Genomic DNA, 108,087 nt, shown 5'->3' with positions numbered 1-108,087 from the left:
AACGACTGGCATTGTGGTTTTGCAGCTGTAGAGATCGCGTCAAGACGTCGTTACGAACAGTATTGGCAGGGAACGCGAACTTCAGCATTTTCCATACAAATATGGCCTATCAGGGCGGCTTTGGACTGGGCGAATTACCTGCATTAGGCTTTACTTCTGACTTTTAGGTAAGCTAGTTTAGTTTCAATGGTTGTGCTTCTGCAATAAAGGCAGGACTTGAAGTTTCTGATACGATTTCTTCAGTCTCAAAACGTTATGGTTATGAGATCCAGACCGGCGAATTTGGTTATGGGCTAGACTGGCTTACACGCCAGCGGGCAAACCGTCTGATCGGAATTACAAACGGCGTCGATTACGAGGTTTGGAACCCTGAAACAGACTTGGAACTGCCGACGCATTTTTTCAATAAATGACTTAAGCGGTAAAAAAGAGGTAAACGCGCTCTATTAGAGCAATTTCAGTTGCCCATTGAACTCGACCTCCCCCATTTTTGCTGGTGTTACGCCTTACATCACAGAAAGGAGTCGAATTAATAAAACAGGGTGCTGGCGACATTCTCGCCGCAGGCGGATACTTTATTGCTCTTGGGTCAGGCGAAAAAGATTCGGAAAAGTTTCTACAGACCCTGCGTGATTATGCACCTTCGCGTGTCGGCGTCTATATCGGTTACAATGAAGCTTGGCACATTTAATCGAAGCCGGCGCGGATATGTTCACTTATGCCGTCGAAGTTTGAGCCTTGCGGATTGAAACCAAATGTATTCGTTAAGATACGGGACTGTGCCGATAGTTCGGGCGGTCGGCGGCTTGGATGATACTGTGCAGAATTTTGATGCCGTGAGCGGGACCGGAAACGGATTTAAATTTTCGGAGTACCGAGCAGATAAACTAATTGAGAAAATATACGAGGCTCGCTTTGCGTACGAAGACAAAACGACTTGGGCAAAGATCCAACGTAACGGAATGTCGGTTGATAACTCATGGGAAAATGCAGCGAGAAATTATGTTGAACTATACGATTGGACACTTCGCAATTGAGAATAACGGATGATAATTGTAATAATCGGGGCCCAGTGGGGCGATGAGGGAAAAGGAAAGGTTGTCGATCTGCTGGCGGACCGGTTTGATATCGTGTCTCGTTATCAAGGAGGACACAATGCGGGGCATAGCGTTTATGTAGGCGATAACGCCTTTGTTTTAAGGCTTTTGCCGTCTGGCATTATTCACGAAGACAAAACGTGCGTGCTCGGCAATGGCATGGTCATCGACCCGAAGGCATTTTTCGAAGAGGTCGATCAGATCGCCGAAAAGGGAATTTCAGTCACGCCTGACCGGCTCAAGGTTTCGAGCCGAGCTCATCTGATAATGCCGTATCACCGTGCGTTGGATCACACATCGGAAGAAGCAGCTTGGCAATGAGAAGATTGGCACGACCTTACGTGGCATCGGTCCCGCATACGAAGACAAAGCAGGACGGCGGCGATTCGTGCTGCCGACGCGATGTCGCCGGAGTTGCTAAAACTTCGGATCGAACGCAACCTCGAAGAAGCAAATCGCATTATTGTCCTTTTTGGACAACAGCCGCTTCGTGCGGATGAAATACTCGAGGAGATCTCGCCGCTTGTTGAACGCTTAAGACCTTTCAGTTTGCGAAACCTCGCATTTTCTTGCCGAAGCCCGAAAATCGAAGAAAAAAATATTGCTTGAGGGTGCTCAGGCGACATTGCTGGATGTCGATCATGGCACGTATCCGTATGTGACTTCGTCAAATCCGACAGCCGGCGGAGCGTCGGTCGGTGCCGGCATACCGCCGCATCATATCACCGGAGTTCTCGGCATTGTACGTACATACGCTACACGAGTGGGCGAAGGGCCATTCCCAACCGAGATGGTCGAATCTGAAGAGGACATGGCGAATCTGATTCGCCAACGCGGCCGTGAATACGGTTCGGTTACAAAGCGACCGCGTCGATGCGGTTGGTTTGATGCAGTAGCGACTCGTTATGCTGCGGAACTGAACGGATTCGATTCGGTTGCACTTACAAAACTTGATGTGCTTGACGCTTTGGATGAGATCAAGGTTTGTGTGGGCTACGAGATCAATGGCGAACGCATCGACACCTTTCCTGCCCGTATCTAGCGAGCTTCGTCTCATTAAACCCGTTTATGAAACCTTACCTGGCTGGATGAGCGAAACGCTTGGCATTACTGCATTTGATAAATTACCTTCAAAAGCAAAGGCTTATGTCGAATTTCTCTCTGCCCAGATTGGTGTCGAGATTGGCTTGATCTCTACAGGTCCCGAACGCGATCAGACAATAATCCTAAAAGATTCAGTTATGGAAGGATGGTTCAAATGATGCAGGTTGTGAAATGCTCAATGAAGAAAGTGTTGAACATTTTGCATTTTACATTTTGCACTGTAGAATTATCGTTTGTGGTCCGATAGCTCAGTCGGTAGAGCAAGTGGCTTTTAACCACTGGGTCGCAGGTTCGAGTCCTGCTCGGATCACCATTATTACAAGGGAAAACGGCATCCAAGAGGATGCCGTTTTAGTTTCTATCAAAGTTACTATCAATCTTGTCGAAAAATCCTCATTTATTTCTTCGATTAGAACGCGGTTTTAGTCCCGGTACATGTTTGAGTTCGAAGTAGTTCAGGCTGGATCCGTCCCGTTGAAGCGGTTCGATCTCGCCCCGTTTTGTTTTATTTCTAGCAGTGTTGTCAGTAATACCCGCAGCCTTGCAGGCATCCTTTTGCTTGACCGCGATAACAGCCTTTAGCGGGCCGATCTGGGCCTCAATTTCCTCATTAATAACATCGCGGAGCAATTCCGCAAATTGATCTCTCGGCATTACCACTAATTCATTCGACATATTGTATTATTTACCTCACAGTCATAAGAGAACCTTGCAAATGTTGTGCCAATTTCCTTAAAACACGTCGTGCTTGTTTAGGCACGCTTCTGAAATTAGAGCTGGCGATTTGTTGAACCATTTGGCGTAATTTCGTAGCACTAGGATGCCTCACCAACAATCGGGAGGAATATGAGTCGTTGATTTCGCGAGCCGCGGTATTCACCGGCATTCGTGCTGAGTCGCCTTATGAATGGGCCGTCAATTAGCAGGTCAGTGTGACTAAGAATGTAATCCACTCTCGGATCTTTTCGATCAATTAAGGCTTCAAGCGTGTAGCCGGTGTAGATCGTGAGATCAAGGTCATAACGCTTTAGTCTGTAGACAAGCTCTGCGACTTGCCCTGGTTGATCAAACGGTTCACCACCTAGGATTGTTACGCCGTCATGATCGGCTCGATTTGCGAGTATCTCGTCGACTATCGAAGCGATTGGCACCTCGATGCCATTCTCGGTTTTGTGGGTTTGGGGGAACATAACACCCCTGGCAGCGGATCGAGCATCCGGAAACTTGAACAACACTTCGTCGGCCGGGCCCGTCAACGGTCGAATTATGGTAAACGCGATAAAGCCAGATCGTGAACGGCCCTACGTCACGCTCTCTGTTTTGAGGTAGTTGTCGTGAGTGCAAAGCATGGCTTTCATCGAAGGAAGCAGGCTTTGCGCAGTTTATATTCGCACGGGGTCCCAAAACCTTTTCCAGCTCATCTACGACCTCTGGCGGTGATCGAGAAAACTCCAGCGTAACGCGGCCTACGTCAGGTTCAAGAATAAAACGAGTTCCTTACTCATTTGTTTTGATGCGGCTTTTGGGTTGGGGCTTAACATAGTACTCTTTGGTTTTTCGATCAGTTGAAGGATTGCCGAGAATTTGTTTTAGATGGCGCTGCGTGTTCGCAAGCCGGTCCCTGAATACCCTTGATCTCGGTTTCGCAGGCTCCCGTTTCCGTATTGATCGTAAATTCGATTTCCGGCATACACTATTTGTCTCCTAAAATTTGACTCGTATCTTGATGGTCTTTCCGATATGCTCCCGAATGAGCGTTCCGCCAAGCTTTGTAGCCATTTTGCGAGCGGCGGCCTCATGATATTGTGATTGCAGACGTTTTATAAAGTCCTTGCCAAGACTGTAATTGAGATCCATATCATCGATCACGGCTACATATCCTTTTGGCGTTTTTTGAAAGCCGATGTCGCCCAAAAGTCGGTGATTCTTTACGTCGGAGCGGCGAATCACGATATCTGCGGTCCGTGCATCCCGCTTATCCCAACCCTGGAGCAAAAGACAGTCGCCCTGAACTACGTCTTTAAACCCGATCTCGTTAAGCGCATCAATAAGAAGCGGAGCGTTGGCGAAAGCCTCCGCTTCGAATGCCATATATTTGCTCATTTATTTCTCCCGTTTAAAGTTCGTACGCCCGGCCGTTATTTGGCCCTGAAATAGCGGCGGCTCCGCTGCCAACGCCAGATCCCTTTATATTATTGCGGGCCCATTTTCGTATTTCTTCGATCTTTTCGCTCATCATCTGAGCCGTTGGCGTAATAGAGTCGATGGACTTTAGGACATCCTTAGTTTGAGCAGGGCGGTCGCCGTCGATAAATGCTTCCAGCACTCCATCCTTTACCGCACCTTCGATCTCCGCTCCAGAGAAATCCTTACTCTTATCGATGAGCTTATCCATTTCGAAATGCTCGGGATCCAGTTCCCGTTTTGCAAGGTGAACCTTGAAAATGTCCAACCTGTCTTCCGGCGTTGGTAGATCTACAAAGTGAATATAGGAAAACCGCCCGATACGGAATTGCTCGGATTCAAGTTCGCGAACGTCGTTAGCGGTCGCAAACACTAGTACATCGCGATTGTCCTGCATCCAGTTGAGCAGGTATGAGATTGTTCGGGCGGTCTCTCCGCCGTCGGTTTTATTAGACGACTTCATTCCGGATACCGCCTTTTCGAACTCGCTGATACCCAAGATCCCTTTGATAGCTCCGGCGATCGAAAGTGCCCTTTTGATTGACATGGCCGAAGAGCCGATCACGCCGCCTCCTTCACCCATGATCGACCCGAAATCAAGATCGAGAAGAGCTCGATTTGTGATACTCGAAGCCACTCGCTTGCATAGATCCTTGCCGCAGCCCGGCAACCCGACAAGCAAGATGCCTTTGCATGGCTCGACGTGTCTCGCTCTGGCCTTCGGACTGAAGGTGTAGGCAGCTCGTTCCAGAATTGCCCGTAGCGACTTATAGCCGCCAAGATTGCTGACCGGTTCAGGGTGGACATATGTCAGTGAACCGCTTCCGCGAATGACATTCTTTTTTTCTTCAAGAATTACGTTTATCGACTCGTGATTGAGCCCCTTGCAGCTGATCACAGCCTTGGCTATCACGTTGCTGATCTCTCCGGCCGTAAGACCAAGCAGGGCCTGCAGAAGGGAAGTTTGCGTTTCCTTTGTGAGATCGATATCGAGACCACTCGATTTGAGATTTTCCAGCTGCAATTCGATCGAATCCTCGATCTCGCTTTCTTTGGAAGCTCAAGATCGATTTGCGTTACCTCTTTCTCAAGGGTTTTCAAATCCGGAAAATTCGGACCGACAAACAAGATCGTTGCTTTTGTCGATTTCAGCTTCCATGCGATTTCGCGTAAACGGCGGACAAGCATCGGGTCCTCCTGGCCGTAAGGAGAAATATAAGGAGCATAGTCACAGAGAAGAAATATCCCTGTTTTTTGTTCACCGATGAATCCGAGGACACTTTCCGGATCTTCTGTGTCGGCAACTAAAGACGGGTTCTGGAGAAGTCCCTCCTGAGGATCGGCGATCTTTTGCAGGCCAATGGGCCGACTCCAAAAATAAAGCGGCTTTTCCTTGTGGCGATCTTTGAATACAAGATCGATCAGCGCGTCGCGAACACGATCCTCTTCGTAGGTGTTGATCGAGATCAGCGGGTAGCGTGCTCGAATTCTTACGTCGAGTTCGTGCAGCAAGTTCTCGATGCTCTTGGCATCGGCTTCTTTTCTGTCATGGATTTTCGCGAGGTTCAGGCTTTGAAATGTTTGTTCTCACCCATATTACGAGTGTCGTTCTTCGGGATGCTGGAGGAATACGTTGTTGTGAGCCGCACGGGCAACCTGTGATTGTTGAGATTGCGGAGGCGATAAGTCCTGTGGTCTAGGCTGTGCGGAACTACCACCATTTTGTGCTGCTTGAGCAGTCATTCGGTTCACCTTCTGCATCTCTTCACGGGATGCAATGCCGTTTTCAATAGCGAATCCTAGATTGGCAAGGGCTCGTCCGATCGAGCTTGTCTCCCCATTTTCTATAAAGGATGTGTTATTCACGTATCCCTGACCTCGTACCTCGAAAGCGTGCCCCGTTGCACTCGGTTCGGCATCGTCACGGCTCCGAAATGCACTCGCCTTAATGCAAACAAATCCGCTGTCCTCGTTTAGTGACACCAGTTCGGTTACGATCCGGCCATCAGGGTATTTTTCATAGAAAGACGTTATGCGCGAATGAACGGGTATGTATTTGCTTAGGTCGAAATTTGCCATACGGTTATTTACCTACCGGGAATGTTTCCGCGTAAGATATTGGGCATTAGAACTAAAACCGCGATTGAAGGAAGGGACTAGATCTCGAGAGCTGAAAGCCGGTCTTCGTCAAGCAGTCGTTTAGAATGGACGGTCGTAGCTCGCAACACGTCGTTGACCGCGGAGCGCATCTCTTCCGGAGACCGCAGCTTTACATCCCGGCCTGCGGCATCTTCCAGTCTGGCCAGTACGTCTTCAAGCGACGTATCGCCAGTGAAATTCATCAATTGATACCACTCGCACATCTGCCGGGCCCTTTTCGCAAGCGAGCCGGGAACAAACTGGGCATCGCGAAGCCTCTCGGCCATCTCGCTTGCCGCATCGCAAATTTTGGCTGTGATCTGAGCGAAGCCCTCTTTAATCGGCGAAACCGCTTCCTCTGCTTCTTTTCTGGCGGTCTCGATCTTTAGTGTCCTGATCCGTTCTTTGACTTCGATCTCGCGCCGCAGTTCCTCTTCGACACTATCAACCTAATCTGTTCTATTCGCCGGTTGGTATCGATTTCCAGTTGAACGGCCTTGTATTCAGCATCCACTTTGGCGGCTTTGAGGCCCAGCTCGCGGCTCAAATTCCGCTCGGCGACTATTTCCGAACCCAGAACGATCACCTTGGGCTTCATTGTAATAATCAATCCGTCGCGTATCATTTCGCGGGTTGGGATCATTCCGATTGCGTTGGCGACAACTGTCTCTATGAATTCCAGACGTTCAAAAGGCTCCGACATCGTTGCCTGAAACCGATTGGCTGAGTCATTAGCGAGTTCACGAAAGCTATCTATCAAGGTCGCGACAATCTCGTCGTATTTTTCGAGTACTTCTGCCTTTGCCGTGGAAAGCGTCTCGCAGGCACGTTTATATTCCTGCTCGAAAGGTTCAAATGCGTTCCAAGGAATCCATTTATACTCGCTTGTTCCCCAAACGGTCTCGCAGAGCGTGAACCTGAAGCCATACTTATTCAACGCATTGTGAGCCTGTGCCTGACCACGCATCAACTTGTTGCGGAATATGTCTGGGAGCAGTCCGGCGCGCGGAGGACTGACCCGCACAGCCGCGTGTTCTGGCAGTTTGACGCCTAATGTCTTCCATTCGAGTTGCCTGACGAGGGCTCCGAATCCCCGACAATCGATATTCAGAAATATGCCCTCGCTCTCCAAAGCCGAAAGGTCGAACGGCAATGTCTCAACCTCATTTGCCGCGATCCCCAGGGCGACTGATGCCTTTTCCTTTCGATTTTCAAGGCGGGCTAACATCTTCTTTGTGTCAATAGATGTTTCAGGAATCTCTGACTTATCAGAAATTCGTGGAACACCTGATAGAATCCGACCTTCTGCGGCGGCGTGTTCTCCACCTAAAACGCTTTGGAGAATTGATGAGGCAAAATTGTCGGATGGCCTTTTCAGCTCGGATTGCGCAGTTGCGTTTTCCTGATAAATTTCCATAGCGATCTAATGAGAATGTGAATCCTTCTTCAATCCTCTGTCCGCCGCTTATTTTCCGCTTCGGCGTCGCTGGCAACGCCGACTAGGACAACGACAGCTCGCTTTGTTGCAGAATTGACTTCGTCTGCAAATCTGAATAGCGCCTCCGGCTTACCAGAAAAACAAAACCGCCAATCCGCGGCGCGGATTAGCGGTGACCTTGACATTTAGGCCCGCTTGTTTTTGCTGATAGTCGGACCGCCGAATAAAGCGCTGTAGCGTGGAAGATGCTACCTACCAAATTGAAATAGCGTCGAATTAGAAAACGCCTTGGTTGCATTGCTCAATTCAAAAGGCTCGTTGATCGTAGCTTAAAATGAAATACGATCAACGATCTAATAAAATTATCGACTTGACTTTCAGCGAATCACGTTGAGTGAAGTGTCGGATTGAGCAAATCCTAGCTTGCCAAAACCGGTGTCCCAAAAGGTTTGCCAGAACTGCATTCCACGTTGAAAGGCCGCTTCCACTTCGACGGGTTTATAGTGATATTTCTTTTGTCTTTCTTTGTCGTGCATCCACAAGAGCATCGATCCAGCAGATTTCACAACATGTTCGAATTCCACCCTGGTATGCACATTTGTGTAGAAATCAGATTCGATCATGTCGGCCCTGCCGATCTTCGTTATTAGGGTTGTAAAGTAGTCGGATATCAATAACCCAGGCATCTCAATTGATGCCATATATCCAATTGCTTGTGCAGGAGTTGCTGAGTCAAGCAGATGCAGGAATTCCTTTAGCATAGCTTCTGATTCAGGGTCGGGCCTTAGTCTGCCACCGAGTTTTTCGACCAACTGCTCTAAATGCCACCAGTGCGGTTGATGTCCCTTTTTTCTTAGTCCTGATTCCTCAATTGCATTTGGAAATATTTCCGCCTGATCTCCTTGATCTGGAAACGCAGACATTATTTTCCACAATGTTTGAGGCTGATATCGCGAAAGCCAATACCACCAGTTTACAAATTTGAAGAAAAACCTTCGGCTGACGGTCCTCTTGCTTTTCAGCCACGGCAAATGAGGATTTCGGTCTCCGCACCTGAATTCGGTTAGGTTTTCCAATTCCAGAATATAACCTTCTGCTTTTTCCTTCCGTCCTTGAAGTGTTTTAGGTATTGAAGTGTAATAGTTGAGCTTATTTTGTTTTTTCATGATACGTTTGATTTTCCTCCGAGAAATAATCGTCGCTCACTCCAACAGCAATTATTTGGAAAGTTTGTGCGGTAAAAATTTATTCTGGAAAATTCTTGGAAAACCAGTTACGATTTAGCGGCATGGATGATGAAACTCGTAAAAAATGGCTTCTTCGGGCATTACAAATGCTCATTCAAGACTTGGCAGAATTGATTATCAAGAACGATGACTCGAATCCTCGAATTGTCAAAGATTTGCATAATTTGGCGTGTGAAAAAATAGCCAAGAAAATAATATTCAATACCGGATTATCACTTGATGCGCGAACCATCAGAAAATTCAAAAATGGGACGGCGATGGGCAGTACGCAGTCTCGTGAAATTGTGGCGGCGGCTTGGCTCGTTGAAACTGGCGTAATTAAAAAGGATGAAGTCAAAAAGGAAATCGGTGGCAAGATCTATGGCTATTGGGATATGTATATGGATCTTTTTACGGGTAAAAAGGAGGACTTAAGTGCTTTCCGTGGCAAACAGGGGGCAGTTACGCATGAATTTCAAGACAAAAGTGCTACTCCAAAAGACCTAGCGATGATGATTTGCGCTTTTGCCAATAAAGACGGCGGATGCATCATTTTTGGCGTCGGTAGGGACAACATCAGCTTGGATGGCATTGATTGTAATTCAACTTTAATTACAAATACACTGGCCGCGCTCCGACGTTTCGATAAGAATAAGCCGAAAATAGAGTTTGGGTGGGGTTATTCTCGTGTAGAAGAGAAAGCCTTTTTTGTCATTAGAATTTACAAATCAGATTCAGGCATTACTTACAGCTCGGATGGCCGGAAATATATTAAGAATGGTGCCGGATACAAAATTATTGACAAAAACGAACGTGAAAACGAGGAATACCTGTATGAACAAGCCACAAATTCAAGAGTACCTTTAATTGAAAACCTTCGTCGTATCAAATCAATCCTTGATGACCACCTAAATTATTACGAAATCAAGGAAAGACCAACGTCAGATGAGGAAATGAGAATCTTCTTTTCGATCTCTCTCAGATTCATTGCGGATACTTATATCACTTACCTAGACAGTATATGGAGGGCGATTAGTTTTAAGGATTTGCCGGAAGCAAAAATTTATTTGTTTGAGAGCCTTAAAAAGGAAATTGCTCATTCAATCAGAGAGTTAAGGAAAGGAAAAGTCGACCTTTTCTTAGAAGATGTGAGGAATAGGGCAGAAATTCACGTGATCGTGTCTAAACAGACCGTTTTTCTGAACCGACTAATTCTAGGTCCAAACGATGATATAACTTCGGCAGAAGTCTACCAGGCGATAAAGGATGTTAACCTTGCCGCTGAGCGCATTGACCTTGGTGCAAATAATAGTTTTCCATTGATGCAGGCCGAAGTAAGATTATGAATGCAATTGCAGACACTTTCCAAGACGCTTTACGCTGACTTTGGGTTGGAACACAAAATTTTGGTCCCGGCTACCTTTTGTGCTTTTATCTAGATCGAACCGGACAAACAAGTGCTCAATGTCTGAGGTTCAAAGTCATCGTCTCGCTCAATAGTAAAGCCGTTCACATTTACTTGCTCAAGCTCACCGAGCGTGAAGTATCCCCATTCTGCTTCAAAGCCGATGACGTAGCCGAAAAAGGTAAAGTCACTTCCGGTCGTCTGGCCCTCCGTTACGAACCAGAGCCAACAGCTAGCCGGAAAAGAGAATTTCGCGTGTACTATCGGATCAATGGCTCCTTCCTGCTCGTATAGTTTTGGCAGTCGGGCTTTCAATTCTTCTGAAAGAAGTTCTTTCATATTTATTTTGGGCACCTGCTTTTTCCAGCTTCAGGTTTTGGAGCCTTAGATAGTTGGACGGCCATCTCAATATGTTCCGGCGTGCAGTATAGCGAGCGGCTTGCTCCGCTTTCCAGGTCGAAATAGGAGGCAAATCTCCTTAGTGAGCCGGTTAGTAAAAAAGAGCTCAGCATCTCCGTGATCTCAACGGCGACTCGCTGATTGATGTTAAGGCTCTGCTCGCCGAGTCTTACGAGATCAGGGCAGGAAACACGTTCCGTAGCTCGGCGGGCAATGCCTGATTCCTGATTCTGAAGCAGTTCCGGGTGAACGAGTGACGGCGCTGGCAGCTTGCGGCAAATTGTAGAACCCACAAAACAGTCCGCAATATCGAATTGCCTCGCTGTGGAACCGATCAGCACCTGCCCGGAAAACTTACCGTTGCCTCCATCGATCCACCAAGTATTGGCGGCTTCCGATGAACGATAACCTTCGGATTCTTCAAGCGCCCGGTGAATATCTAATCGGGCACGATGATTGTCGACACAGCCAACCAAAACCGTCAGTTGCCGATAGGTATTTGCCTCTTGTTTTAAATGTTTTTCGCTGTCGAAGTGCTCGTTGCTGTAGCAAACCTGAAGGCTCCAAGCCAGTGCAATTCGTTCGGCAAGTGTCTGAGCCTTAAATTTGCCGATCTCGGCCGAACAAAAGTTGCTTCGCGGAATATTGCCTCGTTCGACACGATCTGGATCAACTATTAGCATCTCCACGCTTTTGCCGAGTTCCTTTAGCTCAAAAACAAGCCGCGCGATCGCCTGGGCTGCGAAAGAACCTGTTCCGCCCGCCCCAATAATTACTATCTTCAAATGACTGTGCTCTTTGGGCAGGACTAATGCGGCCCGTGAATAACTAAGATCGATATTCATGTGAATAGTTTTTCGATTACCAGATCGATCTCGTTAAGGTCGATAAGCCAGGTGGGAATATCGCTGACCCAGGCAGCCGGAATCTGAAAGAACTGGTCGTATATACCGCAGCGAAAACGAATTTGAGGAGTATCGTGGATGTCGATCAGGATCACAAAAATGCGGAACTTTCCACTCTCGTCGAGGTCGTCGACACGGCTGAAATGAATAGCACCCGGTGGGTGCGTATGCAATTCGATGCAGGCCTCGCCGTATTCCTTGAGCGAATCGTCTGCTATGGTCGCCGCCCAACGGCGTTCCCGGCTGACAGCTTTCCAACGCCATGCTCCTTCGGATTTGTGCCAGTAGATGACATAAACATCCTCTTTGAATTCTGAAAAGCTGCTATTACGTCGGGCATCCCGTAGTATCTCCTGCCAAAGGTAGTGCCCGATACGCGGCTTATGCCAGATGATTCCAGGCTCGCTTGCTGGCAATCCTTTGATTGATCTTGTGCATAGCGGCAAGGAAGCGCTGAATTCCTTACGAGCGGCCCGCATAAAAATCCCGTTACCAGCTATCAAGTATTCATAAAGGATCGCGGAAATTTCTTCCTTAATCGGGGAAGCAATTTTGTGATCTATAAATTTCCTTGGCGTAAGCGGGGTGCACCGTGATTCATTTGTTTGTGTCATTGGTTAGAATCCGTATTCCTTAATAACGGTAGTAAGGCTTGTTTTCAACGATCGTCGACCAGGCATCGCCCACGGTAGTACTCGACGTTAAAAGCTGAGTGGCAGGAAATGTCTTCGATTTGTCTTTTGCGATTCGGAACAGAAGTTTCCGCACATCCGCTGGCTCCGAATGACATTTGCTATTTGCCTGGTCGCGATTAAACGGCGTGTTAAAGATCAAGTTCCAAACGGCGTCGAGTGTCTCGGCCCTGGATTCGGGCACTTCATTTTTTCCAAAGCATATTTTGCCTTGCAGACCGGCGCCGATGTTTGGCAGTGGAGCAGCGGCCAGCTTTGTTTTTGCCGTCACGCGGCGTCCTGATGTGGCCCATAAAAAGTAGTCCTTTCCTTTACCAAGCAGGATGAGTGTTGGCAAGGCGAGCGTTAACCTTTGGACTTCTCCGTCATAGCGCTCCACAAAGATGCCGCGAACTCCCGCCGGTTCATACGAGAGTACGGCGTTGCCCTCTGGAGCCTCGCGGTATCGAAGCACACGTCGATCGAGCCAACCCGTATCCGTGTGAAAATCGCGAAACGCTATAGCAACTTGTTCGCTCGAAAGGGCCTTGGCCGTTTCCTTGCCGTCATCAAAAAGTTTGAAAAGATATTGCCCCGGCAGAAAATAAAGGGCCGCGGATGCGTCGTGCGGTCTGGCGAATCGCTGTTCCATATTTCTATTTTCCGCCCTCACTGCGACCGACCCAGCCGATGCGTTTTTTCCGAAAGGCCAGATCTCCTTCGTTCCAAAGCGTGATCAGATCTAGCAAGGTTTCGCGCGGATTAGCCTGGATTCGTTCGTCCAATTCTGGAAGTTGTTCGAAGACCCTGTTCGCATCCTTATACGCCTCGGTTAGCAATTCGATGGTTTCTCTATCGAGAGAGAACCAATCGCTCCCCTGGCAATTTGTGGTGTCGAGCCACGGGTTTCCAGTTGAATGATCGACAAGCCTGAACAGATCGAGATAAATCTCGTTTTCGGGACTTTTCTTGGCCGTCCAGAGGCTTTCGTGGGGATCGCTTTTTATTCGTGGAAAATCAGCCGCGGTTACGCCGTGCATTTCCGCAAAGTATTCCCAAAGTTCTTCGTCTCGAAAGTAAAACAACAAGCCGGCGAGATAGCTGACGCGGGAGTCTTCATAGTAAATTTCATCGCAGCAGATATCGAAATTCATCGAAAATATCGTGAATCTCTCGAATTCGGCATCAGGATCGTCATTCCAGCCACCAAAGAGTGGAAAGCACCTCTCATTGATAAGCTCGAAAAGCTCGTTCGCCCGCTCGCTATAATTTTTGTAACTGCCGGTCTTGTATAAACTGGTACGCGATGAATGCCATTCTTCAGGGAATACTTCTTGAAACATTTTGTACTTTTGCTGACCCGCGACAATTTTTTCGATTGTCTCGCACGCCGCCGCCGCGTTGGCAGATCGCGATTTGAAATCCAGATATGCGATCGAGTTATAAAGTCTCTCGCCGAAAGGTTTGCCCTCGAAGAGCGAATGTGCGGCGCATTTCTCAACGACTGCGGACTGCATAGCATTAATTTAGAATCCTACCGGGACATAAGCTGATGACGACGCCGGTGTGCTGATTAGCGCGGCAAGTTGCCGCTGAACATTTTCAATCTCATGCCGGCCATACTTGAGAACTGTTTGTGCAAGCTCAATATCTTCGGCACTAAGCAATTCGGAAGCATCTTTTCGCATCAGTTCATCAGCCAGAAGAATCGCCGGGTTGATCTGCTCTGCCTCCCAGCGAAGAATTTCAAGCGGGGTCGTTTCTATTGCCTTTGTGCTGGGCCTTTTTGACGATGGTGACGGTAAGTTTTCCATCCTTGATCTCGCGGGTAATGTTGGCGTTCTCAACCGAAGAAAAGTGCGGTTGGAGCACCATCTTGATCGTCTTGTCGTCCTGTGCCAGCGACGCTTCGAGTTCAAACTCCTGTCCCTCGATCTTTACGGCCGCCATCTGTTCCGTAATCTCGTTTTTCTTGGCCTCAACCGTCTCCGACGCATCCTCTGCTGCGGGCGCGACGGTGCTTTCAGTTACCTCGGTAGATTCCTGTGTTTGCTCATTCTGTTCCATCTTGTTTACCTTTTTTCAATTATTAGGAGCCGAATAGACTTGCCTGTTGATCGCTTACGGATGCGGCGGGTTGCGTGACTACTGTTTCGGTGGCAGCATGGTCTGCTGATTTGTTTTCGGCCGCTTGACCGGTGCTTGCTTTCGGCTTTTCCGCCGCTTTCAACGATTGTTTTTTGCTGACGGACTTTTCTTTTTTCAGTTTGTCCGCAACCTTTACCGGGAAATCAGCTCTATATCGTTCGAATACCGGTGCAAGCACTGACGGCAACCCATTAATTAAATTCGCAGCGTCTAACTCCGCGAGAGCGATCTCCGGGACAAAATCATGCGTCACAATGCTAATTACACATTTGCGAACTCCGTGATCTTCCGCCAGAACTTGAATAACGGCCTTTATCGTACAATTTTCGAGTTGATAGGGTTCTCTTGCCGGAACCACGATTGCGGTAACCGATTTTTCTGCAAGTACCGAGGGTGGCGTTACGATCCCCACCGAACCGCTTGGAGTAGAGGGAGGTAATGTCGATGTTTCAATAACAAGGCTCTTGGTCTCATCGTGGTCGAAGGCATCGACTGCCTCGACTTCGGAGCCATCATCAACGTCTGCCAAAAAATCGTCGGCCTGCGCGATAATTTCTAATTCGCTTTCAGGCACGCACTCATCCGAATACGAATGTGTTTCGATAGCAACCTGATCCAAACTTTCCGTCGATGACACAATGCCAAGATGTTCGTCCTTCGTAGCCACGGATTCAGGGATCGAAGCCACTTTTTCCAATGTTGCCGCAGCAGGAATCGTCCCTGCTCCTGGGAACGCGGGAGAATTGGGAACCTGAGTATTAACGGCCGGAATATGCGGAGCGGTTGGGAGGGGAGATGCAGTCTCGATTCGCGCAACCTCCGCAACCGGGAGGCGCGCCATTGTCACTCGGCCCGCATCACGAAGCCGTTCAAGAAAATTGCTGAGAAATATATTTTTGATCGTTGCTTCTTCGTGGTCACGGCACATATATTCCGCGCCCTGCCACATTTCAACCGCAAGCTGTCCGTTACTTGGACCGGCGTTTCCAAAGCCCTCGGTTTGGCTGGCCGCGTTTGCAAGCTCTCTGGCCGTAAAGATCAGCTGCTCGATCTTTTCCCGATTTTCAAGATTTATGAATGAACCGCTATTTAGAATTTGCATTTGTTTTCAACTCCGAATTTTATCCGCCGCTTTTTTTTAACAAACAAAATAGCAACCAAAGGAGCAGCTTCTTCTATACAAAATTCCTACGCCGACGCGCCGATGATTGGGATAATGCAGAACGTGCGATAAAATAGAAGCTGTCGTTTGCTTAATTCGATGGGATTGCCTATATATCTAACCGCAGTTAAGCTTGTTAAGCGGAAACGCTTTTGATAATTCGCTAAATCGCATATTTTAGGCGAGTGATTCGGCATAAAACATAGAACTCAGGCATTGAGCTACGCTCAGATATTGAATAATAGGTCTTCAACGATCAACAGAAGAGGTTCCCGGCGCTAAGAGTTCGTTTGTCTTTTGTAGTGTGATCTCGACAGAAAAGCAAATATCGTATGTGGCCAAACGAGTGGCATAGCAGTAGGTGATAAGTTCCGATACGCGAGCCAATCGATGGTCGATCTTCGAAGAAATAACAATAAGTTTTTCATCATCAACTGTAAAATTTTATAAAGACTATGAGCTTGATAGCGCCAACTCCTTTACTGCAACTCAAAGGAGTAAATAATTTCAGAAATCTTTATGTGAAAGACGAATCTGTACACCCCAATGGTACTTTCAAAGATCGGCTAAGCTGGAAAGCAGCGCAACGCTATCCTAAGGATTGTGTATTTGGGGTCATTTCTTATGGAAATACGGCAATCAGCCTCACCAGATTGATCAAGGACGGTAATACCTCGAATGAAGTTGTAGTATTTGTCCCAAAGGGTTTTGAGACCTGGACATTCGGACCATCTAGCTTAGGCAGTACAATTGGGGCCAACGATATACTTAAGGAGCTAGAAACATACGCCAACGTTATTCCAATTGAATTCAACGCCGGGTTATTAACAGATAATGATCTTATTGATTTGGCAACTGAGCACAACTTAAATACAAAAAACTTCGTAAACATCACTGAGGGAATAGATATTCCAGCATATGTAGATATCATTATCGAAGTTGTGGAACAGTTAGGGAAAGTACCTGATGTATGCATTGTGCCTTATGGGGCTGGCATTCTTTGTAACGAATTGAAAGATTATCTAGGCCAGTTTGGAAGTGGTTTAGTGATTCCCGTTGCCGTGGCATCACCGAACTCAATGGCACGAATGCTTTTTGGACCTATATGGCTGGATGTTAATCAGTTGAAGTTGGGTGGGGTTGCGTTTAGTCGCCACAATACACCGGATCGTACTGGTGCTGTCCGAACGCCTTATCCAGTATTCCGAGTTGAAGAAGAAGAAATATTGAACGGTCTTCAGATAGCTGAGAAGTTTGGAATTTCTGCAGAGCCTAGCGGTGCGGCAGGTTTTGGAATTTTACAGAGACTATGCCAAATTGATCCCTCTATCGACCCAGAAAACGATCTAATTGTTGTCATTAATACAGGCAACGGAATTGATGGCTTCCTTAGGGGGAATAACAAATGATACTTCCTTATAATCATTGCGATCCTTTGGAAAAACAAATTCCGCTGCCCATAGAATTAAGAGACCTACCTGAAGATCTTTCCGTTTTTTTGAAAGATCCGCTACGAATTCGAGTAGTTATTCCAACCGCAAGCAGTGTCCCAATTATCATTGAATTATGTACCGACAGCTCACATTTGGCGAGTTTCTTTTCTGCTAATTGGGCAAATGATGTGTCAACCGAACAACCAAATGCTCGGATTATGGCTTTGAAGCGCAGTGCAAGTTTTTATGGGATGGATAAGGAATTAGACCAAAGTCGTTGGTTCTGCCCTACAAGCAAGCAAGTGTGGATGTTTGGCACCGAGTATTACGGAAATCTTAAGATCACAGTGCGAGGTTTGTGCTCCGAACTGGCCCCAGATGAAGAAATGTTTTTACATGGTTGCTCTCTATCAGTTTTTAACAGGGGCGTTGTGCTTGCCGGAATGTCGGGTGCGGGTAAGACTACAGTAACATCAGCGCTCATAGATAAACTAGGAAAAGACGTCAAGATAATTAATGACGATTGGGGAGCACTATCACTTGATTCAGGTTTACTCCAATTTACAAGGGAAGGGGCCCTACACATGAAGTATCCGAGTGTCCAGCGAATCACTCCAAATCTTCCAATCGGCCCCGATACTCATCCAAGCGAGAATTTCCACGGGGATCGCCACGATCCCCGTGCCCGTTTACTTATCTCCCCGAAGGAGGTATACGGCGAGGACAATCTATATGGGGAAAAGACCATGAAACTCTTTGTAGTTGTTCTCCGAACGTTGTCAGAAAAGGCCTCGATTAGAACCCTTGAGCCCGAAGATATCTCGGTTGTTGAGGATGGCCAATACTCCTCCTTTTATCAAAGGAATGAGAGGTACCTCAATGGTTCATTGTTTCTTTTTGACAACATTCGCATGGAACGAATTCGCAGACAACACATAACATTATTGACGCGTTACAAATGTATCATGTTAAACAATTCCGCCGAACCTCAGACCTCTGCGGATTTGGTGCTAAGTGCTTTACAATAACCAAGCCAACAGTTGTTTATTAAATAATCTACTTCTTTCATGTCCTCCAACAAGATCTGTGTCATTAAGAGTCGAAGATTTCCCTTTAGTGCGAAGGACGTCGTAGATGGGGGTACTCTTAACGTTCATGTGATTTACCGGGCACTGCTCGCCAAAGGTTTCAAGATTGATATTTTTACTCGCCTTGAAAGTGGGGAACCAAAACCTCTAAAAAAGAATCTGGTCAACGTATTTGAAATTCCGTTTGAACGGTCATCTAAAGCTCATGTAATGGAACGCGATTTTGACGAAGGAAAATCATTCGTTGAGGGTATGGTAAAGTCATCATATTTCAATCCAACAGATTATCTCTGTATTCATACCCATCATTGGACTTCTGGAATTGATTTGCCATCCTACCTTCCAGAATCCTGTCGACTTATTCATACGCCGCATTTATTGGCACTTGAAAAGTGTCACTATAATGGGCTTACATGCCCTTCATATGTGGAAGTTGCTGAACGCAAATTGTTTGACAGATCAGAGGCCATATTTGCACTTTCTAATGCTGAATCAGATGCTATGCGAATTAAATACGGTGTTCAACACGATAAATTAATAGTAACGCCAAATGGAATTTCTCCTCAGTTTTTTAGAATTATTCCACGAAACTCGCTAAGTCGTGGGAAGCTATCATTGTTATGCGTAGGTAGAATATGCCTCCAAAAAGGAATTGATATTCTGTTGGACGCCGTATCATCGCTCATAATGGATGGAGTTCCGACGGAGTTATACTTGGCCGGAGGACCTTATGGTGAATCTGACTACGAAAACAATATCGCTGAACGTATCGCAGCACCGCCCCTAAGAGGTAAGGTCTTTCCCATAGGAAAAGTATCGCATAGTATAATTCCTAAGTTGCTGAGCAGATGCAATGTCTATGTCCAACCCTCTCGATATGAAAGCCAAGGTATTGCATTGGTTGAGGCGATGGCAGCAGGCAGAGCGGTGGTCGCAAGTAATTTACCCGCAGTAAAGGAATATCTCACTCACAATAGCAATGGGCTTCTTTTTGAACCAGGAAACGCTAAAGCTTTAACTAAGATGTTACTTTCTTTGTACTCAAATCCAGATCGTTTGAAGAGTTTTGGTCTTGCTGCCCGAACGAGCGCTCGTTCTTTTACTTGGGATAAAATGCTTGAACGCGCTCTTCCTATAATTATTAACGGTAACTTGAAATGAATGCACGAATCGTACTAGCCAAAGGAGAGGTTAACGATCTTTCGAGACAAGACGAGCTGAAAACAAAAGCCCGTGAAATTGCGGCCGAAATCTCAAAACTGAATGGTGTAATTGGGATTTTGCTTTCAGGAAGTGTAGCGCGAGGTCCAGTTGGCCCCTCTAGTGACATTGATTTGCATGTGGTCATTTCAGATTCCTTTGCAGACGACATTTCCGAATGGAGTTTTAGAACGGATGGCTCAATTGAGAACACACATATAATTCCAGAAAGCCAGCTCCGTAAAGGCTGGAGTTTAGTAAATCAAGATTCTGATCTAGGCTTTTGGTTTTATGAAACAAAGCTGGGAGACGAGTTGAATGGATATGACCCATTATTCTGGGATTCATCTAGTATTTGGAGGGAGCGTTTGCCTTTGCTACTTTCTTATCGAAGTCATCCAAATATCGTCAAACCCCTTATTCAGTTTTATATAGCTCACTCGTCTCAACTATTATTACGTGCTCAGAGCGCTCTAAATGACAACGCAATAATGGATGCACAACAAGAACTTAGGTGGGCAGTTCAGCCGACAATAATAGCAGCCTTGATTCAGCGTGGTTGGATAATAAGGGGTTCAAAAAAGCGAATTGAAATAGCTAAGTCCTTCTTTCCCGATTCGGTAATTAAGGGCATAGTCAATGTTGCTACAGATATTATTGGGTTAGACTCGATGACTAAGGAGAAAGCAGGTAAATTTTGCGTGGCTCGTCTTGCGTACCGTGATCTGATTAGCTTAGAGCTCAATTCTTTGCTTTCTAACCTTCCTCGCAATAAAAATAATAGCGAACGAATGTCTCACGCTATTAAGATACATGAACAATATAACTCAAGAGCATTTGATTATTATCAAGGTCTAATTCAAGGAGACTTTGTCCTGGGACCAATAAATCATATAAGAACCTTATCAAGTTTCTCACGCGTTCCCGCTAGTTTCATTTCGTTCGTATTCGACGAAGCAAAGTGGCCTATTGATGCCTTTCTGAGTTCATCGGAATTCTCGAACGCAATAAAGCACGACTGGCTCCAAATCGCGGAACTTACGGCAACAAAGGTTGAGTGTTATAATTGGATCGAAAAGCTATTTTCTATTCTAAATAATCTGTCAAACGATTTGGGCCGGAATGTATAATCTTTAACCTACTATGCAGAATGGAACTCCGCTGCGAAGCGGCACATTCAAAGAGCCAAATCCGTATCTTCATGAGGATGTTATAGCAATCGAGCCTGTTTTCGGAGAAGAACTTCTTTTCGAAGTTCATTGGCTCTTAACTAGAAGATGCTCATTTTCATGCTCTTATTGCCCTCCCCACCGGCATAACAATCGCTCGCCACAAGTGGATGAAGTGACATTAATTGGAGGGTTGGAGAGACTCGACGGGATTCTATCAGATCGAATATTCCGTATTAATCTAACTGGGGGTGAGCCAACAATATACCCCGCTTTTTTGAGTTTCATAAATCATACTACTACTTTATCTTCGATTAAGGCTGTCCGCATTGTGACCAATTTAAGTGGTCCCGATCGGGTTTGGTCTGGATTACGCAAAATTGCTGCAACTAAACCAGGGCATATTCAAGTTGTCGCGTCCTTTCACTCTGAACAGGCAGACCCGCTATCTTTTGTGGAAAGGATCCAATTTTTATTGGAGTCAGGTATTCAAGTTGTGACGAAGTTCATGGTCGCCATTTCTAATCTGGATCTCCTTCGCAAATTAATGCCTACACTATCGGGTCTTACTGACGCCTACAGTCACTTTTCGGTTGCCGTACAATGTGTACGCGATTTGGGTATGGACGTCGACAACGAATTAGAAATGTTAGGGCGTACTTACTTAAACAATATCTCTCACTGGTATGATCAACGCTCCATTATTGTTAGTTCAAAAAAGGGGTTGAGATGCGAATCATTAGGAAACATTGATGATTTGATTAGGAGTGGTAAGAATAGTTTTAAGGGGTGGACATGTGACGCTGGATTAAGAGCATTCTTTATCGACACTGATGGGTCAGTATTCTCTGCAGGATGTAAACCTGAATCCCTGCCCCTTTTTTATCTTTTCGATGAAGCCTCAGAGCCATCAAAACTTCAATCAGTAATATGTCCACACTCCATTTGTGAATGTGCCTCAACAATACGAATTCCAAAAAGGGCGAGCGAAAGAAGTTGATTATCTGCCCCCAACGAGTTAAAAGGGAAATTTCCCCTCTGAATAGATGTTTGCAAAATAATCAGAAACGGGAAAATTATTTGCAATTCGATTGGGACAAGATTTGGGGGTTGGAAACTGTCTCAATAGACTCTATCTCGATCGCGACAATTAACTCGCTCTTCGCGCCGTGATTAAATCGGATTGTTTGAGCCGATCTCCTCGCTTACGTATGGTGCTGGCCGTTCAGTGCCAATACGCGACGCCAACCACTCAGGTCTTTGATTCCTTCCGCAATAGGGGTCTTGCAATCGATTCTCGATCGAATTATAAACTATGAAGGCGTTAGTTCGCTCGAAAGGGCTAATATTGTTATTCGATGCATGTAACACATTGCAGTCAAAAACAACAATAGACCCCTTCCGGCACAAGACAGGAACAATTCCCTGTTTTTGAGCAACCTGCGTAATCTGATGCTCGAGAGGAGATCCCAACCTGCTGCCCATTAGAGATGTCTTAAAGTGGTCTTCAGGTGTCGTTCCCACACAGGGATAGAATTCTCTATGCGATCCGGGAATTACCAATAGTGGGCCGTTAACAGCGGTATTGTCGTCAAGCGCGATCATAATACTAAGACATCTCATTGCAGGCATGCCATCTTCAACGTGCCATGTTTCAAAATCAGAGTGCCAGAAAAATTCCTTTCCGGAGAAGCCGCTTTTGAAATTGATTCGAGACTGATGAATGTAGGTATCGCTGTTCAAGATACAGTTGGCCAAATCGACAAAACTCGGATCCGATGATACGCGCGCAAATAAAGAGCTACTCTTATGAATTCCATACACAGTCCGAATCGAATCGCTGGCACGCTCCGTTACGGGCGGGGCACTACTTGCTAAAGAGTCGCCCGAGACAAGCCTAAGCGACTCCGCTTTCAGTTCATCAAGCGTGGTTTCAGAGAACCAGTCTTCCACAACCAAAAACCCATTAGCTTCATAATCAAGTAGATCTTCTTCAGACAATCGACAACTACCGAGATCTTCGCGATGCATAATCGTGTCGTCCCGAATGATGACCGAGTTGACACTATTTGTTCGTGATGGATACTTGTCGTATACACTCATAGCTGAGCCCCTACCCTTGCCATATTTATTATAGTTCTAATCATCGACTCATAATCAAGTCCCGTTGACCCGAAGGCTGAGGCAAAAATACCAGTGGGCGACAACCCAACGTCTGGAGTCAGTTCAATCACCGTAAAGTCATTCGAGTTTAACCTACCGTCTATCCTGAAGATGTCAACCTTACCCATAGCATTAAACAGATCTCTTGCCATCCCCAAAATATCATTTGGAATACGATTTGTGACGTTTAGCTGCTGTCTATGCCTGGTTCGTTCTGGAAGGCGTTTTTCCTCAAATGAATACAACTTGTCGAATAGATAGTTCGGCTGATCGTTATAGCTGACTTCTATCGCTTCCAAGAGTATTATGTGTTCCTTGATCCCCGCAATGCAGATGCTGACTTCCGAGCCGTAAATGAATTCCTCAATTATGATTGGTTGATCGAAAGTTGCGAACAGTTGTTGAGCCAAGTCGATAGCATCTTGGGAGCATTCAACTAGATTCCTTGATGAGATGCCAATTGAGCCGCCTTCGAACGCAGGTTTAACGACGACTGGGTATTTGATGTTAGTAAGGTCCCCTACGATTAGCTTTCCGTCAAACACCACGTGCCGAGGAGTGAGCATCCCGAACCGTTGCGTTAACCGCTTTGATAACGACTTGTCTTGACAAACCAATGCCGCGTATGGATCCGATCCAAAATACCTTATGTTATTGCCCTCGCAAATTGCAGGGATTATGGCGCGTCTATTTCTTGAGTGCCTTCCGGACCATAGTGAGACCACAAAGTCGTCTGAATGCTCACTGATATGTTGTGTGAATTCAGATGGGTCGGTGTAGATTACTACTTCGAACCCCATACGGATAATTGATCGCTTGATTGCCTCTAGTTGATGTGCATCCGTCATCTCTAAGAAATCGCTCTTGGAGGTTATAGTACGATCAAAGTCTGCCAGATCAGCAATAACGACGATTCGACCTTTGCGAGTGCTGATGATACCCATAAATGCTCCTTAACTATTGCCCAAGCCCCAGTACGAGAGATGAAGATTTTAATATGGATTGGGGTACAGTTCCGCGCCAAAGGTGAATCGTCGCGGATGATTGTTCAATTCTTCCTCATTAGCTAGAATCATTTTCGGCCCTTAAACCTCAACGATTGTCGTCATAACCGCTGGTTTGGTGCCAATCTCTCTCAGAACAAAGCGCTTCAAAAAAATACGCAGGTTTTCTGTCAACAAGTTGCGGTCAATGATATGTTCGCGTTTCATATCAGCGACAGCGGAGCGGATGGCTGAGCGTGCGTCGGCCGCGAAGCCGTTTGACGGGTCGATGCCGGCGACACCCTGGAATGTGATCTGCGGCTCGCTGGCTAGTTCGTGGGTGGCTTTGTCAATCGTTACGACGAGCGAAATGGCACCGCCGTAGGCAAGTTTCTTGCGATCGCGGACCACATCGTATTCGATCTCGTCATGTGATTCCTCGTCTATAAAGGTTTTGTGCAGCTCGTGCTTGTCCACGACCTTACAGGCGAATTCATCTACTTCAAGCACGTTGCCGTTCTCGATCAAAATAATGTTGTCGTCGTTATAGCCAGCGACGTGATGTTTGACATATTCTTTGTGCCGGAATAGCATCCGGTATTCGCCGTGGATCGGGACAAGGTATTTGGGCCGGGCGGTTTCGACCATTATCTTGATGTCTTCCTGCGAAGCGTGGCCCGAAACGTGGACGAGGCGACGTTTTTCTTCAATGATGTTGGCACCGCGTTTGTAAAGATTGCCGATGAGGCGGCTGATGTTTTTTTCGTTTCCGGGGATGATGCGGGCCGAAAGAACGACGGTGTCGCCTTTCTCGATCTCCATTCCCTTGTACGTGGATGTCGCAAGATTCCACAAAGCGGCGCGGTTTTCGCCCTGTGAGCCGGTGACGAGATAACAAACCTCGTCGTCATTGAGCGCCCGAGCATCACCCAAAGATACCTTCGCTCCGAAAGGTATTTTTAATAAACCCTGTTCCTCGGCGATCTCGACGTTCTTTTGCATCGAACGTCCGCAGACACAGACCTTTCGCCCAAATTGATGGGCAACGTCGAAAACTACCTGAAGCCGATGCAGAGATGTTGAAAACGTCGCGACAAACAGGCGGCCATCGGTTTGCTCAAATATTTCTTCGAATGCCGGAATCACCGCCATTTCCGAGGGTGTCCTTCCCGGGACGGTTGCGTTCGTCGAATCGCCAAGCAGAAGCAGCACGCCTTCGTCGCCGATCCTCGAAAGCGTCTTTAGATCGTAAGGTTTGCCGATTACGGGCGTGTCGTCGATCTTGTAATCGCCGGTGTGGATGATCGTGCCAAGCGGCGTGTGGATCGCCAGAGAAAAGCAATCGACCAGCGAATGCGAAGCGTGTATAAACTCGACTCGGAAATGCCCGACCTCAATAATGTCGTTTGCCTTGACGCGATGTATCAACACGTCGTTGAGCATCCCGTGCTCTTCGAGACGTTTCTCGGCCAGTCCGATCGTAAACCGCGAAGCGTAAACCGGCAAATTGAATTTCTTTAGAATATAGGTAAGTGCACCGATGTGGTCTTCGTGGCCGTGAGTCAGGATGATCGCGGTCAGGTCGTCGCGGTATTCTTCGAGAAAGTCGAAATTCGGTATGGAAATATCCACGCCATACGGCTTCTCTTCCGGAAAGCCCATCCCGGCGTCGATGACGATCATCTCATCGGCATACCGGATGCCCATGCAGTTCAACCCGAATTCGCCGATGCCGCCGAGCGGAATTATTTCAATTTTGTTTAACAATAGCAGTTGCTCCCCCCGAGTCTCGAATTGGTGAGTATACCACAGCCCCGTTATCATCTATTTATAGCAGTCTTCGGCAAAGAATACCTTATTGCATGCCATCCTACGATTTCAGTGAATTTCGTCACCCGCGCTCTGCATGGTGGTTTCAAAATACGTTTTTTTCAAAAAGGGGAGTGATACGCCTTAGATTAGCGAAGATTGTAAAAGGGGCCCCGCTAAGAAAGTGTGTTTTGACTCTAAGCTGGGCGAAAATCAAATTCCCGCATTTCCCGGATCAAGTTATCAAACTCAATTGATTGGGTTCGATCGGAATACCTATAGCGTGAACTCAGAACCTCGTGATGACATTTCAATCAGGGAAATGCACAAGGAAATTGTTGTTTCGCGGCAAAGCTCCTAAACTAATTCAATAAGTTCAATAATTCCAGTGATTCCTGTACGCATTTTTTAAGCAGGCGGTAACGACCTTCGAGGGCAGAGCATCCAGATCCAATGTTAACAAGCGACGGTAAGCTATTCGCTTTGGAAAAACATAATCGATAATTGTCCTGGGGAGGATTACGAATCATGATTTGATGTAGGGGTTGCGAAGGGGCTCGACGGCCTTGGTCTGCATTTCGTCCTCCGCATCGAGAAGCTCCCATTCGAACGATTCCAGATCGACAAAATGCTACCCGTCTAAAATGGGAAAATCCCCCCCACCGGATTATTAGGGTAGTTCACGCTCCAATTCGTTTTTGACATAGAAAGCTCGATAACATGGGCTTTGGCAGTAAGTCTATTTATTTTTTCCACGAGTTTTACCCAGCGTCTGCCATCAGTTTGTTGATCAAACGGAACTATCTCAGTCTTCATCGAAATTTTTAGACATATTTCATAGGTCGATATCGGTCATATTATTAAGGTAAGAGGAAGCTTTAAAATAGTAATTCAAGTGATTTTATATGAATTTGCTGCCCCATTTTGTTTCACGTCGCGATCGCGAATTCATTTCGCGGTTGGGTTTTGTCCTGAAGGATTAGCCGGTCGTTGTACTTTTTGAGAATCCGAGAGAGGGTCGAATGTGTTGCACCCAATGCCCTCGCAGCTCGTCTTAGATTTCCGTTGTTTTGTTGTAGAGCTCGTTGTATGACAGTTCCGGCCGCCTTCATAAATACTATCGAGGTTGTCCTTTTTGGAATCGAAAGTCACTGTTACAACATCGTCATGCACCGATCCGTCATTCCGCGCCATTGAGCCTTCAGAAAAAACCGATTTCATGCTGTTTTTACCAATATTTGTTTCGGAGGAGCGTTCGCCCAAAACAGATTTCACCCTTTCTCTGGTAATCAGTGTGTCGTCTATACACTCGACAGCAAGACGGGTGGCGAAATTGAGCAATTCTCGAAAATTTCCGGACCAATGGTGGATCTCCAGTTCCTCGATTGCTTCGTCGCTTATCTCAAAGGGCTTCTCCCTGCCAACCGCCCGACATTCATCATTCAGTTGTCGGTAAACCAGGCCTTTGATCTTCTCCTTTTGATATCGAAGCGGAACGGTCTCGAGATTCAAAATATTCAAGCGATCGAATAGATCTGGTCGGAACGTGCCTTCTGTCACCATCGCTTTAAGATCTTTCGAGGTCGCAGCAACTATCCTTACATCCACTGGTCTTTCAACCGTGCTGCCGACCCGCCTGATACGCTTTTCTTCCACAGCCTTCAAAAGCTTTGCTTGTAAATTCAGCGTCATTTCGCCGATTTCATCGAGAAAAAGGGTTCCTCCGGCGGCGATCTCGAACAGCCCTGCTTTCGGAGCTGTTGCTCCGGTAAAAGCGCCTTTTTCATAGCCAAACAATTCGGATTCAAGCAGATCGCCCGAAAGACTTGCGCAGTTGACGTTTACAAATTCCTTTTTTGATCTCGAACTTTTTTGATGCAGCCGTTTGGCTATGGTAGTTTTTCCGGTTCCACGCTCACCCGTTATCAAGACATAGTGCGATACACGGGCGTATCGCTCGATCCTTGCTTCTAGATCCGTGATCATGAAACTTCGGCTGGCTGTGAGCATTTCGTTGTTCGAGTTATCCATCATTCTCCTTTCGACTTTTGTCACCTAGATGCGGGTTGGTTAGTAATCCCTATTCAACTGCCGTGCCACGATAACTGAACACGGTTGCATACTGGGGCAAACGATAGATACAAATGGAGTTAGCTGAAGATTTTGATACTAGAAGGAAATAACTCAAGGAGTGCTTAACTGTTGACGCTGACGACAAAGTGTCCACGATGTACACACTTATTTTTAGGAAGCCATCAGTTAACCAATTTCAACACGGCCTGGCCCTGGGTAGATACAAGCGCGACTTCAGTGGCTAACGGCTCGATAATCCAGGTGGGCAAAACGACGGGTTCATTTGCATAGTCGAGCGGCGGAAAGTTGTTATCAGATTCGGTCGCGACCGACGCTTGGAGTAGATGAACAGGTGGATACATCTTCAATAGTTTTCCGAATGCAATATTAGCGATTTCCTCGTTTTCGGGCACAAAGAAACGTTGCTTACCATTCTGAACGATATTTATTAGCTCGGTCTCGCGAAATTCTCGTATCTGCTCGGATGTTGAGGGATAGACCTCAACAACACTGGTACCCTGAAAGCGGGTTTTTCGAACCTTAATATCTCCGAGAAGATCGATGTTTTCGTAATCGTCGTTGACGCTCTTAAGAATTTCTTCCGCCGTAGTCGCCGCTGAGCGCCATATTCCGAAATGTTTGCGGATCTCGGTTATACATTCAGCGGAGATATTCACCCCGACCAGCCGCATCCCATCGTTCGTTGTCGTGCGGACGATATTTAGTCCCGTTTGTTGAAGGGCGTTCAGGTGCTTCCAAATTGGCAGCAATGCTCCGCTCAAAAGATGGACCGTCCTCTTTTCGCTCGCCGGAATCTTGCTTTCTTCGTACAGCCACCAGCTTTCGGCCCGGCTTTTGGGGACGAGTTTATATTTTTGAACGAGTTCATTTTCCCGGATATATGAAAGATTATAACCGGCTGGACGACTCACTGAGAACATTTGAAAACGATCGCCGGTTTCGGGGTCGGTGTGAGACAAGGTTGCCCGAACCGCAACATATGAATCGTTGCTTCGGTTTTGATAAAAGCGGATATATTCATTGAGAGAAAGCTCGTCAAATTTTGCGGGATGCGTTGCGACGGTCAATTCTAGCTTGTAATAGACTGTTTGAGCGCCTGTCAGAGGATCGGAATGCAAAACATGGGGCGGTTCGGCGACCATAACGGAAATCGCTTTCAGATCTTCCATCCCGTCATCAATCTTTCCTTTCGACTTCAAATGCTCGATCGTCTCCAGAAAAGTCTGATAGAAATAGTCAAACAAAGCGTTTTGCCGGTCAACCTCAAGTGAAAGCAGACGATTCAAAAATCGCGGAATATTGGTTTTTTCGCTCTCCGAGATCTCCTCGCGGCCTTCACTTCCTTTTTTTACAAGCGCCATGTCATCGAGAGCTCGTTTCGGGTCTTCAAGATTGGGAATAACCTGCCCATTCATAATTCGGGTAAGAACAACATTTAACGCGGCCCTTGCCCAAGTAAGTAATGAACAGCCACTAGAATCTTTCTTAGCTTTCAAACAATTAGGGAAGAATGATGGTCGTTTGACGGTAGAGGATATCTTAAAGATAAAACTGAAAAAGGGCAGCCTCGTATTTCTGGCATCCTGCGACACTAACAATGTTCTGAACGGGGAAGGTCTGGTTAGCCTCGCCTGGGCAATGATGGGCTCGGGGGCCTCCACAGTGATTTCAGCTCAATGGGAGGCAAACGACCAGTCAACGGAGATTTTCACCAAATCATTTTACAAATTCTACAAAGAGGGTGATTCATCTGCCGGAGCTCTTCAGAAGGCGTCGCTGGAGATGATCAAAAACAAATCCAGCAATATGCACGAACCGTATTATTGGGCTAATTTTACTCTAACTGGGGATTATCGATAGTGGGACTCGTACCTATATTTGTATAAGTATGCTTATGTTAAGACCAGTTTCGAATACCTTTTGATCTACGCTACTACGAACATAAACGCCTTGATTTATTGTTCTTACACGAGTACTGTGATAAAAATCTTGTACTAAGGTTTCAAGAATTCGCGGTAGAAATTGCCCGAAGTTTCTTTCGTTTTGAATCTTTCGTATCAATAAAATGTCTAATCAGTTTTTTGAACATCCCATACTAAACTCTCCCTATGAGATTCCATCTCGTCACTGGGGATTAGACGCTGAAGGTCAACCAACACAACAGGTCCTGGAACATCGGCGCCGGGCGGACTTTATCACGCCAATTCCGAAGGCTAAGAAGCAAAAGAAAACTGCTCAACAACCTGGCTTCGTATTTGACGAGGGTGTCGGGCTGTCGACGACCGAGCAGGCATACGATCCAACATCGATCATCAACGAAGTGCGTGGATATGTGGATCAATGGCGAAAATTGACGAATTCGAATGACTGGCTGGTCACGCCCGAAACAGCACGTCTACTTAAACATTGGCGACAACATAAATTCAGCAACCTTCGCCCGTTCTTTTGTCAGATCGAGGCGGTGGAAGTGGCTATTTGGCTTACTGAAGTTGCGCCAAAGTTCCCAGCCGGAAAGAAATTCCTTGAGCATCTAACAAACGCAAATAACGACGCTAATCCCGAATTGATGCGTCTCGCATTAAAGCTTGCAACCGGAGCTGGCAAGACAACGGTCATGGCAATGCTCATCGCCTGGCAGACCTTGAACGCTGTGCGTCAGCCGGGTTCAAAAAAATTCGCTCGTGGATTTCTGATCGTCGCCCCGGGACTGACGATCAAGGATCGTCTTCGTGTACTCCATCCGCACGACCCAGACAGTTACTATCAAAGTCGCGAGTTGGTTCCACAAGACATGCTTCGCGACCTCGACAAGGCTAAGATTGTTATCACCAATTATCATGCCTTCAAACTCCGCGAACGGATCGATATTTCAAAAGGCGGTCGACTCTTGCTGCAAGGCCGAGGCGGCGAAGAACTTAATACTCTCGAAACCGAGGGCCAAATGATCCAGCGGGTCATGCCAGGGTTGATGGGATTAAAGAACATCCTAGTTATCAATGATGAAGCCCACCATTGCTACCGCGAAAAGCCATTAACTGAAGCTGAAAAGGCTCTGAAGGGTGATGATAAGAAGGAAGCTGAGAAGAATCGTGAGGCTGCTCGGATGTGGATCTCCGGACTTGAAACGGTTAAACGAAAACTCGGTGTAAGCCAGGTCATTGATCTGTCTGCGACTCCTTTCTTCCTTCGGGGATCGGGCTATGCCGAGGGGACGCTGTTCCCCTGGACGATGAGCGATTTCTCACTTATGGACGCTATCGAGTGCGGTATCGTCAAGCTGCCCCGCGTTCCGATCGCTGACAATCTTCCAAGTGGTGTTGAGATGCCGATGTTCCGCAATCTCTGGGACCGAATCGGCAAGAAAATGCCCAAGAAAGGTCGTGGAAAAAGTGATTTTCTCGATCCGCTCAGCATACCGGTAGAACTACAAACCGCCCTGGAAGCTCTTTACGGCCACTATGAAAAGACTTTCGAGCTTTGGAAGAGCGGTGGTGTAAGTGTCCCGCCGTGCTTTATTGTAGTTTGTCAGAATACGGCCATTTCCAAACTTATCTACGACTACATTTCCGGTTTCGATCGACCCACAGACGAAGACGGAACGATTCCGCCGCCATTTTTGGGAAAACTCTCGCTATTTTCGAATTACGATGAGCACGGATCTCGCCTTCCGCGTCCAAACACCCTTCTGATCGATAGCGAGCAACTCGAATCTGGCGACGCTCTCGACGAGAAATTTCGCGAGATGGCAGTGGATGAGATAGAGCGATTCAAGCGGGAAATGCGTCAACGCGGTGATCGCGATAAAGCTGAAAAGATGTCCGATCAGGACCTTTTGCGCGAAGTTATGAACACGGTCGGAAAACGCGACAGCCTTGGCGGTCAGATCCGATGCGTTGTTTCGGTATCAATGCTTACAGAGGGCTGGGATGCAAATACGGTTACACATGTGCTTGGCGTTCGAGCTTTTGGAACTCAGTTGCTTTGCGAACAGGTTATCGGTCGGGCGTTGCGGCGCCAATCCTATGATTTGAACGAAGAAGGACTCTTCAATGTCGAGTACGCTGATGTACTTGGCATACCTTTCGATTTCACCGCTAAGCCCGTTGTAGCTCCACCACAACCTCCGCGTGAGACGATACAGGTCAAGGCTATTCGTCCAGAACGTGATGGTCTTGAGATCCGCTTCCCACGAGTTGACGGTTATCGTGTCGAGTTGCCGGAGGAAAGACTGACCGCCAAGTTCAATGAAGATTCTGTATTGGAGCTTACGCCGGAACTCGTTGGACCGTCAGTCACTCGCAATTCTGGCATTATTGGCGAGGCGGTCGATCTTAACCTGAAACACCTCGACGACCTGCGGCATTCGACGCTGCTTTTTCAAGTTACTCAAAGACTTCTATATACGAAGTGGCGTGACCCGGGCGAGGAACCAAAGCTCCACCTTTTTGGCCAGCTAAAACGGATCACCAAGCAATGGTTCGATACATGCCTGGTCTGCAAAGGCGGCACTTACCCGGGACTGCTGATGTACCAAGAGTTGGCCGACATTGCCTGCGATCGAATCACCAAGGCAATAGTCACTGCTGAGGCGGGTAAACGTCCGATAAAGGCAATGCTCGACCCTTACAACCCGGTCGGCTCGACCATGCACGTCAATTTCACAACTTCAAGACGCGACCGCTGGGAAACGGATTCACGAAGGTGTCACATAAACTGGGTGATACTCGACAGCGATTGGGAAGCTGAATTTTGCCGTGTTGCCGAAGGACATCCAAAGGTCCGCTCTTACGTTAAGAACCACAATCTCGGTCTTGAAGTTCCATATCGTTATGGTTCGGAAACACGAACTTATATCCCTGATTTTATAGTGCGGATCGATGATGGCCATGGCGATGAAGATCTACTCAACCTTATTGTCGAGATCAAAGGCTATCGCCGCGAAGACGCCAAGGAAAAGAAATCAACGATGGATACCTACTGGGTTCCGGGAGTCAATAATCTCGGCACTCACGGTCGCTGGGCGTTTGCTGAATTTACTGAGGTCTATCAGATCGAGAGTGATTTCAAAGGAAAGATCCAATCAATGTTTGATGAAATGATCGCTACACAGACAAAAATAAAATGATCAAATCTGTAAATAACTATCCCATTTCGCAACTTTTCGACATCGACGCCAGCGTCGTCTATGTTATTCCCAAATATCAGAGGGAATACACCTGGGGCAAACAGCACTGGCAAAATCTCTTCGACGACCTGATCGAAAACGATCCGGGCTATTTTCTTGGTTCGATCATATGCATAAATCAGTCGACCGATACGTTAGCCATCCAAGAACTCGAGGTGGTCGACGGTCAGCAAAGACTTACGACGATCTCCTTACTATTCGCGGCCGTATACAAGGCTTTTGGTTCGGGCACCGGTGAGCTTAACGAGGATCTCCTGGTCGAGCGAAACAACATGAAGCGCAAGCTTGTCTTGCGTGGTGCCTCGGATCGAATGCGCGTTGTTCCTCAGAGTCAGAACCGAAATCACGACGACTATCGCGCCATATTGTCAGAAATTGAGGTCATCAACCAATATGAGATTCCATTAAATGCGGGTAACCGGCGAGTAATGAAGGCTTTTCGTTACTTTCAAACACGCATTGAAGAGCTGATAACCGCAGCCGATGATCGAAACGCGGCTCTGATAGGTTTTGTAGATAAGCTAAGCCGAGCCAGCCTTGTAAAGATCGAGGTTGCCAGTCATACCGACGCATATGTTCTTTTTGAGTCTCTCAATGACAGAGGAATGCCGTTAACGGCGGTCGATCTTATAAAAAACAAATTGCTTGCCAAGATAGATAGGGACGATCCGGTTCGTGTCGATTACTACTTTGAGCAATGGCTTGCCTTATTGAATGAGTTAGGCGAAGAGTACGCGATCCACGAGCGATTTTTCCGCCAATATTACAATGCCTTTAAGGATGAACTTAAAGGCATTATCGAAGTTCCAATTGCCACTCGTTCAAATCTTATCTTCATCTTTGAAAAGCTGATAAACCACAACGCGACTGAATGCCTGACAAAAGCGGCCGCAGCTGCGCGACTATACTCATTCATCCTTTCCCGGCGAACTGATAACACTCTTCAAGATCTGCGAAAACCCCTTCAGGACCTCGAGAGAATTCAGGGTGCCCCGTCGTATGTGTTGCTATTAAACCTGTTGACCCGCCGTGGCCAGCTTGGCTTAAACACGGAGCACCTTAAAGCGATCATCAACGATCTGGCTGTATTCTTTGTCCGTCGTAATCTGACGGACACACCACCAACCCACGAGGTCGCCCGCCTTCCTCTCAAGATATTAGAGGGCTCAAGAGGACTGACCGGTCAAGACGTTGTTGATTTTATTCAGGCACAACTTGCTGCCGTTTCATCAACAGATGCAGAATTTCGCCGCCGGCTCGAAGGTTCCATTTACGAGGAGAACATCGGCGTTGCTCGTTATGTTCTTACGGCACTTGCTGAAGACAGCATGACGACAGAAACATTTACTGATCTTTGGGAAAAACCGGGAACGCAAATGACGTGGACCATCGAACACATTTTCCCTCAGGGCGAGAACATTCCCGAATCGTGGGTGCAAATGATGGCGGACGGTGATTCGGAGCATGCGAAACAGATACAGCTCCTGCATGTACATCGGTTGGGGAATCTGACGATTACCGGCTACAACAGTTCCCTCGGAAACAAGAGTTTCGTAGACAAACGGGATAGGACAGATTCTGCAGGTCGGTTTGTCGGTTATAAGAATGGGCTCTCACTAAATTCTGAATTGGCGGATACTGATAGATGGAGTGTGGAGCAAATTCAGTCTCGTGGTGCTGCGCTGGTTAATAGAGCGATGGAATTATTCGCGTTTCCAGGCGTTCCAGAATAAAGGCGGTATATGTCGAAAACTCCAATTAAAAAATCGATCGAAACATTCACCCACGAAGAGGCCTCGCGGAAGAATATTCCGACGGCGGAGCATGAGTCGGTGATGCACGAGGAGCAGAAGTCGCCGATACGTGTGGCTTACGAGCGGCGTAACCGCGATCTTGATCCGCAGCTTGTTTGGCGGGGCAAGGACGAGCAGGATTGGTCGGATCTGGTCGTACAGGCTCCGCCGCTCTATATTCAGGAAAAGGTGCATCCAAAGGTGCTAATAGACGATCTTCGACGGCAAACCGAGAAGGCCGAAAAGACGGCCGTTGATGCACAGATCGATCTTTTTGCCGATTTCAACGGGCTGCCGGACGAAGGTGCGAAGACCGAGTTTTACCAGCACGATCAAAACTGGTCGAACCGGATGATCCTCGGCGATTCGCTTCAGGTAATGGCGAGCCTTGCCGAACGCGAAGGCCTTCGCGGACAGGTGCAGTGCGTCTACATCGACCCGCCATACGGCATCAAGTTCAACTCCAATTTTCAATGGTCAACCACTAGTCGGGATGTAAAGGATGGCAATGCGGATCACATTACACGCGAACCCGAACAGGTCAAAGCTTTTCGAGACACCTGGCGTGATGGAGTTCATTCGTATCTCACATATCTTCGTGATCGCCTAACGGTCGCACGTGATTTATTGACAGAATCAGGCTCCATTTTTGTTCAGATAGGCGATGAAAATGTGCATCTTGTGCGGTCGGTCTTGGACGAAGTCTTTGGTGCAGATAATTTCATCGCAAACATCGCGTACCAGACCACACCCTATGCGACGAGTGATACATTACCAGCCGTTTTCGACACTCTGCTTTGGTACGCACGGAAACGATCATCGGTTAAGTTTCGACAGTTATACAAATCGAAAAGCGACATGCAAAGTATTGATCGTTTCTCGAGCCTGCTTAGCGAAGATGGCAAAACTACTCGTACAATGACGAAAGAGGAACATCAAGCGGGAGAGCCGTCGAAAGGTTGGACGCAGTTTCAGGCCGTCTCACTGGTCTCTCCCGGACGGGCGTCGCAACCCCAACCTTTTTCTTTTCAAGGGAAAATCTACTATCCGCCCCCCAATTCTCACTGGAAAACAGTGGTTACGGGACTCGAACGAGCCGCCTTAGCGGGGCGAATTCATGCAACTTCTAATGGTGTTCGTTTCCGCAGCTTCATTACCGACTTTTCTATTTCGATAACGCATAATATTTGGTCTGACACAAGCGGCGGTATCTCAAGCCGAAGCGATGAAAAACGGTATGTCGTACAGACTAGCCCAAAGGTAGTGGAGCGGTGTCTTTTAATGGCTACTGACCCTGGCGATCTTGTTCTGGACCCGACCTGTGGCTCGGGCACCACCGCTTACGTCTCCGAACAATGGGGCAGGCGCTGGATTACGATCGATACATCACGAGTCGCCTTGGCTCTGGCCCGTGCACGTATCATGGGGACTCGTTATACGTATTATCTACTCGCTGATTCATCCGAGGGACAGCAAAAGGAAGCCGAAATCACGCGAAAAGTTCCGTCAAGTCAGCCGACGCACCAAGATCTCCGACACGGATTCGTCTACGAACGCGTTCCACACGTAATGCTTAGCTCCATCGCTAACAATAGCGAGATAGACGAAATCTGGAATGATTTTCAGCCACGGCTAGAAGAGGTACGCGAAAAACTAAATTCAGCACTAGGAACGCACTTGGAAGAATGGGAGATACCACGCGGTAGGGAAGACGAATGGGAGAAGGAAGCGAAATTCTTGCATTCCGAATGGTGGCGACTTCTGACTGATCGCCAAAGTGAAATCCACAAATCGATTGCCGCCAAAGCCGAGAATGAATATCTCTATGACAAACCCTTCGATGACAACCGAAAAATCCGAGTCGCCGGGCCATTTACGGTCGAGAGTCTCTCGCCACATCGAACGCTCGGTGTGGATGAAAACGACGAACTGATCGATCCGATGAAAGATCCGGGCCGCGACGAAGAAAAAGATTTCGTTTCGATGATCCTCGAAAACCTTCATACCGCCGGTGTTCAGCAGGCCCATAAGGATGACAAGATCGATTTTAGCTCGCTGACGCCATGGCCGGGTGAGATGGTTTGTGCAGAGGGAAGATATGAGGAATCCGGCACTGAGCGCCGAGCGGCGATCTTCGTGGGCCCCGAGTTCGGAACCGTTTCGCGTCCCGATCTGGTCCAAGCCGCCCGCGAGGCCGGCGACGCCGGGTTTGACGTGTTGATCGCCTGTGCGTTCAACTACGATGCCCTTTCATCCGAGTTCGACAAGTTAGGCAAGATCCCGGTGCTCAAAGCCCGCATGAACGCCGACCTGCATATGGCCGAGGACCTGAAAAATACCGGCAAGGGCAATCTGTTTGTGATCTTCGGCGAGCCGGACATCGACATTCTCGACAGCCCGAACGGCCAGATCCAGGTCAGGGTCAACGGCGTGGACGTTTTCCACCCAAACACCGGCGAGGTCCGCAGCGACGGAGCCGACGGCATCGCTTGTTGGTTCATCGACACTGACTACAACGAAGAAAGCTTCTTCGTCCGCCAAGCCTATTTCCTCGGTGCCAACGACCCATATAAATCTCTAAAAACAACCCTCAAAGCCGAGATCAACGAAGAAGCCTGGTCCACGCTCCACAGCGACACATCCCGACCCTTCGACAAACCAGACAGCGGTCGCATTGCTGTTAAAGTAATCAACCATCTTGGGGATGAGGTGATGAAGGTATTTAGAGTGTAAGGTCTGAGTATTGACTACCGCAGTAAATGAAATTATGACAAAAACAACAAATCGAAAACACTCAGTAAAAGCGACGGTCCAGATCCTGGATCTGACGAGAGCAGGCAGCTCCATGAGCCTGGAGATATTTGCCAATGACGAAAAGATCGGTGAGATAAAACTCGGCCGCGGTTCGATCACTTGGTTTGGCAGAAACCGACGTACAGGCAAAGAGATGTCTTGGTCAAAATTTGCCGCGATGATGGACGACATTGCCTACGGTAAATGATGGGCTAAGTTGTCCATGTTTATCGATGGCGGGGCATTCAACCGATTGGAGTTTTCATCGGAATTGGTAGCATTTGGTTCCTAGGTATCGATTCCACGAGTGCTCCTGGGATTGTCATTATCGGAAAGTAGAAAACAATGGCTCAAAGCAAAAGATTTGAATGCGACAACTGTTCCTTTGCTATTGAAGCATGGTCGGACGGTAACCCGTACTACATCGACGAGAGCGGCAAAAAACAGCACGCATACCATCCGGACCATGAAGGGCTCGCCCGCTGTATCGGCAATGATCTGCCACACTTTTGCCTGAGTTGTGCCGAGGAATTTAACGTGGATTCGCTCAGCCCTATATCCAGTTGCCCTGCGTGTCATTCAAATGAAATTGTGGCGTGCTATGAGCTGAGTCAACAAAAATGCCCAAAGTGTGGGACCGGGAAATTCGCAGATGATCCAAACTTTTTTGTCATTTCATGATCACGTTCCGAACGATAGCCCCAAACGGGTACAAGATGCCTCGCTTCAGACATATCTTGTTCTATGGAACAGGTGACCAACCACTCAAGTGACGAAGTAATGAAGGTATTTAGAGTATGACAAAGTTGAACTGGGACCGGGTGAACATGGAAAACCTTATCGCCCGTCGTAATTCTGAATTCTTATCGCGAGAAGGTGGCGATGAACGAGAGAAAATACAGCGCCCATCATCCTACCGGAAGTTTCGGAAATACGTCTCCAAACGAGTCGGCAGTCGACTTCACCAGAGCCAACAAGGGCATGCGGCGTGTACATACTGCGGAAACCTGATCCCGGTCCGGTCAATGGATAAGCATCTCAAGAAGAAGCACTCGCTCTGGCAACGAATTGTCGATGTGTTTCGCCCTAAGCAAAAGTCTTCGGATTCCACACCTATAGATGGCTTAGCAGCGCGACCATATGCTACCGAAAGTGTTCCGAAAAAACCCAAAAAGAAAAAGAAAAAACTCAAGAACGCCGCCGAGAGTGGCATGATAAGTTCTAATCAAGAAAAACGAAACTACGCGACCATTCGCAATAAAAAACTAAAACGGCCGGAACGTATTGTTGATGTAATGTACTCACCCGAAAACACTTGGCTGGCGAATGAGGTTTCGGAGGCACTTGATAAGAACCTCGTCCGAGTTCGCACGATCGAGGTGAGAAGGGAAGGAAAACGAGATTCATTCGGTCGGGTTGAATGGTATTTGAAGGCTCACGGGACAGATGAAGTTGTGGACCGGTTACAACTAGGGATTGACCGATTCGGCTTTAACACGCGGCGCGTCGAAGACTCGCATACGAGTCGGCTGATAGGCGTTATCTCACTATGTGGCCCACCGACGAGTTCCTCAGGGCGTCGACATCCGCGGAAGCGTCGTCCATTCAAAACAGGTTGATCATGGGGACGCAAAGTGTTCCGGCTTGGCGGCTAGCGCGGGACTAGTAGGAAAAAATTCTTGTGAAAGTTCATCTCACACGCACCAAGGGATTTTCATCTGGCGAGTTGCTGCGCGTCAGCGAGTTATTGATCCGTAATTCCGGTCCGATCCGCTTTATTCCAACAAATAAATATATTGCTTTTGCTAAGGATAATTTTGACTGGGATGACCTCTTCAAAGAGATGGCTGCTTTCCGCGATTTGAATAATATCCCCCCCGAGGATTTCCTCGTCTGTATAACCGAACTAAAAGATGATTGGGATGAGTTCTCTATGTGCGACCCATGGGGAACAAACAATATCTTCGTACAAGGAGCGAATTGGGAATCTTATATTTATTCGGAAACGCATTATCCAATTGCGTTTGAGGTCGTTATAAATATCCTCCGCCGAAAACTACTTCCGGGGTTCGAGTGGGTGACCGGAGAAGCTTTCTTGCATGGCAAACCTCGCGGTTGCATCAACGATTCAGCGACTGATAAGGCGGAGGTAGCCTTAAAAATGCGAACGGGAGATATTTGTGCGGATTGTCTTCAAGGTCTGGAGGCAACATTCGCAGATAAACGCGTTCTTAAACAGGCCGTGGAAATCTTCGACACGCTTCGGCGTGGCATGATGTGGTCACGGGTTTACTTAACGCCTCTCAGTTTTGAATCACATCTACCGTTCTCTATCGCGATCACTAAGCGAAAAACGGGCATGACGTCCGAGTCGTTTCGTAAATTCCTGATGATGATCGACCATTTCGATTCGATCGTGAGAACTGCGGTTATCATGCTCGCTCATTTATATTATTCCGGATCCGAAGATACTAAAGTATTTTTTTCTGAGCATGGACTGACGGGAAGGCCGGCACTCGGAACGTGGGTTAGCGCATTGTCGGAACTAGCTCGGTCGGATCTATCGAGCCAACCTGTAGACCTACCCCCCAATTTTTCGAGCCGTGTAAAAAAGGTGATACAGTTTGCAAATGAAGGGAATATCGTCTCGATCAGAAATGAGATGAGAGGCCACGGCTATATCGAGTGTGGCGACGGAGGCTATCAACAAGAACTAAAGGAACTCTCCCCGATAATCGAACAGATCGAACAAAGTCTGAGCCCGTTATTCCATCGCTATAGGCTTCACTATGTCGCGAAACTGCACCACCAGGGAAAAGGACTGTTTGCGATCGACCATGTACCGCTTTCGGGCAGCAATGCGGCGTTTGTCGAGGACAAGCTGACAGTCGAATTCTCAGGATTTGATGACTTGCCGGAGGCAGGCAAGTGCTTTCTCGTAAATTCCGATTACAAAGAATGGACGTGCTTGGATCCCTATATGAAATATGTCGACTGCCCTGAATGTCGGCATCCCCGCCTGCTTGTCTACGACGGTGAGGTTTATCTCGATCCTTTCGTTGGACATCGGGTCAGGTTGAATGTTTAATGGCGCAACAACATTCAGGATGTAGATCATATCGAGTTTGTGCACGACGAAGAATAGCGACCGGTCGGAGACGATGACTAACGAAGACCAACTTTTATCATATTACGATTGGAAGGAGTTGATGCTTCAGCGTCGAGGCCTTCCTAAGCCGGACGGCAGGCAGCTGTATCAGTATCGCCTAAGCGAAGACGAGTTTGTTGATCTCGAAGCATTTCTCCGTCAAAAAATAACAAAGACGACAGCCCATAGCTTTACATTTACAGCGAGGCGGCCGGGGTTTGCGGATTTGTTTGTTTTGTACGGGGCCGAATGGTGGCGTCGTCGTTACGATGGCACTGGTTATGCGTGGGAACCCATCCTTGCCGATCTCGGGACTCACGCCTGGGACTGGAATCAAAGTCATAGAAGTGATTGTGTTAGAAATGGGCTTCACAGTTGGAAGCTTCACACGCTTAGAACCGGAGGGCATCGTTTTCTAGGCGCAGTGGCATTGCAGGGAGGACTTCCTCTGCGGTTACTCGCGGAGGAGCGAAGCAGCATAAGCCGAGTTATAACCCGCGTACTTCGCCTGGCACGGAGAACTGTCGAGTCGCCACAGGAACTTCAGGAATGGGTCGAGAGTCTTCAGGGATATTTACCTATCAGTTATCGACAGCCACTGATATACACGCTTCTGGCTGAGATCGCCTGGACCGTTCTCGATTTGAAAAATCGGGCAGAGCTTACTGCCGGATCGAACGCCATAGCAAAACTTGATCACGTAGTTCCCGGATGGCGAGATCGCTTTCCGTTGCCGATCGATGACCATCATGCGATCGCATTGATCGACCACTTGGTGCGTGAGGCAGCTACGATACGGGTCGAAAGACAGTCGTTGATACTGCCGATCGAACGCACGATCGAAGCCAGCGAAGACGGCAACTGGATCCTCAATTCCTCATTGGACCTTCCCGACACGATCGACAGCAAGCACATCATGAAGCTATTTGAAATAGTGGAGGATGAGTTGCCCCGAACTGGAGAATTAACGATCACAGTTGGCGAAAGATCTCGCTCCGCAGGGTTGCGAAAAATGGCCGGACACGATTCATTTCGAGTCGCAAGAACGCCATGGGGATTCGCAGGACATGAAGCGTGCGGCGAGCACCTGATCCAATTGAACGCGGTCGATGGCCGTGTCTGGTCAGCCGTCGCTACAAAGGGGCAGGCAATAGACGGCGAACTACCGTGGATATTTGCAGGTGACAGTGAAATACCAAGATTAGTAAGGCAAGGGTCGGGTTCAATCGTAGACAACCACGGACTGGTCGCGATCCCATCCGGCTGGCACATATCACCCTCGGACGAAGGGGCGGTGGACGCCAAAGGGCAAATTGTAAACCTTAACAGAAACATGTTTGCCGTCGAAGGAAATTGCGTTGTAACCGACCTAGTCGGAAACAACTTTCGCATTCGCACCGGGAATGCAGCCGCGACGGAAGAGTCCTTCGAGTGGTTAGGAGATCGAATTTGGTCTGGATTCACGAGTCCGTCGACCGCTTTCAAAGGCATGCCCCAGCTTTACTCAATAGATGAAGATGGTGTCAAGAAAAAGGTCTCGGCTGAGATCGGCCTTAAGGTTATCGGAGCCCCAACATCTCAAGTCCTCGTCGGTCCGGTGGAGCTACGATATCCGGCCACGGGTGACATAAGACATCGCACGCGCATGGTTATACTTCCGAAGACGTCGTTATTGACGCTAATGCCCGATAGTCCGCGATCCGGCGTCATCTTTTTCGAGGACTGGGGACTTAAAGATGCTCAGGTAATATCGGAAGATATGAAGACACGTTTCGTCTCAGATGGTCAGAATTCTTTACTTGAGCTTTCAGTGCCTGAAGGTGTCAATGCCCCCGACGAGGTCTCCATTTCGGCTCACTGGCACCATACTACGACGCCGGTCCGACTTGCCCTTCCTTTCCCTGCTAAGGGGGTTAGAGTTTTTGATCGCGGTGGTAATGAAATAAACCAGAGCGAACGCCTTGCGGTTCAACAGCTCATTGGTACCAGACTCGTCGTTCTCGGTGCAAGCCAATACAACCACATGTCGTTGAGATTACGAGCAACGGAGAAGGAGATATCGAGGAAGTACCAGATCAAAAACAATGAAGGACTCCTTAGCCTTTCAATTCGCATTGCAGACTATCGAAAGGATATCGAACACTTGCTTACCATCGATGACAATCCTGACTCGACCGTAATGTTAGAACTGTATTTGAACGGGCAGAAGGAGTTCGGTATAGAGATCACTCCTTATGCATTTCGCCCTGATAGAGATGAAACGGACATCTGGGTAGACTTCGGCGATGGTCTATCCTCGCTAGGAGATGAAGAAGACGGGCCGCAAGCCCTTGCGATCCGGTTAGAGCATCCTGGCGACGAAGTTCAAACTCTTGCGCCCGATGACAAAGTTGACGCGCGCAAAGTTAAGTGGTGCTTCAACCCCGAAAGTCGCGAACCGGGTGCTTGGCTGATCTATCCGCCAGCAAATTCTTCGTACTATTTTCGGCCGACACGCTGGTTCATAAAAGGCGAGGAGGAGGATGTACTCGATGCTTATCAAAGTGCCGTCACGACTAAGGACGAGGACGAACGCCAGATAAAGGTAGACGAATTTATCGCAGACCTCGCCGCAGATTTTCTGCATCCGAACTGGGAAGATATTGAGCAGCTAGCAAATAATACAGGCCATCTCCCGCTTGCAACGCTCGATATCTGGAAACGATTTGCAAGATCGTCAAGAGGAATGGCCGCGTTGTATTTTCGCTTTAGCGGACTTGGGACTCTTTTCCTTTTCAGGTTTGCGGAGGAACTGCCGTTTGCCTGGGAAACAGTTTCATTTTGTGATTGGCGACGTGCAATGGGTTTGGCACAAGCGCAGTGCGACAAAAATTACGGAAAAGAATCAGCCGGAACAGTTCTAAATGTGTTTCTCGAATCTCGGATGGACAGTCTTGTAGCTGAGACCGGTTCACTCCATTACTTGTTCGGCATTTTGAAGGGGCTGATCTCGGATGAGGCTCGGGCAGAGGTTGCCCGTTTGAAAATCGGAGGACAGTTTTCTGAATCGTTCCTTTTTAACGGTGAGTACTCACCACTCAATAAACTTAGACAACGACATTTCCAAGATAACGAGGAGTGGCCGTTGGATCTTGGAGGTCATTCGGTAATCGGGTCACTTGCACCGCGAGGTTCACAATACCTTTACAAGGAAAGACTCGGTTATCCGGACAGCGTGATAAACACGCCCCTACTGCTAGCTGCACAGGTCTGTTGCGATCAGACATTGAATTGGTTTGAAGAACCGCAAAAGATCCATTTACTCCGACAGCACAAAAACTTCGATCCAGATTGGTTCGATGATGCTTTTAACCAAACGGTCGCTCGATGCCTTGCTGATGGACAAATTGATAACACCTAAACTTATGACACTCAATTACTTTTCCGAAATGCTCCCCGTTTTATCGCAACGTGCAAAATACGCGGCTAACAGCTACCTTCGATTCGCAAACGAACCACTAACTCAGCACCTTGGGCAAATGTTTGACCAGCCATTTGGACAACCTGGAGCTTTTTTGGCTGACCCTACTTTCGAAGCTGTATACGGCTGGGAGACGGGAGAACAGACGATGGCGGACCTCGCTGGAAAACTTTTGACAAAAGATATTGTCCACGCGATGGATAACCCACCGAAGGAACATATCGAAGACTATAGATTCGGGAAAGATCAAAAACCATATAAACACCAGATCAAAGCGTGGGAAGCTTTGTCGCAGCCTACACCTCAGTCGATCATTGTTGCAAGCGGTACCGGTTCAGGTAAGACTGAGTGCTTTATGGTTCCGATCCTGGATCAGCTTGCAAAACAACGTGCCGAGAACCAAGGGAAACTAATCGGCGTCAGAGCATTATTTCTATATCCGTTGAACGCTCTGATCAACAGTCAAAGGGAACGGCTACGAGCCTGGACAAGTGCTTTCGATGGCGATGTGCGGTTCAGTCTTTACAATGGAAACACGCCAGACGTCGTCCCGACCCAAACGGCGAAGGGCCATCCTAGCGAGGCACTTGACCGAAAGTCCCTTCGACAGGCTCCGCCGCCAATTCTTGTTACGAACGCGACCATGCTTGAGTACATGCTAGTACGCACCGCAGACGCCCCAATAATTGAGGCATCGCAGGGCAAACTTGAGTGGGTAGTCCTTGACGAAGCTCATAGTTACATAGGTTCGCAGGCGGCAGAAATGGCCTTTTTGATCCGTCGTGTTCTGCTTGCATTTGGTGTTCGCCCTGAGAATGTCCGTTTTGTTGCAACGTCGGCAACGATCGGCGACCCCGAAGGTGCAGCAGGAGAACAGCTTAGAACCTTCCTTGCCGGTATTTCCGGAGTGGATCCCGCCCGTATTCATGTGATTGCTGGAAATCGAGCGATACCCTCTCTGACATTCCTTGACACAAACGACAATAAAACGCTAGGGGATCTTAGGGCGATCGAACCTGAGAAAGAGTGCTCGGCCGAGCGTTATGCCGCGATTTGTGAGAGTTCGACTGCTCAACGATTGAGACGCTTATTCATCGGAGATACCAGTTCGCCACCGGTTTCTCGTTTGTCCGAAATTTGTCGAACTGTTTTTCCGGATCGTCCAAACATTGGGAACGATCATTACGAAGAGTGTTTAAAATGGCTCGACCTTTTGTCCGGTACTAAACCCGCTTCGAAGAATGGGAATGATAATGGAGATTCCTTTCTACCGTTGAGAGCCCATCTTTTTCATCGAACATTTTCGGGCCTGTGGGCTTGTGCGGATCCGGATTGTGATCAGAAGCAAGGAACGCCTTTAAACAGCAAAAAGTGGCCATTTGGTTTGATCTACTTCGATATTCGAAATCACTGTAGTTGTGGAAGTCCGGTTTACGAGGTTGTAAGGTGCGACGGTTGCGGAGAACCATTCCTTTTAGCCGGAATCGATAGTGACGGTACGGTCTGCCATTTGTTGCCGGAAACGGTACTTGATGAATTCGAGCTTGATGATGAAACCGACAATGAAGAATCAGAATTTGATGACTCACATGAAAATCAGAAAACCGTCAACTCACAGAATAAGTTGCTTATTGCAAACCAAAATCTGACCAATGTTGACCTTGTTTATGTTGATCGCGCGACCCGTAAGGAAACCGAGCGGACGGAGGGCGTACTACATCTGCGAGCCCACGAGGATGCAGGCGGGGGGCTCACCTGTCCGTCATGCGGAACCAAGGAGGGTTCGAGAAGAAAAGTCTTTTTGTCGAGCAGGATCGGGGCGCCGTATTTCCTTGGGAGCATTCTCCCGTCACTTCTTGAATATGCCCCCGACGGAGAAAAGCCCGCCGATAACCCATGCCGGGGTAGGCGATTGCTGTCATTCAACGATAGCCGGCAAGGCACTGCACGGATAGCAGCGAGATTGCAGCAGGAATCTGAACGAAATCGCGTCAGAGGATTGCTTTACCATTTTGTACTTGCAGGTAGGACGTCAAATGGATCGACGAAGGCTCAGGAAATAGAAAAGCTGATCGGTGATCTGGAAAAGGCTAATAACGTGTCGCCGAGTGATCAGCTTAGGTCAATTATCGATCAAAAACGACAAGAACTCTTGCTCCTCACCGAATCAAAGACTGTTGGCTTCGCTGATCTCGCTAATAGTCTCGCAAATTCTGGTACTGACTTTGATCAGATGTTGGGCCTATATCGACGTATCGCTGGCGATATTTTCCAAGATCGTGGAAGTGTTGAACTGGCACGCATGTTCCTCGTTCGAGAATTTGGCCGGCGTCCAAAACGAAATAATAATCTTGAAACGATGGGGCTCGTTTCAATTCGGTATCCAGCCCTCGATGTTGTCCAACAGGTTCCACATTCGATTCAGGCGGTCACTGCGCTTACTATCTTTGATTGGCGGGATCTTTTGAAGATCTGTTTGGATTTTTTCGTAAGAGCAAATGGTGCTCTTGAGATAAATCGTGACTGGCGTAAATGGCTCGGTGTTCCGTTTCCACAAAGTTTTTTGATCGATCGAGACTCATCCGAAGTTGGTCGCAATCAAAAAAGATGGTTGCGAGCCAAGCGGATGGGGATGAGAAGTTCGCTTGGAAGGTTATTGGCGTTTACTTTACAGAAGAACATAGATTTGCCGGAAGGTGAAGATATCATTGATGCGGTATTACTTGAGTTATGGAACACTCTTTGTTCAGTTGGCCTTCTGGTGCAGAGACCTGAGGGACGCGTACTTCCATTGGATCATCTTGCATTCGCGCCCATCGAACTAGGTTGGATATGTCCTGTGACACGGCGTGTGCTTGATACAACGTTAAAAGGGGTCACCCCATATCTCCCTAGCGAACCGACTAAAAATACAACCAATTGTGAGAATATCAGCTTGCCAATTTACGATAAGCCTTTCTCGGACACTACGGATGAGCTTGCTCGTATCAGAAATGGCCGAAAATGGCTCTCTGAAAACCAGGAAGTCCTTATACTTCGTGACAAAGGGATATGGACAAGTTTTCATGACCGAGCGGTCGAATTGTCCCTATATTTCACGACTGCGGAACACTCTGCTCAACAAGATTCTAGCACCTTGGAATTGTACGAAAAATGGTTCAAGAATGGCGCTCTCAACCTATTGTCTTGTTCGACAACAATGGAGATGGGGATCGACATTGGTGGTATAAGTATGGTCGCAATGAATAATGTTCCGCCCCATCCAGCGAACTATCTGCAACGAGCTGGGCGAGCAGGACGGCGGCGCGAAGCGCGGTCGACCTCGATGACTTTATGCAAGACCAACCCACATGACCAAGCGGTTTTCAAGAATAGTCGTTGGGCGTTTGATGGTGACCTGCCAGCTCCGCGAGTCTCACTCGACAGTCCAAGAATTGTTCAACGACATGTCAACTCCTATTTACTTTCACATTTCCTAAGAGAACGACTTGGAAACGCCGGTCAGGAATCCCTTCGTCTGAACTGTGGCGGGTATTTTCTGGGAGAAAACCCTTTGGCCGATCAGTTTCCAGCGTGGGCGATGATCGCTCCTGTCGCCAATGATTCTGAGATTGGGGCTGGTTTGAAGGAGCTGGTCCGAGGAAGCATTTTCGATGGCCGTTCTTTAACAAGCGTTGCCACCGACGCATCCTTAGCAATGAGTGACGTAACATCAAAATGGAAGTCTGAATGGGACCAGCTCGAAAGAGAGCTCCAGGATGTGAAAGGTCAACCGGGGTACGAGGAAGTTGCAGTAAAAGCGATTCAGATGCACATGTCACGAATGACGGACGAGTATCTTCTGCGTGAACTTTCGGCCCGTGGTTTTCTTCCCGCCCATGGATTTCCGACAAATATTGCGTCTTTCGATAACCTGACAATTAGCCAATTCAAGCGAATAAAGGGGAATAAAGTTTCTGGTCGCGAAGATAATCGATACCGGCGTCGTGAAATGGCGAGCCGAGATATTGCGACCGCTTTACGCGAGTATGCTCCAGGTTCAGAGATAGTTATGGATGGCCTTGTTTACAAATCGGCCGGTGTAACTTTGAACTGGCATATACCCGCAGATCAATCGGACGTGAAAGAAATTCAGGAGATTCGTTTTGCCTCTCGATGTCGAAAGTGCGGCGCTAGCGGATCTTCTTATAGTTTGGAAGCTTCGAGTACATGCAAGGAGTGCGGAAACGAGATTGGGTCGAAAGACAGGATCGAGTTTCTGGAGCCGGCCGGATTTGCTGTTGATTTTTACGACGACCCGACGAATGACACTTCGACGCAAAAATATATTCCTGTGGAAGATCCATGGATCGACGCGGAGGGCCCTTGGCTGACCTTGCCGAATCCAGACCTTGGTAGGTACCGAGTTTCGACACAAGGGCACATATTTCATCAATCCAGAGGTATATACGGCTTCGGTTATGCGATTTGTCTGGAATGCGGAAGGGCTGAGCCAATGACAGACCGAGCTACGTTGCCGTTAGCCTTTCAACGGCCCCATAACAAACTACGTCGGTCAAAAAATGAAGGTCGTAGCTGCCCGGGTAGTAACAACCCGTGGAAGATCAAGAAAGGACTGAGCCTGGGGCACGAGGGATGGACTGACATTCTCGAGCTGCAACTAAAGACGGAGACCGGAGCGTGGCTTGATGACCCTGTCGCAGCTAGTACGATTTGTGTCGCGGTAAGAGATGCGATAGCCGAAATAATTGGCATACAGTCAAATGAACTGGGATGTCAAATAAAACAGTCGCGACTGGAATTTGGCGGCAACTGTAGATCTCTTCTGATCTTTGACCGTTATGCTGCTGGATATGTCTCTGGTGCCGACCGATTCATAGCCTCTGTTTTCCACGCGGCACACAAGCGACTCCAATGCTCCGCAAATTGCGATAGCGTATGTCCAAATTGTTTATTGGATTACGATCAGCGGTTTGCTATCGACAATCTTGATCGACATCGTGGCTTAGAAATTCTAACCGATACCTGGCTTGACAGCCTCAAGCTACCAGATGATTACGAGTTCTTCGGGCCTGAAACGCGACTTGAACCGCATAACATCTCGGAGTCGATATGGCGCACCGTTTCCCAGAGTAGGATCAACGGCGTTCGGTTCTACACTTCAGGGCCTAAGGCCGACTGGGACATCGCCCCGTCTTCTCTGCGTGAAACGGCATATCGATTAGCAGGACGCGGTATCAATATTGAGATAGTCATTCCCGGTCAACTGACTGGGCTAAACGACGAGGACCGAAACGTCTTAGCGAGTCTCTCGGATCATCCAGATATCTCAATTCGGACGATCTCTGAACCCGCCAGAGTTCAAAACGGCTGGTTGTTAGCAGAAACGATTAAAGGCCCTAGCACTCGATGGGCTATTGATTCTGAAGACGGATTGGCATTCAATTCAAATTGGGGATCAACTGAGGGATTGACCGTTAAGACGAACTTAGGCAGGTCCGAAGAAATCGTTGGCGATCCTCTGCTGTCAAACAATATAAGACCAGAAAACATTGACCTCGGCGATCGCGAGATCGAGATTCTTTCTGATCTTGATGGCCCGGTTTCTTTTTTTGGAAACCTTTTCTGGCAAAGGGTCTGTAACGAACATGATCCAACCCGATTGCTACTTGAATCTGCAGAAGATAAGGTAATTCACTTCAAGTATAGTGACCGCTATCTTTTCACTCCAATTTCAGTTGCGATACTCTTCGAAATAGTAAACGGGCTGCGAAACAAGATCGGGACGGCTCGATGGGCAGATGCCAAGAGTACCATACATACAGCTCGAAAATCAGTTTCGGGCGACGCGTGGTACCCGAACAAACTTGGATCCGACTGGCAAGATGATAATACTCGAGAAAATGTGATCCGCACGCTGTTTCAAAATATCGGTACTGAATCGTCGATCGAATTATTGCAAACCGCGGAATTGGGACATGGTCGGATAATGGAGATCGAGTTCTCTACTGGTAGAAAATTAATAGTACGGATGGATCAGGGGGTTGGCTATTGGCGCATCGCCCCAACTGCCAATCGTCAACTTGTTCTTTTCAACTTTAACGGACCAGTCACAGATCAGTGTTCCACCTTGGCTCGTTTAACGGTTCGTGTTGAGGGACGAGAGATGCCTACGCAGCTATTCCTAAAGCTCCGGTAGAGATGGGATATCCAATGGAATTTCGCATAGCCGATACATTCACCGACAGCCTTGGTAAACTTTCGAACGTCGAGCAGACGGCCGCTAAGACTACGGCATTTGACCTCCAAACAGACCCATCGAATCCGGGACTGCAGTTTCACCGGATCGATAAGACAAAAGATAAGAATTTTTGGTCGATACGCGTTAATAAGGATATTCGGATCATCGTTCACAAGGATGATTCCAGCTTTCTTCTTTGCTATGTCGACCACCACGATAAGGCATACGACTGGGCGGCGAAACGCAAGCTGGAGGTTCACCCGCAAACCGGCGCCGCCCAACTCGTTGAGATCCGCGAAACTGTAAAAGAGATCGTTGTTCCTAAATACGTCGAAGTCGAACAGCCAAAACGTCCACTTTTTGAAAGCCGAACTGACGATGAACTGCTTGGCTACGGCATCCCAAAAGAATGGCTCGATGATGTGCGTAATGTTAGGGACGAGGACGCTCTACTCAAACTTGTCGATCACCTGCCGGCCGAGGCGTCTGATGCCCTATTGATATTAGCCGATGGAGGCACTCCCTCAGTTAGCGAAACCGTATTTGAGGCAACTGATCCGTTCGCCCACCCTGACGCTATGCGGCGTTTCCGCGTGATGAATAACGTCGAGGAGTTGAAGTTGGCTCTCGAATATCCTTGGGACAAATGGGCGATCTTTCTTCATCCAGTCCAGCAGGAGTTGGTCGAGAAGAACTATAGCGGCCCGGCTCGCGTGTCGGGTTCCGCTGGAACCGGTAAGACGATTGTCGCTATTCATAGGGCGGTTCACTTGGCCCGCAGCAATCCGGATTCGCGAGTGCTGCTGACGACATTCTCAAATACACTTGCGAACGCACTGAAAAAGAAACTCCGCCTTCTCATCAGCAGCGAACCGCGTCTTGCCGAGCAGATCGATGTCCACTCGATGACTTCGATCGGCAGGCGGCTCTATGAGCTGAAATTTAGCAAACCGAAGATCGCTTCGCGGGATGAGATACGCGAAATTCTCAGCGAGGTTTCGGCCACCGTCGAGGACCATAAATTTACTGTTCAATTTCTGTTGTCCGAGTGGGAACAGGTTGTCGATGCGTGGCAGTTGAACACCTGGGTCGAGTACCGCGACGTGGCAAGGTTAGGACGCAAAACAAGGCTCCCCGAAAAACAGCGGCAGCTTGCATGGTCTGTATTTGAACTGCTCCGGGATCAGATGGCAGAACGATCGTTGATGACCGACGCAGCCCTACTCGCCGCACTTGCTGAAAGCCTGTCGGCCCGTAATAACCCGCCATTCGATTATGCCGTTGTTGACGAGGCCCAGGACATCAACCCGTCGCAGCTCCGATTTCTCGCCGCTTTGGGCGGCGACCGGCCAAACAGTCTGTTCTTCGCTGGGGATCTGGGACAGAGAATATTCCAGCAAGCGTTTTCCTGGCTTTCGCTCGGTGTGGATATTCGTGGGCGTTCCCGCAGCCTGAAGATAAACTACCGCACATCACACCAGATTAGGGCACAGGCAGATCGCCTGCTCGGCCCTGAGGTGTCGGACGTTGACGGCATTACCGAAGACCGCCGCGGTACGGTGTCGATCTTCAATGGCCCATCGCCTGAGATCATTGATTTCGATTCGATCGAAGATGAGATAGGCGGAGTCGCGACCTGGCTTGGCGATTTAAAAAAGAGCGGCATTCAACCCCATGAAATTGGGATATTCGTCAGGTCCGAGAACGAACAGCCGAGAGCTACGGCGGCAGTCGAACGTGCAGGAGTCATGTTCAAGATCCTCGACGAAAACGTCGAAACTACCTTTGGTCATATTTCCATCGGCACGATGCATCTTGCCAAGGGCTTAGAGTTTCGCGCAGTCGCCGTGATGGCCTGCGACGATGAGATCATTCCATCCCAGGCACGAATCGAGCAAGTCGTGGATGACGCTGATCTCGAAGAAATCTACAACACCGAGCGGCATCTGCTTTATGTCGCCTGCACCCGTGCCCGCGACCATCTTCTCGTAACCGCAGCCGAGAACCCATCGGAGTTCCTAGATGACCTGCGGCTTTAACATCAGATAATTATGCAATATCAGAGAGATCTGCCAATTTCGATTCAACAGTTCATCGGATCTGAACAATGGACCTTCGCAAAGACGATGCCCGAATGGCCGCATGAGTATTTGGTTCGTAATCGTGTCGATGAGAATCTCTTTATGCGATTCGCCCGGCATATTTGGGATCACGGATACCAAGGCCGCTTTTACGACATGCGACTGACCTACTACGCGTATGATGGCAGAGTCTATTGGACTATGGGCGAGCCTGACGACAAAACAATGATCCTCAATCGTTGTATGAAAGACGATACGTATGAATCTCGAAAAAGGAACGGAACTCTGCCCGTTCGGGGGCCTGTACTTTCGAAGTGATGGAATCGAGTGAATTTATCAATAGGCTATTTGAACTCGGTCGCGACGGGCGTTACAAGGAGAGACAATATGGCGGTTTGGAAATTTGGAGTCCATTTTGGAGGCGGAAACAACCCTTCACATTACGATTTTATTAAGGAAGAGGGAATTGCAATCGGACATCGGCCACATGCCCCGTTTTCAAACGGGGATTTGGTAATTATCACAGACGGCTTTACCGTGAAAGCGATTGTTGGAATTGTTGAAGAACCCTGGCCAATTACGGATAAGCCGGGATATGCTTTTGTGGAAGAAGCCTACAACATTACATACGGCCCTGATACGATTGTCGCAAAAGCCGAATGGTACGACTTTCCTTTCTGGTACCAACTTGTCCGGGCTGGCAATCAAGTTCATGATCCGGAGAGGATTCGGGTTATTGAGAATATTTGGAACAATCGATGATACGATCAAATCGTTCCGGATTGGCAATGTCGGCCTGAACATAAGGACGATATTACTTTATTTCTTCAATCCAAGGTGCCAGCAGGAAAGACACGAAAGAGAGTTAATCCTCGTCGGGAAGTATAAAGCCGATAGATTTTTGACCATCAACGTCAATCCCTTTTCTTTCGTCTTGCCACTGTTGGTTCATCTTTTCGTATTTCTTTAACTGCTTAAGTGTTACTGACGGCTTATTTTCTTTAATAGCCTGCTCAAGCATCTCCATCGTGACCCGGGTATCGGCTTTTTCGGCTTTGCGGGCTGCCTCGACGACGAGGTTTGCGATGTCGCTTGAGACATAGTTTTTTGTCAGGTCGGCAAGTCGAGTGTAATCGACACCGAGGTCAACGGGGCACCTGGCCAAATGCTGCCGAAATATCGATTCGCGCTGCTCTAAGTCGGGCTGGGGAAGGTAAATAAGCTTGTCAAAACGCCCGGATCTTAGAACAGCCTCATCTATCTTTTCGGGCCGATTTGTAGCACCTATGATAAATATCCCCCGTTTGCCGCAGCTGCTCATTTGCGCGAGGATCTCATTAACCTCAGCCGCGTAATGGTGGGACACGTCACTCTCCCGACTGGGAACAAGCGCGTCAAATTCATCAATGAAGACAAGGCAAGGAGCCTTTTCTTCGGCATCCTTAAATAGCTGACCGATCTTCTCCTGGCCTCCGTGAACGTAGGGGCTGGCGAGATCGGAGGGGTTGACCATAATAAAACTAAATCCGATCTCCTCGACAAGGCGCTCGGCGACAAAAGTCTTACCGCATCCTGGAGGTCCGTAAAGAAGAACGCCATTTAACAATGGAATCCCGAACTTTTCAAATCTCTCACGTTCAACTATCGGCCTGATCACCTCGTTGTGAAGAATTGACTTTAATTCGGCCATGCCGGCGAGGCCATCGAAGCCCGTTCCTGGTGCTTTCTCTTTGTTTTCAAAGTTTCTTTCGAACGAAATTTGAGCGGTTGAGCCCTCAAACACTAATTCGCGTTTCAAGGCTCGGGCGAACTCGTTCGCTGTTTCGAATCTGGACTGGACGTCGATGGACAGAGCTTTTTCAAGTACCATCCTAAAGTGGAGGTCCAGCGTATTTTCGTCAATAAAGTCAAAGTTCAAAGGCCTGGACCGTGCTTTCTCAAGTGCAGTTTTTACTTTATTAGCGGGCGCCGTCATTACAGCCTCGCTGAACCAAGGTGGTGAGCCGAAGATAAGGTTATAAATCAACGCTCCTACGGAAAAGAGGTCGCTTTGCGGCACAAAGATGCCATGAAGAAGTTCCGGAGCTGCATGGAAAAGAAATAGGCCCTTTAAGGAAATACTATCCCGGGATGCATGAATGTCACGGGCCTGGTCGAAACCTATCAGAACAGGTTTGTCGCGATCGGCAGAATAGTCGAGGATCACGGATCGCGTGGAAATACCGTTGTGGATCAAGGGGACATCCCGGTTATGAAGAAACTTTAGCGTTTCGAGGAGTTCAAGTGCAATAGGCAGAACCTTATAAGGCGACAAGGTGCCGTTTCGAGCCAACAGATCGGCAAGGCTCTCACCACTAATCCATGGAAACACAAAAAATGCATAGCGTTTTGAATCGATGACTGTTTCACCCTCGTCCAGAAGGTCAGGAATATTGGGGTGCTCGATCGTCCTGAGGATCTCTAGGTGACGGAGCTTGTCATTATCATCGTAATAGGAGCCGGGAAGGGATGCGAGATCAATGAGTTCAAGGCGTCTAGAGCTGCCATCGCGATCCTTAACCCTGAAAGATTCAGATATGCCGCAAGGTCCGGACGGGAACTGGACCTCGTACCGGTCGGCAATAACTGAACCCTTGGCTAGTTTGGATTCTAAATCAGACATTAAGATTCGTATTCGGTTAACAGGGTGTCGTCTCCTTCATAGATCGGTTGGTCTGAGTCAGGCAAGAGCCACACTAACTCTCGAACAAGCGGCCTAAGTTCTTTTTTGGAGGCGTTGTTGGCGATCATACTGAGGCCCTGGTTAATCAACAATCGGGCCTTGTTGCGGTCAATCCAGTTGCGATCGTCAAAACCCTCGTCCAGATCATTCAATATACCGATCTCCATTTGGACTCCCAAAGCAGCGTCGCGAAGGCTGAAACTCATTGTCTCGACGCGGTCGCTAAGTTCCCGGGCGAGTTGAACGTTTTTCTGTTTGATCACTTGCTCGATCTGGTTTTTTGTTTCAGTTATCGCGGATCGTACTCGATCGTCATTTATCGATTCAACGTTTCCCTCAACTGCGCTAAAGACCTCTTCGAGTTTATAAAAAGAACTTTTCAGCCTTTCCTCCGCCAGCGGCCATTCAACGGCATCTTCGGTCTCGTCGATCGTTTTATTTAGGCGACGAAGATCCTGCAGAACCTGCATCTTCCTATCGTAGTCAGAGCGGCCCTGATCCAGCAGCTTTTCGAGAGCCCCAAGGTCGGTTTCAAGCTTGGAAAGAACATCACCATGGCCCGATTGATCGTCCTGCTTTAGAAGATCCACACGATTCATAGCTCGCGAGATCTCTTGCTCAAGCCAATCGGCATCGATCTCCTTTTCATTCTTTCGTTCAAAAGCCGCTGTACAGGTGTGGTCGAGAAGCGGAAAATAGGCTGACAAGATTCGATTTGAATCATTAATTTTCAGGGTAAGTTCGACCTCGCTACCCGCAGGGAGAAGCTTCGGAACGTCCTCACCGGTAATTACCGCGTCAAAAACGTGAAGGTTGTTAATCAACCTGGAATGATCGGTACCATGTTCCACCTCATAGATCGGAATGCGTATTACATCGCTACTCATGCCGCTTCTAACGGCCGTTTGGGTTACGAGTCCCCGCGTGACACCGGTTGCAGGCAGCGGCTGGTTTTTTTGAAGCCCATCGATGAATCGAACCACCGGATAACCTTTTCGGGTACTTTTGATGGCAATTCCCAAATTATACGGGAGCGTTGCCGAGCCAATCTTAGTGCCCTGGATAATCGTGAACTCAGTTGGCTCACTCGGTAAGGCATTACCCGTTTCGTCATAAACCACGACGGTAAATGCATTTGACCGTCCTGGTTCGAGTAAGGGTTCAAATATTTCGCCTATAGTGTTGATCTCGAGCTTTCCGCTCGACCATCCTTTATCTCCGCGAACGATCTCTGCAAAGACCTTAGTCGGAATTTCTCCCTCGGTTTTGTTTTCGAGAATTTTGATGGTTACGAGTTCAGACACCTCGACCGTCGTTGCCTCAAATTTTATGTCCAACTGAATTTTTGTTCTGTCTCGATCGCGATCGACAATTTGCTCGGCGATGTTTACAGTCGAGGCATAGAGCGCTGCCCCCTCGGCAACCGCGGTCATCGGGTCGATGCTGGTATCGACATTCTTAGTAACCTGATCGCGCAGCATCTGGCGGACCTGCGGGGCCCACGTTGGCCCACCGACGAGTATTAACGCACCGAGGTCTTTTCCAGTCAAACCGTTTCGTGACAAAAGCTCTTTACAAATGTCTATAGCTTTTTGAAAAATAGGCTGTGTAACTGTTTCAATGTCCTCGCGAGTTAAAGTCAGATCCAGTTCGATCTCATTACCGTTATCATCCAAGGGGAAGTCATCTGGGTCACTCAAAACGTCAGCAGAGGTTGAAAATGAGAGAGGAATCTTGGCATTGAGTTCGGCAAAGCCCTTCAAAGCGATACGAAAATACTCTCGTTTGTTGGCATCTGAAAGATAGGAATCAATTGCAAATTTCGACTGAAGGTGCGGTATCAAGATATCGTCAACGATTGCGAGGTCAATGTTCTTTCCACCTAGATGATTGTCGCCCTCAGTGTCTATCACCTTCATAATGCCCTCTTCAACCTTGAGAAGGGCTGCGTCAAAAGTGCCGCCTCCAAAGTCGAAGACCAACCATGTTCCATCGGTGCTTTCGGTTGCTACACCGTATGCCATCGAGGCTGCGATTGGCTCTTGCAGCAACTCACAATGTTCGAATCCCGCAAACTTAGCTGCAACACTAGTAGCGTCCTTTTGATTAATTGTAAATTTTGCTGGAACAGTCACCACAATGGACTTCGGACTATCGTCGGTGACAAATGATTTTAGAGCTTTAAGGACCTCAGCAGATAATTCTTCTGATGTGTAATCGCGTCCGGCATTGGAACTTTGATATTTCTTGTCGGCCCCCATGGTCCGCTTAAATTCTATAAACGTGTTCGTAATAGGAGTCAGCGTTTTAAGCGCCTTAAGAGTCTCCGACCTGTGGGCATTTGCAGCGGACTGTCCAACGATTATCGACCCTTTTTTGTTGATATTGACACAAGAGGGCATCGTATCCATCGAAACGTCTGACTTTTTAATGATGGGCTTGCCGTTCTCGATACGAGCGATCGCCGAATTAGTGGTTCCTAAGTCAATACCGTAATCAATCTTCGTTCTTGCCATATAATTGCTTTAAGATATAGAAGTTTATTCTCCCTGACTAACTTCGATTTGGGCTGCTTGAATCATGACGCCCCCAAAATTTACCTGCGGCTTAATGATCCGTGTGATTATTTGTTCATCCGGCTTGAGATTTTCATCAGGCCTGAAATTGGCTATTACCTTCATGCCGGGATCGTAAGGACGATTTAGCATTTCTACCAACTCGTACCCCTTAGCCGCAAAATTGTCCCGAATCCGGCCCACTGACGCGGCCAGCTGCTTTAAGCCACGGGTTTCGGGACCCATGACATTTAAGTTCTTCTCAATGCGGACGATCTCATCAGCAACCTTCAGAGCAAGAGAATGGTCAGGTTCAGAATCGCCGGATCGAATAGGATCGCCAGATGCGTTGGACGCCTGCATTTTGGATGAAAGAACCTCGATCAGTTTGTTATCTAGTTTAACACCTTCCTCCTCGAGGGCCTCCCTTGTTCGCGTGAGTCTTTCGGCCAAGTCGGAGTTATCGCGTGTGATCCGCCGCCGGAGGAAAAAATAGATCAGTCCGCTTAATAGCGCTAATGCCAGTCCACCAACAATGAATAACAGAGTATTGCGGTTGATAGAACTATCTAGACTACTGAGCTTTTGATCGGTGTGTCCCTCGGTCGAGGCGATGCGGTTTCCTAACTGATCATTTAGGTTCCTTACGTTTTGATCGCTTGCTTCCAGTCGTGACGACAATGTATCAATCTTTGAATTTGACGTGTCCAGTTTGCCGGAAAGGTCCGTCTTGAGATTACGCAGTTCGCGTTTCAGGCGTTCATTGTCTGCCTCGGCTCTCCGAACCCTTTCCTGAATTTGGCGCGTGTCTTGACCAGACGCAAGTGCGGCATAAGAGATCTGACCCACAGTTAGCAGAACCATTGAAATCAAAATAATTCTTTTCATAATATCGCCTCGCTGATGATGGCGGAAAACCCCAACGGGTTACGGTCGAACGACTGTCGAACTAATAATTTCTTTACGGAATAGAGGTTCATCGTATCACTCTTTCAGTATAAAATGTCCACGTGTATCTATACCCTGCGTCCCATGCTTCTGTTCCTACTAGCGGAATAACATTTGGTGCGGTTGCAACAAACTTATAGCGGCCTGCGGGTAATGTGATCTCTCTAGTAGCACCTGGAGAAATTACATACCTTGTTTCATTAATCAAAAGGGTCAGGACGTGAGCGGAATCGTTTTTCACGGTAACCGTCGGTGGGGAATACGAATCGTCAAGAGACTCTTTAACAAATGGACTTTCTCCAGGTCCCTTTTTTGTGTAGTAAGCACGGAAGTTTGTGCAAGAAACATAACCGGTATCAAACACGGCTCCACCTGTTTGATCAGCGATGTTCCCATTAGAGTCCATTAAGACAGATTCATCGCTGTTTAGAATAAGAATTTTATATCCTCTAATGGTTGCGTCACCGATTCGAATATTCTGGATCTCGCGGGATAAAAGCACAGTTCTGACATTCCCCTTTACAAAAACCTTTTGTCGGCCATTGAACGATTCTGTCGAATAATATTCGTACTTCGAATCCGAAGACGATTCAATCGGCTTTAACGTATCGTATCCAAAATCCTCATTCTCCAATAAATAAAGCGGCTGAGAGCACTGTTGATTCGGATAGTGAACACGTGACCTCGCAAGCCGCGTTTCGAGCGAAACAGTATCGTAGGCCATGGGTGCGGGGCCGCCAAACTGTTTCTGAACGAGCGGCACGAAATAGTGCTGAAAAGCCTGGAATTTCGTAACGCTACCGCGTTGGTTAAGGATGACAAACAGATATTTGCCGTTTCGCGTACTGATCTCGCCAGAGAGAGAGCTCACCCCGGCATCCGGAGTGCCGAATGATCCTGCCTGGCCAACCACGCTACCGGCCGAAAAAGCGGTCGCAAAACGGTTTTCAAGGGTGCCTTTGTCGATACCGGCGACGGGCATGATATCCGAATAAGCCATCTTATATCTTGCCAACTCAGAGCGAAGAGCACGCAGGAGGAGCATCATTGCGTTCGGCGTGACGCGATTATAGCCAAGGCCGCTCGATGTTTGGATCGAAAATTCGACGGGTGGAATGTTTGCATTCAACTGGACAAGACGCGCAACTGCGTAAGGCCCCCCAAGCATTTCGCCGAGGCGTTCCGCAAGGAAATTGTTTGAGTAACAGAGCGTGGCCTTGATGATCTCGCGGATCGGGGCCGATTCGTGTGTGAAAAGCAGATGAAGGCTGCCTGGTATCGGCTGGGCATAAACCGAACCCGTGAAAGTGACGCTCGGAACAGTGCTTGCCTGGCCATATTTTCCTGAATACGAAAGATAATTGAGCCAAGCACGGGTCGCTGCGGCTGAACGCCTCGAGGCGTCCATCGATGCCAATAGGGATTGCCCCGAAACGAGCGACGAACCGGAATAGTTCATTGCGAAATTATCCGTAACAATAAGATCGCCTGTTACCGAGCGAATGCCGATCTTGTTGAGCTCATTTGCCAAGGTGATCGCGTGCTGGTAACCAAACATCGGATCCTTACCCGATACATATACATTGCCGTTCAGCCTTCCAGTCGTCCGGTCGATCGCCCCATCGGTATAGACGCTGGTCGAGAAACGAAATTCCGGGCCGAAGGTCTTGAGGACGGCGTAGGCCGTGGCTACCATAACGTTCGAGGCCGGATTGAAGACCTGTGTGGAGTTGCTTTCGATGACGACACTGCCAGCGAGTGATTCGACCAAAACGCCTGAATAACCCGGGATTGATACGTCGGCAAGTGCCGGGAACAGCGTCCTGACTACGTTGGCGGAGGTCGCCGAACCTGAGGCAGTGTCCACATTTGGCTTTGATATTCTTACCGATTTGTTTCGTTTTGTAGTTTTGTGTTTAGGAGAACATGGAGGGGTTCCTGGCACACCACACTGGCCAAACATCTCGCCTGCTAATAGAGACAATAGAAACCAGACGAAACAGGGGAACAATAAGATTCTAATCCGCTTACTCTTCATATCCTCTATTTTGCTATATCTTTTGCACATCGAAATCCGGTCGCATCGTAGTTGTCGGCACCTACTGCTTTCCAACCGATGCGATATGTCGTTGTTGCATACTCATTAGGCGTTGAAAAACTGCCCCCGCGAATCGTCTTCAAGTTTGTTTTACCCAAAAACTCTTTCGGAATCGTGCCCCCGGGATATGGTTTGAAATCGTTTGACGTCCATTCCCATGCGTTACCGATCACATCGTGCAGACCGTAGGGGGAGGCACTACTGTACCCGCCAACGGCCGTGAAATCTGTATACTTCGGATCAGCACAGGCTTTTCCCGTGATCCAGTCATTTCCCCAAGGGTAAATCCTTCCGTCAGTTCCGCGTGCCGCCAATTCCCATTCTTCTTCAGTCGGTAAACGCTTTCCGGCCCAACGAGCATAAGCTTCTGCATCCGCATAACTTACGCCAACAACGGGATAATTGCCCCGTCCCAATTTGTAGTACTTGTCTACCCACGACTTAGGAGGCGGGTAATTCGCAGCTTTTACAAACTTCCGATAATCTTCATTAGTAACCTCATTTACATCAATATAGAAGTCCTTGACCGTAACTGAATGAGCGGGGCTTTCGGCGACGCTTGCACCATTAGAGCGGCCCATCGTGAAGGTTGAACCCCGCACCAATATCATTCCAGGTGGTGCCGATTTAGCCGGGTCAACAACATTTGAGTTTGAATTAGTCGACCTCGGTTTTGAATCGGCAACTAAGGAAGCTATGAATACGGTCCCCGCAAATATAACCACGAGTAAAGAACATGCAGTGGCTGGGTGCCTGGCTATCGCATTCTTCACCGTATCAATGTACCCACTTTGAGCGGGAGCCTGAAACATATTTTCAGTCTGTTGAGTCCTGGCTGCGGGTCGGCCAGGCGTTCGGCCCGAAGTAGTCTGAAATCGAGCCGCGGGTTTCGGCTTGGGTGCTCGCCATCCAAATGTCGAGGTTTTTAATCCCATTTGCCCCATTATTTGTATAATGGTGCGGCCATTATCTTCGCAACGTTTGCGCAGTTGCGGACTCATGTCGAACTCGGTAAGAAGAGACATGACCTTATTTGCTTCAGTCAAATAGTTTGACAAGAGAACGATCGACGGGTTGAACCGATTGTTAGCTGATGGAATTCCTTCCTGCGCCACATTCACTGCGGATATAGTCATCCCCATCGCATTTCCGACAACGGCATCACTGATCTTCAGATAAAGTTCATTGCTATTACCAAGAACGAATGCAATATGGTCAAGCTTCGGTCGGCACGACTGGAGTAATTGCAGCGCGGTCGTCGGGTTGTCCGTGAGGGACTGAAATCCATCCAGTGCATTATTGATGAATTCCAAATCGCCATCGACTTTTAGCCTTTCCTCACGACCTTTTGCTTCGTCTACCCATTCCTGAATTGTCTGGCCATTCTCATCGAGCCTATCCTTTACCTCGCCGGTCGGTTCAAGAAGGCGAACTAATTCTAATAGCCCCATTGCTACAGGACCCGGATCTTCGGTGTCAAGATCATAATCCGGGGCATATTCATTGAAGTAGTCGATCGAGCACTGAAGGATCTCGTTGGCCACTTTGTTAACCAGGATCTGATATTGAATATCCTTGGTGCCGACCGCCGCACCGAGAGCCGAAAGATCATCCTGCGTTTGTTCGTAAAGCAGTAGGCCATGCGTATCTGCGCTACACGGATCCTGTATCCGAGATTCTTTTGTTTTTGCTATCTCGCTTTCGATCCGGCGGACGGGCCCCGACGTAAACTTTGCCGACAGATAAGACCGGATATCTTCGGGGAACGTACTGAAAGCAGCAACCAACTGTTTTGTTGAAACACCGCCCCGCTTGTTGAGGTGGGGTTTGAGAAGCTGCAAAATCTCGTCGACAAACTCTTTTCGAGCTGATTCTCTGACGTTTTGACTATTCTTACCGGCAACGAGTTCGATAAAAGAGTCAAAGGCATCTGAGGCGATGAATTTGCCCTTGAGCTGGATCGCACTTGTGAGACCGGAAGTATCTAGCTTTTTGTTCAGGGTTGCCAGGCCAAGCTGGAGCGTTGAGAGATTTAAGACGGCTGACAGGTTTTTAGCCGTAACGGGTTTATCTTTTACGGCCAGAGACCAAATGTCCCCAGCCTTTTCGACATGTCCCTCCTTGAGGTGGCCAAAGGCTGTTTCGTCAATGTGATTTACATTGACAAACCAGAACATCGCCCAGTGGACCTTTTTGGCAGCCTGTTCGATCCGCGCTGCCGCCTCCGTTACCTTTTGGCCATCCCGATCAATGCCGCCCAGGAAGGGTAAATCTGATTCAAATTCGATATTCCTACCGATTTCCGCGTATCGAGACAGCTTTGCGACGTGGCGCTCAATTTCCTTCTGGGTGCAATTTGCAAACAGACCGAGAGCCCTGTAGGGGTTGTCTATTATCGCGTTCATTTTATGGAGTCTTTGGTAAGTTTACAACGGCGGGAAAAATAGTCAAGACTTCCTTTTCGATAGAATTTGATTTCTTATTTAAGAGGCAATCTGTTAATGTTAGCGGGAAAAATCGCGCTGGTTTAGTAACTGGATGAATCGTCGGTTCTTTTTCCGGTCTTTGCCGGGAAGTGAAGGCGGGTTCCCCACCTTTTTGAGGAGCCAGAAACAGTGGAGGATGCAAGCACTTATGTTGGCCTACTTCGATGCCTGTTTTTCATCGCAATTCTTGGCCGATGTAGAGAGTCTATTGATTTCCGAGATCCAACCGCATGGGAATGTTGCCTGCAAAAGCACACGAATTTCTAGACCCTGTGTTACAGTCACTTGTACTGGAGACTGGTTTTACAGACAAAGAGTATTCCTAGATTTGTGATGTATGATCCCAGATTAATATCCTAACATCGAGCAGGATTTTATCGAAGAACTTGATCTAACTTCACGAAACTGGTTGGCCAATGAACGAAGTGTTACGAAGGTCGAAGAGGTGTGTACAGATGATCGAAGAAAAGCAACCATTTCCTGGCGGTGCCGAACGTTTTATTCTATACGAATATGTCTTGAAGCCGGCCATTGCGGAGGCGAATAGATTTCTTGCGGAAACGCTGCCACAACTCGTCAAGGATAAAGAGAATAAGGACAACCTAAAACTCTCGGGAACCGATCCATCCGATTCCTATAAGGTTGGCGACGATTTTCTCAAAGGTAAGATAGTTAAATTAGTCGATGCCCCGGCTGGTGCCGATCCAAGCGAGGGATCTGTATTTGTACGTTATGTTATCGAAGGCGGCAACATTCAGCTGCCCGGACTGGATCAACCTAAACCCCTGTCGGAACTCTCGCTCGGCGACCTGAAGAAAATAAAGGGGCAAGACACGGGATTTTCTCAGTCAAATTTATCCGCCGTAGTCGAGTTAGCCCGCAAGGTTAATTACACACGAAGCGCCGAACCGCTGCTTATCATTAGAGACGTCCCGGCCTACTCGCTGGAAGTTGCAAGTTCCTCTCAGGTGTCGAAAACGATCGACCTGCGTTTCGGGATTTCCAAAATCAGGACCTATTCCGGCCCGCCTGGAGCGGAAGTAGCTATCGACAGCACAGCATGTCTTGTCGAGCTCAGTTTTCAAAGCGAACCGAAGTTCAAGCTATACGGTTTCGTGGGAGTATCTTCGAATGACGGGATCATCATTCGCCTTGGCACTGAGGGACTAAAGGTTCCGCTCGGGACGTTGCCGTTTTTGATGACGGGCATCTCGGTGCTTTACGGTGAAAAATACGGTCCGGACATCGACTTGGGGAGACTCGACGATCCGATTGACGAGATCGCTCGAGCGAAGCCGATGGACGTGGCCAAATGGGCGAGGACCGCGGAGTTACTTGCCTGGGCTCCATCACGAGACGACATTCGCGTTTACGGACTCAACACCGTGATTGGAGACATTGCTTCTAGTGGCAAGTTGATCCGGATTTCGCAGTGTGGCGTGACCTATATGTCCGTCGGTCCAAGACTTTGGGTTGGCGGCAATCTGACCTTCCTGAGCGACGATTCGGATCAGAACTCATCGCCTGATGCGGAGCCTCGTTCGGCGTACGTCTCCGTGATTGGACTGATAGATTTTCAGCGGCAAACACTCGCTTTGAGTTCGGAATTCAAACTTGAGCCCTTGAAGGGATGGCGAGAGCTTTCACTTGAAGGAGCGTCCGAGTTACAAGCCTCATTTAAGTATCCGTCCGATTGGTACTACGCCATCGGCGGCTACGATATGAACCGCTGCAAAGTGAGCCTTCCATGGTTCAACATGACAGGAGGCTTCAGGGTCACACCTACGCACATTGCGATGGCGGCCGAAGTTCGGTTTCGACTCTATGCGAGCGTCTTAGGCATATCCGTCGAATTTTGGACAATGTTCGGATTCAGCGTCCTATTCGGATGGAATCCACAGCAGGTTCAGGGGAGACTCTATGGACGCGTAAGCTTCAAAATAGAAGTTTGCGGCATTGGGTTTTCGCTATCGTTCAACGTCAATTCACAGTTTTCGTTTCCTAAACCCAAGCAGCTCTCGATCAAGGGCAAGTGTAGCGTTTCTATCGGTCCATTCTATGACAAGGACATTGAATGGACGCTGATCGATGAAAAGGATCCGCCCGAAACTCCCGAGCCGGAAGCAAACCTGCAGTTAAAGGATGGATTCAAGTCTCTAGCCGTCACCCATCCGCCAAGCGGATCGTCCTCGGAACTGAATAGCGACCCGGCCAAACCCGAGGTCTCAAAGGTCTGGCCCGATTGCGAAATCTCCGTTCCCTTCAAAAGACTTGCCTTCGATCCTCAGGGACGACTGTTCGGTACGGATGGGATGAGGGGGGTCTACAACGAAGGTGGCGGGGTAGAAACCCGTCATCTATTTACCGGCATTCACCTCTACAAAATAGATACCGAAACAGGTGTCGAAGAGGAGATAAACGACTATTTCGGTTATTGGCAAGGTGTTTCGACGGGCAACGGAACAGTAAGTGGAGCTCAGCTGCAGATACCTTCCGGCTCACCTCTTGCATGGCTCGCCCAATTTGATTACGCGTACCCCGGCGATAGTGAGCAGGACAGTTCCTGGCATTACCAGTACTTTGGAGCCGGGCGGGCAACGCTGATCGATCCGGGGCATCTGGAACTCCAATCATTTTCTGTCGACTCCGCGTCGCCGTTCTTTCTGATGCCTTTCTTGGGCTTTAGTCAAACTAGACTTGCCCTCTTTTATGGCAATTACTCGGTTCTGCTTAGCGTTGACGGGCTCGATCCTTTGGACCCGCTTGGTCCTAAACGCCTGGCTTCGGCGATATCCATTCTCACATTCGAGCGGGACGAGGTCCATGTTAAGTTCGACGAAATAGACGGGGCCGGAAACCCGGTATTCACAGCCGATGGTCGATCGACTCTTAAGGTAACCCGCTCGAGGGTCCGGTCGTACCCGTTCGGTCTAAACCTGGTGTCCCGAGTACTAGAGCGAAACGATGGCGGCCCGATCGCCGGTGTCCGCACGTCGAATGTCAATAGCGAACGAGGCATGAACGTTCTCGCTATCGGTTACAGCCCCTTTATCGAAGTTCCCACGGTCGACCATAAGAAGGTGCTCACTCCCGGTCGCTATAGACTCAAACTGTACGGCACAACCATAGCTCGCCTTCTCGACGGAGGAGCTGACAAACCCAAAGACTGGCCAGAGGTCGATGTCAGATTCGATGTGGTGCTTCCCGACAAGCTCCGTCCGTACATTCTTTATTCCACTTTCGGTGATGAGAGACTTTTTGGTATGCCGTGGAAGGGATGGTACCCGTCGCCCTTCGGAGTTGGCCTGCCCGGTTATTTCAACTATCAAAATGTTATCCGATTCCGTGTTCACTACATGGAAAAGATCTTCCCGAAAATGTTTATCCAGTTCGACGACGGTTTGGGTCTCGCACCTCCCATCGAGAAGATCGTGGATGTAAAACGATCGGTGATACCGAGGCATAGATTCACGAAGGTGCCATGGGAATGGTACGAGAGCCGAGGCATTCAGATTTCGCCTTCAGAAATAGCGATCGAAGATGTGATTCCCCCGGGATCATACGAAGTGCGAATCGGCCGAGTGAATCCCGATCAACCTGATGAACGAGCCGTACTCGACACCTGGCATTGCCTTATCTCGCAATATCCTTCACCTGACGATCATCTGCGGGTGATGGGAGCTGTTCGGGGCGTGTACGGAAACTTTGGCTATCGGCCCACCGATAAGTTGAATCCGCCCGCCTTTCCGCAGGATGACGTACTAGAGCAGGCTAAGAATGCTCAATCCCGAACGGCCGCGACGCTTTCGCCGAAGCTTTTCGAGTTGGAAGCATCAAGTGTGTCCGCTGGACTAAACTATCTAAGACTTTTTGAATTCTATCGGGTGTTCGAGGGCACTTGTAGTCCATCCGAATCTCCGGTACGACCGGCAGCCGACCCTGGGCTGAACCATCTGATGGACCAAGATGGGAACGTCGTGGCTTTGATCGCCCGTTCGAACGAGCCTATCGACTGGAGACGCGTATCAGTCGTTGCTTATTACAGCACTTTCTCGCCGCCTCACGATTCCAAATTCTATCGTTTCGATGTTCGGGTCAGTCCGAGCCACGACGGTTGCAGCGCGGCCTTGTTCTTGCTCGCCGACAGTCTGCCAGTCAAGATCCCACGGGGCGGATTTAAGTTTGTCGTTTCTTACGACTGTGGGAAAGACGGGCTGCCGGTCCTGAGGGACCTGAACGATCCGCATAACGGCTCACGCTTACTAAAGGTCGATTGGACTTTCTATCAGCGGTTTGGATCGGAGTGGAAACAGGAAGGAGTCAAGATATGAACGGAATTAGACTGTGCAACGAGACGCCGAGCGTTATCAAAGCAAAGCCCGCTCTGGCCGGAAGCGGATGGATAGATGCGGCCAACGCAGGCGATCTGCAATTGACCGCCACCCAGGCGGCGTTGGCAGACGGATTGCGACTAAGATGGTTCCTGCCATGGGACGCCGCTTCTAACTATCTTCCGATACCCAAAAGTATTCGCGTCCTGCGCGGATCGGCGGTCGAAGTAAGAGAATTTACCGAGACTGATTGCGGTATCGTGCCAACTCTCAACGCACCGCCGAACATGTGGCACGTACTGGTTGGTGCCGCTACGGGAAACTCGGACGTTACGTTCCAGGCTCAACATGGCGAAACGCTTGAAGCGGTTTACTTCGCGAACAGCTCACCAAATGACTTGTCTGTTTCGTTGATACTCGAAAATGGGCGAGTACTCGCGTGCGGTTTGGTTAAGGCCGGACAAAAATTCTATTTCGAAGGATCGAACATATCCAAACTTGTCCTGTCCGGATATCCCGGAACGAATCCGGAGGGATTGATCGTGGACCCAAACCAGGTCCGCGAAATGACCCACGATCTCGTTTACCATATCAAAGACGCCAGAGCCTTTCTTAACTCGGACCTCGAAGAGGTTGCAAAACGATTGGGTTTCACGAGTACTGACTTGATTGATTTCGACGGATTCGACTGGAATGAATTCAAGGATACATGTGGACGAGCACTTCAGTGCGAGGTCGACTCTTGGACTAAGATGCAGCTGGTGTTGGCCGAGATTTGGGAAGTAGCTGTGCTGGCGGGTTTTGGAATAATCGATGGCGATCTTAATGAGACACCACTATCGGACGAACTCGGTTCCCAGCTTACAAAGCCTGCGGACAACGGAACGTTTTTTTATACTGCAGAGATCGAAGTCGAAAAACTCGATGGAAGCACTTCATGGGAGTACTGCTGCGCTATCGTGCGGCCGCTTGCCTTGAGCCTCAACTCCCCTTCGTATAGATCTGAAAATGGGATCTCTGTTCGATCGCGCCTTCTGCAGCAGGGTGAGGTCACGAAGAACTCGTCGGGTAGTGATGAGATAAAAACTATCGGCGAAGCAACTGTCTACGCTTGTGAAGGCGTCATTGAAGCCGAATTCTCCTACGGCTACCACCAGACGCTCGATGTCCTGCCGGTGCCGTCGAAAAGTATCTTGGCGAAGCGCGATGCGGAGCCTCAACCGAAGCATAGCAATCGCCTGTTTGATTCTCGTGACGGATCACCATTGGTCAGATGGGACGGTCTCACGATCTCAAAAGCCTTGTACACCGACTTCGAGGCCCCGTTCGTGGATGCGAACGTCAAGTTCGAGATCTCGACGCGGGATCAGTGGGGAAGAGCGATTGAGACTCCTGGGTTCGGGCCCTTGGACCTCGATCTTATATACGACTCATTAGCTCCAACCGTAAAGCAAGGAATGTGCGATGCGGGACGTGCGACTGTGGCTCTAATCATTCTCGAGTCTTCCAATGACTGGAAGCCGCTGGAAATCGATGTCATTCTAGACTCTGAGGTGGTCGTATTCGCTCGTCGGGAATCGGATATAGAGCGTTCGTATAAGGTTACGCTCGGTCTGCCGGCCCCGGACGCTAACGAGTGTTTTTCGGCGACGATTTCGTTCATCGAGCCTGAGCCGGATGTTGCCGCTAAAAGCGCACTCCTAAATGGGCGACTGGTCGTCGGTAATTTTCAGGCGCAGATCAAGGGTTTTGGGAAAGATGCCGCGAATCAGACGCTCATCGTTTTCGAAGTGCCGGGATCGTGCGGCGCGTTCAGTTTCTTCGCGAATGGGTCGGCCGGGATTATCGTCGAGCCCGGATCAAGCGAACGGCTTTGGACCGAGGTAGGGACTCTCTCGGCTGTAAATCTCGAGCAAGAACTCGCAAAGCTGCAGAACATTCGATTGCTATTGGACGATCCGTACAAATCACAACTGTTCTACTTCACGACCGCGCTACGAACGAAATTAGATAAGGAATACCGCGGGCCGATAAACTTGCCCGGTGCTCCCACTCAGTATTATGCCCCCAAACCGCCGGCGCCCGTTGTTCAGGCGTTTGTGAAACGCTTGGGAACGGATTTTTACGGGCGGCACTGCGTCAAATTTCAAGGCATGGAAAGTGATCTCCTGGATGAACGATTTCAATATAGTGCATCACTCTCAACCGTAAGTGCCGATGAGGTCTTCGATAAAGAGGAGAGTAAATTGGAGGCCGTGAAAAAGTCAAAGCTCGCGGGTGATTTCGGATTTCAATCGCCGTTCGAGCGGGCCACGCTTTTCGAAAACTACGTTGCAGACCTTCCTGAAGAGGCGGTGCTGGTCGGCTTCTCGGCAAAGAATATAGACGATCGAGAAAGCGAGATGACCGTCCAGCGTATACGGCGAATCATCTAGTATTCGAGGAGGGAATTGATGTTGCCGATTCGTTTTTGCCGCCGCCCCTCGGCACAATTTCAAAGTGCCCCAAAATTGGTGGCAACACGCGCGTTCCTCTGATCGTCGGTATCCTGCTCCTTCTCCTCAGTGTGGTGAAAAGCCGGCATGTCATGGCAGCATGTACCGATCCGGTATCACGTTATCTTTACAGCGACCCTGCTTCCAATGACGATAATGGGAGGCAAGCTGATAACCACTACGATAGAACGGATTACGATATGAAGCGATAATCGAGTTTCCTTGGTTTCGGTGTAAAAGGTAGGTAACACATATGCCAACGCCAACTGTCAGTAAATATTGGAATGAAGAAAAGGGGTATTACCTCGTGGAACAATACGCGTCCTCTCCCCGTGGAGGATCAATAGCTTTAAAGGAACCGGCTAAAATTCGTGCTGAGGAATTTGATGATTCGATTGTAGACGCGATTGTAAATTGCTTTGAACGATATGAAAAAGATGATTTTAATCCAAACCTCGTATCTCGAATGTCTGACAAAGAGTGGAGACAGTTTTCCAATCAGCACAAGAAGGTGATTCTTGAACTTAACCTGCCTGATCATATTGATATTTACTCAATGGAAAAGTATCGCGGCGGTGAACATACGGTGATTAGAGATAGCAAAGTATCGGTCGATAAGAATTTTGCTTCAGAACAATTGCCGAGCGTGATCCGCGAAGCGTTCTTAAAAGCTAGCTGATTAGATAAGGTATTTGAATTCCGAATCCTACATTGCTTATTTCGGTCGCAATCTAAAGGTCGGTTACTTTACAGCCCTCAAGGACGCCCGCAACGGCGGAACAACTTTCGGTACTTAAGACATTTCAGAGAACCGCGGCTCAGCGGCGGAACAACATAATAGTTCTTATAAAGCCCGTGGAATAGGAGATGACGCTAATGGCTGAGTGCAGCATATATGTGAATTCTTGGGAAATTTTCGTTTTCACCGTTCATAAATCCGTTTCCGGATTTGGCGTGACAGACGAGCCATTTTTTCGAAATGAACACAACTCATCAACATTTGATATTGGAAGTGTTGTCCTAGAGGCACTTGGTGCGTCTAGGATAGGAGTTGAAACGGCGGGTCGCTTGAAATCATTTGGGGAAAAGATGATTAAATATGCAGGCTACGGAAGTTTGCTGAAATTTGAGTGAGATTCAACTTTAATTGAAGTTTCTGGGGACGGAAAACTGGTAACGCTTACCCCGACCGAACGGAATCCAAACGGCGGTTATTTACACAAGCCCACCGAGGCAATCACGTGCTCTCATGACTCTGAGAAAATAGGGCAAGTTTTAAATCAGATTCTGAATGCGGAAGCGATAGGGCGGAATGATTGAACTGAGTGTCTAAAACGATTGGCGGAGTAACGAAGAAATATCTCGTTGATACTAATAATCTGAGGGCTATGCACAGGTTGTCGAAGACTTCAAGTTGGAGACGTAGACGAATTTTATACTTATGGTCACCTCATCAGCCAAAGGCTTCTTGGTGGAAGCGGTTCAGGCGAATGGTCTTTAACATCCTGGCAAGAAATCAAGATGATCATGTGAAAAACATCGCCTTTCTCATGGGTAAAACAGGGGTGTGGTCACTCGCTCCGGCCTTCGACATGACCTATAGTTACAATCCGTCCGGAGCATGGACCTCCGCTCATCATATGACCATGAATGGTAAAAGAGACGGCTTTACCATCGCAGATTTCAAAGCTTGTGCTGAAATTGGATCCTTAAAAAGAGGACGGGCGGAGAAAATAATCATCGAGGTCCGCAAAGCGGTCGAACGATGGCCCGATTTCGCTGCGAGAGCGCTTGTCAGCGATGATTGGATTAAGAAAATAAAGAATGCTCTTCGGTTGGAACTTGAGAGCATCTAGTCGTTTAGGGGGCTACCGAAGGCTTGAGATTTTGCGGGGAATCTGTTGGTTATAATATGCTGGTTGGCAAATGAACGAAAGGTTATGGTATGGTGTGGAATGTAGAGTTTTTGCTACGATGATTGACAAGCCTAGACAGAGAAAGTTGGTTGCAGGTTGGTTGCACTTTCCTGAATCGGGGCGAATCATGAAGGATCAGACTGAGAGTGTAAAGTATTGATTTTAGGATGTTTTGATTGATTTTGACAAAGTATGAAAAGCACCTTGGTTCGCTTGGGGTGCGAGAGGTCGCTGGTTCAAATCCAGTCGTCCCGACCAATAAAAATGGGGCTTTCGAGGAAAATCGAAAGCCCTTTTTCTTCGCATTCGCCCAGCTCGCGAGAGGGCTGTATCTCTACAACACTGTAAATAAACGGTTTATCGTGCTTACTTGTTTCCAAAACTGCCACCATCATGCAACCATCGACGGAGAATCTCTCGTTTAAGTGCCGTAGTCGGAAGCCTTGTTTTTGTATTTGTTGGTTGCAGGGCTGAGGTCTCAGATTTTGTGCGGATTTATGCCCAGTTCTGATAGGTTTCGGAAACTTGAACCTTTGGCAGAAAATTTCAAATTTCGCTTTCCGACGACGGTTTTAATTCGCTAGCGCGGTTTGGAGTTTTATGGGCGGGCCTAACGGATAAAATACCCTATAGATGTGTGTATTGTTAGGTATGTTTATCCTTCGCGGTGTTACAAAATGCCCATACCTTCATCAAATCACATTAATAAACGAGCTTGACACAAAATGTATTGATGTGACCTATTCGGGCGTAAACCCCATTTGAATATTTTAAGGTTCTTACATCAATTTCCTCAGCTATAAGGTTTTAATATCCAATTTACGAGAAATCGTTATTTAAGGACGGATTGGAGTCGCATCTGTTTTTTAATTTCGACCGCTACTCGATAGTCATCGGGCGTGTTCAAATTGTGGAAGAAAAATTCGGCTCCGTGAATATCTGTAATCTCGGAGAAACTAATCAACCGCGTTCGGAGGCGCACCCGCAACTGTTGCAATCGCCAATCACTATCGGCCAACATTTTATCAATCTTGGGCAGACAAGTGTCCCGCCGGTAAAGTCCACAGAGCGGCTGATTGCGTCCATCTGACTGTTCGGCGAACACAGCATCGACATTTTCATGGTGTGCGTCTGCGACTCGCGGCAGAAATGCTACCATCCGAGCCAGCAATTCGCCAGTGACAAACGGTAGGTCACAGGCAAGCACCGCAACCCACTCTGTATTGGCGTGTAGAAGGGCCGTGTACACTCCCACAATTGCTCCTCGGGCATTTCCCCCAACAGGCTCATCAGGAATTATCGGAAGAGCAGTTATTTTGTTGGTCAAATTCCCAACAGCGTAAACCTGATCGGCTATAACAGACAAAGCTAGGGCCGCGCGGTTGACTAGCGTTTTGCCGCCGAGTAGTAAACTCGCCTTGTTCTGTCCCATTCGTCGGCTTTGGCCGCCTGCCAAAACAAATCCATCGATCAAATTCATTGTGTTCTTAAGAATATTCTTCTTTTGTCACCTTACTCTTCTGTATCGGCCTAATGAACGAAATGTAATTTATTGTAAGGCAGATCAGGGCGAACAGCGAAAGAAATGCGAAGCCAAGTGTGTAGCTTCCGGTAGCGTCCTTAACAAGTCCGAGTTCAAGCGGCGGAAAGAAGCCGCCAAGGCCTCCAAATGCGCCGACAAGACCGGTGACGGTGGCCGTTTCATTCGGGAATAACTGAGGCACAAGCTTGAAGACAGCTCCATTTCCTAACCCGAGTGCTGCTGCACAGCCCAAAGCTCCAATCGTGAAAGGAACGATAGAAATAAAGCTCAAAAGCAGCGAAAGGACAGCAATTGCAGCGAAAACGCCAGTTAAGACCTTAGCTCCACCAAATTTGTCCGCGAGTATTCCGCCGACTGGTCTGAGAAACGTAGCAACAAGTACGAATCCCGCCGTGCGGGCTCCGGCATCGGTTGGTGTCAGATTGAATATCTCCTTCAAAAAAGTAGGCAGATACAACGCGAGGGCGACAAAACCGCCAAAGGTGAGGAAATAGAATAATGACAATATCCAGGCGTAACCGGACGTTTTAAGAACGCTCAGATTCTGTTTCAGCGTTTTTGGCACGGTTGTTATCGCGGCGTCCCGGGCCGAAAAATAGAACAATATCCCCCAGACAAATGTAACGGTGGCAAAGACAAAGAAAACGTAGCGCCAGTCGCCAAACCAGATCGCTAGAACGGGTGCAAAAAATACGGCTATCGATTGCCCGATATTACCCATTCCGTAAACGCCAAGGGCGGTCCCTTGCTTTTCTCGGCTGAACCACTTTGAGGTAAAACCGACACCGACCGGAAATGACGTTCCGGCAAGGCCGAGAAAAAGACCCAGGATGAGCAGTTGAGTATAGCTTTGCGAAAATCCGATGGCGATCGCCGGAAATGCTGAGAATACCAACAAAGTAGCGAAAACACGCCGCCCGCCATACTTGTCGGCCAGCATCCCGGCAAATAGCCGCCCGATCGAACCGAGAAGGACCGGGATGGCGATCAACAGGCTCTTTTCTTTTCCCGATAGTCCATAGAGTAGCGTAAACGTGGGTGCCAGAGCAGCGATGAGTCCCCAGACGGCGAACGTCACAGCGAACGCAGTTGTTGATAAAAAGAGAGCCCGAACCGAGCCAGGCCGAAATGTTTCGTTATCCATAATTTAGAGATTAGCCCACAGACAGCCAATCAAAAGCTAATTACCGAAATACGGGAAATTTACCGTGTAGACGCAGGTTTCCACCACATGACGATGCTAAGAGCGATCAACCAACAAAACCCCGAGGCAATGACAAGCGGTGCAAGCTGTGTGTACTCGTGCGCAAGAGCAGCTTCGACCGCCGCCGACAATATCCAGAGTTGAGCCAGATTGATCATTACAAGTAGTGCGAGACGTGCCTGCCAGACGGCGGTCCGTCCGCGGCTCTGAGGCCTTTGCGATCTTGTACTATCCCGCATTCCCGCGCACCTCTCTTTTTACAGCAAAAATTTCGCCGTTCCTGGTTTCAAGCTCAATCTTATCGAGCGGACGCGGCGGCGGGCCGTACAATACCTCGCCCGTCTTCGAACTGAATCCGCCCTCGTGACACGGGCATTCAAGCCGGTCATTTGTTTTCGAATAGTGTACCGGACACGAGAGATGTGTACATTTCTGACCAAATGCCGCATATTTACCGTCGTTGCCTCGTATCAGGATCGCCGTGTCTTCTTCGGTCGGATACGAAAAATTCAATGCCGTTCCGGGTTCGATGTTCATTGCACCGTCAATCTTTGCCGGAGCAAACGTCTTTGGCGACCGGGCGTCATAGGCAGCTTTGGCAGCAAATCCAGCCGCACCAAGGAATAATGCACTCGACGTCAAAAACAGGAAATTGCAAAACTCGCGCCTTGTGACCTGAGCCTCGCTATCGCGTTCGTAAGGAAACTCGGCCTGAAACGGAGCACTTGCCGTTCTGACATCGCTTTCATCGGACATCTCACGGTCGGAGGCCAAAACGCTTTTGATTATGTCTTGTTTCAAAGATTTAGAATTCATTGCTCTTATCCGATTCTTCCACCTGGGCGTCTATCCACGATTCTCCAACCGCCGGTGCTCCTTCGACAGCAACCTGTCCCTCAAAAACACCGCAGCCCTCGATCCTTACCTCATCCGCGTCCGTTGGCAGCATCATATAGACCTTGGTCTTTACACTTTGATTACCGAAAACATGTGCATTTACCGGTTTTGTCCGACGCAGCGGAACGATCTGTTCATAGGTGCCGAACGCTAAGGCCCCGGTCGGGCAGACGCTGGCGCACATTGGTTTAAGGCCCTCGCTAGTTCGGTCGTAACACATATCGCATTTCATCTGCAGATGCATCGCCGAGTTGTATTTAGGCACGCCAAACGGGCAGGCGTTCACACAATTGCGACAGTCAAGGCAGCGTGGTTTGAGTGCGGACATAACCACACCATCTTCGTTTTGTTTGATCGCGTCGGCCGGGCAGACCATCGCACAGGTCGGCTCTTCGCAGTGCATGCAGACGGTCGGCATCGTCGCGGTCGTTTCGCTGCGGTCGATATAATCGACAAAGATCATCGAATAACCCTTATGTGTCGAACACTCCCGGCAGGCGGCTACACAGGCTCGGCACCCTATGCATCGCTGCGGATCGATAAACATTGTTTCGTTCATGTGCCTATTTTCCTTGTTGGATCTCGCTTCGTGAAGTGCCTTTTCTTACTTCGCCAAGTATCGGCAGTTCACGTGAATGTATTTTCTCGATGCGTGCCGCACAAGCCTTGTATTCAGGTATCTTAGACGTCGGGTCGAGTTCAGCATTTGTCAACTGATTCGCCGCCAGTTCCTCGCCCCAGTGATAGGGAATAAAGATGGTGTCCGGCCTGATGGTCTTGACGACCAGTGCCGGGAATATGCCCTCGCCGCGTCGCGAAATGACCCTTACCCGTTCACCGTCGTTGATCTTGTATTTCATTGCGGTCTCGGGATGGATCTCGACGAACGGCTCAGGACATTGCTGAACAAGAAAGCCGATCCGCCGCGTCTGATTGCCGGAGAGATACTGGTGAACAATTCGCCCGCTGGTAAAGATAAGCGGGTATTCCTCATCGGGCTTTTCGGCCGCTCCTTTGTATTCAACTGCGTGAAATTTCGCCTTGCCGTCATCGTGAGCAAAACGCTCTTCAAACAATCGCGGTGTCCCGGTGCTTTCCTCGGTCGGACATGGCCAGAAAACACCGTCCTGTTTGTCGATCTTTTCGTAAGTGATGCCGTAGTAATCAGCCTTACCGCCTTTTGATGCGATGCGCAATTCATCAAATATTTCCCGCGGCGATTCAAATGCAAAATATTTTCCACGCCCCATGCGGCGGGCGATTTCTTGCAGCGTTTTCCAGTCCTCACGTGCCTCGCCGGGCGGGTCGATTGCCTTGTTGATCTTGATCACGCGGCCCTCGCCGCTGGTCGTCGTGCCTTCGTCCTCGGACCATGTTGTGCCGGGCAGGACAACATCGGCGTAACGGGCACTCTCGGACAGAAAGAAATCGATGCAGACATTGAATTCTAGGCCCTCAAGCGACTGACGGACTTTATTTATGTCGGGAAGGGAGACCATCATGTTGCTACAGATCGATAACAAGCCTCTGATCTCGCCCTCGCGCATTTTGTTAAAAAGCTCTACCGCCGATACTCCTGGTTCCGGCAAATCAGATTCGTCGATGCCCCATACGTCCGCTATATACCTTCGATGTTCGGGGTTGAGAATAGAGCGATAACCCGGAAGTTGGTCGGCCTTCTGGCCGTGTTCGCGTCCGCCCTGGCCGTTGCCCTGGCCCGTGATCGTGCCATAACCGCGGCCTTCGGAACCGATCTTGCCAGTCGCGAGTGCGATGTTGATGTAGCTCAACACGTTCTCGGTCCCATTCGAGTGATGCTCGATGCCGCGGGCGTGCATGATCATGCCGGTTTTTGCACGGCCGTAGAGGCGTGCGGCCTGAATGATCTTCTCCGCAGGAACGCCAGAGATCTCTGATGCGACATCGGGCGGGTAATTTAATGCCGCCGTTTTCGCCGCTTCCCAGTCGTTGGTGCGGTTGTCGATAAATGCCTGGTCGATCAGGTTCTCGTTTAATAAAACATTCAGGATGCCGTTGGCGACAGCGACATCGGTGCCGGGTTTGAGCTGCAGATGCAGATCGCCCTGCCGTGCGGTTGCCGTCTCACGCGGGTCGATGACTATCCACACACCGCCGTTGTCGCGCTGTTTCCATAGAAATCCATTGAGGATCGGGAACGTTTCTGCGCAATTCGCACCAGCTATTATCAATACCTCGGCATGCGGAATATCGCTCCACGGATTTGCTGCCCGGTCGATGCCGAACGCCTTGTTATTACCGCCCGCCGCCGAAGCCATGCAAAGCCGGCCATTATAGTCGATGTATCTTGTCTGTAAACCAAGGCGGGCAAATTTACCGACGAGATATGTCTTTTCGGTCGTAAGCGATGATCCCGAATACACGGCAATCGAATCCTTGCCGTATTTCTCCTGCAATCCCTTAAACTTCGAAACTATCAGATCGAGAGCTTCGTCCCAGCTTGCCCGTTCAAAATTGCCGTTTCGCTTTATTAGCGGGTACATCAGGCGGTCAGGATGATGCGTCTGTAGATATGCCGTGACGCCCTTCGGGCACAGACGGCCCTCGTTAACCGGGAAATCGTAACGCGGTTCTACGCCGACAACGTGATTCTTTTCGACCAGCAGATTCATGCCGCACTGCATTCCACAATAGGGGCAGTGGGTTGGCACCATTTTGTCGATCTTACGTTCGGCGCTCCAGCCGCCATACGGCTCGTCATGAAGATGCGGGCCGAAACGGTCGATAATGCTGGCAAGATTCTCAACTTTTGACATTTTTAGCTATTGATTATCGGCACGTGAGCCATGAAACACCTTGTCCGGGCGGTCCGTCAGGCCAGAATATGCGAGCCCGCGCATTACGCGCTTGCAACGCGGGCAGTAGTCCTGTAATTTCTCACCGTTTTCCATCGTATAGTCGAACCCCACCTTTTCGACAACACTCTTCAGATCGCCGAGCCACATAACCGACGCAAATTCGACGCCGCACCGCAGACATTTTGCCTGCTCCATTTCCTTTGCACGCTGTTGATAAAGCTCGACGCCGATTGACGCCGGTCGCTGGACAATGTGAAACAGTTTGCCGAATGGTAGAAAAAACAGCGTCATTATTACGACCGCCTGATGGGTCAGTGCGATGAACGAGTACATATACCCGCCAAAATACAGGCTCGACGCCGTCAGCATCAGGCCCGAGACGCAGATCGCTATTAGCAGAAGATGCGGCACAAAATCAACCAGAAATCGCTGGACGGCGATTGCCCCGCGGTCCTTGAGCCTGCGATGAATGGCGATAGCACAACCGGCAAGCACCATCAGGGCCGAAAAATCAAGAGCATGAAACGTGACCCATGCGATCAGGCTTCGGCCCTCCATCAACTGGCCCGCAAAACCAAAAAGGTATGCTCGATAGCCCATATCTCCTTCGAGCTTGAAATGAACCCAGCCGAAAACGAGCGGAAAAGTCACTGCGGCCGAGATAATGCAGCCCCACATGATCAGAAAGTGCATTAGCCATCTCGATTTGGCTCGTTTGAAGATGAATTGCTGTGCAAGCATGTTGATCCCGACCGTCTTTGTTGCATCGATCGTGTTGCGGGCAAATTTCTTTCGCTGAAAAAACAGCTTTAGCCCGCGCATAAAATACGCCCGAGTTGCAGGTCGCTGTAGCCACAATGCATAGCGGAAAAAGATTGCTCCAAATGCAACGATACTTGCGATCAGATATCCGAAAAGCGCCGAGTCGAAATGCTCGAGATTTCGCGAACCGATGATCACCAACGCGGTAAGAACGGCAGACGCACCGATGCCGATCAGTGTCGGGTCGCGGTAATTTACTGAATTAGCAGAATTTGCGGTTGCTTCGGTCATTTGGTCTGGCCAAAAAGTATAAAGTTCTAGTTTGGGCAATCTCTGTGCCTAACCGCGAGAATAGGACAAATTTACGTAAAAGCAAAGTATTCGTTCGAATCAGCTATGAGTCGCGTGATTTTACTTAAAGGAAAAGAAGCAGGGAGTGCGCGGACTTATACGGGGCCGGCGCTTATTATTTCGCAATTATCAGGTCCCGCCAAAATCAAAATGAATATGACGCTCCCAAGTTTACATGGTTTGAGTTTTGGCGACCGCTATAGAAATAGTTTGTTTGGAACCTCCTGAATTCAGCTCCGACCGAGAAATTAGGGGTGAATTTATAAGTTGCGTTTGTAGCGAACGCGAGATTCCTTGTTCTCCAATCCCGGTGCGAGATGCTTACCAGATCTTTGTTGTCCGGATCATCAATGCCGATGGATCCGTAAATGCTCAACCGTTCATCTAGGACCGGTGGCGTAAACCCAATTTGTACCCAACCGCCTCGTGTTTTGATTGACTTAACGCCGCCTGGTACCAAAGTCGATCCGACCCGACGAGCCAAATCGTTATTGTAGCTCTGAAAAACGCCGCCTTGAAATCCACCCAGGTTTTCTCCGGTAAGGGCTTCGCCGAGAACGCTTATACGGGTCGAGATAGGAAAATTCCAATCGAGGGCAATACCGTCAGAGTCGATATCGTTGCGTATGTTGGTTGTGCCGGTAAACACCCGGGAACGGCCGTAGTGTCCAGAAAGTCCGATCGAACCGGTTTTTTTGGTACCAAACCAATTTTTGTCGGCGAACGCTATGCGGGTTTGGAGGAATGGTACCCGCGAGGCAGCTCCGCTGGTAGATTGAATCACAAATGCGGCATTAGCCGTAAAATCCGCTGTTTGCTGTTCGAGTAGAGCCCCCTGCCATGTGACGTGACTGCCAAACTTATGTTCGATTTTGAGTTGTGGCAGACGGGCCCAGTTATTTCCGGCAGCTGCAAGTTGCGGATTACCGGCCGCAGCCATTGAAACCGGATTTACCGGTGCGAAGACCATCCAGTCCTGTCCGACCGTTACCGTCGTCTTTTCCCAATCAAGCCGAGCGTATGCAAGTCGAACTCTGAATAACCCAAAATTTTCTCCGGTTGAAATGGATGGAAAACCTCCAAAAAAATCACCCTCAAAAACACCGGTTAATTTTGCCTTTCCTACTTTTACTCCTTCCAACCTAAACCCTAACCGAGTCTGGCGAACGCTCGCGCTGACGTTTCCGCTTCCGCTCGGAGTCGCAAAGATAGGAACGTCGGCGTTATTAGTGCCGCCGCTGTTGCCAAAGGCGTTAAAGTAGATCGTTCCGTACGGAATCAGCCGGATACCATTTCCGACCTCGATGCCAATCGGCTTTTTCTCGGATTCGGTCTGTTTTGCGGCCACGGGGGTTGCTTTCGGCGCTTCAACTTTCGCGGCCTTGGCGGGAATCTGCGATGCCTTTTTCAGCTTCTCGAGTTCGACCAGTATCGTCTGAACCTGTGCCTCAAGTTGTTTTATCTTATTTTGCGTCTCATCGGGCGCGGTCTGAGCTGAAAGGTTAGCGGTTAGAAACATTGCGACGATCAGAATAGATAGCTTTTTCATTGTTTGTTCAACTTGAGCCTGCTAACGCGGTCAAACTGCGAATGGCTTTTATTATCCGATGTGAGCCCAGATAGAGATTAGTAATTTCGGTCGCCCCAAAATATGATTGAAGTCATATTTCCCGAGAATTTATGCGTGGTTATAGGTCGCAGGCTGGGTACGGTGGGGTTTTTGAAATCTCGCGAACGAGGATCAGTAACAGCCTTATAGCAATCGATGGCAAAATATACGATTATAGTTTAATCAAATGGATAATTTCCTTCATACATTTGGAGCTGAGCTTACGAACCGCATTCTGAAATTAGGCACTAGGCGGATGTTTGCTCCGAACCAATACATTTTTTTCGAGGGTGATACCGCGACCTTTCTGCCGATCGTCTGGTCTGGCAAAGTCAAGATGGTCCGTTTTCCCGAGGCCGGCAAAGAGGTCATTCTTGGTGTCTTTCAATCTGGCGAAGTGTTTGCTATACCACCGGCAATGGACGGCAAGCAATTTCCCGCAACGGCCGTTGCTATCGAGAAGAGCGACATACTGATGCTGCCTCGGGAGGATTTTCTCGCTTTAATGGGATCGTCGAGTGACTTTTCTTCCACCATCATGGGCCGCATGTGCGGAATTCTCCGTGATAAGGCCGACACTGTACAGATCCTGGCCACGTCATCAGCTGAGCAGCGGGTCGCCAGTGTACTATTGCGATTGGCTGGTGATTTGGAGATTGATGAGGTTAAGAAAATATCCCATCGTCGACAGGACATTGCTGAAATGGCAGGACTTTCACTTGAAACTACCATTCGCGTTATCCGCAAAATGGCCAATAAGGGCTGTTTCAATATCGTTGGCGGCCGGATTCTGCTCGAAACAACCGAACCCCTCCGTAAATTAGTAAAGTAATTCAATAAAAGATCGACAAGTTCCAATAGTGATTTGAATCATATTCTCTTTTTCGTTCGGCTGATATCTTATTAACTGGGTAATGTATGTTGAGGAATGCCTTATGAAACTTAGGATAAGGGGAAATTCGTTGCGATTTCGATTAGGCCGAACGGAGGTTCAGGATCTCGGTCTGAAGGGAAGTATTGAAGAGAGAGTAAACTTTGGCCCGGAGGGGCAAAACGATTTTTGCTATTCCCTCAAAAAGGCACCCGGGGATGAGTTTTCCGGAATATTTGCCAGCGGCCGGATAACCGTAGGCGTACCTGAAACGGTGATCGATCGCTGGGTCGAGAGCGACCAGGTCAGTATCGAGGGGAGTCAGAAACTGGACGAACATACGGTTCTGAAGTTTTTGATCGAAAAGGATTTTGTTTGTCTCAATGCCCACAACGATGAAGACCAGTCTGACCGTTATCCACATCCGCAAGGCGATGACGCCTGTTGATTGCAACTTTTCCTTTGCAACATGACTGAGATCATATTTATTTCTGATTGAGTAGACAATAATTATGTCGAAATATGTATTTGGAGGATGAATAAATGATCGATGTTCAAGGTAAAACAGTAAGGGAAATAGCTCTCGAAATGCCCGTGACCACCCGTGTTTTTGAAGAATTCAAGATCGACTATTGTTGCCACGGGGACACTCTCTTCGACGAGGCATGCCGGAATGTCGGGGCGAGTCCTGAAACCGTAATCCAAAAGATCGATGGAATTCTGGATGCGGCAGGAGGTAGTACTGCCGACTCCTTCGCCGACATGCCTTTGAGCGAACTCGTCGACCATATTCTGGATAAACACCACGTTTACACAAAGGATGAGATGGAGCATTTGACTCCGTTAATGGCAAAGGTCGCAAGTCGTCACGGTGAGCACTATCAATATCTTTTGGAATTGAAGGATTTGTTTCAGGCGGTCTGCGATGATCTTGATCCGCATATGATGAAAGAGGAAATGGTGTTGTTTCCGTACATACAGAAACTCGATTACAGTCATTCAAATAATTTGACCACATCGTTCCCGCCATTCGGATCTGTTCGGCACCCGATTGCTATGATGAACGTCGAACACGAAGAAGTTGGTGAATTGTTATCGAAAATGCGTGCCGTAACGAACGACTACACCTTGCCCGACGGAGCATGCCCCAGTTTTACTGCGCTCTATTCCAGGCTAGGCGAATTTGAACGTGATATACACCAGCATATTCATCTGGAAAACAACCTGCTCTTTCCGCGTGCTGTCGAGTTGGAGCAAAGGGTGTTTTCACCCGCAATTCATTGATGTAAATGTTATTGGAAGCAACCTCGATCGACCGATACCCCAAGATCCGTGCCAAAGCCGTCGCATTGCCGGTTGAACACGGATCTTGGGGTTTTTTGATGGAACCGCTGGTTGCGGGCCTTGTGATCGCGCCGTCATTGGCGTCACCATGGATCGCGATGCTGGTGATCGGGGCGTTCCTATTGCGTCAGCCGCTAAAGGTGATTCTCTCTGGCGGAAGAGCGAACAGACAAATGCCTCAGACTGTTTTGGCGTTAAAATTTGCACTAGCTTACGCGGCTGTCTTTTGCACGGGAGCGCTCGGTTGTATTGTATATGCCAGGCCAGAGAACTTTATTCCATTTGCGATCGTGGTGCCGTTCGCAACGTATCAGATCTATTGCGACGCGACTCGCAACTCGAGGCAATTGTTCGCTGAGCTTTTAGGTTCGACGGCCATCACTTCTTCCATTGCGGTGATCGCTTTGGCCGGAGGATGGGAATCTCCGAAGGCGTTCGCTCTTTGGGCGATAATCACTGCACGCCTGATCCCGTCAATCCTCTACGTCAGAAATCGCCTCAACCTCGAAAAGGGAAAAGAGTACTCACGAATTGTCCCGATCGCTGCTCATATCGGTGCGGCGACAATAGTTTTGGCGTCGGCTATTTGTGGCTTTAGTCCGTATCTGCCTGTTCTGATGTTTGGAATACTCCTAACGAGATGCGTGATCGGCCTCTCGTCATATCGTAAAAAAGTGAAGGCTGTGAAGATCGGCATCGGAGAGGTGATTTACGGGACGTTGACCGTTTCAACAATAGTAATTGGCCACTACACTGGTTTTTGATAGCTTTAACCATAATTTATGCATAACTTAGACTTGGATCTCGTCGAGATGTCGCTGGACGTCATCAAGTATGCCATCGGCCGAATATCCGACACGGATCCGAAGCTCGGTTTTCCGAAAACGGCGGAAGAGTTAAAGGCTCTGGTCGGCGAAACTGTAACGCCTGCGGGCATCGGCGGCGAAAAGGCGTTGGAGCTCTTTAAGGATGTTCTGGTCAAGGCAAGCGTCCCGATCGATCATCCACGTCATCTCGCGTTTGTCCCGGCGTCACCGACGCGGGCAGCGGTGATGTTTGATCTCGTGACGTCGGCGACGAGCGTTCACGGTGCATTTTGGCTTGAGGGGGCCGGTTGTATATTTGCCGAAAATCAGGCGATGGAATGGCTCGTGTCGCTGACTGGAATGCCGAATGGCGCTTTTGGGGTTTTCACAAGTGGTGGAACGGAGGCAAATCTCTCGGCAATGGTCACCGCCCGGGAATATTGGCGCAGCCGCGACGAGAGCAAAAAGCATCAGCGGGGGATCGTCATAACCTCGAACGGGGCACACTCGTCGGTCAAAGCAATGGCAAAGGTGATTGACGCCGACGTGCTTCTTATCGAAACGGAAGATCGATTGGAGGGTACGCTTATTGCCGAAACCATTGCTCAAATGACGCCGGATAATCGCGGTCGGGTCTTTGCCGTCATTGCGACCGGCGGCACTACCAACGCCGGAATCATCGACGATCTTGCCGGCATTGCCGCAATTTGTAAGGCCGAAGGTATCTGGTTTCATGTCGACGCTGCATATGGCGGCGGAGCGTTGGCGGCCCGTTCGGTGCGGCATCTGTTTCGCGGCATTGAGGAAGCCGACAGTGTAACGATCGACCCGCACAAATGGCTTTTTTCGCCATACGACTGCGGTGCGATCATTTACCGCAACCCCAGTCTTGCAAAAAAGGCCCACGCTCAGGAAGGCTCGTATCTCGATATTTTCAGCGACGAAGGAGCGAAAGGGTTCAACCCTTCGGACTATCAGATACAACTTACGCGGCGTGTACGAGGGCTTCCACTTTGGTTCTCATTGGCAATGCACGGCACCGACCGGTACGAAACCGCTATCGAACGCGGAATTGAGTTGGCCCGGATCGCCGGAAAGTTGATCTCCGAAACCGACCATACGGAACTTGTTCGCGAGCCCAGTTTGTCGTGCGTCCTGTTTCGTAGATTGGGTTGGTCCTCCGAGGATTATGCGGCGTGGACATACAAAAACCATAAAGCTGGTTTCGCACTGGTCGCTCCAACCAAGACGAGGAACGGGGCGGAAACCGTTTCCCGATTCTGCTTCATCAACCCAGACACAACCGAGAAGGATATCAGGGACATTCTTGCGACGATGGCATAAATCGCCCGCGAATACGACTTCGGAAATCACGGACAATGCAACGGGGAAAAATGGCGACCCTTATCGAACTTTCACCCCGCGACTCGTTTGTTCTTAAACGCCTCCCAGCCCAATGCACTCTTTGTGCAGTATATCTCCGTTACCTTTCTAAAGTGATAACCCATCGCGGCGAGGGCGATTCCGTTTCCAAGACTGCGCGGATAATGCCTAATGACGCTGAATAAGTAATTCCAGAATCGAAGGCGTTCCCCGTCGAGCACTCCGAGTCTCATGGCTATTCTGACGAAAGACTTAATAACACCGCCGGTATTAACTCGCTTCAACTCTGTTGCATTGTTTCTTAGGCGTGATAAGCAATCCAGAGCACGTTGATAGAATTCCCGCGAGCTATAGATGTTTCTCAAGACGGATTTGTAGCCTTCGACCAGGCGTTCCCGATCCATTCTTGGAACAAAATTCAATGAACAATCCGTGTTATTCCCACTGCTTTCGTGAACGAGCCTGCCTTCACGCTCCAAACGCTTCCAAAGTTGCGTGTCGGGAAGGGCAGTCAAGAGCCCGACCATCGCAAGTGGAATTGCACTTTCACGGATAAAGTTGATCTGACGCTCGAAAATATCCTCCGGGTCGTTGTCAAATCCGACAATAAAACCGGCCATGACCTCAATCCCATAGCTTTGGATTTTTCGTACCGACTCAAGCAGATCGCGTTTTGTATTCTGAGATTTGTTGGCCTCTTTAAGACTTTCAGCCGCGGGCGTTTCAATACCGAGAAAGACACGGTGAAAACCGGCGGCTTGCATCATCTCAAGCAAAGCGTTGTCTTCGGCTAGATTTACACTCGCTTCCGTCAAAAAGGAAAAAGGAAAATTATGGTGCTCTGACCATTTGATAAGTTCCGGCAAAAATTTTCTAACCTCGCGTTTATTGCCGATAAAATTATCATCGACGATAAAGACAGTGCCGCGCCAGCCCGCAACTCGTAAAGCCTCCATTTCCGCCAACATCTGTTCGCTTGATTTGGTGCGCGGGATGCGCCCATAGATCTCAATGATATCGCAAAACTCACACGAAAACGGACAGCCCCGGGAAAACTGGACATTCATCGAAGCGTATCGATTTATATCAATTAAACAGAAATCCGGCACGGGCGTTAACAAGAGCGAAGGTCGCTCGGCTGCCTGATAAACACGCTTCGGCGAGTCGTTTTTCAAATCCTCAATAAACTCCGGCAAAGTTGTTTCGGCCTCGCCCACGAAAATAAAATCCGCTTCCGGCACGAGATCAGAGCTAGTCGAGACGTACGGGCCGCCAACTGCCACTCGCTTGCCAAGTTCTTTGCATAATTTTACGACTTGATCGAGTGATTCTTTTTGAACGATCATCGCGCTGAGAAAGACGATATCTGCCCATTCAATATCGCTTCTGGTTAGAGGTTCAACATTCATATCAACCAAACGCCGCTGCCAGGTTTCGGGCAGCATCGCGGATACAGTCAAAAGCCCAAGCGGCGGAAATGCGGCTTTCTTCCCGACAAACGACAGTGCGTGGCGAAAGCTCCAGTAAGTCTCGGGAAAAACAGGATAGATAAGCAGTACTTTCACAATTAATCAGGCCTCCCACGGAAAAGCTGAGTTCGGATTTCATACGCAGCAATAGAAAATTTGAAAACGTCGGGCTTGTCCCTAATATTTTCTCTCCGTAATTCAAATGTTATCAGGTATTTGCAGGCGCAGATGTAAGAGTTGTGTAATAGGTAAAGGGCGGTGAAAAACGACAAATTAAGCGACGAGCGTGCGTCGAAAATCCGGGTTGGGTAACCGTATTGATCGTAAAAAAAGGTGTAGAAGTTGCCCGATTTCGTTCGAATTATAGAGCGGCTCCCCCGCACTCAAATACTGGGGCGTCATCTTCCTCGAGCACGGGCAGAAATCGTTGCTTTTCCTTATCTTTATCCTTACCAACGCGTTTGAACAAGGCCGACCCGGCGAGCGATAGATACTCGATCCCTGAGTTGGAAAGTATCTTAGACATCTGCTCCGCGTATTTCGAAAGATGTTCGTCGATGAATGTTTTTGATGCTTTTGCAGTGACATCGGCACTCTCCGTATCAGAACATTCAAGGGCAAATACTTCTTTCAGCCGCAAGTAGGCAATAAAACCCGTTTCAACAGCTACATGATCTGGGACTTCGTTCGTCGTCGGTTTGTAAGAAAACGCATCATAAAAGCTAGCGAGCTCGGATAACATATAACCGGGTTGGACCCATCCGCGATAACTCACTTCGCGGCCGGGAGCGGGGCCGCCGGGCCCGAATATGGAATGAAAAAGTCCCTCTGACGCTTCCTTCCGGGCAGCCTTTGCGGCTCGCTTCAATCGCTTGTCTGAAACTTGTTTTCCAAGCATTTCGACTTGGTTTAACCAATCGCCGGTTGGACAGTCGAAAAGTAGGCTAATAAGACGCCATTCGGCCGCCTCAACTAGGAATTCTTTTTGTACACTAACGGTTTCCATTTTTATCCCTCATACTCGTCGGCCCAAAGTTAGTCATTATCCCGCTGGAGTTGGACAGATGCGGGCTTCGGCACTGAGATCGATCTGCGCTAAAAGGTCGCGTTTTTCAACATCGGTAAGAATCTCCTCAAGGATAGGATAGAGGAACTCAGTTTCACGCCTATCATGGTGGCTGCAAAGCCGCGTATAGAAAGCTTCGCGATCGAGAAGCTGCAGCAACGCCTTGTCTATGTCTGGCTCGCGTTTTAATTCAGCGGTCGTTTCTATGAACAGCTCGACAAACGATCGCATTTTCTCGTGGTCATCAAAAAAAAGCTTTGGAGCACCTGCTCCCGAGTACTTAGCACGGTCGGCATAAACCGGCAATAGAATTAGCTCTTCATCCTGCATATGACGGATCAATGTCGTTTGATACATCTCAAGCAATGTCAGTGCCTTATCAAACTCAAAATGAAGAAGTGCTTTCTGATGATCGAAGAACATCTCGTCGATCAGAATATGCACGTTCTTGAGATCTTTGATGTAGGTCATAGCCAACGTATTCGATCAATTATTTTAGAATGAGCGGAACCCAGCCCGTCCTCATCTTTCTTGCACCAATCTCGATGTGCGAACCTTCCCACACTGCAAACGCTATCTGCGACGGTGTCCCAATAGAGAAACCGACGGGAACCGGACGTGTAATTACGACCGCCCATCCGGTCTTCGTCTTCATGCCGTTTCCCTTTGAGATCGCGTTTGGGGCCGGAGACAGAGTGCTCGGACCCTCTGCTATCAGGTCTTCGACGGGTTGGTCACGCGGTCCTGCGCGGCGGTTTCCAAGTGCCCGAGCAGGTGCATATCGCAGAGCGGCTTCGGCTTGAGCCTGCGGATCGTTTTCCAGCGACTTAGCCTGAAAAGGATAGTGGTCGATAGACGCATTAGGATAGAGTGCGTTGATATTATCGGCCCGTCCCTCAACTATCGCTTGCCAATCTGCACGCCAGAAGGAGATCTCGACGGTTTTTCCGGCCTCGCCCATTTGAGGTGCAGGCACGTTTGGATCGACCTTTGCCGGAATCTGGACTGCGCAGCCGTCATTGAATTTCTTAGGGCCAGGCATGTCGTTCTGAGTTGCATCCGGCCATTCGAGCCGAAACGCTATCTCGGTGCCGTTCGTGATCGCTTTGACCTGAATATCAGGTGTTGACGGTTCCATAAGACGCGGCTCGACCAGATCCTGCAAGATCATTTTTGATGCGTGGAGCGAAACGTTGTCCCAGACCGGAGCACTCGGGTCGAGTGTGATCTCCTTGACCTGAGCAACGTTGACTTCGGACGTCGCAACTTGGGTCTTCTTGCACGACGCGGTTAGTAACAAGCTAAAAATCAGCAACGGAATAAAAAATCGCATATAAAACCTCCTCACGGGCAATTGGTGCGCGTAATCTGATAGAGCTTGTCATAAGCCGGGCGGATGTGTATCGGTTCTTTGAAAGGTACACTAACGAGTTCCTTTCCGTTCTCATCCATACCTATGGCCTTGTCGCCAACCCGTTTCCATTTGCGCATTATGGCCTCGGTCGAGCCGAATAGACCTAATAGGCTCGTAAGGTCCTGATCGTTCGGCGCATTGCGATAGACCTCGACGGCCTTGTCAACGCCGGGGCCAAACATCTGCTTCGTAAATGCAGTCGGAACGTGGATCGGTGGAATGTAGTAAACATTTGGCTCAAGCCCGAATTGCGGGAATAGCGGCAACGCCACCTTTTTGATGTGCACAAGGTAATCTATCGGATTGTCGGCCTGTGCTTTGTCCGGTGTGTTGATAAACCCCGCGACGCGGATCTTTCCGATACAATTAGCGAAACATTGCGGAGACAACCCTTGTTCGATCTTCGGATAACATGCGATGCATTTCTCCGATGTCGATGTCATCGGGTTGAAAAATACTTTTTTATACGGGCATCCGCGAACACATTCCTGATAACCGCGACATCGGCCCTGATCGACAAGCACGATACCGTCCTCGGGCCGTTTGTAGATCGATCCGCGTGGGCAAGACGCCAAACACCCGGGATAGGTGCAGTGATTACAGATCCGCGCAAGGTAATAGAACCACGCCATCTGATGTGGTATGTCGATGCTCGCACCGTGCTCGATGCCGCCTGCACAATCGTCTTCGCCGACGTTTGGATAGGCATAGTCTTCGGACTCGGGCCGCCAGCCGAGAACGCGTTCGCCGGCCGGTGCTGATTCAAAAATGGTGCTTCCTTTATAAACAGATTCGCCATTTTCCTCGCCCCAATTCTGACCATCGAGCAAACTCAGAAGGTTAAGATCCCAGGCGAGCGGATACGAGCCGTAGGGTTTACTCTCGACATTGTTCCAGAGCATATACTCCTGGCCCTTGCCTGAGGTCCAGGTCGTTTTGCACGCCAGCGTGCAGGTTTGGCACGCGATACATTTATTCGTATCGAAAACTGCGGCAAATTGCTTTTGCGGCCGGCTCTCCGGATACCAATAGGACATTTCTCGTCCGAGCTGCCAGTTATTTACGCGAGCCATAGTATTATTCTCCCTGTATTAATATTTCGTGCGTCCATCACTTTGAATTCGAAGTATTCCCATTCGTAACAGCTGAGCCACCCGATTTGATATGACGTCCCATGAGCGTCGTCCGTGTCACAACGACCGATCCTGCGACTGACAAAACCAAAGCCAGGAGGATGAACCAACGCGCCGATTCTGATTTGCGGTACAGCATTATCAAACCGAAAACGGCCGTCAGCCCCATACCCTCGATAAAAAGGAATGTAACTCTCGCGGCTTCCTGGTGCTGTCGGACGAGATCTCCCGTTGAGCCGACGAGTATTCCGCTGTCTCGTCCGGCGGCCTCTCCGCTGCCAAAAACCGCCACACTTACCAATGCGATAACAAAAAATATCCAGAGGCTTTTCCGTTTGATCTTGTCGTTTCTTCTCCAGTACCCGAGAATCAGCAACAACATGCCGATGATCGTCACGATCATTGGGTAATGGTTTATGAGTTGATGAAACTGTAAGGCGTCCATTTCGAACTCTATTTCTTACTGATAAAATCTCCGGCGATATAGCGTTTCATCGCATCTGACTCGTTTCTCGGCCGGATGCCGAGTTTGGTCGGACGCCACAGCGGTTCGTCCCCGATGCCGCCAGGTTCTGCCTTTGTGATCTTGATAAACGATTCACGCGGTGCTCCGGTCGGGCAATGAATGTCTGCCGCAAAGCCCTTACCCATGCCTTGCCCGAACATGCCCTTGCGAACAAGCGAATCAGTCATCCACGTCGGTTTGAGCCAACCGCGTGTCGCGGACTGATGCGAGCCTGAACGGAACATTGCCTGATAATTGGTACGCGGATTTTTTGCGAGCCCGTCTTTGCGCTCCCGCTGTCCTTGCTGCGACCCCGGCGTTGTGCCGTACATGTTGAACCACATGCGAGTCACGCCGCGGGGTGTTCCGGGGTAATATCTCGCCCGACAAAGAAGGCGGGCGAATTCGTAATTCTTCTTGTCCTTTTGCCACCCGCGGAACGGACGATCCTCGGGATCGGCATCGATCCACACATAATCACCGTCATTTACGCCGAGTTCCTGTGCGTCCGACGGATTGATGTCAACGTAACCCTCTGTCACAAAGGGCGAGCGTTTGTCGCGGCGATATATATCGCCGAACGGGCCGAACAGCATCGCGTTCATATCCGTGTCGATCGGCGTCGTATGCGAGCCGTGACGGAATTTCGGCGTATGGAAGATGAATTTGTAGTCGTCCTTGATCAGCGGATGAGCCGTTTGTTTTGCTTCGGCCCATGTGTAAACGACATTGCGACCGCATCGCGTTTCGCAACTCAGGTCATCGCGTTTTACACCGTAATCTTCCGGCGTCTTAGGCCGCATTGCTTCGTGCGGGGCCGAAATGATGATATTGGGTTCGTAAAAGGTCGAATCGACCGGCTCGCGGTGAACGGGCAGATTCTCACCTGCGTCAATAAACTCGTCCTCCTCGCGGTAAAATTCGAGCCGACCGCTCTTGGTGTACCACGGCGTCGAATCCGTGATCTGGTCGTAACCAACATTCTTTGGCGTCGTGCGGCTATTGATGACCGCCGGTACGCCATTGAGAGCTTTATCGTGCAGATCCTTGAACGAATAACCCTTGGTGTTGGTCGAATTATCGAGAATTCGCTGCAGATACACATCCGTCCGGTCCTCGCGGACGAATTTCCAATAGTCGTTAAACCGGTTGTCCCCGGTTAGCTCGGCGAGTTTTGACGCGACGGTTGCATAGACCTCGATGTCGCCAATCGTGTTAAAGATCCGCGGGATCGGTGTTTTCGGAAAAACGAGCAGGAAAGGATTTGTGACCGAGGCGGTCATATCGGGATGTTTTAATTCCGCCCAAGAATCGACACCGAATACGACATCCGCCCATTCGCATGACGTCGACCACCACCATTCGTTCACGGCGATCAATTCGATCTTCGGCAAGGCGTTGACGACCATGTTGTAGTGCCATTTGACGTTGCCGAGGATCGAATTTGCATTGGCAAACCAAAGCGATTTCGTCGGACACGGCATATGCGTTTTCCCCGTAAGAAGTTTGTTGCCGACGCGTAGCGGGTGATCTTCGTGATTGTAATAGTGAGCCGATTCCGCCTTCCAGTATTGTTTCGGCCGGGCCGGTTTTGTCTCGTCTAATTCAATGTCGAACGGGTTTTCATTGATATACTGCGGAGCTCCGTTAAAAAGCGCCGTTCGGTAATTTCCGGCGTACGAGCCGACATTTCCGCCGATCTTGCCGACGTTACCCGTCAGGGACGCAAGTAGAAAAACGTCGCGGTCCTTGTTATCGCTGTTAAAGAACTGATTCGGTCCCATCCCCAACGCAAATAGCGTGGTGCCAAAATCTTTTGCAAAAAGCCGGGCTAATTTTTGAACGGCATCTGCCGGAGCCCAAGTCAGTTCCTCGACCGTCTGCGGCGTGAAATGTGAGGCGTATTCCTTGACCAGATCAAAGACAGGCCGGCATTTTACTTTGCTGCCGTCAGCCAATGTCACCTCGACCGAGCCTTCGAGCATAGCTTCGCCGACCTTGGAATTTTTGCCGACATCATCGCGTGTAAGTACGGTCGGGGCATTCTTTTGGGTGTCCCACCAGACGTAATCACCTCATTCGATACGAAGTTTTTCGGGTACGACGTTTTGCGTCGTCTGTTGGATCGGCGTCGGTTCTTTCTCGCCCTCTTTCACAATAAAGGTATTTTTTAGCACGGCCGGATCGCCGCCGAAAACCTCGGCCGCTTTTAGATATTTGAGCGTATCCATCCGCACGAGTATTGGCAGGTCGGTCCATTGGCGGACGTATTCTTTGTCATACAGATTTTCCTGCATGATGACGTTTGCAAAACCGAGGGCAAGTGCCGGCGTAGTGCCGGGGCGAACAACGAGAACATCGTCGCCCTTTGTTGCCGTAGCTGAGTATTCGCAAGCGATGACCACGACGCGGGTGCCTTTCATTCGAGCTTCGGTCAGCCAGTGAGCATCCGGCATTTTGGTCGTGATCCAGTTCATTCCCCAGACGACGACAGTCTTTGCCTGTTCGACTGAATTGAGGTCAAATTCGACCGTCTGCTGGCCCGTCACCATCGTGTGCCCGGGCGGCAGATCGGTGTGCCACGAATAGTTGTCAAATCCTTTGCCTCCCATCGCCTGATCAGGCCCAACACCGCGAATATGCGAATCGAGCAATGCGATCGAATTCGCCATTCGGTACATCCCAAAAACTCGGGTCATTCCGAGCAGCGGCATGCCGCCGCGGAATTTCATCACCTGTGTACCAACGCCTTGTGTTGCTTCGATCACTGCTTCGTCGTAATGCTGTTCTTTGAGCTTTCGCTTGCCCTCATCGCCGGTGTAGGTTTCGGCGATGTTCTTTAGTGCAGCGGCGACAATGACGGCTCCTTCATCGTGCGACATTCGGACCCATTCGTCACGGGCTCGTTGGAAATATTCCTCGGGCGGACGCCCGTCGGCACCACGAGGGAATCCAGCCTCGTACCATTTCTTATATCCGGCGCGTACCATAGTTCCGTTAACACGCCGGTCACCGTAAAATCGCCTCGTCAGAGCCAAGCCTTTTTGACAGACACGCGGATCCCAGCGATGAGATTGTTTGTTGCCGAATAGGTCTGTTGCCTCACCATATTTCATCGTCGGCCCGATCCGTGTAATTACGCCTTGGCGAACATGTGCGTTGAGCAGGCAGTTATGCGTATCGTTCGGAGCACAGGTAAACGTGTAACGCGAGTCGTAGGCCCACAGATCGCGATAAACTTTTTCCCAGTCGCGGTTAGGATAGACGGCGAGCGGATTTGCGATCGCCTCAAGTCCCCAGGCATTCGTCGTCGAGGCAACCAACGCTCCAAACCCAGCAGCGGAGATCCTCGCCATAAACTCACGTCTCGAAATTTCTTTTTTCATAACATTCCTCGTATTCTGCTCAACTATTTGGGATTCAATGAACGTATATAAACCACGATCGACTCAATTTCCGCCTGCGTTAGGGCACGCCGCACGGGTGAAGGATTTGCAAAGCCCTGCATCACAGTTCCGCGTCGTCCCCGACCGATAATGCCGACAAGATAGGTGTCGGTGACGCTTGCGCGAAATATTTTGTTGCTCAGAGACGGGCCGTCGGCTCCTTCGCCCGTTTTGCCGTGACAGCCTGAGCAATTTGACGTGAATAGCCGTGCTCCGAGAGTCACATCGCCCTTAGCCCAGATCTGCGGCTTCGTATCCGGCTGCTGTTGACTGCTCCCGCCAAGTTGACGGATATAGGCGATCACACCGCGAAGTTCGTCGTCCGTAAATCCGTTTTCCCGATCGCCCCACGGCAGCATCGGCCGCCCGGGCCGTCCGTTCCGGATCGTCTGCAGCAGGAAATCGTCGGAGGCAAGCTCAAGAAAATCCTGCGAGGTGATCGAAGGGTAATTCGGCAATCCTGCAAACCGTCGGCCTTTACCGTCGGCTCCGTGACAGCTAGTGCAAACGGCCGTGTAGATTGTCTCGCCGTCTGACGCGAATTCCCGTGCTCCGAAACGCATTGCCTTGACCCGGTCCTTTGGCAAATAAGTATCAGGAAGGCTTCGTCGTCGAAGTGAAAGCATGTACATTGTCAGCAGATCGATTTGATTGTCGTTCAGGCCAAGTATCGGCATCTGCGAGCCCGGAACGGTCGAAACGGGTGAACGGAAATGCTGGACGATCCAATTTCCGAGCGTGTGTTCATTCTTAACGCTCAAATAGTTAAGTGTTCCGGGGTCCTTTTCCCCGACGCGGGTCAATTCAACTCCGGCATCGCCGCCAAAATTTCCGACCTTATGACAACCGGCGCATCCGACCGTATTGAATTGGGCTTTGGCTTCGATAAGTTTCGATGCGCCCATTTGAGTTTCTAAGAATATGCGGACGGATTCGCGATCGGCGTCGCTGATCTCACGAAAAGAGTTTTTCCAGAGTCCTTCGGTAGACTGCTTGCTTTTTTCCAGATGGCCCGCATACCAGTCTTTGTTGTAGCCCTTGATCCCGACATGGGAAAGGTCGGGGCCTTCCATTCCCGTCACGCCGCCGGGACGAAGTGTTCCTCCGCGATCCTCGATCCGGTGGCAGGCATAGCAGTCCAGCCTTTCGAACGTCTTTCTGACGGCTTCGAGTTTGTTGATGTTCGGAACATTTAGAGGCGTATGGCACGTGCCGCAGCTGGCGTATGCGTATTTTGCGGGAAGCATTGGCTCGCTCCAAAATTCAACGGTTCCGTGGGCATCCTCTTTTGTAGTCGCCTGGCCCTGTCCGCCATGACAGACCGTACAGCCAATCTCTGTTGGGGAATGAACGACAGGTTTATGGGGCGCTCCGACCGCCAGCCCGGTTGTGATCTGTTCGCCCGAGGCCATTCCGACGTGACACGTCACGCAGCGATCCGTCTTTCTCATCGAAGGATTTACTATTTGACGGAGCCGTTGATCAAGTGGTCCCTCTGAGGTGCTGGACGTCTTTTGTATCGCCTGCCATTCCTTAAAGTAATTCTCTGAAACAGCCGCTACTACAAGCAGGAGCAGGACTCCCAAACTTGAAAACATAAGCAAATACTTATTCTTGTTCATAGCGTCAGTGGGCACTCCATTCAGAAGGAGACCAGTAGAAATTCCAATTTGGACCGCGGAAGTAAGTGCCAATCACTGTCAACACGATAAATCCGCACAAAAAGCAGGTGAACAAAGCCAACGCCCCGGCACGCGTCGAGTTGTAACGCCGCACGCTCCATAGCGAAAAGGCAGCATAAAATAGCGTTAGCACCGTACCCGGGTTTACGATCGTTATAACAAGCTGTGGGATTTCGATGAACCACTCACGAAGCCAGCCAAATCTAATCGCGAATGCCTCGACCGCGATCGACGCAGCGAATCCAAAAAAGATCGACCATTTCACAAGCTTCCAGCCGCCGCGCCCACCGAACCACGTACCCGTCCCCTCGGTTTCGCGGTCCAAGAACGGGATCATCCCAAGGCCGAGAATGCACAATGCGGGTATCCCAATCCCGCCCGTAAATGCGGAGAATGAGACGATCTCTTGTAGCCCTAGAAAATACCACGGAGCTTTTGCCGGATTTTCGGGGATCAGGGATTTGCGAGTTCCTTGAGCGGTGCGTCGGAATACATCGCCAATGCGAGACATATCAATACCGTCAGCATCAGCACAGCCATTTCCGCATAGAAGAGGTGCGGCATCGACGGCAGAGTATTCTCGGGCCCGTTCCCCACGGCTGAGGTTTTGCCTTTGACGACCGCAGCAAGCTGATAGGTTTTTTGCGGAGTTTCGGTAAAAACAGGGTAGTTTTCTTCCTTGAGAGGCCCGACCAATTCGTCGGCATTTTTTGGACGAGCCAGCCCGCCGTCCTTACGTATCCTCCAGAAATGAACCGCCATTAGCATCACTATGCCGATGGGTAGGATCATTACATGAAGCAAGTAGAATCGGATCAGAGCCTCCTCGCCAACCTTGTCCGAGCCGAGCAGCAATTCACGCTGCAATCCGCCGATGTCCATCCATTGTGTAATGCCAATTGCGTCAGTTATTTCACGCGGTGATTGAGCGATATTCGCTCCGATCGTGATCGCCCAATATGCGAGTTGATCCCACGGTAAAAGATATCCGGTAAATGAAAGAGCAAGAGTTAAGACCAATAAGCCCCAGCCGATCAGCCAATTAAATTCACGAGGTTTGCGATATGCGGCAGTGTAAAACGCCCTGGCCATATGCAATATCACAGCGACGACCATCACATTCGCCGCCCAGCGGTGAATGTTTTGCATAAATCTTCCGGTGGGAACGACGAAATGTATATCTTTGATCGAGAGATATGCGACATCCGGATATGGTTTGTAATAGAACATCAGCAAAACACCGGTAACCAGCGTTATCAGGAAAGCGGCGGTGGTCATGATGCCGAGGCCCATTGTTGTGCTCCATCGAAGCGTCCAGAGATGGGTTCTGACGGAATGGAGATGCAAGAAGACGTTGCCGAAAACAAAGGTCGAACGGGTCCGGTCGGTTTTCGGCACACCGCTTCTGAATGTGACCTCAAGCATTCGGCGAGGCGCTGCCGTGAGGTTCTTCCAGAATTCGTGTAGGGCTGTGTGTTCGGCGGTTTTCATAACCTATACCTTTGTTCCTGTTTTGACCATAGCTTCTTCATCGACAACGTATCCGCTGCCGCTCTTGGTAACTTTTAGCCACGGCAGAGCCTTTGGGGCCGGCCCCTTTGTAACTAGACCATCAGTTGTATAGGCGGATCCGTGACAAGGACAGTTAAAGCCGGTTGGGCTGGGCTTTACGATACAGCCAAGGTGCGTGCAAACGGTTGAGATCGCGAAAACGCCGTCATCATCGCGAAATACCGCAACTGAGCGTCCCGGAGGTGTAAATGCCTCGCCATTTGCAAGAGAAGCGGGCAGCGTTACATTGAACTTCTTTGCCGGCGAAGCTGAAACGGCGGCCTTTGGCAGTTTCAGCATTCCAAAGATCGAAAACAGAAAGGTAACCGCAGTCGTTCCTATTGCCGCCAGGCCAATGAAATCGCGTCGAGCTATTGGTTCGGGGTCAAATCTAGACTTTTCTTTCCCGGGTTTTGTTGTCATTGAGACCTCCATGTTGTTGAGAATGCGACCCGCTCCATCGTGATCGCATCGACCGGGCAACGCGTCGCACACAATGCGCAGCGAATGCAGCGGTCCTCGTCCTTGAGAATTACCGAATTTTCGTCGAGATCGGCGTCATGGCCGAGGGTGTCTTCGATCGTGTTGAGGAGTTGGTCGTCAAACTCCAATTCACCCAACGAAACCAGCTTCAAACACTGTGTCGGACAAACATCAGCACACCCACCACAAAGAACACACCTCGTTCCGTCAAATACTGGTGTCACCCCGCAATCGAGACACCGCGAAGCTTCGCGCATGGCCTCTTCACGGTTATAACCACGCTCGACCTCGTTTTCGGGATGCGTTAGGCGTTCTGCCGGGTGGATGACGGGAACGGCTACGCGGCGAAGCGATTCATATCCGCGTTCGCGAGAATACCGGTCGAGGACGATATGAGATGTGACCGCGTTCTTTTCGAGGGTATTGCCGGTAAGATATTGATATACGGAACGCGCCGCTGCCTTGCCGGAGGCGACGGCATCGATCAGCAAACGCGTTCCGTGGGCAAGATCGCCGGCGACAAACACGCCTTTTCCGGTCGTTTCGAGCGTGTTCGGATTGTTTTGGATCCAACTGCCGCGGGTGAGTTCGACGTCTTTTCCACCAGCCTCTAGAAATGACAGTGTCGGTGCCTGGCCAACCGCCAAGAGTACTGTATCGCAAGGAATGATCTTGGTTTCATTCTCGTCATAGAGCGGCGAGAATTTGTGTTCATTGTCATAAACACGTAGGCATTTGCGGAATTTAACGCCGGTGACCTTGCCGTCGCCATCGCGAACGATCTCCGTTGGTCCCCAGCCATTCTGACGCTCGATACCTTCCTCGTCGCCCTCGACGATCTCGATCGTGTCGGCGGGCATTTCCTCGGCACTTTCAAGCGAAACGAGAAAAACATGGGCTGTTTCGGACAGCCTTGCAGCGGTGCGTGCAGTATCGAACGCAATTTGACGGACGACTGTTCGCGCAACATCATATGCAACATTACCGCCGCCGATGACCACGATCTCACGGCCGACCTCGATCTTTTCTCCAAGCGAAACCGCCCGCAACAGATCGACGCCTCCGTAAACATTCGGGCCATTCTCACCTGTCAGGCCCAAACCTCTTGACGATTTGGCACCAACCGCGATTATCACGGCGGCAAAATCTTCCCGAAGTTCGGCAAATGAAATATCCTTTCCGACCTGAACACTACAGCGAATCTCAACGCCCAACGCCTCGATGACCGCGATCTCTTTCTCTATCAGCTCACGCGGCAGCCGGTAGGCGGGAACACCGACGGCCAACATTCCGGCAGCGACCGGTTCGATCTCAAATACGACAGGTCTGAATCCCATCAACGCAAGATCGTGAGCGGCACACAGTCCAGCCGGCCCCGCACCGATGATCGAAACTCGTTCGCCGCCACCTTTCTCAAATTTCCCCTGAATGCTCGATTGGAGTAGCGCGGCCATTTCGTCGGCGTCGGCCGCGATCGGCGGGATAAACGATTTGATCGAATTAAGAATGTCGTCTGTCGCCTTTGCCTCAGGCCCGGCTTGTTCACAGGCAAATCGCTTGAGAGCACGGATCGCTATCGGGCGATCCTGCCCGACGAACATACCGTCATCGTTAACTTTTGGAATTTTTCCGCGGCGGCAGGCGATCTCGCAGGGAGCTCCGCAAATGCGGCCGCAGATCGAAGCAAACGGGTTCGGTCCGCGAGCTATCAGATAGGCATCTTCGAACCGGCCTTCTGCGATCGCCCGCACATAACCACGGGCGTCCGTATGTACCGGACAGGCCACCTGGCAGGAGATAAGGTTTTGGTGGTAACTCACGTCTGGGACGTGAACCTTTATCGGTAACATACCAATCACCGTCGTATGAGTTGTCAGTCATCATGAATTCTATGGTTCATGCAAATCGAGAAATATGACTTGGATCATATTATGTTGAATGAACGGAAAATACTTTGTGCCTGGCGAGCTTCTAACCGCCGATGGAACTCATCGATCGTGACGCATATTCAAAGCCGCCTGTGTTGATCGCGTGACCAGATTCTTTCCTTATCACCGCGGAGCAAATAAAATCGACGATCTCGCTCCGTGTTCCTCCGTTTCTGAGTAAACCGCGCAGATCATATTCTTTTTTCGAGAATAAACAGGTGCGAATCTGCCCGTCGGCGGTAAGGCGTACTCTTGAACAGGCACCACAAAATGAATCCGTGACCGGCGAAATAATGCCGATCTCGCCCTTGGCTCCGTCGGCAAAATGATATTTCCAGGCGGTTTGCTGCCCGCGCGACGGATTCGTCAAAATGAGCGGAAAGACTTCGCTGATCCTCCGGCGGATCTCCCTCCCCGAAACGATCTGAGTTCGATCCCACATACGGCCCGCGTCAAGCGGCATGAACTCAATGAATCGCATTGCTAGTTCATTTCGGCGGGCGAATCTGGCGAGGTCGACGATCTCATCATCATTTCGGCCGCGAATGATAACGGCGTTGACCTTTATTTGATTAAAACCTGTGGTTTTAGCCGACTTGATCGCGTCCAGCACGTCATCTAATTTATCGACACCGGTAATAGAAAGAAAATTTTCCGGTTTAAGGCTGTCAAGCGAGAACGTCACACGATCCAATCCCGCAAGCTTCAAAGCAGCAGCTTTGTTTGGAAAATTGCTGCCGTTAGTGATCATTGCAATTTCCCGCAGTCGGTTCGGCCCGGTTGACCCTATCTTTTCATTCGCAGATCGAGCATCCGAATCTTTAAGTTTGGTCAGCTTGGCTACAAGTAACTCGACATCCTTCCTGACTAGCGGTTCGCCCCCCGTTAGCCGTATCTTCTCGATACCGAGTGAAACAAATACCTCACAGACCGCTACGATCTCCTCAAATGTTAGTAGGTCGGGTCGATTCGAAACGTCCTGTTCCGCTGACGAGTTGCAATAGAAACATCTAAAATTGCAGCGGTCAGTCAATGAGACCCTCAAATCTCTGATCTGTCGATTGTATAGATCACGCAACATTCCTATATCAACAATCGGTTTGAGCATAAAACCAACAATATTCGATTGGATTTACATCTGACCAACGCAAACAAAGCCGATTATTAGGTAGACCGATACCGCAGAAATTCTGCTCGTGCTCGAGTACAATTTTAGAAAATACTCGAATGGAAAGCGGAGAAATATGACTTGCATCATATTTCGGGAAATATTTTGAAAAGTAACAACCGAATGCTCGTGCGTAAGTACATCCCATTTTTCACACTCAAGTTGGAATGAAGGGTTACTGCATTACAAAGGAAAGCTTGACTGCGATGGCGAGGTGATTGGGGAATTTGCTTCATGCAATTTAACAGAAATATCCGATGCCTTATCCTTGGCTACACCGCCTAAACCATTTGTGCGAGAGCCTATGGATTTCGACGATATCTTGATCTCTTTTCACTTTTGAAGAAATTTTTCGGGAGCCTGTCTGTCTGCGATAATCGAACGGTTGGCAAATGAGCCAGGTGTTATGGTATGGTGTGGAATGTAGAGTTTTTCCTGCGACGATTGACAAGCCGAGTCAGGAAAAGTTGGTTGCAGGTTGGTTGCACTTTCCTGAATCATGGCGAATCTTAGAGGATCAGGCTAAGAGGGTAAAGTGTTGATTTTAGGATGTTTTGATTGATTTTGACAAAGTATGAAAAGCCCCTTGGCTCGCTTGGGGTGCGAGAGGTCGCTGGTTCAAATCCAGTCGTCCCGACCAATAAAAACGGGGCTTTCGACGAAAATCGAAAGTCCCTTTTTCTTCGCATTCGCCCAGCTCGCGAGAGGGCTGTATCTCTATAACACTGTAAAACAAGGGTTTATCGTGCTTACGTGTTTTCAAAACTGCCACCATCCTGCAACCATCGACAGAGAATCTCTCGTCAAGATAGTCGTATTGTCGACAGTAATAGAAATATTTATGACCAACCCCGTCCTGGCTGCCAGCTCATTGAAAAGAGATTCTTGGCTACTTCGGCTTTGATGATTGGTTCGAGAAAAGCTCGAACGTGCCGGATGATATCCGAGGGGTCTTTCGAGCGTTCGATGCGGTTTCGATTGATGAACGCTCTCCATCGGGCCACAACCACTGCATTCTCGGCAAACTCATCTCGAAGAGCTATCGGCAAAGCGGTCGGGAAGGGGGATTGGCGATTTTCAAACGTCGCACGCAACGCAGACTGAAGTAGCTCGCCGTCGAATTCGAATTCTGCGATCATGTAATTCAGGTCCCAAAAATCCTTCAATCGTCCGTTTGCCTCGCCCAGTTTCACCATCGCTTCGAATTTCTCGGCCACTACGGTTTCCTTAGGATAGACCTTAAGACGCGGAGCCGGGAATTCCAAGAGCGTTGGGAAATCCGCGATCCTGGGCTCAGGAGTGACCACATCGCCAAAGCCAACATCGACTTGAAGTGGTATCCTTGCCTGCCCCAGTTTTGCAACAAACTTTATTCGAACTCCTTGATACGCTTCTTCTTTGCGAATTTGCTCGCCACGAACGGTCTCCGTTAGGAATTCAAGGCCATCCTCAGTTTGGACTTTGCAGATCGATCTGATCTTATCTTCCAGTGTATAAATGTCGTTTGAGCCAAATCCCAGGAGATCGAGATCCTTTGTGGGCCGATGTGGTGCGTCGAACCAGAGCGAGAAGAGCGCCGCGCCTTTTAGTAGGAATCGGTCTTTGTGTGGTGAAATACTAAGGCGATAAAGAAATCTCTCGACGCCGTAGCGTACGAGGACGCTCTGGACATCCTCGCGCTGCTCTTTAGCTCTGGCCGTCAGACGAGCCTTGACGGAGGAAGCAATGTCTTTTATCTCTTTTTTCACCATCGTTTTAGGAGAGCGTGTTCAGATAAGGCAGCATCGTCCCTTTGACGTTGCGAACTTCGGCATAATGAATGAGTTCGTCCATTCTCACTTTCCGTGAGTGCCAAGCATCGCGAAGGGCCTCAAGACATACATCAAGGCCGACAGTCCTTTGATAATAGAAACAGTCTGCGATCGTTTTCGCCGGCGAGTACACCTTTACTTGGACGCCGTCGATTGTATGCGTTTCAATTCCGGCTTCGTATACCCTTGGGGAAAAACGGAAGGGCCGAAGGCGGACTGTATCCATTTTGGGTATCCATGAGTCGCGCTCGACTGCGATCCAGACCTCGAAGGGATTCTGCGTGGTCAGATCGTGAAAGCGTAGAGCCGAAAGAAGACAGAGCACACCATTCGGAGCTTTTGCAGCGACTTCTAGGATGCTTTGGTTTTCGTTGAATTCGGTACCGACAAGTGCGTATAGTCCGTAGCCGACACGTTCGAGGTGACCTTCTTTGACTAGGCGCGAAATATACATCCGCGATAGTCCGAGTTCATGTTCGACATCTGAAGCCCGAAATATTTTTCGCGTTTTGGCGTATTCAAGAAGTTTTTCGCGCCCATTCATGCTGTTACGGAACCTTAGCACTGCGGTCTTACATGTTGAGGTTCCGTAACAACAATACCACAAAGTCTACATAGCTGCTCTACAATTGTTTAGCCCGTATGAATTTACTGGGGTAATCTTGTTCTGCATGATGAAAAGAAATGTAAAAGTTGTACGCGTTGGAATCCGCAACTAAACGATCTTATCTTTGATCTTTGTGAGAAGCTGTTTGGATTCTTCGGCGGAGAGGGCGTTGATCTCGACGCTGCGAAGCTCACATTAGTTTCCCTTTTTACCGAGAATATCATTTGGCGGAAGATAGATCGCTTTGCGGCCCGTGTTGTCGATGGACTTTAGAAGCTCGTCAGCGTTCGTGTTCATCTCTTGTGCGAGTCCGGCCTGCATCATCTTCATCGCGGCTTGTTCCTGTTCGACGACCTTTTCCATCGCGGCAGTGTCGGCGATGATCTGCATCATATCGGCTTCGGTCAACCCCTGGTTGAAATAGTGCGTCGAGGCACCTTCGTCAAGCAAGCGGTCGCGGAAATTACGCATCCAGTTGAGACGCTTTACGTTTGTCCAACGCGCCCAGTCGCCCGTGTCGAACGGGTATCCATCATCTTGTTTCTTTTGTTTAGACATGTGGTTGTCCTTAAGTTTTTTTAATTAGGTGCGTTTGGAATAATAGACGACAAACAGGCGAAATATAAAGATTACTTGAGTAGAATCCGCAATTAAACGATCTTATCTTTGATTTTTGTGAAAAGCTGTTTGGATTCTCCGGCAGAGAGGGCGGTGATCTCGACGCCGCGAAGCTCGACTATCGCGTTTTCGTACCTGACGCAACTGAAAGCATCTTTGACGTCCTGTAATAGTGTGGTGGTGGCGGTGTCAAAAAACCCAATGAAAAGAGGGCCATCCAAAACCCCACTTTTAGTGTGTTATAAAATTCAAAAGGGTGGTGTTAGTAAACTGTAGTTTTCTTGCGCCGTGTTTTTGCACACTTTTGATTTTGGGGGCCCCGCGAGGCCGAAAATTTGACCTACCTTTCCTCTCAAGACTTCGGTCTCAAGAGCATCCTCACGCTGAACCAAATCTCGGACGAAAGCCAATGGAAGTGTGAGAACTGTTCGTGGCGCTCGAGGGGACAACAGATTGGAACGCGGTAGAAGCCGCCTTATCTTTGCCTTCCAAACTCGGCGAGTTTCTTATCGATCAGCTCCAGTGCTGGGAGCAGACGTTGGTTTATAGGTGCTCCCTTTTTGCATAAATTATAGTGTTCGTCAAAATCAGCCCATTTTTCCTGCATTGCCAGTGTGTAGGCGAGTTTGCATTCGGCGCCAAAAATCGCAACATTGTCTTCCTTATAATGCAGACGAAAAATCGGCAGCGATTCGCGCAGATATCTTTCGGCGATCTCATATTTGTTTTCATCGGTCGGGGGAGTTACGGCTTGTCTATAGACGTCATGAGTTTCCGGCGTATTTGGCAGCATCAGTCTTGAGGTGTAGGCCTCGATCATGTACGGAAAGTTAAGATTATTGGGATTCGTATCACGCATCATGTTGAGCGCGCGGTCGAGCAGGGCGGCTCTGTCTGCATCATTTTGTCCGATCGAGCCGTAACAGTAAAAGAGGTCTTTGGCGACGAGCTCATGCCATTCGCCGTAATACTGAACGCGCAGTTCAAGAGCCCGCATAAGGTGATATTGCTGTTTTTTCTGTAAGAGATTGGCAAACTCTTTGTCCATCCCGCTCGGATGCGCCCAACCGAGCGCCTCACCGAATTTGTGATGCACTTCGGCGGCAATGTCGGGCTCGTCCGCAAATTCGGCGTCGATCTTGTCGCTCATGTCGAGCAGGGCATCTATAACGCGCGCATCGCCGCCAAATTTTGCTCCCTCGCCATACCAGGCTGCGTTTGCATACGAGATCATCTTTGCCATGAACTTGCTGATCTTTTCGGATTTTGCCTGTTCTGATTTGGCGCGGTCGGATTCCATAACGGCGGCATTCGCCTGCCACACAGCGACGAAGGAACCTGTGATTATGCTTACAAATATCAAAGCCCCTGCGAGCACCGTAATACGATTGCGACCATAGAACTTCTTGAACCGGTAGGCCAGCGTCGCGGGACGTGCCGCGACCGGAACGCCATCGATGTAACGCCAGATGTCCTCGGCAAACTGTTCTACGGTTCGATATCGCTCCTCTGGCTCTTTATTGAGAGCTTTAAGTATCACGTTATCGATATCGCCCTTTAGACGAGAAGGTGAGAAAGGGGGAAGAGGAGAAGGGGAGAAAGAAGCCGCTTCGCTTGGCAGTGTCGGGTAGGAATCGGGGATCTCTTTCAACATATCACCGCTTCGCTTGCCTTTTACCTTATACGGAAATGAACCGGTGAGCAGTTTGAACAGAATGACGCCGAGGCTGTAAACGTCTGTTGCGGTTGTCACCTGTGCGCCGGCGACCTGTTCGGGGCTGGCGTATTCGGGTGTCATTGCACCGAACAAAGTCGTTATATGAACGTTTTCGACAGCGCCCATCAATTTCGATATACCGAAATCGAGGAGCTTTGGATTTCCTTCGGGGGTGACGATTATATTCGACGGTTTCAGGTCGCGGTGGATTATCAGATTATGATGGGCAAACGCGACGGCTTCGCACGCCTTGTTGAAAATTTTGAGACGCCCATTAAGACCTAGATTTTTCTCATAGCAGTATTTATCGATCGGCAATCCATCGACATATTCCATCACGATGTATGGAATGCCGTCGCCGGTCGTGCCGGTATCGTGCATCGCGGCGACATTTGGGTGGACGAGTTTTGACTGTATCTCGATCTCACGACGGAAGGCTTCGCGCACCTTTCCTGCATTGAACTCACGTTTTAGCAACTTTATCGCTACTTTCTGGTCGAATTTGCCGTCACGTCGCTCGGCAAGGTAAACGGCACCCATTCCGCCAACGCCAAGTTCCGAGATGATCCGATAGGCTCCGATCTCCTGCCCCGCCATCGTGGAAGGCATCTCCGCTTCGACATCAAAGAAATCTCTCGAAAACTCGATAGCTGAAGTTTGTAGTATTTCTTCGGCATCGTCCTCAAAGGCAAGCAGCGATTCGACCTCCTTTATAACCTCCGAACTGACGTGCTGTTTACCAAGAAACGAAAGCCGCTCCTGCGGACCGAGACTGAGCGCCGTCATGAACAACGCGTTTATCTCTTCCCATTTATTACCCTGAATCGAATGGATAGACATCTTTTCCCCTAATAAAGGAAGCGTAAAAATATGCGAAATTGAGCCAAATTATTTTCCGCGGTCACTCACGCTTAAATTCGCGTGCAAGCCATATCCGCGCAGCCTGCCATTCGCGGCTAACGGTACGTCCGCCGATCTCGAGTGCCTTGGCGATCTCTTCATTTGTCATGCCGCCAAAGAAACGCATTTCGACGATCTTCGCCTTTCGAGCGTCGATCTTGGCCAGACGGTCTAAAACCTCGTCGATCGCAAGTATCGAACCTGCGCGTTCCTCAAGCGGAATGTCGATATCCTCGGTCGATAAGAGCACCGGAGTGCTGCCACGTTTAACAGCGGCGTGTCTGCGAGCGTGATCGACGAGGATATGTCGCATCAATTGCGACGCAAACGCATAAAAATGCGAACGGTCACGCCACGCGATCCTCTCAACGTCGGTCAGCTTCAAATACGTCTCGTGGACAAGCGCCGTCGGCTGGAGCGTGTGGTCAGAGCGTTCCATAGACATCAGGTAACGGGCACGGCGTTTCAATTCGTCATAAACATATTTCAGCAGCCTTTCGCGCGCGTCCTCGCTGCCGCTGTTCCATTCCTGCAATATCCGAGTGATCTCTACCGGATCGGCTTTGGTCATAAAATCTCTGTTTTCAGGGGTTTCGAGGAACTATTTTACAAGAAATCCAGTCGAATGAAAAGATTTGTGGCGAACCTTTGCGGGAAATTACGCCTAGATATATTGAAAGACCAAAACAAATATTGCGGAGAAGACGATGTACTATAACAAGATCAAACAAGGACTCTACACGGCTGCCATTTTTATCGCTGCGTCGATCAGCATAAATGCGGCGACTTTTACCGCGCAGGCGAACGGCGATTGGGCTACCCCGGCGACGTGGACCCTAAACTCGGGAACCGACGCGGACGGCATTCCCGACGCCGACGATACGGTGTCGATTCCGTCTCCTCGTGTCGTAAC

84 protein-coding genes, 2 tRNA genes and 3 pseudogenes (1 of these 89 running past the window's edge) are annotated in these 108,087 nt (G+C 49.1%); 36 read left to right on the top strand and 53 right to left on the bottom strand.

Annotated elements, in window-relative coordinates; translation table 11 throughout:
- Positions 1 to 182 precede the first annotated feature (182 nt).
- The 5 genes and pseudogenes from IPL32_17450 to IPL32_17430 all read left to right on the top strand — a co-directional run bounded on the left by IPL32_17450 (position 183) and on the right by IPL32_17430 (position 2,514).
- Positions 183 to 413: pseudogene (locus IPL32_17450) on the top strand (glycogen/starch synthase).
- An 83-nt stretch (positions 414 to 496) separates the two neighbouring features.
- Positions 497 to 691: a hypothetical protein gene (locus IPL32_17445; protein MBK8467602.1), complete on the top strand. Its 195-nt coding sequence runs from the start codon at positions 497 to 499 to the stop codon at positions 689 to 691.
- Between the two features lie 64 nt (positions 692 to 755).
- Entirely contained in the window at positions 756 to 1,037 is a 282-nt protein-coding gene (locus tag IPL32_17440; GenBank protein ID MBK8467601.1) for a hypothetical protein, read from the top strand.
- A 9-nt stretch (positions 1,038 to 1,046) separates the two neighbouring features.
- Positions 1,047 to 2,359: pseudogene (locus IPL32_17435) on the top strand (adenylosuccinate synthase).
- Positions 2,360 to 2,438: 79 nt separating this feature from the next.
- Positions 2,439 to 2,514, top strand: a tRNA-Lys gene (locus IPL32_17430).
- A gap of 80 nt (positions 2,515 to 2,594) precedes the next feature.
- On the opposite strand, the gene IPL32_17425 is transcribed toward IPL32_17430, so the two are convergent.
- From IPL32_17425 to IPL32_17385, 9 genes are all read right to left on the bottom strand, one after another.
- On the bottom strand, positions 2,595 to 2,876 hold the full coding sequence (locus IPL32_17425; GenBank protein ID MBK8467600.1) for a hypothetical protein: 282 nt from the start codon (positions 2,874 to 2,876) through the stop codon (positions 2,595 to 2,597).
- 140 nt (positions 2,877 to 3,016) lie between these two features.
- Positions 3,017 to 3,391 carry a 4Fe-4S cluster-binding domain-containing protein gene (locus tag IPL32_17420; protein MBK8467599.1) on the bottom strand — a complete coding sequence of 125 codons (375 nt, stop codon included), beginning with the start codon at positions 3,389 to 3,391 and terminating at the stop codon, positions 3,017 to 3,019.
- A gap of 514 nt (positions 3,392 to 3,905) precedes the next feature.
- Positions 3,906 to 4,304 carry a DUF1257 domain-containing protein gene (locus IPL32_17415; protein MBK8467598.1) on the bottom strand — a complete coding sequence of 133 codons (399 nt, stop codon included), beginning with the start codon at positions 4,302 to 4,304 and terminating at the stop codon, positions 3,906 to 3,908.
- 13 nt (positions 4,305 to 4,317) lie between these two features.
- A complete protein-coding gene (locus IPL32_17410) occupies positions 4,318 to 5,409 on the bottom strand; it encodes an AAA family ATPase (GenBank protein MBK8467597.1) in 1,092 nt (363 codons plus the stop codon).
- A complete protein-coding gene (locus IPL32_17405) occupies positions 5,295 to 5,897 on the bottom strand; it encodes a hypothetical protein (protein MBK8467596.1) in 603 nt (200 codons plus the stop codon). The genes IPL32_17410 and IPL32_17405 overlap by 115 nt, the downstream gene beginning before the upstream one ends.
- 84 nt (positions 5,898 to 5,981) lie before the next feature.
- Positions 5,982 to 6,464, bottom strand: a complete 483-nt coding sequence (locus tag IPL32_17400; GenBank protein ID MBK8467595.1) for a hypothetical protein — start codon at positions 6,462 to 6,464, stop codon at positions 5,982 to 5,984.
- A 77-nt stretch (positions 6,465 to 6,541) separates the two neighbouring features.
- Entirely contained in the window at positions 6,542 to 6,811 is a 270-nt protein-coding gene (locus tag IPL32_17395) for a hypothetical protein (GenBank protein ID MBK8467594.1), read from the bottom strand.
- 98 nt (positions 6,812 to 6,909) lie between these two features.
- Positions 6,910 to 7,941: a hypothetical protein gene (locus IPL32_17390; GenBank protein MBK8467593.1), complete on the bottom strand. Its 1,032-nt coding sequence runs from the start codon at positions 7,939 to 7,941 to the stop codon at positions 6,910 to 6,912.
- Positions 7,942 to 8,339: 398 nt separating this feature from the next.
- Entirely contained in the window at positions 8,340 to 9,128 is a 789-nt protein-coding gene (locus tag IPL32_17385) for a hypothetical protein (protein MBK8467592.1), read from the bottom strand.
- A 122-nt stretch (positions 9,129 to 9,250) separates the two neighbouring features.
- On the opposite strand from IPL32_17385, the gene IPL32_17380 reads away from it, so the two are divergent.
- Entirely contained in the window at positions 9,251 to 10,534 is a 1,284-nt protein-coding gene (locus tag IPL32_17380) for an ATP-binding protein (protein ID MBK8467591.1), read from the top strand.
- 89 nt (positions 10,535 to 10,623) lie between these two features.
- Here IPL32_17380 and IPL32_17375 read toward each other — a convergent pair whose 3' ends face one another.
- From IPL32_17375 to IPL32_17345, 7 genes are all read right to left on the bottom strand, one after another.
- Positions 10,624 to 10,932 (bottom strand): DUF2958 domain-containing protein, encoded by a 309-nt coding sequence (locus IPL32_17375; protein MBK8467590.1) that lies wholly within the window; start codon positions 10,930 to 10,932, stop codon positions 10,624 to 10,626.
- 2 nt (positions 10,933 to 10,934) lie between these two features.
- Positions 10,935 to 11,837 carry a ThiF family adenylyltransferase gene (locus tag IPL32_17370; protein MBK8467589.1) on the bottom strand — a complete coding sequence of 301 codons (903 nt, stop codon included), beginning with the start codon at positions 11,835 to 11,837 and terminating at the stop codon, positions 10,935 to 10,937.
- Positions 11,834 to 12,511 carry a hypothetical protein gene (locus IPL32_17365; protein ID MBK8467588.1) on the bottom strand — a complete coding sequence of 226 codons (678 nt, stop codon included), beginning with the start codon at positions 12,509 to 12,511 and terminating at the stop codon, positions 11,834 to 11,836. The genes IPL32_17370 and IPL32_17365 overlap by 4 nt, the downstream gene beginning before the upstream one ends.
- Before the next feature lie 19 nt (positions 12,512 to 12,530).
- Complete coding sequence (locus IPL32_17360; GenBank protein ID MBK8467587.1) at positions 12,531 to 13,220, bottom strand: hypothetical protein; 690 nt, start codon at positions 13,218 to 13,220, stop codon at positions 12,531 to 12,533.
- 4 nt (positions 13,221 to 13,224) lie between these two features.
- Positions 13,225 to 14,085, bottom strand: a complete 861-nt coding sequence (locus tag IPL32_17355; GenBank protein MBK8467586.1) for a hypothetical protein — start codon at positions 14,083 to 14,085, stop codon at positions 13,225 to 13,227.
- Between the two features lie 229 nt (positions 14,086 to 14,314).
- The gene (locus IPL32_17350) at positions 14,315 to 14,635 is read right to left on the bottom strand and encodes a hypothetical protein (GenBank protein MBK8467585.1); all 321 of its coding nucleotides are present in this window, start codon (positions 14,633 to 14,635) and stop codon (positions 14,315 to 14,317) included.
- Between the two features lie 22 nt (positions 14,636 to 14,657).
- A complete protein-coding gene (locus tag IPL32_17345) occupies positions 14,658 to 15,818 on the bottom strand; it encodes a hypothetical protein (GenBank protein MBK8467584.1) in 1,161 nt (386 codons plus the stop codon).
- Between the two features lie 515 nt (positions 15,819 to 16,333).
- Between IPL32_17345 and IPL32_17340 the strand changes: the two genes are divergently transcribed.
- From IPL32_17340 to IPL32_17320, 5 genes are all read left to right on the top strand, one after another.
- Positions 16,334 to 17,287 carry a PLP-dependent lyase/thiolase gene (locus IPL32_17340; protein ID MBK8467583.1) on the top strand — a complete coding sequence of 318 codons (954 nt, stop codon included), beginning with the start codon at positions 16,334 to 16,336 and terminating at the stop codon, positions 17,285 to 17,287.
- Positions 17,284 to 18,339: a hypothetical protein gene (locus IPL32_17335; GenBank protein MBK8467582.1), complete on the top strand. Its 1,056-nt coding sequence runs from the start codon at positions 17,284 to 17,286 to the stop codon at positions 18,337 to 18,339. Before IPL32_17340 ends, IPL32_17335 begins: the two co-directional genes overlap by 4 nt.
- Before the next feature lie 129 nt (positions 18,340 to 18,468).
- On the top strand, positions 18,469 to 19,560 hold the full coding sequence (locus IPL32_17330) for a glycosyltransferase family 4 protein (protein MBK8467581.1): 1,092 nt from the start codon (positions 18,469 to 18,471) through the stop codon (positions 19,558 to 19,560).
- Positions 19,557 to 20,729, top strand: coding sequence for a nucleotidyltransferase domain-containing protein (locus IPL32_17325; protein ID MBK8467580.1), 1,173 nt, complete (start codon positions 19,557 to 19,559; stop codon positions 20,727 to 20,729). The genes IPL32_17330 and IPL32_17325 overlap by 4 nt, the downstream gene beginning before the upstream one ends.
- Before the next feature lie 13 nt (positions 20,730 to 20,742).
- The gene (locus IPL32_17320; GenBank protein ID MBK8467579.1) at positions 20,743 to 21,768 is read left to right on the top strand and encodes a radical SAM protein; all 1,026 of its coding nucleotides are present in this window, start codon (positions 20,743 to 20,745) and stop codon (positions 21,766 to 21,768) included.
- Between the two features lie 173 nt (positions 21,769 to 21,941).
- Here the strand turns inward: IPL32_17320 and IPL32_17315 are convergent, their stop codons facing one another.
- The 6 genes from IPL32_17315 to IPL32_17290 all read right to left on the bottom strand — a co-directional run bounded on the left by IPL32_17315 (position 21,942) and on the right by IPL32_17290 (position 29,313).
- Positions 21,942 to 22,799, bottom strand: coding sequence for a phytanoyl-CoA dioxygenase family protein (locus IPL32_17315; GenBank protein ID MBK8467578.1), 858 nt, complete (start codon positions 22,797 to 22,799; stop codon positions 21,942 to 21,944).
- Between the two features lie 68 nt (positions 22,800 to 22,867).
- Positions 22,868 to 23,875: a hypothetical protein gene (locus IPL32_17310; protein ID MBK8467577.1), complete on the bottom strand. Its 1,008-nt coding sequence runs from the start codon at positions 23,873 to 23,875 to the stop codon at positions 22,868 to 22,870.
- Between the two features lie 141 nt (positions 23,876 to 24,016).
- Positions 24,017 to 25,681 carry a ribonuclease J gene (locus IPL32_17305; protein ID MBK8467576.1) on the bottom strand — a complete coding sequence of 555 codons (1,665 nt, stop codon included), beginning with the start codon at positions 25,679 to 25,681 and terminating at the stop codon, positions 24,017 to 24,019.
- A 681-nt stretch (positions 25,682 to 26,362) separates the two neighbouring features.
- Positions 26,363 to 26,539 carry a hypothetical protein gene (locus IPL32_17300; protein MBK8467575.1) on the bottom strand — a complete coding sequence of 59 codons (177 nt, stop codon included), beginning with the start codon at positions 26,537 to 26,539 and terminating at the stop codon, positions 26,363 to 26,365.
- A gap of 132 nt (positions 26,540 to 26,671) precedes the next feature.
- Positions 26,672 to 27,757, bottom strand: coding sequence for a sigma-54-dependent Fis family transcriptional regulator (locus tag IPL32_17295; protein ID MBK8467574.1), 1,086 nt, complete (start codon positions 27,755 to 27,757; stop codon positions 26,672 to 26,674).
- A gap of 221 nt (positions 27,758 to 27,978) precedes the next feature.
- Entirely contained in the window at positions 27,979 to 29,313 is a 1,335-nt protein-coding gene (locus IPL32_17290) for a strawberry notch C-terminal domain-containing protein (protein ID MBK8467573.1), read from the bottom strand.
- Here IPL32_17290 and IPL32_17285 point away from each other — a divergent pair.
- From IPL32_17285 to IPL32_17230, 12 genes are all read left to right on the top strand, one after another.
- On the top strand, positions 29,210 to 29,677 hold the full coding sequence (locus IPL32_17285; GenBank protein MBK8467572.1) for a CHAT domain-containing protein: 468 nt from the start codon (positions 29,210 to 29,212) through the stop codon (positions 29,675 to 29,677). The genes IPL32_17290 and IPL32_17285 overlap by 104 nt on opposite strands.
- A gap of 205 nt (positions 29,678 to 29,882) precedes the next feature.
- The gene (locus tag IPL32_17280; GenBank protein ID MBK8467571.1) at positions 29,883 to 32,942 is read left to right on the top strand and encodes a DEAD/DEAH box helicase family protein; all 3,060 of its coding nucleotides are present in this window, start codon (positions 29,883 to 29,885) and stop codon (positions 32,940 to 32,942) included.
- Positions 32,939 to 34,735 (top strand): DUF262 domain-containing protein, encoded by a 1,797-nt coding sequence (locus IPL32_17275; protein MBK8467570.1) that lies wholly within the window; start codon positions 32,939 to 32,941, stop codon positions 34,733 to 34,735. Before IPL32_17280 ends, IPL32_17275 begins: the two co-directional genes overlap by 4 nt.
- A 9-nt stretch (positions 34,736 to 34,744) precedes the next feature.
- The gene (locus IPL32_17270) at positions 34,745 to 37,528 is read left to right on the top strand and encodes a site-specific DNA-methyltransferase (GenBank protein MBK8467569.1); all 2,784 of its coding nucleotides are present in this window, start codon (positions 34,745 to 34,747) and stop codon (positions 37,526 to 37,528) included.
- Positions 37,529 to 37,562: 34 nt separating this feature from the next.
- Positions 37,563 to 37,796 (top strand): hypothetical protein, encoded by a 234-nt coding sequence (locus tag IPL32_17265; protein MBK8467568.1) that lies wholly within the window; start codon positions 37,563 to 37,565, stop codon positions 37,794 to 37,796.
- 589 nt (positions 37,797 to 38,385) lie between these two features.
- Entirely contained in the window at positions 38,386 to 39,207 is an 822-nt protein-coding gene (locus tag IPL32_17260) for a hypothetical protein (GenBank protein MBK8467567.1), read from the top strand.
- A 62-nt stretch (positions 39,208 to 39,269) separates the two neighbouring features.
- Entirely contained in the window at positions 39,270 to 40,676 is a 1,407-nt protein-coding gene (locus tag IPL32_17255; protein MBK8467566.1) for a hypothetical protein, read from the top strand.
- A gap of 73 nt (positions 40,677 to 40,749) precedes the next feature.
- On the top strand, positions 40,750 to 44,136 hold the full coding sequence (locus tag IPL32_17250) for a hypothetical protein (protein MBK8467565.1): 3,387 nt from the start codon (positions 40,750 to 40,752) through the stop codon (positions 44,134 to 44,136).
- On the top strand, positions 44,075 to 50,395 hold the full coding sequence (locus IPL32_17245; protein ID MBK8467564.1) for a DEAD/DEAH box helicase: 6,321 nt from the start codon (positions 44,075 to 44,077) through the stop codon (positions 50,393 to 50,395). The genes IPL32_17250 and IPL32_17245 overlap by 62 nt, the downstream gene beginning before the upstream one ends.
- A 14-nt stretch (positions 50,396 to 50,409) precedes the next feature.
- Positions 50,410 to 52,476: a DEAD/DEAH box helicase gene (locus IPL32_17240; protein MBK8467563.1), complete on the top strand. Its 2,067-nt coding sequence runs from the start codon at positions 50,410 to 50,412 to the stop codon at positions 52,474 to 52,476.
- 12 nt (positions 52,477 to 52,488) lie between these two features.
- Positions 52,489 to 52,836 (top strand): hypothetical protein, encoded by a 348-nt coding sequence (locus IPL32_17235; protein MBK8467562.1) that lies wholly within the window; start codon positions 52,489 to 52,491, stop codon positions 52,834 to 52,836.
- 69 nt (positions 52,837 to 52,905) lie between these two features.
- On the top strand, positions 52,906 to 53,280 hold the full coding sequence (locus IPL32_17230; GenBank protein MBK8467561.1) for a hypothetical protein: 375 nt from the start codon (positions 52,906 to 52,908) through the stop codon (positions 53,278 to 53,280).
- 103 nt (positions 53,281 to 53,383) lie between these two features.
- On the opposite strand, the gene IPL32_17225 is transcribed toward IPL32_17230, so the two are convergent.
- The 5 genes from IPL32_17225 to IPL32_17205 form a co-directional block, all read right to left on the bottom strand.
- Complete coding sequence (locus IPL32_17225) at positions 53,384 to 55,180, bottom strand: AAA family ATPase (protein MBK8467560.1); 1,797 nt, start codon at positions 55,178 to 55,180, stop codon at positions 53,384 to 53,386.
- Complete coding sequence (locus IPL32_17220) at positions 55,180 to 57,756, bottom strand: Hsp70 family protein (GenBank protein ID MBK8467559.1); 2,577 nt, start codon at positions 57,754 to 57,756, stop codon at positions 55,180 to 55,182. Before IPL32_17220 ends, IPL32_17225 begins: the two co-directional genes overlap by 1 nt.
- 24 nt (positions 57,757 to 57,780) lie before the next feature.
- Complete coding sequence (locus IPL32_17215) at positions 57,781 to 58,683, bottom strand: hypothetical protein (protein MBK8467558.1); 903 nt, start codon at positions 58,681 to 58,683, stop codon at positions 57,781 to 57,783.
- 88 nt (positions 58,684 to 58,771) lie between these two features.
- Positions 58,772 to 60,610: a D-alanyl-D-alanine carboxypeptidase gene (locus IPL32_17210; GenBank protein ID MBK8467557.1), complete on the bottom strand. Its 1,839-nt coding sequence runs from the start codon at positions 60,608 to 60,610 to the stop codon at positions 58,772 to 58,774.
- 176 nt (positions 60,611 to 60,786) lie between these two features.
- A complete protein-coding gene (locus IPL32_17205; protein ID MBK8467556.1) occupies positions 60,787 to 63,246 on the bottom strand; it encodes an SUMF1/EgtB/PvdO family nonheme iron enzyme in 2,460 nt (819 codons plus the stop codon).
- Between the two features lie 536 nt (positions 63,247 to 63,782).
- Here IPL32_17205 and IPL32_17200 point away from each other — a divergent pair.
- From IPL32_17200 to IPL32_17175, 6 genes are all read left to right on the top strand, one after another.
- Positions 63,783 to 67,658: a hypothetical protein gene (locus tag IPL32_17200; GenBank protein ID MBK8467555.1), complete on the top strand. Its 3,876-nt coding sequence runs from the start codon at positions 63,783 to 63,785 to the stop codon at positions 67,656 to 67,658.
- A complete protein-coding gene (locus IPL32_17195; protein MBK8467554.1) occupies positions 67,655 to 70,093 on the top strand; it encodes a hypothetical protein in 2,439 nt (812 codons plus the stop codon). Before IPL32_17200 ends, IPL32_17195 begins: the two co-directional genes overlap by 4 nt.
- Positions 70,094 to 70,406: 313 nt before the next feature.
- Positions 70,407 to 70,832 (top strand): hypothetical protein, encoded by a 426-nt coding sequence (locus IPL32_17190; GenBank protein MBK8467553.1) that lies wholly within the window; start codon positions 70,407 to 70,409, stop codon positions 70,830 to 70,832.
- Between the two features lie 197 nt (positions 70,833 to 71,029).
- Positions 71,030 to 71,287 (top strand): hypothetical protein, encoded by a 258-nt coding sequence (locus IPL32_17185; protein ID MBK8467552.1) that lies wholly within the window; start codon positions 71,030 to 71,032, stop codon positions 71,285 to 71,287.
- A gap of 254 nt (positions 71,288 to 71,541) precedes the next feature.
- A complete protein-coding gene (locus tag IPL32_17180) occupies positions 71,542 to 72,009 on the top strand; it encodes a HipA domain-containing protein (GenBank protein MBK8467551.1) in 468 nt (155 codons plus the stop codon).
- Positions 72,010 to 72,251: 242 nt separating this feature from the next.
- Positions 72,252 to 72,494, top strand: a complete 243-nt coding sequence (locus IPL32_17175) for a hypothetical protein (protein MBK8467550.1) — start codon at positions 72,252 to 72,254, stop codon at positions 72,492 to 72,494.
- 407 nt (positions 72,495 to 72,901) lie between these two features.
- Here IPL32_17175 and IPL32_17170 read toward each other — a convergent pair whose 3' ends face one another.
- The 8 genes from IPL32_17170 to IPL32_17135 all read right to left on the bottom strand — a co-directional run bounded on the left by IPL32_17170 (position 72,902) and on the right by IPL32_17135 (position 81,212).
- Entirely contained in the window at positions 72,902 to 73,549 is a 648-nt protein-coding gene (locus tag IPL32_17170) for a molybdenum cofactor guanylyltransferase (protein MBK8467549.1), read from the bottom strand.
- 7 nt (positions 73,550 to 73,556) lie between these two features.
- A complete protein-coding gene (locus IPL32_17165) occupies positions 73,557 to 74,756 on the bottom strand; it encodes a NarK/NasA family nitrate transporter (GenBank protein ID MBK8467548.1) in 1,200 nt (399 codons plus the stop codon).
- Positions 74,757 to 74,815: 59 nt separating this feature from the next.
- Positions 74,816 to 75,055, bottom strand: coding sequence for a hypothetical protein (locus IPL32_17160; protein MBK8467547.1), 240 nt, complete (start codon positions 75,053 to 75,055; stop codon positions 74,816 to 74,818).
- A complete protein-coding gene (locus IPL32_17155; GenBank protein ID MBK8467546.1) occupies positions 75,045 to 75,632 on the bottom strand; it encodes a Rieske 2Fe-2S domain-containing protein in 588 nt (195 codons plus the stop codon). The genes IPL32_17160 and IPL32_17155 overlap by 11 nt, the downstream gene beginning before the upstream one ends.
- Complete coding sequence (locus IPL32_17150; GenBank protein ID MBK8467545.1) at positions 75,622 to 76,272, bottom strand: 4Fe-4S binding protein; 651 nt, start codon at positions 76,270 to 76,272, stop codon at positions 75,622 to 75,624. Before IPL32_17150 ends, IPL32_17155 begins: the two co-directional genes overlap by 11 nt.
- 4 nt (positions 76,273 to 76,276) lie before the next feature.
- Positions 76,277 to 78,508 (bottom strand): formate dehydrogenase subunit alpha, encoded by a 2,232-nt coding sequence (gene fdhF, locus IPL32_17145; GenBank protein MBK8467544.1) that lies wholly within the window; start codon positions 78,506 to 78,508, stop codon positions 76,277 to 76,279.
- Between the two features lie 6 nt (positions 78,509 to 78,514).
- On the bottom strand, positions 78,515 to 79,603 hold the full coding sequence (locus IPL32_17140) for an MFS transporter (protein ID MBK8467543.1): 1,089 nt from the start codon (positions 79,601 to 79,603) through the stop codon (positions 78,515 to 78,517).
- Between the two features lie 205 nt (positions 79,604 to 79,808).
- On the bottom strand, positions 79,809 to 81,212 hold the full coding sequence (locus IPL32_17135) for a hypothetical protein (protein MBK8467542.1): 1,404 nt from the start codon (positions 81,210 to 81,212) through the stop codon (positions 79,809 to 79,811).
- Positions 81,213 to 81,459: 247 nt separating this feature from the next.
- On the opposite strand from IPL32_17135, the gene IPL32_17130 reads away from it, so the two are divergent.
- The 5 genes from IPL32_17130 (at position 81,460) to IPL32_17110 (ending at position 85,637) form a co-directional block, all read left to right on the top strand.
- A complete protein-coding gene (locus tag IPL32_17130) occupies positions 81,460 to 82,104 on the top strand; it encodes a Crp/Fnr family transcriptional regulator (GenBank protein MBK8467541.1) in 645 nt (214 codons plus the stop codon).
- 103 nt (positions 82,105 to 82,207) lie between these two features.
- A complete protein-coding gene (locus IPL32_17125; protein ID MBK8467540.1) occupies positions 82,208 to 82,591 on the top strand; it encodes a hypothetical protein in 384 nt (127 codons plus the stop codon).
- A 95-nt stretch (positions 82,592 to 82,686) separates the two neighbouring features.
- The gene (gene ric, locus IPL32_17120; protein MBK8467539.1) at positions 82,687 to 83,427 is read left to right on the top strand and encodes an iron-sulfur cluster repair di-iron protein; all 741 of its coding nucleotides are present in this window, start codon (positions 82,687 to 82,689) and stop codon (positions 83,425 to 83,427) included.
- A gap of 5 nt (positions 83,428 to 83,432) precedes the next feature.
- Positions 83,433 to 84,251: a YwiC-like family protein gene (locus tag IPL32_17115; GenBank protein MBK8467538.1), complete on the top strand. Its 819-nt coding sequence runs from the start codon at positions 83,433 to 83,435 to the stop codon at positions 84,249 to 84,251.
- 18 nt (positions 84,252 to 84,269) lie between these two features.
- The gene (locus tag IPL32_17110) at positions 84,270 to 85,637 is read left to right on the top strand and encodes an aminotransferase class V-fold PLP-dependent enzyme (protein ID MBK8467537.1); all 1,368 of its coding nucleotides are present in this window, start codon (positions 84,270 to 84,272) and stop codon (positions 85,635 to 85,637) included.
- A gap of 71 nt (positions 85,638 to 85,708) precedes the next feature.
- Here the strand turns inward: IPL32_17110 and IPL32_17105 are convergent, their stop codons facing one another.
- From IPL32_17105 to moaA, 13 genes and pseudogenes are all read right to left on the bottom strand, one after another.
- Complete coding sequence (locus IPL32_17105; protein MBK8467536.1) at positions 85,709 to 87,241, bottom strand: DUF4070 domain-containing protein; 1,533 nt, start codon at positions 87,239 to 87,241, stop codon at positions 85,709 to 85,711.
- Between the two features lie 265 nt (positions 87,242 to 87,506).
- The gene (locus IPL32_17100; GenBank protein ID MBK8467535.1) at positions 87,507 to 88,151 is read right to left on the bottom strand and encodes a molecular chaperone TorD family protein; all 645 of its coding nucleotides are present in this window, start codon (positions 88,149 to 88,151) and stop codon (positions 87,507 to 87,509) included.
- Positions 88,152 to 88,187: 36 nt separating this feature from the next.
- A complete protein-coding gene (locus tag IPL32_17095; protein ID MBK8467534.1) occupies positions 88,188 to 88,682 on the bottom strand; it encodes a hemerythrin domain-containing protein in 495 nt (164 codons plus the stop codon).
- A 19-nt stretch (positions 88,683 to 88,701) separates the two neighbouring features.
- Positions 88,702 to 89,544, bottom strand: a complete 843-nt coding sequence (locus tag IPL32_17090; GenBank protein ID MBK8467533.1) for a hypothetical protein — start codon at positions 89,542 to 89,544, stop codon at positions 88,702 to 88,704.
- Positions 89,545 to 89,555: 11 nt separating this feature from the next.
- Positions 89,556 to 90,698, bottom strand: a complete 1,143-nt coding sequence (locus IPL32_17085; protein ID MBK8467532.1) for a dehydrogenase — start codon at positions 90,696 to 90,698, stop codon at positions 89,556 to 89,558.
- A gap of 37 nt (positions 90,699 to 90,735) precedes the next feature.
- A complete protein-coding gene (locus tag IPL32_17080; protein ID MBK8467531.1) occupies positions 90,736 to 91,203 on the bottom strand; it encodes a hypothetical protein in 468 nt (155 codons plus the stop codon).
- An 8-nt stretch (positions 91,204 to 91,211) separates the two neighbouring features.
- Positions 91,212 to 94,649, bottom strand: a pseudogene (locus IPL32_17075) (molybdopterin-dependent oxidoreductase).
- A 23-nt stretch (positions 94,650 to 94,672) separates the two neighbouring features.
- Entirely contained in the window at positions 94,673 to 96,331 is a 1,659-nt protein-coding gene (locus IPL32_17070; protein MBK8467530.1) for a c-type cytochrome, read from the bottom strand.
- Positions 96,332 to 96,335: 4 nt separating this feature from the next.
- Complete coding sequence (locus tag IPL32_17065) at positions 96,336 to 96,902, bottom strand: hypothetical protein (protein MBK8467529.1); 567 nt, start codon at positions 96,900 to 96,902, stop codon at positions 96,336 to 96,338.
- Complete coding sequence (locus IPL32_17060; protein MBK8467528.1) at positions 96,845 to 97,882, bottom strand: cytochrome b N-terminal domain-containing protein; 1,038 nt, start codon at positions 97,880 to 97,882, stop codon at positions 96,845 to 96,847. Before IPL32_17060 ends, IPL32_17065 begins: the two co-directional genes overlap by 58 nt.
- Positions 97,883 to 97,885: 3 nt before the next feature.
- On the bottom strand, positions 97,886 to 98,365 hold the full coding sequence (locus tag IPL32_17055) for a ubiquinol-cytochrome c reductase iron-sulfur subunit (protein MBK8467527.1): 480 nt from the start codon (positions 98,363 to 98,365) through the stop codon (positions 97,886 to 97,888).
- Complete coding sequence (locus IPL32_17050) at positions 98,362 to 100,275, bottom strand: FAD-dependent oxidoreductase (protein ID MBK8467526.1); 1,914 nt, start codon at positions 100,273 to 100,275, stop codon at positions 98,362 to 98,364. The genes IPL32_17055 and IPL32_17050 overlap by 4 nt, the downstream gene beginning before the upstream one ends.
- 121 nt (positions 100,276 to 100,396) lie before the next feature.
- A complete protein-coding gene (moaA, locus tag IPL32_17045; GenBank protein MBK8467525.1) occupies positions 100,397 to 101,461 on the bottom strand; it encodes a GTP 3',8-cyclase MoaA in 1,065 nt (354 codons plus the stop codon).
- A 605-nt stretch (positions 101,462 to 102,066) separates the two neighbouring features.
- Here moaA and IPL32_17040 point away from each other — a divergent pair.
- Positions 102,067 to 102,161, top strand: a tRNA-Leu gene (locus IPL32_17040).
- 199 nt (positions 102,162 to 102,360) lie between these two features.
- Here IPL32_17040 and IPL32_17035 read toward each other — a convergent pair.
- The 5 genes from IPL32_17035 to IPL32_17015 form a co-directional block, all read right to left on the bottom strand.
- Positions 102,361 to 103,272, bottom strand: coding sequence for a nucleotidyl transferase AbiEii/AbiGii toxin family protein (locus tag IPL32_17035; GenBank protein MBK8467524.1), 912 nt, complete (start codon positions 103,270 to 103,272; stop codon positions 102,361 to 102,363).
- Between the two features lie 4 nt (positions 103,273 to 103,276).
- Positions 103,277 to 103,876 carry a type IV toxin-antitoxin system AbiEi family antitoxin domain-containing protein gene (locus tag IPL32_17030; protein ID MBK8467523.1) on the bottom strand — a complete coding sequence of 200 codons (600 nt, stop codon included), beginning with the start codon at positions 103,874 to 103,876 and terminating at the stop codon, positions 103,277 to 103,279.
- Between the two features lie 258 nt (positions 103,877 to 104,134).
- The gene (locus tag IPL32_17025; protein ID MBK8467522.1) at positions 104,135 to 104,497 is read right to left on the bottom strand and encodes a hypothetical protein; all 363 of its coding nucleotides are present in this window, start codon (positions 104,495 to 104,497) and stop codon (positions 104,135 to 104,137) included.
- Between the two features lie 535 nt (positions 104,498 to 105,032).
- Positions 105,033 to 107,114 (bottom strand): serine/threonine protein kinase, encoded by a 2,082-nt coding sequence (locus IPL32_17020; protein MBK8467521.1) that lies wholly within the window; start codon positions 107,112 to 107,114, stop codon positions 105,033 to 105,035.
- Positions 107,115 to 107,175: 61 nt separating this feature from the next.
- Positions 107,176 to 107,745, bottom strand: a complete 570-nt coding sequence (locus IPL32_17015) for a sigma-70 family RNA polymerase sigma factor (protein ID MBK8467520.1) — start codon at positions 107,743 to 107,745, stop codon at positions 107,176 to 107,178.
- A 136-nt stretch (positions 107,746 to 107,881) separates the two neighbouring features.
- Here IPL32_17015 and IPL32_17010 point away from each other — a divergent pair, with 136 nt between their 5' ends.
- Positions 107,882 to 108,087 carry the 5' portion of a hypothetical protein gene (locus IPL32_17010; GenBank protein MBK8467519.1) on the top strand. 5,038 nt of this gene lie beyond the right edge of the window, so the window shows 206 of its 5,244 coding nt (coding positions 1-206); the start codon lies at positions 107,882 to 107,884; its stop codon lies off the right edge, out of view.

The sequence above is a fragment of the Chloracidobacterium sp. genome (assembly GCA_016711345.1).
Taxonomy (GTDB): domain Bacteria; phylum Acidobacteriota; class Blastocatellia; order Pyrinomonadales; family Pyrinomonadaceae; genus OLB17.
This window is presented reverse-complemented; position numbering and strand designations above follow the sequence as displayed.

Excerpts from the sequence above, each read along its gene's own strand:
- IPL32_17440 (MBK8467601.1), top strand. The coding sequence starts at position 756 with ATGTATTCGTTAAGATACGGGACTGTGCCGATAGTTCGGGCGGTCGGC.
- IPL32_17425 (MBK8467600.1), bottom strand. The coding sequence starts at position 2,876 with ATGTCGAATGAATTAGTGGTAATGCCGAGAGATCAATTTGCGGAATTG.
- IPL32_17420 (MBK8467599.1), bottom strand. The coding sequence starts at position 3,391 with ATGTTCCCCCAAACCCACAAAACCGAGAATGGCATCGAGGTGCCAATC.
- IPL32_17415 (MBK8467598.1), bottom strand. The coding sequence starts at position 4,304 with ATGAGCAAATATATGGCATTCGAAGCGGAGGCTTTCGCCAACGCTCCG.
- IPL32_17400 (MBK8467595.1), bottom strand. The coding sequence starts at position 6,464 with ATGGCAAATTTCGACCTAAGCAAATACATACCCGTTCATTCGCGCATA.
- IPL32_17395 (MBK8467594.1), bottom strand. The coding sequence starts at position 6,811 with ATGGCCGAGAGGCTTCGCGATGCCCAGTTTGTTCCCGGCTCGCTTGCG.
- IPL32_17390 (MBK8467593.1), bottom strand. The coding sequence starts at position 7,941 with ATGGAAATTTATCAGGAAAACGCAACTGCGCAATCCGAGCTGAAAAGG.
- IPL32_17385 (MBK8467592.1), bottom strand. The coding sequence starts at position 9,128 with ATGAAAAAACAAAATAAGCTCAACTATTACACTTCAATACCTAAAACA.
- IPL32_17380 (MBK8467591.1), top strand. The coding sequence starts at position 9,251 with ATGGATGATGAAACTCGTAAAAAATGGCTTCTTCGGGCATTACAAATG.
- IPL32_17375 (MBK8467590.1), bottom strand. The coding sequence starts at position 10,932 with ATGAAAGAACTTCTTTCAGAAGAATTGAAAGCCCGACTGCCAAAACTA.
- IPL32_17370 (MBK8467589.1), bottom strand. The coding sequence starts at position 11,837 with ATGAATATCGATCTTAGTTATTCACGGGCCGCATTAGTCCTGCCCAAA.
- IPL32_17365 (MBK8467588.1), bottom strand. The coding sequence starts at position 12,511 with ATGACACAAACAAATGAATCACGGTGCACCCCGCTTACGCCAAGGAAA.
- IPL32_17360 (MBK8467587.1), bottom strand. The coding sequence starts at position 13,220 with ATGGAACAGCGATTCGCCAGACCGCACGACGCATCCGCGGCCCTTTAT.
- IPL32_17355 (MBK8467586.1), bottom strand. The coding sequence starts at position 14,085 with ATGCAGTCCGCAGTCGTTGAGAAATGCGCCGCACATTCGCTCTTCGAG.
- IPL32_17350 (MBK8467585.1), bottom strand. The coding sequence starts at position 14,635 with ATGGAACAGAATGAGCAAACACAGGAATCTACCGAGGTAACTGAAAGC.
- IPL32_17345 (MBK8467584.1), bottom strand. The coding sequence starts at position 15,818 with ATGCAAATTCTAAATAGCGGTTCATTCATAAATCTTGAAAATCGGGAA.
- IPL32_17340 (MBK8467583.1), top strand. The coding sequence starts at position 16,334 with ATGAGCTTGATAGCGCCAACTCCTTTACTGCAACTCAAAGGAGTAAAT.
- IPL32_17335 (MBK8467582.1), top strand. The coding sequence starts at position 17,284 with ATGATACTTCCTTATAATCATTGCGATCCTTTGGAAAAACAAATTCCG.
- IPL32_17325 (MBK8467580.1), top strand. The coding sequence starts at position 19,557 with ATGAATGCACGAATCGTACTAGCCAAAGGAGAGGTTAACGATCTTTCG.
- IPL32_17320 (MBK8467579.1), top strand. The coding sequence starts at position 20,743 with ATGCAGAATGGAACTCCGCTGCGAAGCGGCACATTCAAAGAGCCAAAT.
- IPL32_17315 (MBK8467578.1), bottom strand. The coding sequence starts at position 22,799 with ATGCATCGCGAAGATCTCGGTAGTTGTCGATTGTCTGAAGAAGATCTA.
- IPL32_17310 (MBK8467577.1), bottom strand. The coding sequence starts at position 23,875 with ATGGGTATCATCAGCACTCGCAAAGGTCGAATCGTCGTTATTGCTGAT.
- IPL32_17300 (MBK8467575.1), bottom strand. The coding sequence starts at position 26,539 with ATGAAGACTGAGATAGTTCCGTTTGATCAACAAACTGATGGCAGACGC.
- IPL32_17295 (MBK8467574.1), bottom strand. The coding sequence starts at position 27,757 with ATGATGGATAACTCGAACAACGAAATGCTCACAGCCAGCCGAAGTTTC.
- IPL32_17280 (MBK8467571.1), top strand. The coding sequence starts at position 29,883 with ATGTCTAATCAGTTTTTTGAACATCCCATACTAAACTCTCCCTATGAG.
- IPL32_17275 (MBK8467570.1), top strand. The coding sequence starts at position 32,939 with ATGATCAAATCTGTAAATAACTATCCCATTTCGCAACTTTTCGACATC.
- IPL32_17270 (MBK8467569.1), top strand. The coding sequence starts at position 34,745 with ATGTCGAAAACTCCAATTAAAAAATCGATCGAAACATTCACCCACGAA.
- IPL32_17265 (MBK8467568.1), top strand. The coding sequence starts at position 37,563 with ATGACAAAAACAACAAATCGAAAACACTCAGTAAAAGCGACGGTCCAG.
- IPL32_17260 (MBK8467567.1), top strand. The coding sequence starts at position 38,386 with ATGACAAAGTTGAACTGGGACCGGGTGAACATGGAAAACCTTATCGCC.
- IPL32_17250 (MBK8467565.1), top strand. The coding sequence starts at position 40,750 with ATGACTAACGAAGACCAACTTTTATCATATTACGATTGGAAGGAGTTG.
- IPL32_17245 (MBK8467564.1), top strand. The coding sequence starts at position 44,075 with ATGATGCTTTTAACCAAACGGTCGCTCGATGCCTTGCTGATGGACAAA.
- IPL32_17240 (MBK8467563.1), top strand. The coding sequence starts at position 50,410 with ATGGAATTTCGCATAGCCGATACATTCACCGACAGCCTTGGTAAACTT.
- IPL32_17235 (MBK8467562.1), top strand. The coding sequence starts at position 52,489 with ATGCAATATCAGAGAGATCTGCCAATTTCGATTCAACAGTTCATCGGA.
- IPL32_17230 (MBK8467561.1), top strand. The coding sequence starts at position 52,906 with ATGGCGGTTTGGAAATTTGGAGTCCATTTTGGAGGCGGAAACAACCCT.
- IPL32_17225 (MBK8467560.1), bottom strand. The coding sequence starts at position 55,180 with ATGTCTGATTTAGAATCCAAACTAGCCAAGGGTTCAGTTATTGCCGAC.
- IPL32_17220 (MBK8467559.1), bottom strand. The coding sequence starts at position 57,756 with ATGGCAAGAACGAAGATTGATTACGGTATTGACTTAGGAACCACTAAT.
- IPL32_17215 (MBK8467558.1), bottom strand. The coding sequence starts at position 58,683 with ATGAAAAGAATTATTTTGATTTCAATGGTTCTGCTAACTGTGGGTCAG.
- IPL32_17205 (MBK8467556.1), bottom strand. The coding sequence starts at position 63,246 with ATGAACGCGATAATAGACAACCCCTACAGGGCTCTCGGTCTGTTTGCA.
- IPL32_17200 (MBK8467555.1), top strand. The coding sequence starts at position 63,783 with ATGATCGAAGAAAAGCAACCATTTCCTGGCGGTGCCGAACGTTTTATT.
- IPL32_17195 (MBK8467554.1), top strand. The coding sequence starts at position 67,655 with ATGAACGGAATTAGACTGTGCAACGAGACGCCGAGCGTTATCAAAGCA.
- IPL32_17190 (MBK8467553.1), top strand. The coding sequence starts at position 70,407 with ATGCCAACGCCAACTGTCAGTAAATATTGGAATGAAGAAAAGGGGTAT.
- IPL32_17185 (MBK8467552.1), top strand. The coding sequence starts at position 71,030 with ATGGCTGAGTGCAGCATATATGTGAATTCTTGGGAAATTTTCGTTTTC.
- IPL32_17180 (MBK8467551.1), top strand. The coding sequence starts at position 71,542 with ATGCACAGGTTGTCGAAGACTTCAAGTTGGAGACGTAGACGAATTTTA.
- IPL32_17170 (MBK8467549.1), bottom strand. The coding sequence starts at position 73,549 with ATGAATTTGATCGATGGATTTGTTTTGGCAGGCGGCCAAAGCCGACGA.
- IPL32_17165 (MBK8467548.1), bottom strand. The coding sequence starts at position 74,756 with ATGGATAACGAAACATTTCGGCCTGGCTCGGTTCGGGCTCTCTTTTTA.
- IPL32_17160 (MBK8467547.1), bottom strand. The coding sequence starts at position 75,055 with ATGCGGGATAGTACAAGATCGCAAAGGCCTCAGAGCCGCGGACGGACC.
- IPL32_17155 (MBK8467546.1), bottom strand. The coding sequence starts at position 75,632 with ATGAATTCTAAATCTTTGAAACAAGACATAATCAAAAGCGTTTTGGCC.
- IPL32_17150 (MBK8467545.1), bottom strand. The coding sequence starts at position 76,272 with ATGAACGAAACAATGTTTATCGATCCGCAGCGATGCATAGGGTGCCGA.
- fdhF (MBK8467544.1), bottom strand. The coding sequence starts at position 78,508 with ATGTCAAAAGTTGAGAATCTTGCCAGCATTATCGACCGTTTCGGCCCG.
- IPL32_17140 (MBK8467543.1), bottom strand. The coding sequence starts at position 79,603 with ATGACCGAAGCAACCGCAAATTCTGCTAATTCAGTAAATTACCGCGAC.
- IPL32_17135 (MBK8467542.1), bottom strand. The coding sequence starts at position 81,212 with ATGAAAAAGCTATCTATTCTGATCGTCGCAATGTTTCTAACCGCTAAC.
- IPL32_17130 (MBK8467541.1), top strand. The coding sequence starts at position 81,460 with ATGGATAATTTCCTTCATACATTTGGAGCTGAGCTTACGAACCGCATT.
- IPL32_17125 (MBK8467540.1), top strand. The coding sequence starts at position 82,208 with ATGAAACTTAGGATAAGGGGAAATTCGTTGCGATTTCGATTAGGCCGA.
- ric (MBK8467539.1), top strand. The coding sequence starts at position 82,687 with ATGATCGATGTTCAAGGTAAAACAGTAAGGGAAATAGCTCTCGAAATG.
- IPL32_17115 (MBK8467538.1), top strand. The coding sequence starts at position 83,433 with ATGTTATTGGAAGCAACCTCGATCGACCGATACCCCAAGATCCGTGCC.
- IPL32_17110 (MBK8467537.1), top strand. The coding sequence starts at position 84,270 with ATGCATAACTTAGACTTGGATCTCGTCGAGATGTCGCTGGACGTCATC.
- IPL32_17100 (MBK8467535.1), bottom strand. The coding sequence starts at position 88,151 with ATGGAAACCGTTAGTGTACAAAAAGAATTCCTAGTTGAGGCGGCCGAA.
- IPL32_17095 (MBK8467534.1), bottom strand. The coding sequence starts at position 88,682 with ATGACCTACATCAAAGATCTCAAGAACGTGCATATTCTGATCGACGAG.
- IPL32_17090 (MBK8467533.1), bottom strand. The coding sequence starts at position 89,544 with ATGCGATTTTTTATTCCGTTGCTGATTTTTAGCTTGTTACTAACCGCG.
- IPL32_17085 (MBK8467532.1), bottom strand. The coding sequence starts at position 90,698 with ATGGCTCGCGTAAATAACTGGCAGCTCGGACGAGAAATGTCCTATTGG.
- IPL32_17080 (MBK8467531.1), bottom strand. The coding sequence starts at position 91,203 with ATGGACGCCTTACAGTTTCATCAACTCATAAACCATTACCCAATGATC.
- IPL32_17070 (MBK8467530.1), bottom strand. The coding sequence starts at position 96,331 with ATGAACAAGAATAAGTATTTGCTTATGTTTTCAAGTTTGGGAGTCCTG.
- IPL32_17065 (MBK8467529.1), bottom strand. The coding sequence starts at position 96,902 with ATGTCTCGCATTGGCGATGTATTCCGACGCACCGCTCAAGGAACTCGC.
- IPL32_17060 (MBK8467528.1), bottom strand. The coding sequence starts at position 97,882 with ATGAAAACCGCCGAACACACAGCCCTACACGAATTCTGGAAGAACCTC.
- IPL32_17055 (MBK8467527.1), bottom strand. The coding sequence starts at position 98,365 with ATGACAACAAAACCCGGGAAAGAAAAGTCTAGATTTGACCCCGAACCA.
- IPL32_17050 (MBK8467526.1), bottom strand. The coding sequence starts at position 100,275 with ATGTTACCGATAAAGGTTCACGTCCCAGACGTGAGTTACCACCAAAAC.
- moaA (MBK8467525.1), bottom strand. The coding sequence starts at position 101,461 with ATGCTCAAACCGATTGTTGATATAGGAATGTTGCGTGATCTATACAAT.
- IPL32_17035 (MBK8467524.1), bottom strand. The coding sequence starts at position 103,272 with ATGGTGAAAAAAGAGATAAAAGACATTGCTTCCTCCGTCAAGGCTCGT.
- IPL32_17030 (MBK8467523.1), bottom strand. The coding sequence starts at position 103,876 with ATGAATGGGCGCGAAAAACTTCTTGAATACGCCAAAACGCGAAAAATA.
- IPL32_17025 (MBK8467522.1), bottom strand. The coding sequence starts at position 104,497 with ATGTCTAAACAAAAGAAACAAGATGATGGATACCCGTTCGACACGGGC.
- IPL32_17020 (MBK8467521.1), bottom strand. The coding sequence starts at position 107,114 with ATGTCTATCCATTCGATTCAGGGTAATAAATGGGAAGAGATAAACGCG.
- IPL32_17015 (MBK8467520.1), bottom strand. The coding sequence starts at position 107,745 with ATGACCAAAGCCGATCCGGTAGAGATCACTCGGATATTGCAGGAATGG.